This is a genomic window from Streptomyces sp. NBC_01237 (genome assembly GCF_035917275.1).
Lineage (GTDB): Bacteria > Actinomycetota > Actinomycetes > Streptomycetales > Streptomycetaceae > Streptomyces.
Genome location: NZ_CP108508.1, coordinates 3,730,045 through 3,845,387, shown reverse-complemented (window position 1 = coordinate 3,845,387; position 115,343 = coordinate 3,730,045). Strand labels below are relative to the sequence as shown.

General features: G+C 71.2%; 101 protein-coding genes (2 of these 101 only partly in view). 58 read left to right on the top strand and 43 right to left on the bottom strand.

Features of this window, described 5'->3' with window-relative positions; genetic code table 11:
- Together OG251_RS17005 and hemB are read left to right on the top strand one after the other, a co-directional pair.
- Positions 1–1,298: the 3' portion of a bifunctional uroporphyrinogen-III C-methyltransferase/uroporphyrinogen-III synthase gene (locus tag OG251_RS17005; protein ID WP_326677989.1), read on the top strand. Its footprint begins 373 nt before the window's first position; only the last 1,298 of its 1,671 coding nucleotides appear in the window; the start codon falls outside the window, past its left edge; its stop codon occupies positions 1,296–1,298.
- Positions 1,299–1,416: 118 nt separating this feature from the next.
- A complete protein-coding gene (gene hemB / locus OG251_RS17000) occupies positions 1,417–2,421 on the top strand; it encodes a porphobilinogen synthase (protein ID WP_326677988.1) in 1,005 nt (334 codons plus the stop codon).
- A 93-nt stretch (positions 2,422–2,514) separates the two neighbouring features.
- On the opposite strand, the gene OG251_RS16995 is transcribed toward hemB, so the two are convergent.
- From OG251_RS16995 to OG251_RS16980, 4 genes are all read right to left on the bottom strand, one after another.
- Complete coding sequence (locus OG251_RS16995; protein ID WP_326677987.1) at positions 2,515–4,476, bottom strand: transglycosylase domain-containing protein; 1,962 nt, start codon at positions 4,474–4,476, stop codon at positions 2,515–2,517.
- Positions 4,477–4,609: 133 nt separating this feature from the next.
- Positions 4,610–5,083 carry a hypothetical protein gene (locus tag OG251_RS16990; protein WP_326677986.1) on the bottom strand — a complete coding sequence of 158 codons (474 nt, stop codon included), beginning with the start codon at positions 5,081–5,083 and terminating at the stop codon, positions 4,610–4,612.
- A 30-nt stretch (positions 5,084–5,113) separates the two neighbouring features.
- A complete protein-coding gene (locus tag OG251_RS16985) occupies positions 5,114–6,652 on the bottom strand; it encodes a carboxylesterase/lipase family protein (RefSeq protein ID WP_326677985.1) in 1,539 nt (512 codons plus the stop codon).
- Between the two features lie 89 nt (positions 6,653–6,741).
- Positions 6,742–7,527, bottom strand: a complete 786-nt coding sequence (locus tag OG251_RS16980) for a DUF4253 domain-containing protein (protein ID WP_326677984.1) — start codon at positions 7,525–7,527, stop codon at positions 6,742–6,744.
- A gap of 130 nt (positions 7,528–7,657) precedes the next feature.
- Between OG251_RS16980 and OG251_RS16975 the strand changes: the two genes are divergently transcribed.
- Complete coding sequence (locus OG251_RS16975; protein ID WP_326677983.1) at positions 7,658–8,224, top strand: dihydrofolate reductase family protein; 567 nt, start codon at positions 7,658–7,660, stop codon at positions 8,222–8,224.
- Positions 8,225–8,241: 17 nt separating this feature from the next.
- Here the strand turns inward: OG251_RS16975 and OG251_RS16970 are convergent, their stop codons facing one another.
- The 3 genes from OG251_RS16970 to OG251_RS16960 form a co-directional block, all read right to left on the bottom strand.
- Positions 8,242–9,039, bottom strand: a complete 798-nt coding sequence (locus OG251_RS16970; RefSeq protein ID WP_326677982.1) for a HEAT repeat domain-containing protein — start codon at positions 9,037–9,039, stop codon at positions 8,242–8,244.
- Between the two features lie 10 nt (positions 9,040–9,049).
- Entirely contained in the window at positions 9,050–9,550 is a 501-nt protein-coding gene (locus tag OG251_RS16965) for a hypothetical protein (RefSeq protein ID WP_326677981.1), read from the bottom strand.
- A 119-nt stretch (positions 9,551–9,669) separates the two neighbouring features.
- Positions 9,670–10,392, bottom strand: coding sequence for a DUF4232 domain-containing protein (locus OG251_RS16960; protein ID WP_326677980.1), 723 nt, complete (start codon positions 10,390–10,392; stop codon positions 9,670–9,672).
- A gap of 341 nt (positions 10,393–10,733) precedes the next feature.
- On the opposite strand from OG251_RS16960, the gene OG251_RS16955 reads away from it, so the two are divergent.
- Complete coding sequence (locus tag OG251_RS16955; protein ID WP_326677979.1) at positions 10,734–12,197, top strand: helix-turn-helix domain-containing protein; 1,464 nt, start codon at positions 10,734–10,736, stop codon at positions 12,195–12,197.
- Positions 12,198–12,307: 110 nt separating this feature from the next.
- Here the strand turns inward: OG251_RS16955 and argS are convergent, their stop codons facing one another.
- The gene (argS, locus tag OG251_RS16950; protein ID WP_326677978.1) at positions 12,308–14,092 is read right to left on the bottom strand and encodes an arginine--tRNA ligase; all 1,785 of its coding nucleotides are present in this window, start codon (positions 14,090–14,092) and stop codon (positions 12,308–12,310) included.
- Positions 14,093–14,227: 135 nt separating this feature from the next.
- On the opposite strand from argS, the gene lysS reads away from it, so the two are divergent.
- Entirely contained in the window at positions 14,228–16,003 is a 1,776-nt protein-coding gene (gene lysS, locus OG251_RS16945) for a lysine--tRNA ligase (RefSeq protein ID WP_326681292.1), read from the top strand.
- A 216-nt stretch (positions 16,004–16,219) separates the two neighbouring features.
- Here the strand turns inward: lysS and OG251_RS16940 are convergent, their stop codons facing one another.
- From OG251_RS16940 to OG251_RS16930, 3 genes are all read right to left on the bottom strand, one after another.
- Complete coding sequence (locus OG251_RS16940) at positions 16,220–17,680, bottom strand: DUF2637 domain-containing protein (RefSeq protein WP_326677977.1); 1,461 nt, start codon at positions 17,678–17,680, stop codon at positions 16,220–16,222.
- A gap of 210 nt (positions 17,681–17,890) precedes the next feature.
- Positions 17,891–18,745 carry a DUF3558 domain-containing protein gene (locus OG251_RS16935; protein ID WP_326677976.1) on the bottom strand — a complete coding sequence of 285 codons (855 nt, stop codon included), beginning with the start codon at positions 18,743–18,745 and terminating at the stop codon, positions 17,891–17,893.
- 181 nt (positions 18,746–18,926) lie between these two features.
- Positions 18,927–19,739, bottom strand: coding sequence for a DUF3558 domain-containing protein (locus OG251_RS16930; protein WP_326677975.1), 813 nt, complete (start codon positions 19,737–19,739; stop codon positions 18,927–18,929).
- A gap of 173 nt (positions 19,740–19,912) precedes the next feature.
- Between OG251_RS16930 and OG251_RS16925 the strand changes: the two genes are divergently transcribed.
- On the top strand, positions 19,913–21,106 hold the full coding sequence (locus OG251_RS16925) for an RtcB family protein (RefSeq protein ID WP_326677974.1): 1,194 nt from the start codon (positions 19,913–19,915) through the stop codon (positions 21,104–21,106).
- A gap of 70 nt (positions 21,107–21,176) precedes the next feature.
- Here the strand turns inward: OG251_RS16925 and OG251_RS16920 are convergent, their stop codons facing one another.
- Positions 21,177–21,935 (bottom strand): SDR family oxidoreductase, encoded by a 759-nt coding sequence (locus tag OG251_RS16920; protein ID WP_326677973.1) that lies wholly within the window; start codon positions 21,933–21,935, stop codon positions 21,177–21,179.
- Between the two features lie 107 nt (positions 21,936–22,042).
- A complete protein-coding gene (locus tag OG251_RS16915; protein WP_326677972.1) occupies positions 22,043–22,378 on the bottom strand; it encodes a YnfA family protein in 336 nt (111 codons plus the stop codon).
- Positions 22,379–22,586: 208 nt separating this feature from the next.
- Here OG251_RS16915 and OG251_RS16910 point away from each other — a divergent pair, with 208 nt between their 5' ends.
- Positions 22,587–23,102: a hypothetical protein gene (locus tag OG251_RS16910; RefSeq protein ID WP_326677971.1), complete on the top strand. Its 516-nt coding sequence runs from the start codon at positions 22,587–22,589 to the stop codon at positions 23,100–23,102.
- A gap of 21 nt (positions 23,103–23,123) precedes the next feature.
- Here OG251_RS16910 and OG251_RS16905 read toward each other — a convergent pair whose 3' ends face one another.
- Entirely contained in the window at positions 23,124–23,858 is a 735-nt protein-coding gene (locus OG251_RS16905) for a Mut7-C RNAse domain-containing protein (protein ID WP_326677970.1), read from the bottom strand.
- A 458-nt stretch (positions 23,859–24,316) separates the two neighbouring features.
- Here OG251_RS16905 and OG251_RS16900 point away from each other — a divergent pair, with 458 nt between their 5' ends.
- The gene (locus OG251_RS16900) at positions 24,317–25,399 is read left to right on the top strand and encodes an acyl-CoA dehydrogenase family protein (protein WP_326677969.1); all 1,083 of its coding nucleotides are present in this window, start codon (positions 24,317–24,319) and stop codon (positions 25,397–25,399) included.
- Here the strand turns inward: OG251_RS16900 and OG251_RS16895 are convergent.
- A complete protein-coding gene (locus tag OG251_RS16895; RefSeq protein ID WP_326677968.1) occupies positions 25,387–25,767 on the bottom strand; it encodes a MerR family transcriptional regulator in 381 nt (126 codons plus the stop codon). The genes OG251_RS16900 and OG251_RS16895 overlap by 13 nt on opposite strands.
- 770 nt (positions 25,768–26,537) lie before the next feature.
- On the opposite strand from OG251_RS16895, the gene OG251_RS16890 reads away from it, so the two are divergent.
- Positions 26,538–26,951, top strand: a complete 414-nt coding sequence (locus OG251_RS16890; protein WP_326677967.1) for a hypothetical protein — start codon at positions 26,538–26,540, stop codon at positions 26,949–26,951.
- A gap of 162 nt (positions 26,952–27,113) precedes the next feature.
- On the opposite strand, the gene OG251_RS16885 is transcribed toward OG251_RS16890, so the two are convergent.
- Positions 27,114–27,698, bottom strand: coding sequence for a hypothetical protein (locus tag OG251_RS16885; RefSeq protein ID WP_073725583.1), 585 nt, complete (start codon positions 27,696–27,698; stop codon positions 27,114–27,116).
- A gap of 284 nt (positions 27,699–27,982) precedes the next feature.
- Between OG251_RS16885 and hemL the strand changes: the two genes are divergently transcribed.
- From hemL to ccsB, 7 genes are all read left to right on the top strand, one after another.
- Positions 27,983–29,290 carry a glutamate-1-semialdehyde 2,1-aminomutase gene (hemL, locus tag OG251_RS16880; protein ID WP_326677966.1) on the top strand — a complete coding sequence of 436 codons (1,308 nt, stop codon included), beginning with the start codon at positions 27,983–27,985 and terminating at the stop codon, positions 29,288–29,290.
- Positions 29,287–29,997 carry a histidine phosphatase family protein gene (locus OG251_RS16875; RefSeq protein ID WP_326677965.1) on the top strand — a complete coding sequence of 237 codons (711 nt, stop codon included), beginning with the start codon at positions 29,287–29,289 and terminating at the stop codon, positions 29,995–29,997. Before hemL ends, OG251_RS16875 begins: the two co-directional genes overlap by 4 nt.
- A 477-nt stretch (positions 29,998–30,474) precedes the next feature.
- Positions 30,475–31,728: a hypothetical protein gene (locus OG251_RS16870; RefSeq protein ID WP_326677964.1), complete on the top strand. Its 1,254-nt coding sequence runs from the start codon at positions 30,475–30,477 to the stop codon at positions 31,726–31,728.
- 67 nt (positions 31,729–31,795) lie between these two features.
- The gene (locus tag OG251_RS16865; protein WP_326677963.1) at positions 31,796–32,398 is read left to right on the top strand and encodes a TlpA family protein disulfide reductase; all 603 of its coding nucleotides are present in this window, start codon (positions 31,796–31,798) and stop codon (positions 32,396–32,398) included.
- Between the two features lie 4 nt (positions 32,399–32,402).
- Positions 32,403–33,158 (top strand): cytochrome c biogenesis CcdA family protein, encoded by a 756-nt coding sequence (locus OG251_RS16860; RefSeq protein ID WP_326677962.1) that lies wholly within the window; start codon positions 32,403–32,405, stop codon positions 33,156–33,158.
- Positions 33,159–33,162: 4 nt separating this feature from the next.
- On the top strand, positions 33,163–35,010 hold the full coding sequence (resB, locus tag OG251_RS16855) for a cytochrome c biogenesis protein ResB (RefSeq protein WP_326677961.1): 1,848 nt from the start codon (positions 33,163–33,165) through the stop codon (positions 35,008–35,010).
- On the top strand, positions 35,007–36,095 hold the full coding sequence (gene ccsB / locus OG251_RS16850; RefSeq protein ID WP_326677960.1) for a c-type cytochrome biogenesis protein CcsB: 1,089 nt from the start codon (positions 35,007–35,009) through the stop codon (positions 36,093–36,095). The genes resB and ccsB overlap by 4 nt, the downstream gene beginning before the upstream one ends.
- A 131-nt stretch (positions 36,096–36,226) precedes the next feature.
- On the opposite strand, the gene OG251_RS16845 is transcribed toward ccsB, so the two are convergent.
- Positions 36,227–37,573 (bottom strand): aldehyde dehydrogenase family protein, encoded by a 1,347-nt coding sequence (locus OG251_RS16845; protein ID WP_326677959.1) that lies wholly within the window; start codon positions 37,571–37,573, stop codon positions 36,227–36,229.
- Between the two features lie 158 nt (positions 37,574–37,731).
- On the opposite strand from OG251_RS16845, the gene OG251_RS16840 reads away from it, so the two are divergent.
- Positions 37,732–38,172 carry a MarR family winged helix-turn-helix transcriptional regulator gene (locus OG251_RS16840; protein ID WP_326677958.1) on the top strand — a complete coding sequence of 147 codons (441 nt, stop codon included), beginning with the start codon at positions 37,732–37,734 and terminating at the stop codon, positions 38,170–38,172.
- 12 nt (positions 38,173–38,184) lie between these two features.
- Here the strand turns inward: OG251_RS16840 and OG251_RS16835 are convergent, their stop codons facing one another.
- On the bottom strand, positions 38,185–38,592 hold the full coding sequence (locus OG251_RS16835) for a PLD nuclease N-terminal domain-containing protein (RefSeq protein WP_326677957.1): 408 nt from the start codon (positions 38,590–38,592) through the stop codon (positions 38,185–38,187).
- A 143-nt stretch (positions 38,593–38,735) separates the two neighbouring features.
- Here OG251_RS16835 and OG251_RS16830 point away from each other — a divergent pair, with 143 nt between their 5' ends.
- Positions 38,736–40,193, top strand: coding sequence for a menaquinone biosynthesis decarboxylase (locus OG251_RS16830; RefSeq protein WP_326677956.1), 1,458 nt, complete (start codon positions 38,736–38,738; stop codon positions 40,191–40,193).
- Complete coding sequence (gene mqnP / locus OG251_RS16825; RefSeq protein WP_326677955.1) at positions 40,190–41,107, top strand: menaquinone biosynthesis prenyltransferase MqnP; 918 nt, start codon at positions 40,190–40,192, stop codon at positions 41,105–41,107. The genes OG251_RS16830 and mqnP overlap by 4 nt, the downstream gene beginning before the upstream one ends.
- 51 nt (positions 41,108–41,158) lie before the next feature.
- On the opposite strand, the gene OG251_RS16820 is transcribed toward mqnP, so the two are convergent.
- Positions 41,159–41,773 (bottom strand): rhomboid family intramembrane serine protease, encoded by a 615-nt coding sequence (locus tag OG251_RS16820; RefSeq protein ID WP_326677954.1) that lies wholly within the window; start codon positions 41,771–41,773, stop codon positions 41,159–41,161.
- 147 nt (positions 41,774–41,920) lie between these two features.
- Here OG251_RS16820 and OG251_RS16815 point away from each other — a divergent pair, with 147 nt between their 5' ends.
- Positions 41,921–42,604, top strand: a complete 684-nt coding sequence (locus tag OG251_RS16815; RefSeq protein ID WP_326681291.1) for a UbiX family flavin prenyltransferase — start codon at positions 41,921–41,923, stop codon at positions 42,602–42,604.
- A gap of 23 nt (positions 42,605–42,627) precedes the next feature.
- On the opposite strand, the gene OG251_RS16810 is transcribed toward OG251_RS16815, so the two are convergent.
- Positions 42,628–42,762 (bottom strand): hypothetical protein, encoded by a 135-nt coding sequence (locus tag OG251_RS16810; RefSeq protein ID WP_266805591.1) that lies wholly within the window; start codon positions 42,760–42,762, stop codon positions 42,628–42,630.
- Positions 42,763–42,894: 132 nt separating this feature from the next.
- On the opposite strand from OG251_RS16810, the gene OG251_RS16805 reads away from it, so the two are divergent.
- From OG251_RS16805 to OG251_RS16785, 5 genes are all read left to right on the top strand, one after another.
- Positions 42,895–43,350, top strand: a complete 456-nt coding sequence (locus OG251_RS16805; protein WP_010063935.1) for an Lrp/AsnC family transcriptional regulator — start codon at positions 42,895–42,897, stop codon at positions 43,348–43,350.
- A 48-nt stretch (positions 43,351–43,398) separates the two neighbouring features.
- The gene (mqnE, locus tag OG251_RS16800) at positions 43,399–44,562 is read left to right on the top strand and encodes an aminofutalosine synthase MqnE (RefSeq protein ID WP_326681290.1); all 1,164 of its coding nucleotides are present in this window, start codon (positions 43,399–43,401) and stop codon (positions 44,560–44,562) included.
- A 154-nt stretch (positions 44,563–44,716) separates the two neighbouring features.
- Entirely contained in the window at positions 44,717–45,274 is a 558-nt protein-coding gene (locus tag OG251_RS16795) for a GNAT family N-acetyltransferase (RefSeq protein WP_326677953.1), read from the top strand.
- Positions 45,275–45,449: 175 nt separating this feature from the next.
- Positions 45,450–45,743 (top strand): DUF4229 domain-containing protein, encoded by a 294-nt coding sequence (locus tag OG251_RS16790; RefSeq protein WP_266805596.1) that lies wholly within the window; start codon positions 45,450–45,452, stop codon positions 45,741–45,743.
- 478 nt (positions 45,744–46,221) lie between these two features.
- Positions 46,222–47,586: a dicarboxylate/amino acid:cation symporter gene (locus OG251_RS16785; RefSeq protein ID WP_326677952.1), complete on the top strand. Its 1,365-nt coding sequence runs from the start codon at positions 46,222–46,224 to the stop codon at positions 47,584–47,586.
- Between the two features lie 95 nt (positions 47,587–47,681).
- Here OG251_RS16785 and OG251_RS16780 read toward each other — a convergent pair whose 3' ends face one another.
- Positions 47,682–48,953, bottom strand: a complete 1,272-nt coding sequence (locus OG251_RS16780) for an alpha/beta hydrolase family protein (RefSeq protein ID WP_326677951.1) — start codon at positions 48,951–48,953, stop codon at positions 47,682–47,684.
- Positions 48,954–49,227: 274 nt separating this feature from the next.
- On the opposite strand from OG251_RS16780, the gene OG251_RS16775 reads away from it, so the two are divergent.
- Positions 49,228–49,845 (top strand): TetR/AcrR family transcriptional regulator, encoded by a 618-nt coding sequence (locus tag OG251_RS16775; RefSeq protein WP_326681289.1) that lies wholly within the window; start codon positions 49,228–49,230, stop codon positions 49,843–49,845.
- Positions 49,846–50,004: 159 nt separating this feature from the next.
- On the opposite strand, the gene OG251_RS16770 is transcribed toward OG251_RS16775, so the two are convergent.
- Positions 50,005–50,922, bottom strand: a complete 918-nt coding sequence (locus OG251_RS16770) for a MaoC family dehydratase (RefSeq protein WP_326677950.1) — start codon at positions 50,920–50,922, stop codon at positions 50,005–50,007.
- 5 nt (positions 50,923–50,927) lie between these two features.
- A complete protein-coding gene (locus OG251_RS16765; protein WP_326677949.1) occupies positions 50,928–52,247 on the bottom strand; it encodes a 3-oxoacyl-ACP reductase in 1,320 nt (439 codons plus the stop codon).
- A 169-nt stretch (positions 52,248–52,416) separates the two neighbouring features.
- Here OG251_RS16765 and OG251_RS16760 point away from each other — a divergent pair, with 169 nt between their 5' ends.
- From OG251_RS16760 to OG251_RS16730, 7 genes are all read left to right on the top strand, one after another.
- Positions 52,417–53,694 (top strand): acetyl-CoA C-acetyltransferase, encoded by a 1,278-nt coding sequence (locus tag OG251_RS16760; RefSeq protein WP_326677948.1) that lies wholly within the window; start codon positions 52,417–52,419, stop codon positions 53,692–53,694.
- 156 nt (positions 53,695–53,850) lie between these two features.
- Complete coding sequence (locus OG251_RS16755; RefSeq protein WP_326677947.1) at positions 53,851–55,755, top strand: AMP-dependent synthetase/ligase; 1,905 nt, start codon at positions 53,851–53,853, stop codon at positions 55,753–55,755.
- A gap of 394 nt (positions 55,756–56,149) precedes the next feature.
- Positions 56,150–56,983, top strand: coding sequence for a M23 family metallopeptidase (locus tag OG251_RS16750; protein WP_326677946.1), 834 nt, complete (start codon positions 56,150–56,152; stop codon positions 56,981–56,983).
- A 155-nt stretch (positions 56,984–57,138) separates the two neighbouring features.
- Entirely contained in the window at positions 57,139–58,374 is a 1,236-nt protein-coding gene (locus OG251_RS16745; RefSeq protein ID WP_326677945.1) for a GNAT family N-acetyltransferase, read from the top strand.
- 108 nt (positions 58,375–58,482) lie between these two features.
- A complete protein-coding gene (locus OG251_RS16740) occupies positions 58,483–59,712 on the top strand; it encodes a cytochrome P450 family protein (protein WP_326677944.1) in 1,230 nt (409 codons plus the stop codon).
- A gap of 41 nt (positions 59,713–59,753) precedes the next feature.
- The gene (locus OG251_RS16735; RefSeq protein ID WP_326677943.1) at positions 59,754–59,876 is read left to right on the top strand and encodes a hypothetical protein; all 123 of its coding nucleotides are present in this window, start codon (positions 59,754–59,756) and stop codon (positions 59,874–59,876) included.
- 121 nt (positions 59,877–59,997) lie between these two features.
- Positions 59,998–60,750 (top strand): ALF repeat-containing protein, encoded by a 753-nt coding sequence (locus OG251_RS16730; RefSeq protein WP_385893642.1) that lies wholly within the window; start codon positions 59,998–60,000, stop codon positions 60,748–60,750.
- Between the two features lie 156 nt (positions 60,751–60,906).
- Here the strand turns inward: OG251_RS16730 and OG251_RS16720 are convergent, their stop codons facing one another.
- Positions 60,907–61,182 carry a hypothetical protein gene (locus tag OG251_RS16720; protein WP_326677942.1) on the bottom strand — a complete coding sequence of 92 codons (276 nt, stop codon included), beginning with the start codon at positions 61,180–61,182 and terminating at the stop codon, positions 60,907–60,909.
- A gap of 345 nt (positions 61,183–61,527) precedes the next feature.
- On the opposite strand from OG251_RS16720, the gene OG251_RS16715 reads away from it, so the two are divergent.
- The gene (locus OG251_RS16715; RefSeq protein ID WP_326677941.1) at positions 61,528–62,550 is read left to right on the top strand and encodes a VOC family protein; all 1,023 of its coding nucleotides are present in this window, start codon (positions 61,528–61,530) and stop codon (positions 62,548–62,550) included.
- A gap of 151 nt (positions 62,551–62,701) precedes the next feature.
- Complete coding sequence (locus OG251_RS16710) at positions 62,702–63,139, top strand: hypothetical protein (protein WP_326677940.1); 438 nt, start codon at positions 62,702–62,704, stop codon at positions 63,137–63,139.
- Between the two features lie 66 nt (positions 63,140–63,205).
- On the opposite strand, the gene OG251_RS16705 is transcribed toward OG251_RS16710, so the two are convergent.
- Together OG251_RS16705 and OG251_RS16700 are read right to left on the bottom strand one after the other, a co-directional pair.
- Complete coding sequence (locus OG251_RS16705) at positions 63,206–64,390, bottom strand: MFS transporter (protein WP_326677939.1); 1,185 nt, start codon at positions 64,388–64,390, stop codon at positions 63,206–63,208.
- A 28-nt stretch (positions 64,391–64,418) separates the two neighbouring features.
- On the bottom strand, positions 64,419–64,574 hold the full coding sequence (locus OG251_RS16700) for a hypothetical protein (RefSeq protein WP_326677938.1): 156 nt from the start codon (positions 64,572–64,574) through the stop codon (positions 64,419–64,421).
- Positions 64,575–65,255: 681 nt separating this feature from the next.
- On the opposite strand from OG251_RS16700, the gene OG251_RS16695 reads away from it, so the two are divergent.
- Complete coding sequence (locus OG251_RS16695; RefSeq protein ID WP_326677937.1) at positions 65,256–65,801, top strand: hypothetical protein; 546 nt, start codon at positions 65,256–65,258, stop codon at positions 65,799–65,801.
- Positions 65,802–65,813: 12 nt separating this feature from the next.
- On the opposite strand, the gene OG251_RS16690 is transcribed toward OG251_RS16695, so the two are convergent.
- Together OG251_RS16690 and OG251_RS16685 are read right to left on the bottom strand one after the other, a co-directional pair.
- The gene (locus OG251_RS16690; RefSeq protein WP_326677936.1) at positions 65,814–66,272 is read right to left on the bottom strand and encodes a VOC family protein; all 459 of its coding nucleotides are present in this window, start codon (positions 66,270–66,272) and stop codon (positions 65,814–65,816) included.
- A 154-nt stretch (positions 66,273–66,426) separates the two neighbouring features.
- On the bottom strand, positions 66,427–67,044 hold the full coding sequence (locus OG251_RS16685; RefSeq protein WP_326677935.1) for a GNAT family N-acetyltransferase: 618 nt from the start codon (positions 67,042–67,044) through the stop codon (positions 66,427–66,429).
- Between the two features lie 498 nt (positions 67,045–67,542).
- Here OG251_RS16685 and OG251_RS16680 point away from each other — a divergent pair, with 498 nt between their 5' ends.
- Positions 67,543–67,941, top strand: a complete 399-nt coding sequence (locus OG251_RS16680) for a hypothetical protein (protein WP_326677934.1) — start codon at positions 67,543–67,545, stop codon at positions 67,939–67,941.
- Between the two features lie 140 nt (positions 67,942–68,081).
- On the opposite strand, the gene OG251_RS16675 is transcribed toward OG251_RS16680, so the two are convergent.
- Positions 68,082–68,723, bottom strand: coding sequence for a LysE family translocator (locus OG251_RS16675; protein ID WP_326677933.1), 642 nt, complete (start codon positions 68,721–68,723; stop codon positions 68,082–68,084).
- 108 nt (positions 68,724–68,831) lie between these two features.
- On the opposite strand from OG251_RS16675, the gene OG251_RS16670 reads away from it, so the two are divergent.
- From OG251_RS16670 to OG251_RS16635, 8 genes are all read left to right on the top strand, one after another.
- Positions 68,832–69,404, top strand: a complete 573-nt coding sequence (locus OG251_RS16670) for a TetR/AcrR family transcriptional regulator (RefSeq protein ID WP_326677932.1) — start codon at positions 68,832–68,834, stop codon at positions 69,402–69,404.
- A 151-nt stretch (positions 69,405–69,555) separates the two neighbouring features.
- On the top strand, positions 69,556–70,758 hold the full coding sequence (locus OG251_RS16665; RefSeq protein ID WP_326677931.1) for a GDSL-type esterase/lipase family protein: 1,203 nt from the start codon (positions 69,556–69,558) through the stop codon (positions 70,756–70,758).
- A gap of 256 nt (positions 70,759–71,014) precedes the next feature.
- A complete protein-coding gene (locus tag OG251_RS16660; protein WP_326677930.1) occupies positions 71,015–71,959 on the top strand; it encodes a TIGR03619 family F420-dependent LLM class oxidoreductase in 945 nt (314 codons plus the stop codon).
- Between the two features lie 11 nt (positions 71,960–71,970).
- A complete protein-coding gene (locus tag OG251_RS16655; RefSeq protein ID WP_326677929.1) occupies positions 71,971–72,756 on the top strand; it encodes an SDR family NAD(P)-dependent oxidoreductase in 786 nt (261 codons plus the stop codon).
- 98 nt (positions 72,757–72,854) lie between these two features.
- On the top strand, positions 72,855–73,979 hold the full coding sequence (locus OG251_RS16650; RefSeq protein WP_073725671.1) for an LLM class flavin-dependent oxidoreductase: 1,125 nt from the start codon (positions 72,855–72,857) through the stop codon (positions 73,977–73,979).
- Between the two features lie 435 nt (positions 73,980–74,414).
- Positions 74,415–76,154 (top strand): N-acyl-D-amino-acid deacylase family protein, encoded by a 1,740-nt coding sequence (locus tag OG251_RS16645; protein WP_326677928.1) that lies wholly within the window; start codon positions 74,415–74,417, stop codon positions 76,152–76,154.
- Positions 76,151–77,677, top strand: a complete 1,527-nt coding sequence (locus tag OG251_RS16640) for an aldehyde dehydrogenase family protein (RefSeq protein ID WP_442818342.1) — start codon at positions 76,151–76,153, stop codon at positions 77,675–77,677. Before OG251_RS16645 ends, OG251_RS16640 begins: the two co-directional genes overlap by 4 nt.
- Before the next feature lie 283 nt (positions 77,678–77,960).
- Positions 77,961–79,526: an APC family permease gene (locus OG251_RS16635; RefSeq protein WP_326677927.1), complete on the top strand. Its 1,566-nt coding sequence runs from the start codon at positions 77,961–77,963 to the stop codon at positions 79,524–79,526.
- 78 nt (positions 79,527–79,604) lie between these two features.
- Here OG251_RS16635 and OG251_RS16630 read toward each other — a convergent pair whose 3' ends face one another.
- Both OG251_RS16630 and OG251_RS16625 read right to left on the bottom strand, forming a co-directional pair.
- Positions 79,605–80,333 carry a siderophore-interacting protein gene (locus OG251_RS16630; protein ID WP_326677926.1) on the bottom strand — a complete coding sequence of 243 codons (729 nt, stop codon included), beginning with the start codon at positions 80,331–80,333 and terminating at the stop codon, positions 79,605–79,607.
- A gap of 182 nt (positions 80,334–80,515) precedes the next feature.
- A complete protein-coding gene (locus OG251_RS16625; protein WP_326677925.1) occupies positions 80,516–82,090 on the bottom strand; it encodes a CehA/McbA family metallohydrolase in 1,575 nt (524 codons plus the stop codon).
- Positions 82,091–82,295: 205 nt separating this feature from the next.
- On the opposite strand from OG251_RS16625, the gene OG251_RS16620 reads away from it, so the two are divergent.
- Positions 82,296–83,141: an LLM class F420-dependent oxidoreductase gene (locus OG251_RS16620; protein WP_326677924.1), complete on the top strand. Its 846-nt coding sequence runs from the start codon at positions 82,296–82,298 to the stop codon at positions 83,139–83,141.
- 47 nt (positions 83,142–83,188) lie between these two features.
- Here the strand turns inward: OG251_RS16620 and OG251_RS16615 are convergent, their stop codons facing one another.
- The gene (locus OG251_RS16615; protein ID WP_326677923.1) at positions 83,189–83,788 is read right to left on the bottom strand and encodes a TetR family transcriptional regulator; all 600 of its coding nucleotides are present in this window, start codon (positions 83,786–83,788) and stop codon (positions 83,189–83,191) included.
- A gap of 86 nt (positions 83,789–83,874) precedes the next feature.
- Here OG251_RS16615 and OG251_RS16610 point away from each other — a divergent pair, with 86 nt between their 5' ends.
- On the top strand, positions 83,875–85,107 hold the full coding sequence (locus OG251_RS16610; protein ID WP_326677922.1) for a beta-ketoacyl-[acyl-carrier-protein] synthase family protein: 1,233 nt from the start codon (positions 83,875–83,877) through the stop codon (positions 85,105–85,107).
- A gap of 375 nt (positions 85,108–85,482) precedes the next feature.
- Here OG251_RS16610 and OG251_RS16605 read toward each other — a convergent pair whose 3' ends face one another.
- Positions 85,483–86,220 (bottom strand): HAD family hydrolase, encoded by a 738-nt coding sequence (locus tag OG251_RS16605; RefSeq protein WP_326681286.1) that lies wholly within the window; start codon positions 86,218–86,220, stop codon positions 85,483–85,485.
- Between the two features lie 163 nt (positions 86,221–86,383).
- Here OG251_RS16605 and OG251_RS16600 point away from each other — a divergent pair, with 163 nt between their 5' ends.
- Positions 86,384–88,966, top strand: a complete 2,583-nt coding sequence (locus OG251_RS16600; RefSeq protein WP_326677921.1) for a bifunctional FO biosynthesis protein CofGH — start codon at positions 86,384–86,386, stop codon at positions 88,964–88,966.
- 121 nt (positions 88,967–89,087) lie between these two features.
- Here the strand turns inward: OG251_RS16600 and OG251_RS16595 are convergent, their stop codons facing one another.
- Positions 89,088–89,393: a cupin domain-containing protein gene (locus OG251_RS16595; protein ID WP_326677920.1), complete on the bottom strand. Its 306-nt coding sequence runs from the start codon at positions 89,391–89,393 to the stop codon at positions 89,088–89,090.
- A gap of 166 nt (positions 89,394–89,559) precedes the next feature.
- On the bottom strand, positions 89,560–90,846 hold the full coding sequence (locus tag OG251_RS16590) for a CynX/NimT family MFS transporter (protein WP_326677919.1): 1,287 nt from the start codon (positions 90,844–90,846) through the stop codon (positions 89,560–89,562).
- A gap of 157 nt (positions 90,847–91,003) precedes the next feature.
- On the opposite strand from OG251_RS16590, the gene OG251_RS16585 reads away from it, so the two are divergent.
- Entirely contained in the window at positions 91,004–91,528 is a 525-nt protein-coding gene (locus tag OG251_RS16585; RefSeq protein WP_326677918.1) for a MarR family winged helix-turn-helix transcriptional regulator, read from the top strand.
- A 136-nt stretch (positions 91,529–91,664) separates the two neighbouring features.
- Here the strand turns inward: OG251_RS16585 and OG251_RS16580 are convergent, their stop codons facing one another.
- A complete protein-coding gene (locus OG251_RS16580; protein WP_326677917.1) occupies positions 91,665–92,120 on the bottom strand; it encodes a MerR family transcriptional regulator in 456 nt (151 codons plus the stop codon).
- Positions 92,121–92,200: 80 nt separating this feature from the next.
- Here OG251_RS16580 and OG251_RS16575 point away from each other — a divergent pair, with 80 nt between their 5' ends.
- The 3 genes from OG251_RS16575 to OG251_RS16565 all read left to right on the top strand — a co-directional run bounded on the left by OG251_RS16575 (position 92,201) and on the right by OG251_RS16565 (position 97,454).
- On the top strand, positions 92,201–93,505 hold the full coding sequence (locus tag OG251_RS16575) for an MFS transporter (protein WP_326677916.1): 1,305 nt from the start codon (positions 92,201–92,203) through the stop codon (positions 93,503–93,505).
- A 130-nt stretch (positions 93,506–93,635) separates the two neighbouring features.
- Positions 93,636–96,032, top strand: coding sequence for a tetratricopeptide repeat protein (locus OG251_RS16570; protein ID WP_326677915.1), 2,397 nt, complete (start codon positions 93,636–93,638; stop codon positions 96,030–96,032).
- A 306-nt stretch (positions 96,033–96,338) separates the two neighbouring features.
- Positions 96,339–97,454: an ADP-ribosylglycohydrolase family protein gene (locus OG251_RS16565; protein WP_073725720.1), complete on the top strand. Its 1,116-nt coding sequence runs from the start codon at positions 96,339–96,341 to the stop codon at positions 97,452–97,454.
- Between the two features lie 84 nt (positions 97,455–97,538).
- On the opposite strand, the gene OG251_RS16560 is transcribed toward OG251_RS16565, so the two are convergent.
- Positions 97,539–99,125 carry a sodium:solute symporter family protein gene (locus OG251_RS16560; RefSeq protein ID WP_326677914.1) on the bottom strand — a complete coding sequence of 529 codons (1,587 nt, stop codon included), beginning with the start codon at positions 99,123–99,125 and terminating at the stop codon, positions 97,539–97,541.
- A gap of 386 nt (positions 99,126–99,511) precedes the next feature.
- A complete protein-coding gene (locus OG251_RS16555) occupies positions 99,512–100,294 on the bottom strand; it encodes an SDR family oxidoreductase (protein WP_326677913.1) in 783 nt (260 codons plus the stop codon).
- Between the two features lie 84 nt (positions 100,295–100,378).
- Here OG251_RS16555 and OG251_RS16550 point away from each other — a divergent pair, with 84 nt between their 5' ends.
- Entirely contained in the window at positions 100,379–101,218 is an 840-nt protein-coding gene (locus OG251_RS16550) for a hypothetical protein (protein ID WP_326677912.1), read from the top strand.
- Positions 101,219–101,400: 182 nt separating this feature from the next.
- Here the strand turns inward: OG251_RS16550 and OG251_RS16545 are convergent, their stop codons facing one another.
- The 3 genes from OG251_RS16545 to OG251_RS16535 form a co-directional block, all read right to left on the bottom strand.
- Positions 101,401–101,607, bottom strand: a complete 207-nt coding sequence (locus OG251_RS16545; RefSeq protein WP_073725728.1) for a DUF397 domain-containing protein — start codon at positions 101,605–101,607, stop codon at positions 101,401–101,403.
- A 223-nt stretch (positions 101,608–101,830) separates the two neighbouring features.
- On the bottom strand, positions 101,831–102,688 hold the full coding sequence (locus OG251_RS16540; RefSeq protein WP_326677911.1) for a helix-turn-helix domain-containing protein: 858 nt from the start codon (positions 102,686–102,688) through the stop codon (positions 101,831–101,833).
- Positions 102,689–102,932: 244 nt separating this feature from the next.
- A complete protein-coding gene (locus OG251_RS16535; RefSeq protein ID WP_326677910.1) occupies positions 102,933–103,652 on the bottom strand; it encodes a GOLPH3/VPS74 family protein in 720 nt (239 codons plus the stop codon).
- A 193-nt stretch (positions 103,653–103,845) separates the two neighbouring features.
- Here OG251_RS16535 and OG251_RS16530 point away from each other — a divergent pair, with 193 nt between their 5' ends.
- Entirely contained in the window at positions 103,846–106,389 is a 2,544-nt protein-coding gene (locus tag OG251_RS16530) for a hypothetical protein (protein ID WP_326677909.1), read from the top strand.
- Positions 106,390–106,543: 154 nt separating this feature from the next.
- The gene (locus OG251_RS16525; RefSeq protein WP_326677908.1) at positions 106,544–108,430 is read left to right on the top strand and encodes an MFS transporter; all 1,887 of its coding nucleotides are present in this window, start codon (positions 106,544–106,546) and stop codon (positions 108,428–108,430) included.
- Positions 108,431–108,666: 236 nt separating this feature from the next.
- Here the strand turns inward: OG251_RS16525 and OG251_RS16520 are convergent, their stop codons facing one another.
- A complete protein-coding gene (locus OG251_RS16520) occupies positions 108,667–110,325 on the bottom strand; it encodes a chitobiase/beta-hexosaminidase C-terminal domain-containing protein (protein WP_326677907.1) in 1,659 nt (552 codons plus the stop codon).
- 563 nt (positions 110,326–110,888) lie between these two features.
- On the opposite strand from OG251_RS16520, the gene OG251_RS16515 reads away from it, so the two are divergent.
- Positions 110,889–111,746 (top strand): aminoglycoside phosphotransferase family protein, encoded by an 858-nt coding sequence (locus OG251_RS16515; protein ID WP_326677906.1) that lies wholly within the window; start codon positions 110,889–110,891, stop codon positions 111,744–111,746.
- 200 nt (positions 111,747–111,946) lie between these two features.
- The gene (locus OG251_RS16510; protein ID WP_326677905.1) at positions 111,947–112,315 is read left to right on the top strand and encodes an amphi-Trp domain-containing protein; all 369 of its coding nucleotides are present in this window, start codon (positions 111,947–111,949) and stop codon (positions 112,313–112,315) included.
- A 44-nt stretch (positions 112,316–112,359) separates the two neighbouring features.
- Here OG251_RS16510 and OG251_RS16505 read toward each other — a convergent pair whose 3' ends face one another.
- On the bottom strand, positions 112,360–113,670 hold the full coding sequence (locus tag OG251_RS16505; protein WP_326677904.1) for a diacylglycerol/lipid kinase family protein: 1,311 nt from the start codon (positions 113,668–113,670) through the stop codon (positions 112,360–112,362).
- Positions 113,671–114,246: 576 nt separating this feature from the next.
- Here OG251_RS16505 and OG251_RS16500 point away from each other — a divergent pair.
- Positions 114,247–115,343 carry the 5' portion of a hypothetical protein gene (locus OG251_RS16500; RefSeq protein WP_326677903.1) on the top strand. Its footprint extends 238 nt past the window's final position, so only the first 1,097 of its 1,335 coding nucleotides appear in the window; its start codon is at positions 114,247–114,249; its stop codon lies off the right edge, out of view.

Genomic DNA, 115,343 nt, shown 5'->3' with positions numbered 1-115,343 from the left:
CCGCGGGGGTGCCCTTCGAGGTCGTCCCCGGTGTCGCGAACGTCGTGGGTGTGCCCGCGTACGCCGGAGTGCCGCTGCGGGACGCGCAGGGTGCCGACGTGCGTTTCGTCGACGCCCGTACCGCCTCGGACCGCTGCTGGAGCGAGGTCGGCGCGAGCGACGCGACGGCCGTCGTGGCGACCACGCTGGACTCGGTCGCGGCCGCCGCCGGTGAGCTGGTGTCCGCGGGCCGCAAGCCCGACACCCCGCTGACCGTCACGGTCGCCGGCACGACCACCCGCCAGCGCACCTGGACGGCGACCCTCGGGACGATCGCCCAGGTCCTGAAGCAGGCCAAGGTCCTCCCGTCGCCGGACGGGCACCAGTCGGTCATAGCCGTGGTCGGGGAACGAAGCTCAGCCGCCCAGCGCGACCAGCTCGCGTGGTTCGAGTCCAAGCCGCTGTTCGGCTGGAAGGTGCTCGTGCCGCGGACGAAGGAGCAGGCGGCGTCGCTCTCCGACCAGCTGCGTTCGTACGGTGCCGTGCCGCACGAGGTCCCGACGATCGCCGTCGAGCCCCCGCGTACGCCCCAGCAGATGGAGCGCGCGGTCAAGGGTCTGGTCACCGGCCGCTACGAGTGGATCGCCTTCACCAGCGTGAACGCCGTGAAGGCCGTCCGGGAGAAGTTCGAGGAGTACGGGCTCGACGCCCGTGCCTTCGCCGGGATCAAGGTCGCGGCCGTCGGCGAGCAGACCGCCGCCGCGCTGATCGACTTCGGTGTGAAGCCCGATCTGGTGCCGTCCGGTGAGCAGTCCGCCGCCGGTCTGCTGGAGGACTGGCCGCCCTACGACCCGGTCTTCGACCCGATCGACCGCGTCTTCCTGCCGCGCGCCGACATCGCCACCGAGACCTTGGTCGCCGGCCTCATCGAGCTGGGCTGGGAGGTCGACGACGTCACCGCGTACCGCACGGTCCGCGCCTCGCCGCCGCCCGCCGACACGCGTGAGGCCATCAAGGGCGGCGGCTTCGACGCGGTGCTCTTCACCTCGTCCTCGACGCTGCGCAACCTGGTCGGCATCGCGGGCAAGCCGCACAACCTGACCGTCATCGCGTGTATCGGCCCCGCCACCGCCAAGACCGCCGAGGAGCACGGCCTGCGGGTCGACGTCCTGTCGCCGGAGCCGTCCGTGCACAAGCTCGCCGAGGCGCTCGCCGCCTTCGGCGCGCAGCGCCGGGACGCGGCGAAGGAGGCCGGTGACCCGGTGACCCGGCCGAGCGAGCGGCGTCCGGGCGCGCGGCGCCGTCGTACGACGACCTGACCGGCGGATCGCGCTGTGGGCCCGGCCGCTTCGGTGGCCGGGCCCGCCCGTCGTTCCGGGCCTTTTTCCGGCGCGGGTGTCGGTAAGACGCCGATGTGCGCGGGTCTATGGTCGAAGGATGACTGTGTACGGAAACTTCCCCGGCTCCCGCCCCCGGCGGCTGCGGACGACCCCGGCGATGCGGCGGATGGTCGCCGAGACACGGCTCGACCCGGCGAATCTGATCCTCCCCGCGTTCGTCCGCGAGGGCATCGGCGCCCCGGTCGCCATCTCGGCCATGCCCGGAGTGGTGCAGCACACCCTGGACACCCTGCGGAAGGCCGCCGTCGAGGCGGTGTCGGCCGGGGTCTCCGGGATCATGCTCTTCGGTGTCCCGGAGGACGCGAAGAAGGACGCCCGGGGCACGGCGGGCACGGACCCGGAGGGCATCCTCCAGCTCGGTCTGCGCGCCGTCCGGCAGGAGGTCGGTGACGATCTCGTCGTCATGTCCGACCTCTGCCTGGACGAGTACACCGACCACGGCCACTGCGGGGTCCTGACCGCCGACGGCCGTGTCGACAACGACGCCACCCTGGAGCGGTACGCCGAGATGGCCCAGGTCCAGGCCGACGCGGGCGCCCATGTGGTGGGTCCCAGCGGCATGATGGACGGCCAGGTCGGGGTCGTCCGCGACGCGCTGGACCAGACGGGCCACGAGGACGTGTCGATCCTCGCGTACACCGCGAAGTACTCCTCCGCCTTCTACGGCCCCTTCCGCGAGGCCGTCGGCTCCTCGCTCAAGGGCGACCGCAAGACGTACCAGCAGGACCCGGCGAACGCCCGTGAGTCCCTGCGGGAGCTGGCGCTCGACCTCGACGAGGGCGCCGACATGGTCATGGTCAAGCCGGCCGGACCCTACCTGGACATCCTCGCCAAGGTCGCCGACGCGGTGGACGTGCCGGTCGCCGCGTACCAGATCAGCGGTGAGTACGCGATGATCGAGGCGGCGGCGGAGAAGGGCTGGATCGACCGGGACGCGGCCATTCTGGAGAGCCTGACGGGCATCCGGCGGGCTGGGGCGCAGATGATCCTGACGTACTGGGCGACCGAGGTCGCCCAGCGGCTGGGGCGCAGCGGGTCCTGACGGCCCGCCCTCGGCGGGTGCGCCGCCGAGGGTGGCCCGCCCTCGGCGTTCGTACCGCCGAGGGCCGGGGGACCTTCCGCCCGGTGGGTGCGTCTACTTCCCCGTGACGTAGGCGCTCCAGATCCGGAGCGGGAAGACATTGCCGCGGTCCGATTCGTCCCCACCCACGCCCTGCATCCCCAGCAGTTGGGGGGTGCCGGGCTTGTTGCGGAACATCGTGACGGCGGTGGTCAGCCCCTGGGTGTGGCCGATGAACCAGGCCGACCTCATCCGGTCGCCCTCGCCGGTCGCGCCCGCCGCGAGGCCGTCGAGCGCCTGGGACCTGATGAACGGTTCGAGCTGATCGTCCCGTGTCAGCCTCGTCCAGGCCACCGTCCCCAGGACGTTGTTCACGTTGTTCGCCACCGAGGCGTCCATCGCCCGCCGCAGCTCGGGCTTGGCGAAGCCCTCGATCTCCTCGCCGTCGCGGGTCACCCGGGTCACCGAGTAGGGATCGGCGCGCATGCCCTCGTTGCTGAAGGCGGTGTACGCGTCCGCCATCCTGACCGCGCTCGGTGTGGACGTGCCGAGGGGGAAGGACTTGTCCAGGCGGGCCAGGCTCGACTCGTGCAGCCCGGCCGCGACCGCCAGCTCCTTCACCTTCTTCAGCCCGATGTGCTTGCCGAGCTGGACGAAGGTGGCGTTGGCCGACGTGATCAGGGCCTCGCTCAGGGTCGTGGGCGCCGTGACCTTCACCGAGCCGGGGCCGGCCCCCGGCGGATAGGTGGGCACCGCGAGCGGGCCGCCCCTGACCAGGTTCCCCTCACTGTCGTAGCCGCTCTCCAGGGTGATCCCCTTGCCGTGCTGAAGGGCCGCAGCCAGCACGAAGGGCTTGAAGGCCGAGCCGACGGGGACGCCCGCGGTGTCGGCGTTGTTGGCGAAGCGGGTGGTCGCGTCGGCCCCGCCGTACACCGCGACCACGGCCCCGTCCTCGGGCCGCACGGATGCGGCGCCGACCTCGACGTACTTGTCCTCGGGGCGCTTCTTGGGGTCGAGGTCGCGCGCGCGCACGCTCCGCACGGCCCGCTCCAGCTGCTGCGTCCTGTCCTTCTCGAAGGTGGTGTGCACCCGGTAGCCGCCCCGGGCCAGGTCCTTGTCGGTGAGACCCGAGCTCTTCTTGATGTACTTGTTGGCGATGTCGACGAGGTAGCCGGTCTGGCCGCCGAGGCTGGTCGGCTTGGCGGCCGTGCGCGGCTCGGGGAACTCCCGGTACTCGGCGCGCTCGGCCTTCGTCATGCTGCCGGTCTCCACCTGCCGGTCGAGGATCCACTTCCAGCGGCCGACGGCGCGTTCGTGGTTGCCCTTGCTGATCGCCGGGTCGTACTGCTCCGCCCCCTTGAGCAGGGCCGCGAGCAGCGCCGCCTGGCTGGGGTCGAGGTCCTTCGCGGGGATTCCGTAGTACGCCTGCGCCGCCGCCTGGACGCCGTTGGCGCCGCGGCCGAACCAGCTGGTGTTCAGATACCCCTGGAGGATCTCCTCCTTGGTCTGCTTGTTGTTCAGCTTCAGGGAGATGAAGAACTCCTTCACCTTCCGGGTGGCCGTCTGCTCCTGGGTCAGATAGGTGTTCTTCACGTACTGCTGGGTGATGGTGGAGCCGCCCTGGGTCTCACCGCCCTTGACCACGCTGACGACCGCGCGGGCGAGCCCCGTCACCGATACCCCCGGGTCGTCGTAGAAGGTCTCGTTCTCGGCGGCGATGACCGCGTCCTCCACCGAAGCCGGTATGTCGGCGAGCGTGACGTTCTGCCGGTTGACCGTGCCCACGCTCACCAACTGGCTGCCGTCCGCCCAGTAGTAGACGGAGCCCTGCCGGCGCGCCTCCGCGTTCTCGTCCGGGATGTCGACCGACGCGTACACCACGGCGAACAGCCCGGCCAGCGCACCGCATCCGAGCAGGACCCCGCTCAGCACGTGCCGCCACGAAGGGACCCAGCGGCGCCAGTTGGTTCTTCCCCGGCGGGGGTAGTCGATCAGGCGTCCGCGGTGGCGGTTGGGGCGGTTGGGGCGTCGGACCATGCTCCAGCTCCTCGTTCACCGTCCGCAGCGGGGGCGCGGACTTGTGAGAGGAGATGTTCCGGATAGCGATCAGGTTGTCTCGGGGGCCCCAACCTGCACAAGTGGCCCGAGCGGCGTCGAGCCGCGGGTGCGATCAGGCCTTGCCCACCGCTTCGAGGACGGACCTCGCACCGACCTGGACGAGGGGGTCCTCGTCCGCCCGCGCGGCGGCGGTCAGGGCCTCGGTGACCGCCGGGTCGGAGGCGTAGGGGCCCAGCGCCAGCACCACGTACTGGCGCACCAGGTCCTCCTCCGGGTCGTTCAGCGCCGCCAGCAGGGCCCGGCCGGCGCGGTGGGCGAGACCGGGGTCGGCCGGGGGCCACAGGCGCAGGAGCGTGGCGCATTCGACGCGGGCGAGGTCGTACTCGCCCGCGTCGGCGACCACCGAGACGAGGAACGGCTGCGCGGTGACGTCGGCGTCCAGTTCGGCGATGATCGCGCGCTTGCGGTCGCTGTCGGCGGGCAGGGCGCGGTACTCCGCGATGAGGCGTCGCGCGGTGTCCGTGTCGTCCGCGGTGAACGCGGCGTCCGCGTCGTCCGGGGTGTCCGGGGCGTCCGGGTGGGGCATGGCTGCTGTGGCTTTCTGCCGGGTCGGAGGTCAGCCGAGCTGCTGCTTCCAGAAGGTGTACTCGTGGTTCTTCGCGAAGTCGGTGGGGCCGGTGCGGCCGGCCGCGATCGACTGCACGTTCGGGTCGGCGGGCGTGTACGGCTTCCAGCCGGGCCTGCCGGTGCGGGCGAAGTCCGACCAGATCCCGATCATCGACGCGGCGAGGGTGCGCTGTTCGGCGGTGAGCGGCGTGGTGCCGTAGCCGAGGTCGAAGAAGTACGGCAGTTCGCTCAGGTGCGGGGCGCCGATGGGGAAGGAAGGGGCCGGGAAGTCCGTGAACCAGGGGTTGTCCGGCTGCGCGAACTCGTAGGCGTACGTGGGGGTCCGGTCGCCGAGCGCGTTGTCGGTGTCGACCGCGGGGCGGGCCCACATGGCGTCCGACATCGCGGCGCCCAGGGCGAGGACCGGGGGCAGCTTCGGGGTCCGGCCGGTGTAGAGGGCGACGGTCCGGTCGGCGATCGCGGGGCCGTAGACATCGCAGACGTACGCCCGGAAGTCCTCCGTCTCCACCTCGGCATCCGGGTCCTGGGCCTTCTTGGCCATGTCGACGCTCCAGGAGGCACGGAAGGTCTCCTCGTCGCGGTTGACGCCGGTGAGCACCGGCACCCTGTTGAAGCGGCCGGTCGCGAAAGCCTGTTGAGGCGTACGGGGAAGGAGCCTCGTGCCGTACGTCGGGCTGTAGCGGATCTCCTTCTCGCCCGCGTCGAACCTGTCGTCGGCGGCGACCAGCTCCCGTGCGGACGCCTGGTCCAGGGGCCCGTCGACGTGCGCGGCGAACTGCGCCTTCTCACGGGTGGCCCGGTCCGTCCCGCGGGTCTCCCCCTCGTCCAGGCAGGGCCCGCTCTGGAGGATCGCCCGGTCGAAGAGCCCGGCGGAGGTGGGGGCGACGAGGTGGGCGCAGGCGGAGCGGGCACCGCCGGACTGGCCGAAGAGCGTGACGTTGTCGCGGTCCCCGCCGAAGGCCGCAGCGTTGCGCCGGACCCAGCGCAGCGCCGCCTGCTGGTCCTGAAGGCCCAGATTGCTGTCGCCCAGATAACCGAAGGCGCCCAGCCGGAAGTTCAGGGTCACCACGACGACACCGCCCTGGTCCGCCAGGCGCTGCGCCCCGTAGGCGCTGCCGGTGCCGTCCTCGTGGTCACCGCCGTGCAGCCACACCATGACCGGGCGGGGGCCGGAGGCGGAGGGGGTGCGGGGCGTGGTGACGTTCAGGAACAGGCAGTCCTCGGTGAAGCTCTCGGGCCCCCTGACCGGGATCTCGCCCGATTGCGCGCAGGCCGCGCCGGGCGCCGTCGCCGCTCTGACCCCGTGCCAGGCGGGCTGAGCGGCCGGAGGGGACCAGCGGACGGCACGGGCATAGGGGATGCCCTGGAACGTACGGGCGGTGTCGGTGACGGTGCCCCGCACGAAGCCCTTGTCGGTGCGGACGACATCGGACGGCGGGCGGGAGGTACCGGAGGAAGGGGTGGCGGACGCGGTGGTGCCGGTCAGTGTGAGCAGAGTGAGCGCGGCGGCGGCCGTGGCTTTCAACATGACTGTGAAGATAGGGACTTGGCCGCCGTGCGGGCATCCGGCGAGCCACCGCACCGGGGGTGGTGCCAGCACCCCCGTACGCCAGTGGGTCAGTCCCACCAGAAGGACCACGCCTCCTGGTTGAGCAGCGACTTCTCCGCGTAGACGGCCAGGTCGTCCGACGGGCCCTGGTCGATGTTGTCCGGGCAGAACGCGTAGTGCTCCTCGGCCAGTGCCCGTGCCTCCGCCGGGGTCGTGGGCGGCCGTCCGACCGAGACGACCAGGGTGTCGAACCCCAGCTCCACGACCCGGATGTCGAACCGGTCCTCCCAGGAGCGGAGCACCGCGCAGAGCCTGGCCACGTCGTTCTCGTGGTTCATCGGGCCGGTCCAGCCGATCGACGCCGGTATGTCGGCGCTGCGGCGGGCCGGGACGAGGGCGATCCGCGGACCGGACTCCCCGCCGCGCACGTCGATGATCTGGCCCGCGATCTCGGCGGCCAGCGAGTCCGGGCCGTCCAGCCCGTCGGCCTCCGGGCGGGGGGCCAGGGCCAGATGCCCGGGGTCGTCCTCGAACTCCTCGGTGTTGTACGACCGGTAGTCGTTGAGGACCTCTTCGGCATCGTGGTCACCGGGATACGACGTCCCGTCCGGGTCGAGGTCCCACTCCTCGGGCCACTGGTCCCGCCTGCCGCCGTCGATCAGCACCGGAAGCAGCCCAAGCGGCTTGCCGGCGGCGCGCATCGCCGACCAGGTGCGGGGAGTGGCGGGGTCGTTCGCGTACCAGAGGAGCGGTTCGTCCCAGGTGCCGTCCATGGTCGTGTCCACCAGGGAGCCGGGCGGGAGGTCCAGGCCGGAGGTGGCCAGTGACGGCAGGGGGTTCGGAAGCGATGCCATGAGCGTGACTCTAAGCGGCGCCACTGACAGTGCGACGGCGCGGCTGCGGGTACGGAGGGCGCCTCGGGCGTAACGTCGGCGGCCGTTCCCGGGAGGGCGTACTCCTGGATACGGAAACGGCGGGTACCCCATGAACAAGATCGTCTTGATGATGTCGGTGTCCCTCGACGGCTTCTTCGAAGGTCCGGAGCGGGACATCGCATGGCACCTCGTCGACGAGGAGCTGCACCAGCACTTCAACGACGAACTCCGCACGGTGGGAGCGTTCCTGGACGGCCGGGTCAGCTACGAACTGATGGCCGGGTTCTGGCCGACCGCCGACGCCGACCCGGAGAGCTCTCCGCAGATGGCCGAATTCGCCGGTATCTGGCGGGACATGCCGAAGTACGTGTACTCCCGCACCCTGGAGCGGGCCGACTGGGGCACGACCGTGGTGCGCGAGATCGACGCCGCTCAGATCGAGGACCTACGGGCACGGGCGGACGGGGACCTCGCGCTCGGCGGCGCGAACCTCGCGGCGGGCTTCCGCCGTCTCGGCCTGATCGACGAGTACCGGATCTACGTCCACCCGGTACTGCTCGGGCGCGGCAGGCCGCTGTTCGCGCCTTCGGACACACGGGAGGACCTGCGCCTGGCGGGAACCCGGACCTTCGGCAACGGTGTGGTGCAGCTGCGCTACGAGGCGGTCCGGGTGTGAGGGGTGCGGCGTCCGCGTCAGGCGTCCCGGTCGGGCGTGGCGTCTTCGACCGCCTCGCGGACGTCCGCGTCCGGGTCGGCCGACAGGCGGTGGAGAAGGTCCGCGACGCCCGGCGTCGACCAGTGGGCGACCGCGTCCACCAAGGCCACCCGGACCGCGGGGTCGGGGTGGTCGGCCAGGTGGGTCAGCTGGTCCAGTGGGCCGCGTCGGCGCATCCGGAACCAGTAGAGCGCATCCGTGAGTTGGGCGGGGTCCCCGGGATCGCCCGCCGCGGCGATCCGGCGCAGGAGCACCGCTGCGGCGGGGGCCGGGCCGTCCAGGGGGTGCGGGCGGCGCCGGCGCAGGCGTTGTGAGCCGTACTCGCCGCGTACCCGGCAGCCGAAGCAGGTGCAGGGGGGCCTGCCGTGCGCGTCGGGGATGTAGCGCCAGCCGGTGACCTGCTTGACCGGGCGCAGCCGGTGCACCTCGCGTCGGGTGACCGGACGGGGGACGAACACCTCCCATCCGCGCGGGTCCTCCAGGGCGGCCGTGCGGCGGACCGCCTCGGCGGCGGTGGTGGTCGCGGGGTCCCGGTGGTAGCGGCCCAGGGTGACGGGTTCGTCGTCCGGCAGGCGGATGTGGACGGCGACGAGGGGGCCTTGGCCGCCGTGCCGGGCCAGTTCGCGCAGCCACTGGTGGGTGAGCGTGTACGAGGGGAGGACGGGGAAGCAGTAGAGGCCCCGTGATCCGGTGCGGCCGTGGCTGATGGCCCGTATTCCGGAGCGGCGGATGCGCGCCGCGTTCGCCGAGGGTGTCAGGTGCACGAACATCGCCATGCCGCCGATGCTAAGCCGTGTCCGCGACGGCGTCGCCGGGATTCTCGTCGGGGGCCTTGCCCGGGGCCCGGGCGTCCCGGCTCCTGCGGTAGGTCACCCAACTGGCACCCAGGGCGCCGGCTCCGGCGCAGAAGAGGGCGACCGTGATCCAGAGTTTCGTGTGGAGCGGTGAGGTGGACCCGTACGCCCAGCCGGGGCCCGCGAAGATCGTGTCGCCCTCGGTCACTCTTCCGCCGGTGATCTTCCCGGACTCCGTGTGGCCGTCCGCGAACGCCCACCTTCCGTAGCAGTAGGAGGGGCCTGACTGGCCGCCGCCGCCCTGCGTGCACCGTGCGACGCTCCGGACGGTGGCGGACTCGCCGGTCATGAGTTTCCGTGCGCCGTCCCCGGCCCACAGGACCATGAGGAGCGGCAGGACGCAGGCCAGGAGGAGTGGGCCGACGATCGCGCCCCATGTCCTCATACGGGACGGCCAGGGGGGCCGGGCGTGCTGTTCGGTCGTCCCGCGCATGACCCACCACGCCCCTTCCCCCCGGTGCCGATCCCCGCTCCCGGTCCTCGGCCCCCTCCCCGATGGTACGAGCTACTGCCCTTCGGGGAGGGCGGGTCGGTGTTCCGGTGGAGTGCGGTTCACCAGCTGAGCGCGTCGGACATCTCGCGCTGCCAGTAGGTGACCTTCAGGGTGCTGTCCACGTACACGCTCTTGCTCAGCGGGACGACGGCCGCGGGGCCGGCGCTGTCGGAGATGCCGCCCTTGCCCGCGAAGCCGACGGACAGGTCCTTGGTCGAGTAGCCGCCGGTGCCGCTGCCGTCGGCGGAGGACGTCATGACACCGGCGTATCCGGACTCACCCGGGGCGAGGGTGACCACGGCCTGCGGCTTGCTGTCCTCGTAGACCGGCGGGACGGACTGGGCCTCGCCGAAGCGCAGTGCGGGGTAGTAGTACGCGTCGCAGTTCTTGCTGCCGGTGTTGGTGACCGTGAGCAGCATGTGGTTGACGGGGCGGCTCACGGGGGTGAGCGTGAGCTTGGTGTTCGAGGCCTTGCACACGGTGCGGGCCGAGCTGGAGCTCTTGGCCGGGGTCTTGGTGTCCGGGGTCTTGATGTCCGGGCCCTTGGCGGCGGGTGCGTTGGTGCTGCTCGTTCCGTCGATGGTTTCCGTGTCGCCGCTGCTGTCCTCGGCGTCGCCCTTCGCGGAGGGCTTCTGGTCCGCCTGGCCTCCGGTGGAGGCCGCCGGAGGCGTGGAACCGGAGGCTCCCGCCGCGCTGTCCTCGCCATTGCAGGCGGTGAGCGAGAGGGCGGCCAGGAGGGCGGTGGCGGCGAGGGCGGTCGTGCGGATGCGGTTGCTGCGCATGGTGTTTCTCCCCGTGGAGTGGTGCGTGGTGAGGTGGTGTGAAGGCTGACCCGGCAGGTCAGTGATGGCGGATCAGGAGGGTCACGACCGTCGTGGCCGCGATCACTACGCAGATCGCCAGGACATCGATGGGTTCGATGCGGAAACGAAAGGACACGGCTGCTTCCCGGTGAGTGCTGGGTTGCCCTGCGGTGTGTCCACAGCTTGCGGGGCGAACGATTCCGGCCGCAACGCCGCTCGGCCCATTGGGAATGCTGGAACGCCTGCGCGTACGGTGACCTGGGCAGATTCCACGTCCCTGGAACGGTGTTCCGGGACGCATCAGGAGGGGGAACGCCGTAGTGGCGACGCCGGAGGCCGTGGAGTTCGCGGCTCTGCTGAAAGAACTGAAGGACCGTTCGGGGCGCAGCTACGGGGTTCTCGCGGGAAGACTCCACGTCAGCACGTCCACCCTTCACCGGTACTGCAACGGGGATGCCGTGCCGAACGAGTACGCGCCGGTCGAGCGGCTGGCGCGGCTCTGCGGGGCCACGGGCGACGAGTTGGTGGCGCTGCACCGGCGGTGGATCGTGGCCGATGAGGCGCGGCGGCGGGGCGCGGGGAAGTCGGAGGCGGGGCCGAGCCCCGTGCCGGTGCCCGTGCCCGCGCCTTCGGCGGAAGCAGCGGTTCCGGTGGTCCCGGCGGAGCCTCCGGTGGACGCACCTGAGCCGCCGTCAACGCCGGAGGCCGTATCGAGGGCCGACGTGCCTGCCGACCGGCCAGCCGGGCAGCCTGCCGGCCGACCCGCCGACACGCAGGGCGACTCGCGGGCCGATGAACCCGCGGACGTACTCGCCGGGGGACCCGCCGCCGGGCGGACCGCCCCGGCCCGTCGGGGGCGGTTCGCCTCGCGGCGGCTGCGGGTCCTGCTGGCGGCGACCGCCGTCGTCGCGCTCGCCGTCTCCGGTGCGCTCATCGCCGGTAACCTCGCGGGCTCACCGGCGGACGACGCGCGCAGCGGCTCCGGCGCATCCGAGGGCGACGTCCCCGCGGTGCCCGGTGCCGACAGGAGCGCCCTGGCGGCGACCGGCTCTCCGACGCCCTCGGGGACACCCTCCAAGGACGGTTCCCCGGCCACGCCTTCCACGTCGGCAACGGGTTCCGCGCCTCCGAGGTCCGCTTCGCCCAAGGCGCCGGCCGCCGGTGGCGTACCCGTGACCGCCACCATCAGTTCGTACAACTGGGAGGAGCCCTGCGGGCAGTACTACCTGCTCGACCAGAAGCCCGACGACGTACCGCCGCCGCCCGTACCGCAGGACACCCGGGGCTGGGCGAAGGCGCTGGGCGGGGTGGACGGGGGCGCCATGATGCTCGAACTCACCCTCCAGGGGACCTCGAAGGACGTGGTCGTCCTCCAGGCCATGCACGTGCGGGTACTGGGGCGCAACGCGCCGCTGCCCTGGTCCGCGTACTCGATGGGCGACGGGTGCGGGAGCGGCGTCACACCGCAGAGCTTCGACATCGACCTGGACGACAGCCGGCCGCGCTCGAAGCCGGTCGCCGGGAAGCAGGGCGACACCGTCGTACCCGCGAAGGGCTTCCCGTACCAGGTCAGCTCCACCGACGTGGAGGTGTTCAACCTCGACGCGCACGTGGAGGGGCACGACGTCACCTGGTACCTGGAGCTGGAGTGGAGCAGCGGGGGCCGGAAGGGGACGCTGCGCATCGACGACCACGGCAAGCCGTTCCGTACGAGCAGCATCAAGACCCGGCCCGAGTACCGCTACCGGCACGACACGGCCCAGTGGGTGGAACCCGACTTCTGATGCCGGAAGGCGGTTTCGGCGGCCGTTACGCGGACGGCGCGGCACACAGGGCGTGTGCCGCGCCGTCCGCGTAACGGATGCGCCGGGTGCTCAGAGGCGCCCGGAGGTGCTCAGAGGCGCTCGGGGGTCCGGATGCCGAGCAGCTTCATGCCCTGGTGCAGCGTGCGGGCGGTCAGCTCGACCAGGAACAGCCGGTTCTCGACGACCTCCGGCGCGTTGTCCTCGCTGAGTACCTGGCACTGGTCGTAGAACGTCGTGAGGTGCGACGCCAGCTGGTACAGATACGCGGCCAGCTTGTGCGGCTCGTACCCGGCGGCGACCTCGGCCAGCACCTCGCCGAACTGGTCCAGGTGCAGGCCCAGCGCGCGCTCGGCGGGGGCCAGCTCCAGCTCCGGGTGGGCGACCGGCTTCGCGTCCCCGGCCTTGCGCAGGATCGACCGGATACGCGCGAACGCGTACTGGAGGTACACCGACGTGTCGCCGTGCAGCGACACCATCTGGTCCAGGTCGAACTTGTAGTCCCGCACGGCGGACGTGGACAGGTCCGCGTACTTCACCGCGCCGACGCCGACGTACCGGCCGTTCTCGACGATCTCCTCCTCGGACAGGCCCACCTTCTCGGCCTTCTCCCGGACCACCGCGGTCGCCCTGGCCACGGCCTCGTCCAGCAGGTCCTCCAGCCGGACCGTGACGCCCTCACGGGTCTTGAACGGCTTGCCGTCCTTGCCGAGGACCGTGCCGAACGCCAGCTGGTGCGCATGGACGTCCTCGTTCAGCCAGCCCGCCCGGCGGGCCGTCTCGAAGACCATCTTGAAGTGCAGGGACTGCCGGGCGTCCACGACGTACAGCAGGGTGTTCGCCTTCAGGTTCTGCACCCGGTCGCGGATCGCGGAGAGGTCGGTGGCCGCGTAGCCGTAGCCGCCGTTCGTCTTCTTGACGATGAGCGGGACCTTGTTGCCGTCCGGGCCCTTCACATCGTCGAAGAACACGCACAGGGCACCCTCGGAGCGGACGGCGACGCCCGTCTCCTCCAGGATGCGGCAGGTCTCTTCGAGCATGTCGTTGTAGCCGGACTCACCGACGATGTCGGGGTCGCGGATCTCCATGTCGAGCTTGTTGAAGACGGAGTAGAAGTAGATCTTCGACTCGTCGACGAACCGCTGCCACATGGCCAGCGTCTCCGGATCGCCCGCCTGGAGGGCGACCACCCGGTCCCGGGAGCGCGCCTTGAACTCCTCGTCGGAGTCGAAGAGCGCCCGCGATGCCTTGTAGAGACGGTTGAGGGAGGACATGGCGGCTTCGCCCGCGCTGCCGTCGCCGCCCTCGGCGTCCTGGTGGCCCAGCTCGTCCGGGTGCTCGGTCAGATACTGGATGAGCATGCCGAACTGGGTGCCCCAGTCACCGATGTGGTGGCGCCTGACGACGCTCTCGCCGGTGAACTCCAGGATCTGGACCATCGCGTCACCGATGACCGCCGACCGCAGGTGACCGACGTGCATCTCCTTGGCCACGTTCGGCTGGGCGTAGTCGATGACCGTGGTGCCGGCCGTGGGGCTGAACGGGACGCCGAGGCGGCCCTCGGCGTCCGCGGCCCGTGCGGCCAGCGTCTCGACGATCGCCCGGTCGGTGAGCGTCACGTTCAGGAAGCCGGGGCCGGAGACCTCGATGTCCTTGATCAGACCGGTCTCCGGGAGGGCGGCGGTGACCTGGGACGCCAGCTCGCGCGGGTTGCCCTTGAGCTTCTTGGCGAGGGCGAGGATGCCGTTGGCCTGGAAGTCGGCCCGGTCGCTTCGGCGCAGCAGCGGGTCCGCGGTGCCGGCCTCCGGCAGGGCTGCCGTCAGGGCGTCCGCCAGCTGCTGCTGGAGCGTGGAAGCGAGGGAAGTGACCGATGCCATGGCCTGGCTGCCGTTTCCGTAGGGGTACAGGGGATCACCCGAGTATCCCACGCGGCGCAAAGCCGTTTTCGCGCTGTGGGTGGTACCTGGGAGAATGGGCGGTGCCCCCCGATGGGACCTACACGAGAGAAGGACGTGCCGACCGTGGCCGAGAGTCAGAGCAGCACCGAGACCGACTGGGTCTCCCGCTTCGCGGACGATGTCATCGCCGAATCGGAGCGTCGTGCGCCTGGCAAACCGGTCGTCGTCGCCTCCGGGCTCTCCCCTTCGGGCCCGATCCACCTCGGCAACCTCCGCGAGGTCATGACCCCGCACCTGGTCGCCGACGAGATCCGCCGCCGCGGGTACACCGTGCGGCACCTGATCTCCTGGGACGACTACGACCGCTACCGCAAGGTCCCGAACGGGGTCCCCGGCGTCGACGCGTCCTGGGCCGAGCACATCGGCAAGCCGCTGACCTCGGTGCCCGCCCCGGCCGGATCGGCGTACGCCAACTGGGCCGAGCACTTCAAGGCCGCGATGACGGGCGCGCTGGACGAGCTGGGCGTCGAGTACGACGGAATCAGCCAGACGGAGCAGTACACCGCCGGTACGTACCGCGAGCAGATCCTGCACGCGATGAAGCACCGCGGTGACATCGACGCCGTCCTGGACCGCTACCGGACGAAGAAGGACGGCGCGGCCGGTGCCGGTCCCGCGGGCAAGGGCGGCAAGAAGCCCCAGCAGCAGAAGAAGGTCGACGAGGCCGAGCTGGAGGCCGCCGAGGGCTCCGGCGCCGCCGACGAGGACGACGGCAGCGGCAGCTCGGCGGGCTACTTCCCGTACAAGCCCTACTGCGGCAACTGCGAGAAGGACCTCACCGTCGTCACCTCGTACGACGACGACAGCACCGAGCTGAACTACACCTGCTCGGCGTGCGGCTTCGCCGAAACGGTTCGGCTGAACGAGTTCAACCGCGGCAAGCTCGTCTGGAAGGTCGACTGGCCGATGCGCTGGGCGTACGAGGGCGTGATCTTCGAGCCCAGCGGCGTGGACCACTCCTCGCCCGGCTCGTCGTTCGTCGTCGGCGGCCAGATCGTGCGCGAGGTCTTCGACGGCGTCCAGCCGATCGGCCCGATGTACGCGTTCGTCGGCATCTCCGGCATGGCGAAGATGTCCTCCAGCAAGGGCGGTGTGCCCACCCCGGCCGACGCCCTGAAGATCATGGAGGCGCCGCTGCTGCGCTGGCTGTACGCCCGCCGCAAGCCCAACCAGTCCTTCAAGATCGCCTTCGACCAGGAGATCCAGCGGCTGTACGACGAGTGGGACTCGCTGGGCCGCAAGGTCGCCGACGGCTCGGTGCTGCCCGCCGACGCCGCCGCGTACGCCCGCGCGATCGGCACGGCCGCCGGTGAGCTGCCGAGCACCCCGCGCCCCCTGCCGTACCGGACCCTCGCCTCGGTCGCCGACATCACCGCCGGTGCCGAGGACCAGACGCTGCGCATTCTCGGCGAGCTGGACCCGGAGAACCCGCTGACCTCGCTGGACGAGGCCCGTCCACGCCTCGACCGCGCCGAGAACTGGATCACCACCCAGGTCCCGGCCGAGGCCCGCACGATCGTGCGCGACGAGCCGGACAAGGAACTGCTCGGCTCGCTGGACGAGCAGGGCCGCGAGTCGCTGCGGCTGCTCCTGGAGGGGCTGGACTCGCACTGGTCGCTGGACGGGCTGACGACGCTCGTCTACGGGGTGCCGAAGATGCTGGCCGGTCTGGAGCCGGACGCCAAGCCGACGCCCGAGCTGAAGGCGGCCCAGCGGTCGTTCTTCGCCCTGCTGTACCGGCTGCTGGTCAGCCGGGACACCGGTCCGCGACTGCCCACGCTGCTGCTGGCCGTGGGAGCGGACCGGGTACGCAGGCTGCTGGGCGCGTAGGCGTCGCGTTTCCCGTACGGAAGGGCCGTCACCCCGGAGACCTGGGTGACGGCCCTTCCGCCGTTGGTGCGCGAGGTGCGCGAGGTGCGCGGCTGTCGCGCGATGCGCTCGGCGGTGGGACGGCTGTTGCGCGAGGGACCGGCGTTGTGCGAGGGACGGCCGTTGCGTGAGGGGCCGCCGTTATGCGAGGGAAGGCCGTTGCGTGAGGGGCCGCCGTTATGCGATGTGCTCGGCTTCCATCTCGCTGTCGAAGCGCTTCTTGAACTCCGGCATCAGCCGGCGGAGCAGGGCCTCACTGTCCGGGTGATGCACGTTGTGCCCGTCGGTGAGGTGTATGTCCAGGATCTCCAGGCTCGGATAGCTCTGGTTCTGGTTGGTGTACGCCGCGTAGACCTCGTACGCGATGCCCACGAACTCGGCCTCGGCCTCGGCCAGCCGGGCGGACTGCGCCGCGTCGGCTTCCTGGTCCTGCGCCTGCTGCTGCCTCTGCTCCTGCTTGTGCAGGAGCGGCGGCTGGGGCTGTTGCTCCTGCTGATCCTGCGCCTGGTCCTGCGGCTGCTGCTCTCCGGCCGTCGGCTGCGGTTCCGCGGCGCGGGGGTGGGGGACCGCGCCGATCGTGCCCACATTGCCGAGCGGGCGGGTCCGGCCGCCGGGGCCCGAAGGGATCATGACCGGGGTGGGCTCCAGGCCCTCGACGTACGTCGGGTTGTACGCGCTCTCGTGCGCGTTGTCGGGGACCTGCGGGGCCGCGAACCAGGGACTGTCGTGGGAGCCGGGGCCCTGTTGCTGCGGGTACTGCTGCTGGAGTTGCTGCTGCTGGACCTGCTGGACCTGCTGCTGGTGTTGCGGGTGCTGCTGGGGGTGCTGCTGCTGTTGCGGGTGCGGGGCGCCGTACTGCTGCTGCTCGTAGCCCTGCTCGTGCTCCTGCTGCGGCACGTACGGCAGCTCGCCCTGAGGCTGACCGGCTTCGACCGGCGGCAGCAGGGCGGGCTCGATACCCGCGGCGGCGAGTCCGGCGGGGGCGGTCTCGGCGAGCGGAACGCCGTACTTCGCCAGGCGCAGCGGCATCATGGACTCGATCGGGGCCTTGCGGCGCCAGTTGCGGCCGAACCGGGCCTGGAGCCTGGCCTGGTAGATCAGCCGGTCCTGTTCGAGCTTGATGACCTGCTCGTAGCTGCGCAGCTCCCACAGCTTCATCCGGCGCCACAGCTTGAACGTGGGTACGGGGGAGAGCAGCCAGCGCGTGAGGCGCACGCCCTCCATGTGCTTGTCGGCCGTGATGTCCGCGATCCGGCCCACCGCGTGGCGGGCGGCCTCGACGGAGACGACGAACAGGATCGGGATCACGGCGTGCATCCCGGTGCCGAGCGGGTCGGGCCAGGCGGCCGCACCGTTGAACGCGATCGTCGCGGCCGTCAGCAGCCAGGCCGTCTGGCGCAGCAGCGGGAACGGGATACGCATCCACGTCAGCAGGAGGTCCAGCGCGAGCAGGACGCAGATGCCGGCGTCGATGCCGATCGGGAAGACCACGGAGAAGTCCCCGAAGCCCTTCTGCTCCGCGAGCTCGCGCACGGCGGCGTACGAGCCCGCGAACCCGATCGCGGCGATGAGCACCGCACCGGCGACGACGACCCCGATGAGTATCCGGTGCGTGCGTGTCAGCTGCATCGCGGCCACCCGCGATCCCCTCCCCGATGTCGTTCTCCGCCCGGATTCCGACCTCCGGCGCGGGCACAGCCTGGCACATGCGTGCGGGTCGCGTTGCGCGGGGAGGGGCGAAGCCCGGTCCGCGGGGGCGGGCCGGGCTTCGGAAAAGCGTCTCTGGGCAGGGCCGTTCGGTCGCCCGGCGGCATTGTTGCCGGGCCGTCAGATCGGGCCCGGGGGTGACTAGTGCGTGGTCTTCGCGGACGCCTTGCGGGTCGTCTTCGGGTTGGCCTTGTCGCCGGAGCCGGACTTGCCGTCGTCCTTGGCGTCGGTCTTGGCCTTGGGCTTCGTCGAGGGGCTGCCGGTGGTGGCGGAGGGGGCCTCTGAGCCGTCGTCCCCGGAGACCGCGGCGACCGCTTCCCTGGCCGCCTTCTCGGCGCCCTTCAGGATGTCCGAGGCGGAGGGGGTCTTGGCGCCCGCGTAACCCGCACCGTTGTAGGTGAGGGTGACGACGACGTTGCCCGTACGCGCCACCACGGTCGCGTACTTGAAGTCCTCGCTCGTCTTGGTCAGGCCGTAGGTGACGGCGGTGGCCTGCTCGCCGATGCCGGTGACGGGGGCCGTCGCGAGCTTCTCGGCGTCCTCGGTCGCCTGGGCCTTGGTGATCTGCTTCGCGTAGTCGTCCGCGGCGCGCTTGGCGCCGCTGCCCAGGGCCTGGTCCGAGTCGAAGCGGGTGAAGCCGACGTCGAGCCAGCGGTACTGCGAACCCTTGACGCCGTTGTCGTCCAGACCGTTCCAGGAGCAGCTGCCGCGGGCCGTGAGGTCGCTGGACTTGCCGGCCGTGCCGTTCTTCTTCTTGGCCTTGGGCACCAGGTCCTCGATCGTCTTCTTGGTGATCGAGGTGCACGGGTCGGGCAGGGCGTCGAACTTCGCCGGCTCGACGGTCGCCTTCGACTTCTTCGCGCTGGGGGATGCGGCCGAGGAGGAGCCCGAGTCCTTCTTGCCGTCGGAGTCCGACGAGCAGCCGGCGGCTACGAGCATCACCGGAACGGCGGCGCAGGCGAGTATGCGGGACAGTCGCGGGGCTGATCGGTGCATGGTTCCTTCACTCGGATGGCACGGAGATCTCGGTCGTGCGGGCGGGCGGTCTCTCGGCGGGCGGCCGGTCGGTGGGGGTGTTGCCGAAGAGCCACGGTACGACGGACGGGGGCCGGATGCCGCCACGGTCACGGACGTCGGCGGACCGGAATCCGCCCGCGCGGCGGCGGCCGTGACGGGTCTACTCGCTGAGCCCCTCGGCCAGCTTCCGGGCCAGTGCCTGGGCCTTCTCCTGGAGTTCCCTGCTGTCGGGCACCTCGGTGACGAGGGACGGCTGCTCGGTGTACTGGACCGTCACGATGACGTTCGATGTGCGGAATACCACGCTGACGGTGCGGTGCTGTGCGGTGGAACCTGCCTGTGTGAGCAGATCGTCCAGAAACGCGGTGTCTCCGAGGTGGTCCAGGACGCGCGGCCGGAGGTCGTCGGTGTCGCTACCGCTGCCGGACGAGGCGTCGGTGGCGGGAGCGGAAGGGGTGGTGGCGGTGCCGGACGGAGTGACCGATGCCTTGCCCTTCTTCTCCCCCTCCTTGTCCTTCTTCTCGTCCTCGTGGGGCGCGGCGGCGGTCGGCAGGTCGGCCGCGTTCTCCCGTTGCGCGTACACGTCGCGGGCGCGGTCGTCGTCGCTGACGGCGGGGTCGTACGACACGACGCGCTCGAAGTCGATGACCAGGTTCCGGGACCCGTCCGGGGCCTGGGACTTCCAGGTGCAGCCGACCTTGCGATCGGTGTCATAGGTGACGGACGGGGCCCCCTGGAAGACCTTCTCCTGCTGGTCCTGCGGCAGTTCGGCGGTGCCGGGGAGCAGGTCCCTCAGCGTGCCGGGCGGCACGGCGCGGCAAGCCTCGGGCAGCGTGCGGTACTTGCCGGGGGGCGCGGCCGAGACCGTGGGGCTGCCCGGCTTGCTGTCGGCGTCGCCGGCGTCGCCGTCCGAGCCGGAACTGCAGCCGACGACGAGCGCTGCGAGGAGCGCGACGCCGGGTACGTACGCCATGTGTCGCACGGTCCCAGGCTCCCTTCGGTACGAGAAAACAGGTTGCCGCTCGGAGGCGGCCGATGGACACAATGTGTATCGCACGCACCGCTGTGAATGCCGGTCGGCCGACTCATTTGCCGATCTTGGCACCGGTTTTGCGCTTTCCATCTTTTCGGGGGAATCGAGGGGTTATGTCGTACGTGGAGATACCGGGGGCGAAGGTTCCCATCCGGATGTGGGCCGACCCGGCTTCGGTCGAGGACGTCGCGATGCGGCAGCTTCAGAACGTGGCCACACTCCCCTGGATCAAGGGCCTCGCGGTGATGCCCGACGTCCACTTCGGCAAGGGCGCGACCGTCGGTTCGGTGATCGCGATGCATGGCGCGGTCTGCCCGGCGGCGGTGGGTGTGGACATCGGCTGCGGTATGTCCGCGGTGAAGACGTCCCTGACCGCCAACGATCTGCCGGGTGACCTCTCGCGGCTGCGCTCGAAGATCGAGCAGGCCATTCCGGTGGGCCGGGGGATGCACGGCGACATGGTGGACCCGAGCTCACTGCACGGGTTCGCGACGTCGGGGTGGGACGACTTCTGGGGGCGGTTCAATGGGGTCGCCGATGCGGTCAAATTCCGTCAGGAACGCGCCACAAAGCAGATGGGAACGCTCGGCTCCGGCAATCACTTCATTGAATTCTGTCTCGACGAGACAGGTTCGGTCTGGCTGATGCTGCACTCCGGATCCCGGAACATCGGCAAGGAACTGGCCGACTTCCACATCGGCCAGGCGCAGAAGCTGCCGCACAACCAGGACCTCGTAGACCGTGACCTGGCCGTCTTCATCGCGGACACCCCGCAGATGGCGGCGTACCGCAACGACCTCTTCTGGGCGCAGGAGTACGCGAAGTACAACCGCGCGATCATGATGAAGCTCTTCCAGGACGTCGTGCGCCGGGAGTTCAAGAAGGCGAAGGTCACCTTCGAGCCCGAGATCAGCTGCCACCACAACTACGTCAGTGCCGAACGCTACGACGGCCTCGACCTGTTGGTCACCCGCAAGGGCGCGATCCGCGCCGGAGCGGGTGAGTTCGGGATCATTCCGGGCTCCATGGGCACCGGCTCGTACATCGTGAAGGGCCTGGGCAACGAGAAGTCGTTCAACTCGGCGTCGCACGGTGCGGGGCGCCGGATGAGCCGTGGCGCGGCGAAGCGGCGCTTCTCCACGAAGGACCTGGAGGAGCAGACGCGGGGTGTGGAGTGCCGTAAGGACTCCGGCGTCGTGGACGAGATCCCGGCCGCGTACAAGCCGATCGAGCAGGTCATCGATCAGCAGCGGGACCTCGTCGAGGTCGTGGCGAAGCTCAAGCAGGTGGTGTGCGTCAAGGGCTGACGGGCCCTGTCGGTCCCGGTGATCGGACCTCGGCCCGTGGCCCTCGGCCGCCCGGCTCCGCCCCGTCGGGTCAGAGCGTCCGGTGGACCTTGGAGTTGGAGGCCTGGGCGCGGGGGCGGACCACCAGGAGGTCGATGTTGACGTGGCTGGGGCGGGTGATGGCCCAGGTGATCGTGTCGGCCACGTCGTCGGCGGTCAGGGGGGCGTCGACGCCCGCGTAGACCTTGGCCGCCTTCTCGGTGTCGCCGCGGAAGCGGGTGGTCGCGAACTCCTCGGTCCTGACCATGCCGGGGGCGACCTCGATGACGCGGACCGGGGTGCCGACGATCTCCAGGCGCAGGGTCTCGGCCAGGACGTGTTCGCCGTGCTTGGCCGCCACGTAGCCGCCGCCGCCCTCGTAGGTGGACAGGCCCGCGGTCGAGGTGAGGACCACGATGGTGCCGTCGCCGCTCGCGGTGAGGGCGGGGAGCAGGGCCTGGGTGACGTTCAGGGTGCCGATGACGTTCGTCTCGTACATCTGGCGCCAGTCCGCCGGGTCGCCGGACGCGACGGGGTCGGCGCCGAGCGCCCCGCCCGCGTTGTTGACGAGCACGGCGAGGCTGCGGAACGCGGTGGCGAACTCGTCCACGGCGGCGCGGTCGGTGACGTCCAGGGCGTACGCCGTCGCCTGGTGACCGGCTGCGGTGATCTCGGCGGCGAGCGCCTCGATGCGGTCCTCTCGGCGGGCGGTGAGCACGACGCGGTAACCGGCGGCGGCCAGCTGCCGGGCGGTCGCGGCGCCGATGCCGCTGCTCGCGCCGGTGATGACGGCGATGGGGGTGGCGGCCATGGCGATCTCCTCGGACAGCTGATCGGTACGGGCCAAGGATAGGCAGGCCGGCGCGGACGGGTTCCGGCGGCCGCGCGGACACCGGAGCGGGGCCGTCAGCGGCGGGTTCAGCGCCCGCGCGGGGCGTACATGATCAGGGCCATGCCCGCCAGGCAGACCAGCGCGCCGATGACGTCCCAGCGGTCGGGGCGGTAGCCGTCGGCGACCACGCCCCAGGCGATCGACCCGGCGACGAAGACCCCGCCGTACGCGGCGAGGATGCGGCCGAACTCGCCGTCCGGCTGGAGCGTGGCCACGAAACCGTACGCGCCCAGGGCGATGACTCCGGCGCCGATCCAGATCCAGCCCCGGTGCTCCCGTACTCCCTGCCAGACGAGCCAGGCGCCACCGATCTCGAAGAGGGCGGCGACGACGAACAGGGCGGCGGAGCGGGCGAAGAGCATGACGGCAGAATTTCACGCGGTGGTGCGTGGGGGCGGTGCGGGCCGTGGGGGGACGGTGCGGGCGGTGGGGGGACGGTGCGGGCGGTGCGGGCCGTGGGGGGACGGTGCGGGCTGTGCCCCGGCGCGCGGTGGGCTGTGCGGGTTGCTGCGGGCGCGTCGGGCCGGTCATTAAATAGGGATGATTCGCAGCGATCGGTATGTTCCGGGCATGGTAGTGACGCGTAGAGCTCTCCTGGTGCTGTCCGCAGCCGCGGCGATGATGGCGACGGCGGTGATCCCGGCGGCGGGAACGGGCGGTTCGGCCGCGGCCACCCCGGCGGCCCCCGGCAGGGAGGCGGGGCCGCGGGCGGACGTCTCCCACCACGGTCATGTCTCGCTGTGGGGCGACCGGCTCGGGGTCTGGCTCCGGAGCGAGAACCGGGGTCCGGCGGATCTGGCGGATGCGACGGTACGGCTGCGCTTCTCCGAGCCGTTCTCCGCCCCCCGGGGGCTGCCGCCGGGCTGTCTGCGGGGCGGGAGCCGGACGGTGCTGTGCGGGACGGGGGCGCTGGCCGCGGACGGCCAGGAGCGGCGGACCGCTTTCGATCTGCGGCTCGCGGGCCGGCCCGCCGAGGTGGTCGTGCGCATCGACACGGTGTGGAACGGGGGCGCGGTGGACCGCGACCCGCGCAACAACGTGCATGAGGTGCTCGCGCCGTCCACCGGAGACGCGTACGTCTTCTGAGCCGGTGGCCGCAGGGCGCTCCTACGCCGCTGTTCCGCCGAACTCGCGTACCGCGTCCGCGACGATCGACTCCAGGTGGCCGTGGTGGGCGCCGCGCCAGTACACGCGTGCGCACTGCGTGCACTGGGCGAACACGTCGTACGCCTGCTGCGTGCCGTGCTCCAGCCGCGTGCTGACGGAGTCCTTGTCGGCCTCGGCCAGCGTCCCGTTGCACGCGGTGCACCGCGTCCAGGGGGCAAGGACCGGCGCGAACCTGCTCAGCATGTCGCGGAGCTGTTCCTGGGGCCGGTCGCTGTAGACGTAGGCCCCGGCCCAGATCTCCCGCCGCCGCAGCAGCCCGCGGTCCCGGGAGAGGAGGACCCGCTGTTCCCGCGCCGACAGTGTGGCCAGCGCCGCGTCGCCGATGTCCTCGTTCTCGTACGCGGTATCGATGCCCAGGAGCCGCAACCGCCGTGCGAGCGTGCCGAGATGGACGTCCAGGAGGAAGCGGAGCGGGGCACCGGGCACCTGCTGGGGGCGTTCCACGGCGCGTACCTCGATCAGTTCGCCCGCTGCCGGAACGTGCGAGGGGGGTACGGGCCGGCCGTCGACGAGCAGGTGGCCGGCCTCGGTGAGCGGGATGCCGAGCGACTCCACGACATGGCCGAGCGTCGAGGCGCCGTCCGTGGTGACGGCCGTCCGGCCCTGGCGGCGTTCATGGGCGACGAAGAGCCTCAGTTCCGGGGCGACTTCGAGAGTGATCTCGGGTCCGTTCACGTCGCCAGGATGCCACTGGGGGGACGCGGGCGGCCAGGGATTTGCGGGGAGGGCACGGGGCGCGTAGTCGGTCGGGGAGGCGGACGGTGGTGCGGGGGCCGGTCGTGTCCGGGAACGACCGGCCCAGGTTCGCCGCCCTTGTCGCGCCTGCCGGGGCCATGCTCCATCAGGGGCGATCTCCTCTGCGTCGGCGCGTCGGGCAGGTCCGCTGAAGATCATTCTTCGGCCAATGAATGGCCGAATATGACCGCATGTATGTGCATGGGGGCGTGTGGGTGTGCGCGTGGCATTCGGTGTACGGCGGTCGAAGGGGCCGGCGCGCGGCTGCCCGGCCACTTGGTGAATACACCGTGTTCCGGCGGCGGGCGCGGGGGAGAGTGGATCCACCGTACGAGCCAGTGACCGACCCAGGACGAGGGGACTGCCGCATGCATGGGGCGCCGGGTGAAGGAACCGCATTGGCCACCCCGCCGGAGCTGGCGGCCGAGCCGCTGGTCCGCGCGGTCACCGAGGTGGCGGTCGGTGTGCTGCGGCCCCTCGCCGAGCGGACCGCCCAGGAGGGTGTCACCCGCTCGCACCTGGACGCGCTGGCCCGCTGCGGTGCCCACGGTCTCGTCAGCTACCGGCCCGCCCCCGACAGTGGTACGACGCGGAGCCGGGTGACCCGCGAGGTGCACGAGATCCTGTCCGCCGTCGATCCCTCCACCTGGTTCGTCTTCACCCAGCACTACGCCCTGGTGAAGGCGCTGGAGAGGACCGCCAACACCGCGCTCAGAGAACGGTGGCTGCCGTCGCTGCTCACGGGCGGGACGCTGGCCACGGCCGGGTTCGCCTACCTGCGGCACCCGCGTCCCCCGGTGACCGCGGAGGAGACCGACGGCGGGTGGCGGCTGCGGGGGCGGGTGCCGTGGATGACCGGCTGGGGCATCGCGGACGTGGCGATCATCGGGGCCGTCACCCCGGACGACCGGGCCCTGTTCGTACGGACCGGCTGCGCGCCCGGCAGCGGGCTCGTCCCGGTGGGGTCGCAGGCGCTCTGGACGATGGAGGGGACCCACACCGCGTCGGTGGAACTACGGGATGTCGTCGTGCCGCACGAGGACGTGATCTCCCTCGCGCCCCGGTCGGACTGGGCCCGCGACTACGACCTGGAGAACGCGAACTGTCACCCCGCCGTCCTCGGCCATGTGCGCGCAGCCGTCGACCTGTTGCTCGCGTCGGCGCCCCGCGCGGGGGCCCCGTACGAGACGCTGGCCCACCGGCTGGCCGGGGAAGCGGTCCGGCTGCGCGCCGAGTCGTACGCCCTGCGCGACGACCTGGCGCCCGAGGAGGAGGTCGCGGCCCGGATCGAGAACCGGGCCGCGATCCTGGACCTCGGGGTCCGGGCGGCCACCGCCTGTGTCGCGGCGACGGGCGGCAGGGCCGTCCAGTTCGGCAACACGGCGGGACGGCTGGCCAGGGAGGCGCAGTTCCATCTGATCCAGGCGCAGACTCCGCAACTGCGGGAGGCCACCGCCCGGCGCGCGCTTCAGGGCTTCTGAGGGGACACGCCGGGTCCGACCGGGCCACCGGGACCACCGGCGCCCTGCCCGGCCGCCGCGGTGCGGCGGAATTCGGCGTTTATCCGTTGGGCTTCCTCAAGTTGGTCCTCAAGGATGACGATGCGGCAGGCGGCCTCGACCGGGGTGCCCTGGTCGACGAGCTCACGTGCGCGGGCGGCAATCCGCAACTGGTAGCGCGAGTAGCGCCGGTGGCCGCCTTCGGAACGGAGCGGGGTGATCAGGCGGGCCTCTCCGATGGCACGGAGGAAGCCGGCCGTGGTGCCCAGCATCTCCGCCGCCCGGCCCATCGTGTAGGCGGGGTAGTCGTCATCGTCCAGTCGGCCGCCGAGCGGATTATCCGCTGTCATCTGCACCTCTTCTTGGGAACGCGTCGAGGGGCCCCGGTGCCGTACGGCACCAGGGCCCCGAAGGAAATTCAACACCATCTGCCGACGCTAGTGCTGCGCCGACCTTCTGTTTCCGCGGTTCGCCCTGGAGAAGGGCGGGAGTGCGGGGATCGCGATTGCGGTGACCGGGGACCACCTTCCGTTCCGGGGTCTTGCGGTACCCGGGCTGCGTACTTCCCACCCGGGCGATCCTGATGGCGCCTGCTTCCTCCGTTCTTCCCTCTGGGGCCGCTTTCTGTCGAACCGGTGGTGCCGGCGGTGCCCCCTGGAACTGCGAGCACCTTGCCCGGCAGACCGTCCCGCCGCCCGCTTGCGTGGCCGGGCGGAGGACCCGAGTGCCGAACTCCTCGGCGCGTGCGCCCGAAGACGCCTCTGCCGAGATACCGCGCACCACCGACTGCCCGGCAGTTCGTGTCTGCCGGACCCTTCGTGTTCTTGGCTACGAGAGAAACCATAGCCGCGCCCAGAGGCAATGTCTATCTTCGCGAGCTTAGATTTTGACGGGCTGGAGGCGCAGATAGTTTGACCCCAGTGATGGGTCGTCCTTCCCGCGTCCGCTCGCCGCACACCTGCGACGAGCGATCCGGCGGCGATCCGGCGGGGCGGGACGGTCGGGCGGGACGGTCGGGCGGGGGTGGCGGCAGTTGTGGCGGGCCGGGCGTTGCGACGGCAGCCGTGCCGGGCGGGTGCCGTCTCCCGGCGCGGCGGGCCCCCGAATAGACTCCGCTCTCATGTCGAAGCCTGACGAACTGCTCGTTGACGTCGCCACGATGGTGGAGTCCGGACAAAGCAATCAGATGTCCCTGACCGTGGTCGTCGGCGGCACGGTCATCACCGGCCGCCTGGCCCCCGAAGCGGTGTGGAGGCGGCGTGTCGCGGAGGTGCTGACGGATTCGGCCCAGCTGGGCGAGTTCTCCGGCACCTTCACCGCGTCGGCCCCTGCCGCATCCTCCACGTCGGCCCCCGGCGCCCCCGCCACGTCGGCCCCCGGTTCCGTGCGGAAGGACGGACCGCCCACGCACCTTCACTTCCACGTCGCCCGGATCCTCCAGGGCACGGTGGGGATCCCGGAGACGGGCGGGATGTACCGCGTCTCGATCGAGGACGTCGGTGCCTGGACCGTGGGCGACTTCAGCTACCACTGATCCGTGCGGTCCGGTTATCCACCGGCACGAGGACAGCCGGACGAAAAGCGATGAGGGCCCGGCCGACACCTGTCGGCCGGGCCCTCATCGCGTGGGCGGATCGGTGCCGGTCCGGGTCGGGGCCGGACCAGGCTTCGGGTCAGGGCCAGACCAGGCTTCGGGTCAGGGCCAGACCAGGCAGTACGCCTGGTGCCCCGCGTCGTGCAGCCGGTGGGAGAAGTCCTGCCACTCGTGGAGCAGCTGGTAGACGTTGAACGCGTCACGCGGGCCGCCGCGGTCGGGCACCGTGGACCAGATGAAGGCCGCCGCGCCGACCGATTCCTCACCGACACCGCGCAGCGGGTCGACGACCGTCATGGGGAGCTTGACCACCGCGTAGTCGGGGTGCAGCACGACCAGTTCGAGCGGGGGGACCTTGTACAGGGGTATGCCCTGGATGCCGGTGAGGACCATGGCCGCCACCGTCTCCGGCTTGATCTTGCTGAACATGCCGCCCATGCCCAGCTCGTCGCCGCCCAGCTCCTCCGGGCGCATCGAAATGGGCACACGGGCGGCGGTGGCCCCGTCGGGGGCACCGAAATACTTGTAGGTCACCCCCACCCGGCCACTGCTCCTGCTCCCCGGGCCTGCGGCGTTCCCCGCCTGCCTGCCCTGTGCGCGCTCAGCCTCGCGCCGGTGCCGCCCTCGTCGGGCAGGCTCGGGCCCCAGGTCGTCGGTCCCTTCGCCCACTCCGCCACCGCGATGCATATCTCATCCACCCGACTACTTCTTAGGAGACACAGCCCCCGCCGCGCAACCCGATCATCGTGTCAGTGACCTCCCCCACGGGCGTGCGGTGAAACACCTGTCCGCAAGACCGTCCGTGCCTCTGACACCATGGCATGTGTGAGCTTTCCCTATGACGCCTCAGTTTCGCAGACGTGAGAGGGTCGACGCCCTTTCGTGATACGGGGAGAGCGCGCTCCCTGCTCACCGGCGGCCGAGATTTCCGGCCCGGCCCTCCGACACCCGAATCGCAGATCAGGACCAAAGTGTCGTATTCATACGAAGCCCCAGTTTCGCAGTCGCTTTTCGACCGTGCGTCCGTCGTGACGCCCGGCGGCGTGAACTCTCCCGTGCGTGCCTTCCGGGCCGTGGGCGGTACGCCCCGGTTCATGGTGTCCGGCACCGGTCCGTACCTCACCGATGCCGACGGCCGCGAGTACGTCGACCTCGTGTGCTCGTGGGGGCCGATGATCCTCGGCCACTCCCACCCCGAGGTCATCGCCGCCGTCCAGGACGCGGTCGGGCGGGGTACCTCGTTCGGTACGCCCGGCGAGGGCGAGGTCGCGCTGGCCGAGGAGATCGTCTCCCGTGTCGAGCCCGTCGAGCAGGTGCGCCTGGTCTCGTCCGGCACCGAGGCGACCATGTCCGCGATCCGGCTGGCCCGCGGCTTCACCGGCCGGGCCAAGGTCGTCAAGTTCGCCGGGTGCTACCACGGGCACGTCGACGCGCTGCTGGCCGCCGCTGGGTCCGGCGTCGCCACCTTCGGGCTGCCCGACACCCCCGGTGTCACGGGCGCCCAGGCCGGCGACACGATCGTGCTGCCGTACAACGACCTGGACGCCGTGCGGGCCGCGTTCGCCGCGCGGCCCGGTGAGATCGCCTGTGTGATCACCGAGGCGTCGCCCGGCAACATGGGCGTCGTCCCGCCGCTGGACGGCTTCAACGCCGGGCTCAAGGAGATCTGCGCGGCCAACGGGGCGCTCTACATCTCCGACGAGGTCATGACCGGATTCCGTACCTCGAAGGCCGGCTGGTACGGCGTCGACGGTGTCCGGCCCGACCTGATGACGTTCGGCAAGGTCATGGGCGGCGGGTTCCCCGCCGCGGCCTTCGGCGGGCGCGCCGACGTGATGGCGCACCTCGCCCCGGCCGGGCCGGTCTACCAGGCGGGCACCCTCTCCGGGAACCCCGTCGCCACCGCCGCCGGGCTCGCTCAGCTGCGCCTGCTGGACGACGCGGCGTACACGAAGATCGACGCGGTCTCCGCGGAGCTGCGGGGGCTGGTGAGCGAGGCGTTCACCAAGGAGGGCGTCGCGCACACGGTGTCGGCGGCCAGCAACATGTTCTCCGTGTTCTTCACCGACGGGCCCGTCCTCAACTACGAGGACGCGAAGAAGCAGGAAGCCTTCCGCTTCACCGCCTTCTTCCACTCGATGCTGGCCCAGGGCGTGTACCTGCCGCCGTCCGCCTTCGAGTCCTGGTTCGTCTCCACCGCCCACGACACGCAGGCCGTCGAGCGGATCGCCGCCGCCCTGCCCGCCGCGGCCCGTGCCGCATCGGAGGCCACCGCATGAGCGAGAACGGAAACCGCGAGGGCGCCGACCGCGCGCAGGACATCACCGTCGTCCACCTCATGCGCCACGGCGAGGTGCACAACCCGGAGGGCGTCCTCTACGGGCGGCGCCCCGGCTATCACCTCTCCGAGCTCGGCCGGAAGATGGCCGACCGGGTCGCCGAGCACCTGGAGAAGCGCGACATCACCCATGTCGTCGCCTCCCCGCTGGAGCGGGCCCAGGAGACGGCGACCCCGGTCGCCACGTCGCACGGTCTGGAACTGGCCACCGACGAACGCCTCATCGAGGCCGCCAATGTCTTCGAGGGCAAGACCTTCGGGGTCGGCGACGGGGCGCTGCGCAAGCCGGACAACTGGAAGCACCTGACGAATCCGTTCCGGCCGTCGTGGGGCGAGCCGTACATCGAGCAGGTCGTACGGATGATGGGCGCGCTGGACGCGGCGCGCGACGCCGCGCGGGGGCACGAGGCGGTCTGTGTCAGCCATCAGCTGCCGATCTGGATCGTGCGGTCCTTCGTCGAGCGGCGGCGGCTGTGGCACGACCCGCGCAAGCGGCAGTGCACGCTGGCCTCGCTGACGAGCTTCACGTACCGGGGCGACAAGATCGTTTCGGTGGGGTACTCGGAGCCGGCGCGGGATCTGGTGCCGCCGCATCTCCTGGCGGGGGCGAAGCCGGTGAAGGGGAAGTCGAAGGCGTTCGGGGCGTAGGCGGGGGAGGGCGCTTCCCGGGTGCGACCCGGGGGCGCTTTGTCCTCAATCGCCGGACGGGCTTGATTTTGCCTGCTCGGGCGCGGTGCGGGTGCGGCCGTGGGTCGGGTTGTCCTCAATCGCCGGACGGGCTGGGTGTGCGGACGGGCCTGATGTGTCTGTGCGGGTGCGGCCGGGTGCAGGTGTGTCCTCAATCGCCGGACGGGCTTGAGTGTGCCGGACGGGCTGGGTGTGCGGACGGGCCTGATGTGTCTGTGCGGGTGCGGCCGGGTGCAGGTGTGTCCTCGATCGCCGGACGGGGTGGGTGTGCCGGCCCGGTGGGCTCGGTGTGGTGGTCTCTTCATGTGCAGGATTCGTAAAGGTCTAGTCGCGTAAAGAAAAATGTGTTAATCGGGGGAACCCCCGTGTTGCTTCACCCATCTAAGCCTCTGCCAGTTTGTATGGACTTGAGGTAAAACGACCGCAGATGGGGACGGCATGCGCGAGATCAACCGAAGGGGACTGCTCGGAGCCGGACTGGGAGCCGCGGCGGCGATCGGAGTCGCGGGCTGTGGTTCCTTCGGCTCCGGGAGCGAGAGCCGGTCGGGCACCGGCAGGGGCGACCAGGGCACGGACGGGAACGGCCGCGGCAGCGGTGCCGGAAAGAAGGACGTCCGGCTGATCGGTGACGGTTCCACCGCCGATACCGGAAAGCAGCCGAATCAGCCCTCCGCCCCGGTCCGGCTCGAACCCGGTCAGACGCCTCCGCAGTTCGTGGTCTTTTCCTGGGACGGTGCGGGCGAGGTCGGCAACGGGCTCTTCCCGCGCTTTCTCGAACTCGCCAAGGAACACGACGCGGCGATGACCTTCTTCCTCTCCGGGCTGTACCTCCTGCCCGAGTCGAAGAAGTCGCTGTACCGGCCGCCGAACAACCCCCGAGGCGCCTCCGACATCGGCTATCTCACCGACGGTCATGTCAAGGAGACGCTGAAGTACGTCCGCCAGGCATGGACCGACGGTCATGAGATCGGCACCCACTTCAACGGGCATTTCTGCGGCGGTTCCGGTTCCGTGGGCAACTGGACCCCCGCGCAATGGCACAGCGAGATCAATCAGGCGGTCTCGTTCGTCACCGAATGGCGGACCAACACCGGCTGGAACGACCTCGATCCGCTGCCTTTCGACTACCGCAAGGAACTCATCGGCGGCCGTACCCCCTGTCTGCTCGGCCAGGACAATCTGCTGCCGACGGCGAAGAAGCTGGGGTGGCGATACGACGCGAGTTCGCCCGGCGGCCGTCAGATGTGGCCCGAGAAGCGCCAGGGTGTGTGGGATCTCCCGCTCCAGGGGATGCCGTTCCCCGGGCACTCCTTCGAGGTCCTCTCGATGGACTACAACATCCTCGCCAATCAGTCGAAGAACTCGACCAAGGGAATGCCCTCGCGCTATCCGGGGTGGCGCACCCAGGCCGCCGGCGCGTATCTCGCCGGTTTCCAGCGTGCGTACGAGAGCAATCGCGCACCCTTCTTCATCGGCAACCACTTCGAGGAGTGGAACGGCGGCATCTATATGGATGCCGTGGAAGAAGTGATCAAGAAGGTCGCCGGTAAGCCGGATGTGCGCCTCGTCTCCTTCCGGCAGTTCGTCGACTGGCTCGACGCGCAAGATCCGGCGGTGCTCGCGAAGCTCCGTTCGCTGGAGGTCGGTCAGTCGCCCGCAGGCGGCTGGAACACCTTCTTTAAACAGGCTTGACAAGGGGCTTTACGGGCACCGAGGGGGGTGCGGGAGATCGCGGAAACTGCCATGCGAAACTTTTCACATGAGCTCTGGCCGCGCATCCCGACGCCGCTTCACCCTGCTCGCCGCCACGGCCGTGGCCGGTGCCCTGACCCTGTCCGCATGCGGGGACGGCAACCAGGCCGGTGGTGGCGGAAGCACGAACTTCGTCACCGGCAGCGGGGGCATCTCCACCGTCGCCAAGGGCGACCGGACCCCCGCGCCGAAGCTCGACGGAACGAGCCTGGACGGCAAGCCGCTCGACCTCGCCGACTACAAGGGCAAGGTCATCGTCCTGAACGCCTGGGGCTCCTGGTGCGGCCCCTGCCGGCTTGAGGCCAAGCACTTCGTGAAGGTGCAGGAGGAGACCGCGGACCAGGGTGTCCAGTTCATCGGGATCAACGTCCGGGACCCCCAGAAGGACCTGGCGGTGAACTTCGAGAAGGACTTCGGCGTCACGTACCCGAGCTTCCACGACCCGACCGGAAAGCTCATCCTCCGCTTCCCCAAGGGCACCCTGAACCTCCAGGCCATCCCCTCGACGGTCGTCATCGACCGCGACGGCAAGATCGCCGCCCGCACGCTCCAGGCCCTGAACGCGGAGAAGCTGCGCAAGATGATCGACCCGCTGATCGCGGAGAAGTGATCCGGTGATCACGCTCGCCGCGTACAACGAGACCGTCGTCAGCGGGGCGCTGCTGGTGGCGCTGCCCCTGGCCCTCCTCGCCGGTCTGATCTCCTTCTTCTCGCCCTGTGTCCTGCCTCTGGTCCCCGGCTACCTCAGTTACGTCACCGGGATCAGCGGAACCGACCTGGCCGAGGCCCGGCGCGGCCGGGTCGTCGCGGGCGCCTCGCTCTTCGTCCTCGGCTTCAGCGCCGTCTTCGCCTCCAGCGGGGCGCTCTTCGGCTACTTCGGCCAGGAGCTCCAGGAACAGTCCGACATCCTCAACAAGGTCCTCGGCGCCCTGATGATCCTCATGGGGATCTTCTTCATGGGGCTGCTGCCCGGGGTGACGCAGCGCGAGTTCCGCATCCACAAGCGGCCGGTCGCCGGGCTGGCCGGCGCACCGCTGCTGGGTGCCCTGTTCGGGATCGGCTGGACGCCCTGCATCGGCCCGACGCTCGCCTCCGTGCTGACCCTCTCGGTCGACCAGGGCACCGCCGGGCGCGGGGCGCTGCTGACCGTCGCGTACTGTCTCGGACTCGGCGTCCCGTTTGTCCTGGCGGCCGTCGCCTTCCGTAAGGCACTCGGCGCGTTCGGCTGGATCAAGCGCCACTACGCATGGGTCATGCGGATCGGCGGCGGCATGATGATCGTGACCGGAATCCTTCTGCTGACGGGTGTCTGGGCGACGCTCATCCAGGAGATGCAGGCCTGGTCCAACGGCTTCACTGTGGGGATCTGAGTTCATGAGCAAGACGAACACCACGGACGAGCGCGAGCAGGAGCGTGAGCTCGGCGCCGCCGGGGAACAGCTCTCCACCGCGCCGCGCGAGGAACGCCCCGAGCGCGAGACCGGCGGGACCGTGCCCGCCATGGGCGTCATCGGGTGGGCCCGCTGGTTCTGGCGCCAGCTCACCTCGATGCGGGTCGCGCTGATCCTGCTGTTCCTGCTGTCGCTCGGCGCCATCCCCGGCTCGCTGATCCCGCAGAACAGCGTGGACGAACTGAAGGTGCAGACCTTCAAGGAAGCCCACACCACCGTCACGCCGATCTACGAGAAGCTCCAGTTCTTCGACGTCTACAGCTCGGTGTGGTTCTCCGCGATCTACATCCTGCTGTTCATCTCGCTGATCGGCTGCATCGTGCCGCGCACCGGCCAGTTCATCGGCCAGCTGCGCAGCCGTCCGCCGGGCGCGCCGAAGCGGCTGACCCGGCTGCCCGCGTACGCGACGTGGCGCACCGAGGCCGACCCCGAGCAGGTCCGCGAGGCGGCCCTCGCCATCCTGCGCGGGCGGCGCTTCCGCTCGCACGCGGTGGGTGACGCGGTCGCCGCCGAGAAGGGCTATCTGCGCGAGGCCGGGAACCTGATCTTCCATGTGTCGCTCATCGTGATGCTGGTGGCCTTCGGCGCGGGTCAGCTCTTCAAGTTCGAGGGCGGCAAGCTGATCGTCGAGGGTGACGGTTTCTCCAACACGTCCACCCAGTACGACGACTTCAAGCAGGGTTCGCTCTACGACCGCGACTCGCTCGTCCCGTTCAGCTTCACGCTCGACAACTTCGTCGGTACGTACGCGAAGAGCGGCCCGCAGCGCGGTACGCCCCGGACGTACGAGGCCCGTGTGACGTACTCCGAGGGTGCGTACGGCAAGCCGAAGAAGTCCGTCATCAAGGTCAACGAACCGCTGGTCGTCGACCACACCAAGGTCTATCTCAACGCGCACGGCTACGCCCCGGTCATCACCGTCAGGGACGGCAGGGGCAAGGTCGTCTCGCGGGGTGCCGTGCCGCTGCTGCCGATCGACAACAACGTCACCTCGACCGGCGCGATCAAGGTGATGGACGGCTACCGCGACAAGAACGGCAAGAAGACCCAGCTGGGTTTCCAGGCGTTCTTCGTCCCGACGTTCGCGGGCGACGGCATGGGCACGATGTTCTCCCAGTTCCCCGCCGCCGACTACCCGGTGCTGGCCCTGAACGGTTACCACGGGTCCCTCGGCGTCGACTCCGGGCTGCCGCAGAACGTGTACCAGCTCGACAAGAAGGACATGAAGGAGTTCAAGAACGCCGAGGGCAAGCAGCTCAAGGAGCGGCTGCGCCCCGGCGAGTCGATGAAGCTGCCCGACGGCGGCGGTTCGATCACCTTCGAGAGCGTCGAGGAGTGGGCGAGCTTCCAGATCTCGCAGCAGCCCGGCACCGGCTGGGCGCTCACCGGGGCCATCGCCGCCATCGCCGGACTCGCCGGTTCGCTGTTCATCCAGCGCCGCCGGGTGTGGGTGCGGGCGGTGCGCGGAGCGGACGGTGTCACGGTCGTGGAGATGGCCGGCCTGGGCCGCAGCGAGTCCGCGAAGCTTCCCGAGGAGCTGGCCGATCTCGTGGCCGACCTCAACGCGGTGGCGCCCGTCGCGCCCGCCGCGACCGACGCCCCGGCGCCCGACACTCCGGCGACCGGCGACCCCGACGCGTCCGGCGACTTCGACGCGTCCGCCGTCGCGACCGGCGATCCGGCCGCGACCCATGACCCCGCTGTCGCGAGTGGCCCCGGGGCCGATCCCGTACAACCTGCCGAAAAGCCTGCCGAAGGGGCTGAGAAGTGAATCTCGCCGCCGCAACCAACGAGAATCTGGCGCACACCAGCAATGTGCTGATCTATTCGTCGATGGCCGTCTACACCCTGGCCTTCTTCGCGCACATCGCGGAGTGGGTCTTCGGCAGCCGCAGCAAGGTGGGCCGTACCGCCGCCGCGCTGGCCGGGACCGGCGCCAAGAAGGCCGACTCCACGGTGAAGGTGCAGGTCGCCGGGAAGAACGGCGCCACCGCCGTGCTGGAACGCCCCGCGATCGTCACCCGTTCCGCGGCCGGGACCCGGGACGTCCCCGACGGCCCCGGGGCGGCCGGCGGCACGTTCAAGGGCGACATGTGGGGGCGGATCGCGGTCTCCCTCACCGTCGTCGGCTTCCTGGTCGAGGCGGGCGGTGTCATCGCCCGCGCGATGTCGGTGGAGCGGGCCCCCTGGGCCAACATGTACGAGTTCTCCATCACCTTCTCCACGGTGGTGGTCGGCGCGTACCTGGTGTTCCTCCTGCTGAAGAAGAACGTCCGCTGGATCGGTCTGCCGCTGGTCACCACGGTTCTGCTGGACCTGGGCATCGCGACCACCACGCTCTACACCGACAGCGACCAGCTGGTGCCCGCGCTGCACTCGTACTGGCTGTGGATCCATGTCTCCACCGCCATCATCTGCGGCGCCGTCTTCTACCTGGGCGCGGTCGGCACGGTGCTCTACCTGTTCCGTGACGGCTACGAGAGCCGGATCGCGAGCGGCGGTACGCCGGGGAAGTTCGCCACCTCGGTCATGGAGCGGCTGCCCTCCGCGTCGTCCCTGGACAAGTTCGCGTACCGGATCAACGCCGCCGTCTTCCCGCTGTGGACGTTCACGATCATCGCGGGCGCGATCTGGGCGGGCGACGCGTGGGGCCGCTACTGGGGCTGGGACCCCAAGGAGGTCTGGTCCTTCATCACCTGGGTCGCGTACGCCTGCTATCTGCACGCCCGCGCCACCGCCGGGTGGAAGGGCCGCAAGGCCGCCTACCTGGCGCTCGTCGCGTTCGGCTGCTGGCTGTTCAACTACTACGGCGTGAACATCTTCGTCACCGGCAAGCACTCCTACGCCGGAGTCTGAGACACCGCGGTACCCGAAACGGCTGCCCGCCCCCCGTGCACGGGGGGCGGGCAGCCGTCTTTCGCGAGCGGGCGGCGCGGGCCCCGGCGAGGGCGGCCCTCACGGCCCTCAACCGGGGCGGGCAGGGGCCTTCACGCGGACAGCGGGGTGTCCAGGACCGCCTTGCGGTGGCTGAACGTCTCCAGGGAGTACCGGCCGTGGTACCGGCCCATGCCGCTCTCGCCGACTCCGCCGAACGGCAGGTCGGAGACGGTCAGATGGGCCAGCGGCAGTCCGAGGCCCACGCCGCCCGAGGAGGTCTCGGCCAGCAGCCGGTCCCGTACGGCGGGTGATCCGGTGAAGGCGTACAGGGCGAGCGGCTTGTCCCGGTCGTTGATGAAGGCGATCGCCCCGTCGAGGCCGTCGACCGTCACGATGGGCAGGATCGGCCCGAAGATCTCCTCGCGCATCACGGGCGCGTCCGGCGCCACGTCCGCGAGGACGGTCGGGGCGATGTACTTGGTGTCCCGGTCGTGGGCCCCGCCCGTCACCGTCCGCCCGGACCCCAGGAGCGCGGCCAGCCGGTCGAAGTGACGCTCGTTCACGATCCGCCCGTACTCCGGGTGCGCCGAGGCGTCCGGCCCGTACAGCTCCTCGACGGCGGCGGCGAGCGCGTCCGCGAGGGCGGGGGCGGTCTCCGGGCCGGTCAGGACGTAGTCGGGGGCGACACAGGTCTGGCCCGCGTTGAGGAACTTGCCCGCGGCGAGGCGGGCGGCGACCGTGCCCAGGTCCGTGTCCCCGTCCACGTACACCGGTGACTTGCCGCCGAGTTCCAGAGTGACGGGGGTGAGGTGCCTGGCGGCGGCGGCCATCACGATGCGGCCGACCGTGCCGTTGCCGGTGTAGAAGATGTGGTCGAAGCGCTGCTCCAGCAGTGCGGTGGTCTCCGGCACCGCGCCCTCGACGACGGCGACCTCGTCCGGGTCCAGGAAGCGCGGCAGCAGCCGGGCGACGGCGGCGGAGGTCGCGGGCGCCAGTTCGCTGGGCTTGGCCACCACACAGTTCCCGGCCGCCAGCGCGCCGACGACCGGTGCGAGCAGCAGCTGCACCGGGTAGTTCCACGGCGCGATCACGAGGACGACGCCGAGCGGGTCCAGCACGGTGTGGGCGGTGGCCCCGGTGGGGGCGAGATGGGCGGGTACGGGGGCGGGCTCGGGGCGCAGCCAGCCGGCGAGGTGCTCCAGGGTGTGGTCGATCTCCCGGACGGTGAAGTCGATCTCGGTGCGGTACGCCTCCTTGCGGCTCTTGCCCAGGTCGGCGCGGAGCGCGTCGGCGAGGTCGTCGCCGTGTTCGGTGAGCAGCGAGCGCAGGCGCAGCAGCCGGTCGGTGCGCCGGTGGAGGTCCCTGGTGCGGCCCGTGCGGAAGGTGGCGCGGAGGCGGGCGACGATGTCGGCGGGGGTCTCGGGCGCGGCCGGCCGGTCGGTGGGGGAGGTCTGCATGGGGGTGTACTCCTGACGGAACACGGGGGTGGGCGCACATCGGGAAACGGGGTGAGCGCAAAGGTTGATATGCTCAAGCAATACGTTTCATGTAACGGCCAAAAGTTGAGCATGTCAAATAAGTGTGTGCGGGTTACCGATCGAAGGATGACCGACCCATGCCCCAGGAACCGGCCCACCGCGCCGTCCCCACCCCGGACGAACTGCTGGAACCGCTGGCCGTCGTCGTCCGCGGCCACCACGACGACCTCACCGCCGTCGCCGCCCGCCACGGCCTCAGCACCTCACAGGCGCGCGCCCTCATCGCCCTGAACGCGCCCCTGCCGATGAGCGCGCTCGCCGCACACCTGGTCTGCGACGCGTCCAACGCCACCGGTCTCATCGGCCGTATGGAGGCCCGCGGCCTGGTCACCCGCACGCCGTCCCCCGAGGACCGCCGTTCGAAGGTCGCCGCCCGCACCCCGGAGGGCACCGAGCTGGCCCACCGCATCCGCGCCGAGATGCGCGTCGTGCGCGGCGCGCTGGAGGCGCTCACCCCCGAGGAGCGCACCGCGCTGCTGCCCCTGCTCAACCGGCTGGGGCACCTGCTGTACCCGTGAGGGGCCCGAAGGTCAGGAGGCGGCCGGCGGAGTGGGGTCCTCCGGGCCCGCGCTGCCCTCGCGGCGCTTGATCTCCTCCTCGCGGCGGCGCAGATCCGCCTCCCAGTCCTTGAGGAGCGACTCGTCCTTCTTGTTGTCGTCCTTCAGCCCCTTCAGGAACTCCGGATTGTCGTCCGGAGCCACCCACTGGGTGCGGTGCCCGCGGTGCCACTCGGAGGGCGTACGGCCTCCGGCGGGTCCCTGGCGCACCTTGCCCGCGGCGAGCCAGACGATCGGTCCGACGATCCAGAACAGCAGGATGATGAAGACCCAGGCCACCTTCGGAAGGTGCTTGGCCTCGTCCTCCGGCGTGTTCAGGCAGTCGATGAACGCATAGATCGTCAGCGCCAGCGGCAGCAGATAGATCAAGGCCCTGAGCATGGTGAGGCGTCCCCCTGAAAGCGGCGGCGGGATGTGATGACCCCGGTGACGCGGCCAGGCTACCGGCTGCGGGTGGACTTCCCGGGTCCGGAGTCGGGGGAGCCCCGGCGGGCGGCCGGGGCGGGGATGACAAACTGGACGGCATGGCTTACGACGATCTTCGCTCCCTGCTCCGGGCTCTTGAGCGTGAGGGCGATCTCAAGCGCATCAAGGCCGAGGTCGACCCGCACCTGGAGGTCGGCGAGATCGTCGACCGGGTGAACAAGGCGGGCGGGCCCGCTCTGCTCTTCGAGAACGTCAAGGGCGCTTCCATGCCCCTGGCCATGAACGTCTTCGGGACGGACCGGCGGCTGCTCAAGGCGCTCGGACTGAAGTCGTACTCCGACATCAGCGACAAGATCGGCGGCCTGCTCAAGCCGGAACTGCCGCAGGGCTTCGTCGGGGTGCGGGAAGCCTTCGGGAAGCTCGGCTCGATGGTGCATGTGCCGCCGAAGAAGGTGAAGGGCGACAGCGCCCCGGTCCAGGAGGTCGTCCTCACCGGGGACGACGTGGACCTGGACCGGCTGCCCGCGCTCTTCACCTGGCCCGAGGACGGCGGCTCCTTCTTCAACCTGGGCCTCACCCACACCAAGCACCCGGAGACCGGCGTACGGAATCTGGGGCTGTACCGGCTCCAGCGCCACGACAAGCGCACCATCGGCATGCACTGGCAGATCCACAAGGACAGCCGCAACCACTACCAGGTCGCCGCCAAGCGCGGGGAGCGGCTGCCGGTCGCCATCGCCTTCGGCGCACCGCCCGCGGTGACGTACGCCTCGACCGCACCGCTGCCCGGGGACATCGACGAGTACCTCTTCGCCGGGTTCATCCAGGGCAAGCGGATCGAGATGGTCGACTGCAAGACCGTGCCGCTCCAGGTCCCCGCCCAGGCGGAGGTCGTCATCGAAGGGTGGCTGGAGCCCGGCGAGATGCTGCCGGAGGGACCCTTCGGCGACCACACCGGCTTCTACACCCCGCAGGAACCGTTCCCCGCACTGACCATCGACTGCGTGACCATGCGCAAGCGCCCGCTGCTCCAGTCGATCGTGGTGGGACGGCCGCCGACCGAGGACGGGCCGCTGGGGCGGGCCACCGAGCGGTTCTTCCTGCCGCTGCTCAAGATCATCGTGCCGGACATCGTGGACTACCACCTGCCGGAGTCGGGCGGCTTCCACAACTGTGCGATCGTCTCGATCGACAAGAAGTACCCCAAGCACGCCCAGAAGGTGATGAGTGCCGTCTGGGGCGCGCACATGATGTCGCTGACCAAGCTGATCGTGGTCGTGGACGCCGACTGCGACGTCCACGATCTGCACGAGGTCGCGTGGCGGGCGCTGGGCAACACCGACTACGCCCGTGACCTGACGGTCGTGGAGGGGCCGGTCGACCACCTCGACCACGCCTCCTACCAGCAGTTCTGGGGCGGCAAGGCGGGCATCGACGCGACGCGGAAGTGGCCCGAGGAGGGGTACACCCGGGACGGGGGCTGGCCGGAGATGGTCGAGTCCGACCCGGAGACGGCGGCGAAGGTCGACCGCCGCTGGAAGGAATACGGACTGTGAGCGCCGCCGAGGCATCGCTCGGATCCGGCTCCGCGGAGCCGAGCAGCAAGGTCAAGGCGTTCCTGCGGCTCGTGATGATCGAGCACTCGGTCTTCGCGCTGCCCTTCGCGTACATCGCCGCGCTGACCGCGATGTTCCAGCTGGACGGGAACATCCACTGGGGCACGCTGCTGCTCGTCACCCTCGCGATGGTCGGACTGCGCACGTTCGCGATGGCCGCCAACCGGATCATCGACCGGGAGATCGACGCCCGCAATCCGCGTACGGCGGGCCGGGAGCTGGTCACCGGCGCGGTGTCGGTGAAGTCGGCGTGGACGGGGGCGCTGGCCGCCCTGGTGGTCTTCCTCGGTGCGGCGGCGCTGCTGAACCCGCTGTGTCTGGTGCTCGCGCCGCTCGCGGTCGTGCCGATGGTGGTCTACCCGTACGGCAAGCGGTTCACGAACTACCCGCACGCGATCCTCGGCCTCGCGCAGGCCATCGGACCGGTCGGCGCCTGGCTCGCGGTGACCGGCAGCTGGTCGTGGGACGCGGTGATCCTGGGGCTCGCCGTCGGCATCTGGATCGGCGGGTTCGACCTGATCTTCGCCTGCCAGGACGTGCGGGCGGACCGGGCCCACGGGGTGCTGTCGGTGCCCGCCCGCTTCGGGATTCCGGCCGCGCTGTGGGGCGCGCGGGTCTGCCATGTGATCACGACCGGGATGCTGGTCTGGTTCGGGCTGGCCACGGGCGCGGAGTACTTCTACTGGATCGGGATGGCGATCGTCGCCGTGGCGTTCGTGTACGAGCACCGGGTGGTGCGGCCGCACGATCTGTCCCGGCTCAATCGGGCCTTCTTCTCCGTCAACGGCTTCATCGGGATCGCCCTCTTCGCGTGCGCGCTGCTCGACCTGCTGATGCGCGGCCTCACGCCCTGACGGCGGCGGGCGCGCGGCCCGGCGTGCGGTGGGACGGGTGCGGGGGTCGCCTCACGCCGTGACGGCGTGGGGCGTGCGGCGGGAGCGGCGGAAGGCGAAGGCCGCCCCGACCCCGCCGATCAGACCGAAGAGGTGCCCCTGCCAGCTGATGCCGGAGTCGGTGGGCAGTACGCCCCAGAGCAGGGAGCCGTAGACCGCGGCGATGACGACGCCGACCACGATGTCGAGCGGTCTGCGGTCCACGAAACCGCGGACCAGTAGATAGCCGAAGAGGCCGAAGACCACGCCGGACGCACCGAGGGTCACGGTGTCCGGGGGCGCGGTCAGCCAGACGCCGAGTCCGCCGACCAGGATGACCGTGAGGACCACGGCGGCGAATCTCCGGATGCCCGCCAGTGCCGCGATGAAGCCGAGGACCAGCAGCGGGATGCTGTTGGAGGCGACATGGTCCCAGCCGCCGTGCAGGAACGCGGACGGCACGATGTCCCGCAGCTCGGCCGGTTCGCGCGGTGTGACGCCGTAGGTGTCGAGGGCGTGTCCGGTCGCCGTGTCGATGCCTTCGAGGATCCACAGCAGGGCGACCCAGCCCACCATGACCGCACCGGCCGTCCTGGCCCGTGCGCCGGCGCTCGTCGCGGTGGTGGCGGTACTACGGAATTCGTTCATGGCTGGACCCCTGCCCCCGGCGTGCCCGTCACCCTGAGGAACGTCCGTCGCCACCGCCCGGTTCCGGGAGGTGTACACGGACGTGTTCCGGGTGCGGTGTACGCAGACGTGGCGGATAGGCTCGCGGGTGTGGAATCCGGGACTTCAGTGACTCATCGGCAGCGGCGGCCTTGGATTGTCGGGGTGTCCGGGGCCTCAGGGACTCCGTTCGCGGCCGCGGTCCTGCGCGGGCTGCTGGCGGCGGGCGAGAGCGTGGATCTGGTGGTGAGCCGTGCCTCGCGGCTGACACTGCTGGACGAGACCGGGATCGCCTTCCGCGACGCGCACTGGCGACAGGACCTGCGGACGTGGCTGGCGCGGGGGGCGGACGGGAAGCCGGACACCTTCGAGGTGGGCGGTGCCGAGCTGGACCGGGTGCGGCACTGGGCCGCCGGTGATCTGGCGGCCGGGCCGTCCTCGGGGTCGTACCCGGCCCGGGGGATGCTGATCGTTCCGGCCTCGACCGCCTGTGTGGCCGGGGTGGCGCTCGGGCTGTCGAAGGACCTGTTGCAGCGGGCCGCGAGCGTGACGCTCAAGGAGCGGCGCCCGCTGGTCGTCGCGGTGCGCGAGACGCCGCTGAGCGGCGTGACGCTGAAACAGATGGTGGCTCTGGACGAGGCGGGCGCCGTGGTGCTGCCCGCCTCTCCGGCGTTCTACGCGGGGGCGACGCACATCCAGGATCTGGTGGACTTCGTCGCCGGGCGGGTGCTGGACGCGGCAGGAGTGCCGCATCGGCTGTACCGCCGCTGGGAGGGAGAGCTCGGTGGTGGCTCCCGCGGCTCGGAGGGCTGAGGTGCGGGACCGGCCCGGTGGGGTCAGCGCTTCTTCGGGCCACGCGGGTTGCGCGTCTTGTCGACGCGGTGCGCGGCGGCGGGCTGGTGGGCACGCGAGCGGTTGGCCAGGTCCTGCAGCTCGCGCATCCGGGCGTAGGCCATCTCGATCGTGTACACGGTGACTTCACTCCTGAAGATTCGAAAGCATTTCTTGGATGTTCTGAAAGATTTGCAGGGTTCAGACCCTGCATGCCTTAGATTCTACACGTAAACTCGCGGTACTGCTGAACAATGGAAGGTTTCAGTCATATGGACGCGGTGGACAGGCAGCTCATCCAGGCCCTCAGGGAGAACGGCAGGGCCTCGTACGCCGAGCTGGGACGGCTCGTCGGGCTCTCCGGGCCCAGCGTCACCGACCGCATCAACCGGCTGGAAACCGCCGGGGTCATCACCGGGTACCGCGCCACCGTCGACTCCGCCTCGCTGGGCCTCGGCGTCACCGCGCTGATCGGCATCTCGCTCTCGGACGCGGCCGACCACGAGGACGTCGCGCGCCGGCTGAAGGACCTCGCGGAGATCGAGGACTGCTGGTTCATCGCGGGCGACGACTCGTACATGCTCAAGGTGCGGGTCGGCGACGTGGACGGCCTGGAGAAGACGATCCGCAGGCTGAGCGGTACGAAGGGCGTCTCCCGGACCCGTACCACGATCGTGCTCTCCACCAAGTGGGAGAACCGGGTCGGGGAACTCCCGGAGGAGTCGTAGGCGTACGGTGGACGAAGTCTGTTACGGAGAGATATGGGAGGCGCCCTAGTGGACGCGGGACTCAAGCGCGAGCTGGAGGAGAAGGTCCGGGCCGGCGAGCGGCTGACCCGCGAGGACGGGATCGCTCTCTACGAGTCCGACGACCTGGCGTGGCTCGGCGGGCTGGCTCATGAGGTGCGCACGCGCAAGAACGGCGACGTCGTGCACTTCAACGTCAACCGTCACCTCAACATGACGAACGTGTGCACCGCGTCGTGCGCGTACTGCTCGTTCCAGCGCAAGCCGGGCGAGAAGGACGCGTACACGATGCGCATCGAGGAGGCCGTCCGCCTCGCCAAGGCGATGGAGAACGAGAACCTCACCGAGCTGCACATCGTCAACGGGCTGCACCCCACCCTCCCGTGGCGCTACTACCCGCGCTCGCTCAGCGCGCTGAAGGAAGCCCTGCCGAACGTGGGGCTCAAGGCGTTCACGGCGACGGAGATCCACCACTTCGAGACGATCTCCGGCCTCACCGCCTCCGAGATCCTCGACGAGCTGATCGAGGCCGGTCTGGAATCGCTGACCGGCGGCGGCGCGGAGATCTTCGACTGGGAGGTCCGCCAGCACATCGTCGACCACAACACCCACTGGGAGGACTGGTCGCGCATCCACCGTCTCGCGCACGAGAAGGGGCTCAAGACCCCGGCGACGATGCTGTACGGGCACATCGAGGAGCCCCGTCACCGTGTCGATCACGTGCTGCGGCTGCGGGAGATGCAGGACGAGACCGGCGGCTTCCAGGTCTTCATCCCGCTGCGCTACCAGCACGACTTCGTGGACATGAAGGACGGCAAGGTCCGCAACAAGCTCCAGGCGCGTACGACGATGGCGACCGGTGCCGAGGCGCTGAAGACCTTCGCGGTCTCCCGGCTGCTGTTCGACAACGTCCCGCACGTCAAGGTGTTCTGGGTGATGCACGGCGTGCAGACCGCCCAGCTCGCGCTCCAGCACGGCGCGGACGACATGGACGGGTCGGTCGTCGAGTACAAGATCACGCACGACGCGGACAACTACGGCACACCGAACAAGCTCGGCCGTGAGGACCTGCTGGACCTGATCCGCGACGCGGGCTTCCGGCCCGTCGAGCGCAACACCCGGTACGAGATCCTCCGCGAGTACCCGGGCCCGGACGCCGGCCGGCGCGAGGAGCCGCAGCCGATGCGCGTCTGACGTCGCGTCGCGCGTCGGCGCCCAGGCCGTACGTAGCGTCCCGAAGCGCGTCGCATCGCGTGGTACGAAAGCCCTGGCCGCCGTCCCGGCCGGGGCTTTCTCGCGTTTCGGACGGGGGTTGAGGGCGATGAGGTGTAATGGTTACTCTCGCTCTATGGCGCTTACATTTACGCTGGACCCCGCGTTCGACCGGGCCCTGCACGACGGCATCATCGAGCTGTGGGCCGATGTCACCGACGCGGGCGGCGCCGTCGGCTTCGTACCGCCGGCCGACGCCGAGGAGATCCGGCCGGAGCTGCTCAAGCACCTGGTCTCGATCGTCGAGGGCCGCACCCGGCTGCTCGTCGGCCGCGACGAGGACGGCAGCGTCGCCGCCACCGCCTTCCTCGCCCTCAACTCCCACCGGCTGATGACCCACTGGATCTGGCTCTACACGGTCATGGTCCACCCCCGTCACCAGGGCCGGGGTCACGGCCGCGAGCTGATGGCCGCGGCGGCCGACGCGGCCCGCGGGCTCGCCGGTGTCGAGGCCATCCGCCTCACCTGCCGGGGCGGCACCGGGGCCGACCGCTTCTACGCCTCCTGCGGCTACAAGGAAGTGGGCCGGGTGCCGGGCGCGATCCGGGTGACCGACGGGGACGACCGCGACGACATCATCATGCTGTTCCCGCTCCACGGACAGTCTTCCGCGCCGGTCCCGCGGCCCTGCTGACTCCCGCCCCGCCGCCCCGTGTGCCCCGCGCGCCCCGCCGTGCTGGCTCCTGCCCCGGCCCGCCGCCCTGCCGCCCGGCAACCCTGTGAACCACGAGAATTCGGGGCATGCTTCACTGGTCGGGCAGGAAATGCATCGTGAGATACGTCGAGCGTACGTAGAGAGAGGGTCAGCCGTGTCCGCTGCCAAGCCGAGCGCAACGATCCGGTACACGGCGTTGCGCGTGTTGATCTTCGTCGGCTGTTTCTTCGTCGCCGGCGTGGCCGTCCACTTCGGCCTGCTGCCCGCCGGGCTCGCGGGGTCCAACTTCGTGTGGGTCATCCTGCTCGGCCTGCTTCTCTCCGCGCCGCTCAGCTATGTGCTGCTGCGCAAGCAGCGTGACGAGATGTCCGCGCAGCTCATCACCACGGTCGACCGGACCAAGGCCCGCCTCGAAGCGAACCGGACCCGCGAGGACGCTGTCCAGTAGCCGCCGCCGGGCCGACGGCCCCGCGCCGGCGAGCCGTCCGGCCGCCGACCGACCGCGAGGCGGCGGCGCTCATGTAAGCGCTGCGTAAGCTTCCTCACACGTGCGCCCGCGCACACCGAACCCCAGACCGGAGCAGACCGCTCCAGTACTGGGGTTTTTCGGCACTCGGGGCGTTCCGGGCCGGGCCGTCGCGCATTCTCTGACCAAAGAAGGGCTTTGAGGTTCTCAAAGTTCAAGTGTTAACGTACTCGACATGAAGACAGCAGTGCGCCCCCACCATGCCGCGAGCATCCCGCTCGTGGCGCGCCTGCATGTCGACCTCTGCCGCTGTATGTCCGCGGTCTGTTGCCGCAACGTCTGAACCGGCATCATGCAGCGGCGCCGCCCCCGACGCGGGCGCCGCACCCCGTCCCCGTTCGACCGCACGACCGTACGTCTGTCCTCGTACGTCCCCGCTGCGTCCATCAGGAGTGTGTCCGTGTCCGCGAATCCCGCGTCCGCCACCCCCGAGACCGGTAAGCCCTCCGGTTCCGGTTTCCGCATACCGAAGGTCCCGTTCTGGGCCCAGATCGTCGCCGGTCTGGTGCTGGGTGTCCTGCTCGGCTGGCTCGCCCGCAGCCAGGACATCAGCTGGCTCTACACCACGCTCGACAAGGTCGGCCACATCTTCGTCCAGCTGCTGAAGCTGGCCGTCGCGCCCCTCGTCTTCTTCGCGATCCTGGTGTCGATCACCAACCTGCGCAAGGTCAACAACGCCGCCAGGCTGGCCACCCGCACCCTGCTCTGGTTCATGATCACCTCGCTGATCGCGGTCGCCATCGGCCTCGCGATCGGCCTGATCACCAACCCGGGCTCCGGCACCGGCCTCACCCCGAAGGACGGCAAGCTCCCCGAGGGCAAGGGCTCCTGGCTCGACTTCCTGACCGGCATCATCCCGGACAACGTGATCACGCCGTTCACCGAGCTGAACGTCCTCCAGATCGTCTTCATGGCCGCCGTCGCCGGTATCGCCGCGCTCCAGCTCGGTGACAGGGCCAAGCCGATCCTCACCCTCAGCGAGTCGATCCTGGAGCTGCTCCAGAAGGCTCTGTGGTGGGTCATCCGCCTAGCCCCGATCGGCACCATCGGCCTCATCGGCTACGCGATCGCCGACTACGGCTGGGACCTGATCGGCAAGTACGCGACCTTCACCGCCGATGTCTACATCGGCTGCGCCCTGGTGATGTTCGGCGTCTACCCGCTGCTGCTCGCCACCGTCGCCAAGGTCAGCCCGCTCCAGTTCTTCAAGGGTGCCTGGCCCGCGATCCAGCTCGCCTTCGTCTCCCGCTCCTCGGTCGGCACGATGCCGGTCACCCAGAAGGTCACCGAGCGCCTCGGTGTGCCGAAGGAGTACGCGTCCTTCGCCGTCCCGTTCGGTGCGACCACGAAGATGGACGGCTGCGCCGCGATCTACCCGGCGCTGGCGGCGATCTTCATCGCGCAGATCTTCGACGTGCAGCTGGGCATCGGTGACTACCTGCTGATCGCCTTCGTCTCGGTGATCGGCTCGGCGGCCACCGCCGGTCTCACCGGTGCGACGGTCATGCTGACCCTCACCCTGTCGACGCTCGGCCTCCCGCTGGAGGGTGTCGGCCTGCTGATGGCCATCGACCCGATCCTGGACATGATGCGCACCGCCACGAACGTGGCCGGCCAGGCGCTGGTCCCGGTGATCGTGTCGGCCCGCGAGAAGATCCTCGACCACGACGCGTACAACTCGGCCTCCTCGTCCCCGGTCGACGAGATCGACACGCTCGACGTCCAGGACGCGGAGCCGAAGGCGAAGGTCCCGGTCACCGCGTAGCACCTGCGCCGCGCAGCCCCTTCAGCGCGCGGCGACGACGCCCGTACAGCGGAGCGCCCCCGGTCCTCAACGGTCCCGGGGGCGCTCCGCTGTCGTCAGGGGCTGTGGAAGACGACCTCGGGGTTGGCCGGGGTCGGGCCGTTCAGCAGGGGCCGGTTCCGGTCGCGCAGGTGGCGGTCGAAGAAGGCGCCCACGTAGCCCCGGGTGATCTGCGTCGAACGGGTCGCGGAGATCGGCACCGCCGGGTCCTCCAGGCCGAGCTGTTCGGAGAGCTCGGGGGTGTCGGTGAACGTGAAGTGCCCGGAGCCCGTGACGGTCAGCCAGCGCTTCCAGCCGTCCAGCCGGGCCCAGCCCTCCTTCCAGCTCGTGTCGGCGCTGTCCGGGGAGTGACCGTCGGCGGTGCCGAGCATCATGAAGGGCCGGCCACCGAGACCCGCGTCGGGAACGCGTCCGTAGAACGTTCCGTCCATGTTGATCCCGGCGTCCACCCGCCGGTCACCGGCCATCGTGGAGACCGCCGCGCTGCCCCCGATGGAGTGGCCCGCCGTGCCGACCCGGTGCGGGTCGATCATGCCCGCGTACCGCCAGGCCCGTGTGTGCGAACCGTCGCGCCGCTCTCCGGTCAGCCGGTCCAGTACGAAGGAGAGGTCGGTGCCCCGTCCCGCCGAGACGGCGGCCAGGATCTTCAACTTCTCCTCCAGGTCCGGAGTCTCCTCAAGCCGTTCGCACGCGGCGCAGGTGAGGGTCCGTCCGTCGGGGAGGGAGATACCGGTCGACTCGTAGGCGTGGTCGACGGTCGCCACGACATAGCCTCGGCTCGCCAGTTCCTCGGCCAGACCGGTCAGCGTCGCGCGGGGCGTGCCGAAGCCGGGGGAGAGCAACACCAGCGGGAACCTGCCGCGGGCCGGGCGGGCGTCGACCCGGGCGTGGGTGCGGGTGGCGCCGAGCACGGCGGGCGGGATGACCTTGTCCAGGTCCCGCTGGGCCAGGAAGAGCCTGGCCTCCTCCGTCGTCATGTACGGGGCCGGGGTGCCGCCGCCGTGCTGGCGGGCCGGGTAGTTCACCGACACCATCAGCTCGCGGGAGTCCGCTTCGGGCACCCAGGGATCGCGGCGGGAGTGGTCGGTCAGGAGGAAGGTGTCACGGCCGGTCGGATACGTGCCGGTCGGGCGGGGAAGCGTCGGTGGCGTGACATCGGTGCTCTGTGTGCCGCCGATGCCGATCGTGCCGGTGTCGCCGGGGGAGGCCGCGGTGGCGGTCGCCGGGGCCGGCCCCGCCGTCGCCGCGGTGGCGGGTGCGGCGAGGGTCGCGGCGGTCGCTAACGCCACGACCAGGATTGCGGTACGGCTGCGAAGGCTGGTCTTCATGCCGGGAACGCTAGGCCGAAGGGCGGCTGTGCACATCATGCGTCGGTGGGACCCGGTGTCAGACCTCGGATGTACGGGTTCCCCGGAATGTCCGCGGCCGCTGCTGCGGAGGGACTAGGCGCGGACGTCCCCGTCGGACCCCGTCGGCCCGCTGGACACGGTGGATTGTGTTCCGTACGACGGGGCCGGGCGGGGCCGCGCCGTACTCTTACGGAGGACCAGGGGGCAGCGGGGCGGGAGGATGTCGGACGTGGGTGCTGTGAAGAGCAAACGGATGCCACGCGCCGTGCGTGAGCAGCAGATGATGGACGCCGCGGTGCAGACCTTCGGGCAGCGCGGGTACCGGGCCGCCTCGATGGACGAGATCGCGGAGCTGGCCGGGGTGTCCAAGCCGTTGGTCTACCTGTATCTGAACTCCAAGGAGGAGCTCTTCACCGCCTGCATCAGACGTGAGGCGAACGCGCTGGTGGACGCGGTGCGGGCCGGGGCGGAGCCGGGACTTCCGGCCGACCGGCAACTGTGGGCCGGGCTGCGGGCGTTCTTCACCCACACCGCGGAGAACCCGGACGGCTGGGCGGTGCTGAACCGTCAGGCGCGGACGCACGGGGAGCCGTTCGCCACGGAGGTCGCCGTGATGCGGGACGAGATCGTTGCGTTCGTGACGGGTCTGATCGGGGCGGCGGCGCGCGAGGCGCACCACGATCCGGCGCTCCCCGACCGGGATGTGGCGGGGCTGGCACAGGCCCTGGTGGGCGCCGCGGAGGCGCTCGCGGGATGGGCGAACGACACCCCGGGCGTCTCGGCGAAGGAGGCCGCGGCCACCCTGATGAACTTCTCCTGGGCGGGCCTGGAGAACCTGATGAACGGCAGCCCCTGGCAGCCCCCGACGTAGTCGGAGCCATGGCCTCGGGGGTGCGGGCGGCCGTCGCGCTCGGGTGCGGGGTGGCGGTGCTGGGAGGCCACAGTCCCCACCGCCCCTGCCGCCCCCACCGCCCCCGCCGTCCCCACCGCCCCCGCCGTCTCCTCCGCCCCGCCGTCCCCGGACGTGCCGCTAGGCGTCCCGGGTGACCGTCCCCGTCAGGTGGACGCGGTCGCCGCCGCTGCCGCCCCGCAGTTCGAACGTGGAGCCCGCGTCGTCGGCCGCGTACGTCACGGTGGAGGGCAGCAGGACGGGTGCCTTGAAGTCCGCCCGTACGGACCGGATCCGGCCGGGTTCACCGGCCTCGGCAAGAGCGCGGGCCACCGTCCACATGCCGTGCGCGATGGCCCGGGGGAAGCCGAACAGCCGGGCCGTGAGCGGATACAGGTGGATGGGGTTGCGGTCGCCCGAGGCGGCGCCGTACCGCCGCCCCAGATCCCCCGGCAGCCGCCACTCGGCCACGGTGCGGAGACCGGACGGAGGCGCGTGGTCCGAGCCGCCGCCGTTCCCTGATCCGTTCCCTGATCCGTCGCCGCTTCCGGCCCCCGTACGACGGCCGCCGCCGCTTCCCGCGCCGACGCGGTTCCCCGGTGCCGGGTGCCGTGAGAGATAGCCGCTCCGCGACTCCCAGACCAGCTCACCGGCGATCCGCGCCTCCGTCACCATCGTGACTTCCGTGCCCCTGCGGTGGGGCGCCAACCCGGCCGCGTACACCGAGAGTTCGAGGGAGTCGGTGGAGTGCGCCGGCCGGTGGCGGGTGATCTCGATCCAGGTGTGGACGAGTCCGACGACAGGCAGCGGGAACGCCCGGCCGGTCATCAGCCGCATGGCGAGCGGAAAGGCCAGGACGTGCGGGTACGTGAGCGGCAGCGGCCCCGGCTCCGTCCCGTCGAAGCCGCAGATCCCGCGGTACGTGGCGAGGGGGCCGGGCGCGACGGGGGCGGCGGGGAGGGCGAGGCGGCCGGTGGGCAGCGTGGCGCCGTCCCGGCCGGCCCGCTTGAACGGGGAGGTGACGGCTCCGCGCACCAGGGAGGCGCTCAGGCTCGGCATCGCGCTCACGCTCCCAACAGGCTCTGGCCGCAGACCCGCAGGACCTGGCCGTTGACGGCGATGGAGGCGGGCTGGGCGAACCAGGCGGTCGTCTCGGCGACGTCGACCGGGAGGCCGCCCTGCGCGAGGGAGTTCATCCGGCGCCCCGCCTCGCGGATGAGGAGCGGCACGGCGGCGGTCATCTTCGTCTCGATGAAACCGGGGGCGACCGCGTTGACCGTGACGCCGTGGTCGGCGGCGGCGCGCGGGGCCAGTGAGCGGGCCAGGCCGATGATGCCGGCCTTGCTGGCCGCGTAGTTGGTCTGGCCGTTGTTGCCAGCGATGCCCGCGATGGAGGCGGTGGCGACGATCCGGCCGCCGCGGTTGACCGTGCCCGCCCTCAGGAGCGCGTCCGTGGTGCGCAGCACGCTGTCGAGGTTGACTTCGATGACGGAGGCCCAGCGGTCGGCCGGCATGTTGGCGAGCCGGCGGTCGCGGGTGATGCCCGCGTTGTGGACGAGGACGTCGAGCCCGCCGGGGGCCGCGGCGGCGATGCGTTCGGCGGCGTCGGGCGCGGTGATGTCCAGTGGCAGGGCGGTGGCGCCGAGCCGGTCGGCCGTGCGGATCAGGTCGTCCTCGGCCTGCGGGACGTCCAGGCAGATGACCTGGGCGCCGTCACGTGCCAGGACGGAGGCGACCGAGGCGCCGATGCCCCGGGCGGCGCCGGTGACCAGGGCGGTGCGGCCGTACAGCGGCGCCGCCCAGTCGGCGACCGGGTCGGGGACGGCGGCGGTCAGCTCGATGACCTGGCCGCTGATGTAGGCGGACCTGGGGGAGAACAGGAAGCGGAGCGTGGACTCGGCGGAGGCCACCGCCCCCGGGGCGATGCGCAGGAGCTGCGCGGTGGAGCCCTTGCCGATCTCCTTGCCCAGGGAACGCACGAACCCTTCGAGGGCCTGCTGAGCCGCCGCCTGGTGGTGGTCGTCGGGGGACGGCGGCGTACCGAGCACGACGATGCGGCCGCCGGGTGCGAGGGAGCGTACGACGGGGTGCAGGGCGGCGTGCACATCGGCGAGCCCGGCGGCGGACGTGACGTCCGTCGCGTCCAGGAGGATGCCGGCGGGCCGTTCGGCACGGTCGGCGACCGTCAGCCCGGTCGTGCCGAGCAGCGTCCGGAGCTCGTCCCCGATCACCGGCTTCCCCGCCGTGAGGTGCAGCAACGGGCCGTCGAGGCTCGGCGTCCCCAGCGACCAGCGGCGCAGGGCGGCGGGCTGCGGCAGGCCGAGGCCGCGGGTGAGGAATCGGCCGGGTGCTGTGCCGGTGAAGTGCAGATAGCGGTCGGCCATTGTCCAGACTCCCTGCTCGGTCGTAGATTTACTCCAGAGTAAGGTTACTCAAGAGTCAGGAGTAGGTCGAGATGAACGCGATCGAGATGCCCCGTCCCGGACCGGCAGAGGCGGGATCGACCCGTCCGGGGCCGACCGGTCCGGGATCGACCGGGGCGAGGTGGGCACGTTGACCGCACGGATTCCCCTCGCACTCCCGCAGCCGCGCCGGGTCGCGGTCATCGGGGGCAGCCGCATACCGTTCGCGCGCTCCGACGGCCCGTACGCCGAGGCGTCCAACCAGGACATGCTCACCGCCGCGCTCGACGGGCTGATCGAGCGGTACGGCCTGGCGGGGCAGCAGGTCGGTGAGTTCGTCGCGGGGGCCGTCCTCAAGCACAGCCGGGACTTCAATCTCGCCCGGGAGACGGTCCTCGGCTCGGCCCTGGACCCGCGCACGCCCGCGTACGACCTCCAACAGGCATGCGGCACCGGCCTCCAGGCGGTGATCGCCGCCGCCAACAAGATCGCGCTCGGGGCCGTCGACTCCGCCATCGCGGGCGGTGCGGACACCACGAGCGACGCACCCCTCGGTGTCAACGACCAGCTGCGCAGGCTCCTGCTCGCGGCCCGCCGCGCGAAGTCGACGGGCGGCCGGATCGCGGCGCTCGCGGGCGTACGCCCCCGGCACCTCGTCCCGGACATCCCGCGCAACGCCGAACCCCGCACCGGTCTGTCCATGGGCGAACACGCGGCGGTCACCGCCCGCCGGTGGGAGGTCTCCCGTGAGGCCCAGGACCTGCTGGCGGCCACGAGTCACCAGCGGCTGGCGGCGGCGTACGAACGCGGCCTCCTGCACGACCTCGTCGTCCCGTACCGGGGCCTGGCCCGCGACCAGAACCTGCGCCCCGGCTCCACGGTGGAGAAACTCGCCACGCTGAAACCGGTGTTCGGCGCGGATCACCCCGACGCGACGATGACCGCGGGCAACTCCACCCCGCTCACCGACGGCGCCGCGACCGTCCTGCTGGCGAGCGAGGAATGGGCCGAGCGGCAGGGCCTGGAACCGCTCGCCTACCTCTCGCTGTACGAGACGGCGGCCGTGGACTACGTGAACGGCGAGGACGGGCTGCTGATGGCGCCCGCGTACGCCGTGCCGCGATTGCTGGAGCGGGCCGGACTGACCATCGAGGACTTCGACCTGTTCGAGATCCACGAGGCGTTCGCGTCCCAGGTACTCGCCACGCTCGCCGCCTGGGAGAAGCAGGGGCTCGCCCCCGTCGACCGGGACAAGCTCAATGTGGCGGGGTCCTCCCTCGCCACCGGGCATCCGTTCGCCGCGACGGGGGCCAGGATCGTCGCCACGCTGGCCAAGCTCCTGGCGGAGCGCGACGCGCCGGGGCGGGGACTGATCTCGATCTGCGCGGCGGGCGGACAGGGAGTCACGGCGATCCTCGAACGCGCCTGAGGGTTCGGCGAGATCCTCGGAGTACGAGCCCTTCCCCTCCAGCGTTTCCCCCTCCTTTCTCCTCCATCCTTTCCGCACCGACGCACCGACGCACCGACCTTGCCGGACGGACGACCCGGCGACCGACCCGCCCGACCCCCAGTTGAGGAGCCGCACGTGTCCACGCCACCCGCCACACCCACCGCCCCGGTCCTGGTCGAGCCCACGAAGACCAGGGCGGCCGACGGAACCGTACGGGAGGTCTCCGTACCCGCCTTCGCGCCACGCGTCCTGCGCGGTTCGCTCGCCGAGATCCCGTTCGACAACGCCCGCGAGGCCCCGTCCGAGGCGGTACTCAGCCGCAAGCAGCAGGACGGCAGCTGGCGGGACGTGTCGGCCGCCGAGTTCGCCGCGGAGGTGCTGGCGGTCGCCAAGGGCCTGATGGCGGAGGGACTCCGGGCCGGGGACCGGATCGCGATCATGTCCCGTACGACCTACGAGTGGACGCTCCTCGACTTCGCGGCGTGGGCCGCCGGGCTGGTCACCGTACCCATCTACCCGACCTCGTCGGCGTTCCAGGCCCGCTGGATCCTTCAGGACTCCGGCGCGGTCGCGTGTGCCGTGGAGACGAAGGAGCAGGCCCGGCTGATCAGCCAGGAGCGCAAGCAGCTCGGCGACCTGGCCCATCTGTGGCAGCTCGACACCGGGGCGGTCGGCCGGCTCAGGACGCTCGGCAAGGACATCCCCGACGAGGCCGTCGCCGCCCGCCGCGCCACCCTGGAACCGGACACTCCCGCCACCCTCATCTACACCTCCGGCACCACGGGCCGGCCCAAGGGCTGCGTCCTGACCCACGGCAACTTCTTCGCCGAGGTCGACAACGCCATCGAACTGCTCCACCCGGTCTTCAAGTCCGTGTCGGCGTACCCGGCGTCGACGCTCCTGTTCCTTCCGCTCTCCCATGTCTTCGGACGGATGGTCGCGATCGGCTGCATGCGGGCGCGGGTCCGCCTGGGCCACGCCCCGTCCATCCGGACGGAGGATCTGCTGGCCGACCTCGCGGGCTTCAAGCCGTCGTTCCTGCTGGCCATCCCGTACGTCCTGGAGAAGGTCTACAACACGGGCCGGGCGACCGCCGAGAAGATGGGCCGTGCCTCGTCCTTCGACCGGGCCGCCCGGATCGCCCAGCGCTACGGGGAGGCGGTCGAGGCGGCCGAACACGGCAGGGGCCCCGGACCGGGCCTCGGTCTGCGGGCGGCCCGCGCCCTCTACGACCCGCTGGTCTACCGCCGTATCCGCGCGGCGCTCGGCGGCCATGTCCGGTACGCGATCTGCGGCGGTTCCCCGCTGGGGCACCGGCTCGCCGCGTTCTACGCGGGCGCCGGCATCGAGATCTTCGAGGGCTACGGACTCACCGAGACCACCGCCGCCCACACGGTGACCCCGCCCCTCAAACCCCGCCTCGGCACCGTCGGCTGGCCGCTGCCCGGCGCCTCCGTGCGGATCGCGGACGACGGCGAGGTCCTGCTGCGCGGGGGCCAGGTGTTCCAGGGCTACTGGGACGCCGAGCGCGGCGCGCCGGTCCCCGTGCTCGACGACGGCTGGTTCGCGACGGGCGACCTGGGGGAGCTGGACGGGGAGGGCTACCTCACCATCACCGGCCGCAAGAAGGACATCATCATCACGTCCGGCGGCAAGAACGTCACCCCGGCCCCACTGGAGGACTGGCTGCGCGCCCACCCGCTGGTCAGCCAGTGCATGGTGGTCGGCGACAACCGCTCCTTCATCACCGCCCTGATCACCCTGGAGCCGGACGGCCTCCAGCACTGGCGCCGGATGCGCAAGAAGCAGGACGTCCCGATGAGGGACCTGGTGAACGACGAGGAGCTGCGGGCAGCCCTGCAACGCGCGGTCGACGAGGCCAACCGCCTGGTCTCGCGGGCGGAGTCGATCCGCAAGTTCACGGTCCTGCCGGGCGACTTCACCGAGGCGAGCGGCCACCTGACCCCGTCCCTGAAACTGAAGCGGGACGCGATCGCACGGGACTTCTCGGCCCAGATCGAGGAGCTGTACCGGAAGTGAGGGTGGGTGCGGGGCGCTGATCGAGGGGCGGTCGGGGCGGTCGGTCGGGCAAGTGGTCTCGGCGAACGTCGCCGGGGTCCCGGCCTGCCCGCGATATCGTCGTAGGTCACGAACTCCGCTCCCCCGCGCGTGCGGGGTTGACCCCTGGTCCCGCACGACCACACCTACACCTTCACCCTGCTCCCCGCGCGTGCGGGGGTGACCCCCCGTCCGGGACGATCAGACGCGCGCGGGCCAGCTGCTCCCCGCCCCGCGCGGGGCTCCCCCCTACCGCCGGGGCTGTCGGCGACGCGCGAGTTGCGGCACTCTGGTCTCCGATCAACTCGCGTAGATTCCACGGCACTTCGCACCACGCACCCCACTGCTCGGTTGTCGACCGGAGGATTCCTCACCCATGCGCTCGATCCGCATCAGCCTGCTCGGTCTGCTGTCGCTCCTCGCGGGCCTGCTCACCGTCACGGCCGCCGCGACCCCCGCGGCCGCCGCACCCAACTTCAAGGCGCCGTATCCCTGTGGCCAGCAATGGACCTACAGTCATCACTCCGCCGAGGTCAGACAGGCTCTCGACTTCGTCCGCACGGACGGCGGCTCGACCGCCGGGTCTCCGGTCCTGGCCTCCTCGGGCGGTACCGCGTACCGCTACTCCCAGCCGAGCGGTGCGGGCAACTACATCGCCATCGATCACGGGGGCGGCTGGCAGACGTACTACTTCCACCTGGCCTCGTACTCCGTCGCCAACGGTGCCCAGGTCGCCCAGGGCCAGCAGATCGGCGTGACCGGCTCCACCGGCAACAGCTCGGGTGCCCACATCCACTACGAGCAGCTCTACAACGGAGTCGGCCAGAACATCTCGATCAACGGTCAGTCCCTGGCTCCGTACCCCGGTTCGTACTACAGCAAGTACCTGACCAGTGACAACGGTTGTGGTGGCAACGGTGGTGGCACGTACTGGGTCGATACCTTCGCCAACGCCACCGGCTACGCGGCGGCCAACACCGCTGACGCGCAAGGGGTGCTGAACGCGGGGACGAACTACGTCTACTGCAAGGTCTGGGGTGCCCAGGTCGGTTCCGGCAGCAGCTACAACCACTGGTGGCTGCGGACGGACCTGGACACCGTGTACGCGGGCAAGAACGGCCGCAACGCCTATGTGTCCGCGTACTACCTCTCCCGCTGGGGCAACGACGAGGCCCGTGACAACAACGGTGCGGTGATCCCCGACTGCTGATGCGCCACCCCGGCGCAGGTCAGGTCCCGTCCGAGGGAGCGGGCCGGCCGGGCGGAGGCGGGTGGGGGCGCGGTGCGGCCTTCCGCGCCCCGCCGCGCCGCCGTCCGGCGGAAATCCGATGGACGCGATGCCCGAGATGGTGCGACAGTCCGGCCGTGAACGCGACCGCGACCTCCCCCGCACCCGTGCCCCTGGCCGACGGCCTCGTCCTGCGTCAGGCGCGGCCCGCCGATCTCGACGGGATCGGCACCCTCCTCGCCGGGCGCGGGGAGCCGGAGGACGCCCTCGACCACCGGCTCGTCGTCACGGACCCCGACGTGGGCTGGTCCGCCTGCGCCGTGGTCGTCGACGGCGACCGGGTCGTCTCCACCGCGACGCTCCTCGACGAGGAAGTGCGCATCGGGGGCGTCCGACTGCCCGCCGGGCAGGTCGAGCTGGTCGCCACCGACCCCGCCTACGAGGGGCGCGGGCTCGTCCGGGCGCTCATGCGGTGGGCCCACGACCGCTCCGCCGCCCGTGGCCACGTCATCCAGGCGATGATCGGCATCCCGTACTTCTACCGGCTGTTCGGCTACGAGTACGCCATCGACATCCCGCCCGCACCGGCGGTCCGCACCCCACCGCCCGGCGAGGGGACCCCGGTCCTCCGGGCCGCCCGGCCCTCGGACATCCCCGCGATGGCGGCGCTCCAGGAGGCGGCCCAGCGCGGGTTCGACGTCGCCGTCGCGCACCCGGCGGCACGCTGGCGATGGCTGCTGGACCATGACGCGAGCACGCTCCAGGTCCTTGAGCGGGCCGGTACGGTCGTCGCCACCGGGCGCATCACGCCCCCCGGCGGCCAGGTGCTCCTGGCCGAGGCCGCCGCACTCGACGAGACGGCGGCACGGGACCTGCTCCGCGGCGCCGCCGCCCTCGTACCCGACAGCCGGTTGCGCGTCGTCCACCGGAGCGGCACCGTGACCGCAGCCGCCTGGCAGGAGTTCCTGGACCACGAACCGCGCAAGCGGGCCGAGCAGTACTACGTCCGCATCCCGGACGTCGCTGTCCTGCTCGACCGGCTGCGGCCGCTGCTGTGGCAGCGGCTCGCCGCGACGGGGACGGACCGCACCGGCCGCGACATCGTCCTCTCCACCTTCGGCGCCCACTACCGCATCCCGGTCCTCGCCGATGGCCTCGGCGCGGTCGTCACCGGCGGTGCGATGCAGGCGGCCGGCGCGGTGGGAGGCGCCGCGGCGGCCCCCGACCATCTGCCCGCGCTGCTGTTCGGCCCGCACGGAATGGAGGGGCTGACCCGGATTCGGCCCGATGTCTACGCGAGGGACGAGGAGCTGTTCCAGGCGCTCTTCCCGCCGCTCACCGGCGATGTGCTCAGCTACTACCTGCCGTACTAGACGCGGCCAAGTACGCCTGGAACATGGCTGGTTCAGCGCAACAGGGAAGATGAGCCGGCGGCGGCACAGTACCTAGGTTTAAAGCCTCTACTCTCAGGAGGCTCTCCGATGGTGACTGCTTGCCCCTTCCTGCTCGACCGCAACGGCACGGACCTGCACGCCGAGAACGCGCGCCTGCGCGGGCAGGGGCCGGTGGTTTCGGTGGAGCTGCCGGGTGGCATCCCGGCCTGGAGCGTGGTCGACCACGCCGTGGCCAAGCGGGTGCTCACCGACCCACGGTTCGTGAAGAACCCACAGCGCTGGCCGGCCTTCGCCGCGGGCGAGATACCAGCGGACTGGCCGTTGATCAGCTGGGTCGTGATGGACAACATGACGACCCATGACAATGCCGACCACAACCGTCTGCGCAAGCTGATCTCGCAGGCGTTCACCCCGCGCCGGGTGGATGAGACCCGGCCGCTGGTCGAGAAGATCACCGCCGAACTCCTCGACGGCCTGGCGGACGTGCCGCCCGGCGAGGTCGTCGACCTGAAGGGCCGCTTCGCCTACGCCCTGCCCGCCGCGGTGATCTGCGACATGTTCGGCGTACCCGCCGAGTCGCGTGCCGAGGTGCTGCGCGGAGGTGAGGTGACCACCAGTACGTCGCTCACCGAGGAGGAGGCGGCGGCCAACGTCGCGCACTGGCACCAGGCGCTGGGCGGCCTCGTCGACTCGAAGCGCCGCGCGCCGGAGGACGACCTGACCAGCGTCCTCATCGACGCGGCGTTCGAAGGGCATCGGCTGACCCACGAGGAGCTGGTCGGCACCCTGTTCCTGATGCTCGGCGCGGGCTCCGAAACGGTGATGAACCTCCTGTGTCACGCCATCACCAATCTGCTGGCCAACCCCGACCAGTTGGAGCTGGCGCTGAGCGGACAGGTCCCCTGGGAGCAGGTCGCCGAAGAGGTCCTGCGGGTGCAGTCGCCGATCAACCAGCTGCCGTTCCGGTTCGCCACCGAGGACATCGAGATCGGCGGGGTGACGATCGGCAAGGGCGACCCGGTCCTGATGGGCTTCGGCGCGACGGGCCGCGATCCCCAGCTGCACCCCGAGGGTGCGGACCGCTTCGACATCACCCGTACCAACAAGACCCATCTGTCGTTCGGCCATGGAACGCACTTCTGTATCGGCGCACCGCTGGCCCGGATGGAGTTCGCGATCGCGCTGCGCGCCCTGTTCGGCCGGTTCCCCGATCTGGAGATCGCGGTGGCGGACGACGAGTTGGTGCCGATGCCGTCCTTCATCATGAACGGCCCCCTCACACTGCCCGTGCGCCTGGGGAAGCCGCGGAGCGTCTAGGCCCTGCGCGGCGGACGATGTGCGCGTCGGGTCCTCGGCGTGTGGCTCGCCGACTCGCGACGTACGCGTACGACCTGCGCGCAGGGCTCGCCGGCCAGGGGCTGACCGCGGTCGAACCGGCTGAGGGCGAACCGGCGTATGCGGGCGGCAACCAGGGACCGTAACGGCTGCCGGAATCAGGCAGTGATCTCCGACAGGGGCAGGCACGATGATGTCCGCACCGGTAGAAGAAGCACGATGACCGGATTCCCTGAAGATCGCTACCTCCTCAAGGCAGGTTCACCCATGAGACTGACCCGTGCTGCCCTGACCGTCGCGGCCACCGCCCTGACACCGGCCCTCCTGCTGACGGCCCCGGCCTTCGCCGCAGGATCGGCCCCCTCGTCCGCCACCGTGACGGCGACCCCGCACACGGACGGCACCACCACGCCGGTGGACGACATGGACGAGGACGAGCTCCGTATCGCGATCCTGCGCATTCTCGCCGACCCGGCCTCCGGCAGGGGTGTCGTCCGGGAGGCCAACGCCGCCCTGGACGCCGGGACCCCGGAGGCCATGCGGCACTTCCTGGAGGTCGGGTTCCGCCTGGCGCGGGCGGAGGACGACCGTGTGGCGATCGTCCGTATTCTCGCTGATCCGGCTTCCGGCAGGGGAGTTGTCCGGGAGGCCAACAAGGCTCTGGACATCAACACCCCTGAGGCGCTGCGGGAGTTCCTGACGACCGGGCTCCGGCTGGCCCAGGCGGAGGACGACCGTGTCGCGATCGTCCGTATCCTCGCTGACCCGGCTTCCGGCAGGGGGGTTGTCCGGGAGGCCAACAAGGCCCTGGACATCAACACCCCTGAGGCGCTGCGGGAGTTCCTGACGACCGGGCTCCGGCTGGCCCAGGCGGAGGACGACCGCGTCGCCGTCGCTCGCATCCTCGCCAACCCCAACATCAGCGCGTCCCTCCGCGCGGCAGCCGAAGCGGCGATCGACGGTACGCCGGAGGAGCTGCGCTACTTCCTGGAGCACGGGCAGTACGAGACGGCCGCATAAGCCAGCCCCTCGGATCACCGGCCGAGGGGCCACCCGCGGAGCCCTCGCCCGCCCCTCCATCAGCGGATTGCCGCTGATGGAGGGGCAACCAGGGGCCCGCGCCGCACGCGGCCGCGGGCGACGAACCGTCCGCGGCGGACGGCGGTCCGCGAGGAGTCAGCTCGGTTTTCTCCACCTGGCCCGGTCCACCGGGTCCGAGCAGCGCGAGCACCAGTGGCCGATCCCCTGGTGGTACGTCCAGCCCAGCTCCCGCACGCGTTCCACGGATGCCTCGGCGGTGTGCATGATGTGGCCCCAGAAGTCCTCTTCTATGGGAGGGGCAGGCTCCGCCACCACCAGGTCGAACATGGTGTGGGTGTCGCAGTGCGGCCAGTCGCAGGCCAGATAGAAGCGGACCGGGCCCGGCGCCTCGCCCTCGCTCGCCAACGTCATGGCTGAACCCCTCCCCTCGCGAGCGCGTCGTACCTCGCTGTGTCGGCAACCCTTCGGACAGTAACCGAAGGGCGCGTCGTCGGGAGGGCGCTTACCGAGGCGTTCCGGCGTGCGGAATCAGAACCGGAGCGCGCCGATCGGCCGACGCGCCGTCCGGGCCTCGCTCGCGCCCAACTCCGCTGTGGCGGGGGAGCTTTCCCGTACGGAGATGCCGAGTGCACCGCCGTCCGTGGAACCGAACCCGGCGGCCGTTGCGCGAGCGGCATCGGAGGCGTTCCTGATGGGCTCCGTGGCCCGGCGCCGGTTTCGTTGACCCCCTGGTCGTGCACACCTACGGTGGCGGCCATGCGCCATGACATCGCACGTCTGCATCACGTCGGGCACGTCGTCGGCAACATGGAAGACGCGCTCACGCTGTACCGGCGCCTGGGGTTTGTCGTGCCGCCACCGAGCTACCCCACGATGGCTCCGGCCGAAGGGGCCGAACCCGAGCCGTTCGGCGCCGCGAACACGCACGCCGACTTCCGGCGCAGTTTCATCGAACTCGCGACCTGTGTGCGGGAGGGCGACGCCACGGGCATCCCGGAGAACGCACACCTGGTACCGCTCCAGGCGCCGGCTGCCCAACTGCCGCTCCTCTTGCGGAGGATCGGTGAGACCAGCGCCAAACTGGCCGGGTGGCTCCGCCGTTTCGAGGGGTTGCACATCCTGATGTTCTCGTCGCCGGACATCGACGCCACGGCGAAGCGGCTCGGCTCCTCCGGTGTGGGCCACGGCGGGGTGAACGCCGTGCGCCGCCGGGTGGAGACGAACACCGGAATCCACACGGAACTCGTCCGCTATCTGGAGATCGACGGTGACGGGCCCGGGGCCGGGAGCGGCTCCACCGCAGAAGGGCGCGTGGGTGCTGTGGCGGATCTGGACCCGGATATTCAGGGCGGTCGGCTCCTGGACCACCCGAACGGGGCCATCGATCTGGTCGAGGTGATGCTCTGCGTCGCCGCATCCCAACTCCCCCTCGTGCAGGCCCGTTACGAGAAGTACCTCGGCCGTCCGGCGCGGGTGGACGGCCCGGCACGGGTCTTCGACCTCGACGGCGCCGCACTGACCCTCGTGCCGGACACGCGCCTCGCCGCGCTCCTGCCGGAAGAGCGTCCCGCCGCGCTGCCCGCGTTCGTCGCCTACGCCGTCGCCGTGCGCGATCTCGCCGTGGTCCGGGACCTCCTTGAAGGAGAAGGTGTTCCGCTGCGGGAGACACCCTCCGGTGATCTCTTCGTCCCGGCGGCTGCGGCCCTCGGCGCCGCGGTCGTCTTCCGCCGGGCTCCGGTGCCGGCCGCCCGCCCGACGGGACCGGGAACGGACTCGTAGTCCGGAAGGTGCCCAACGGGCCGAGGAGCCCGCGGAGGGGCACAACCAGGCCCCGCCCCGAACGCGGTGGACCCGTCACGAATTGATCACAGGCCCGCTCGCGGGAACGGCGCTCTGGGAGCATCGGGCTTCACCTATCCGGGGAGTTCCCATGCGTGCCGCTGCTCTCGCACTCACCGCCGTTGCCACCGTTGTGCTGGTCGCGGGCTGTAGTTCCAGTCCCGGTGAGGACCTGGAGGACTGGTACACCTCGGGCGGTGAGAAGCAGCTTGAGCAGATGCGGGAGGACGCCGCACGGGTCAACGAGGTGAGCATGGGGACCTTCGGCCAGATGGGGCCCGCCTGTGGGGATCTCCTGAAGCACCTGCCTGCCGCCGAGGATCTGGACGCGATACCGGACAAGCCCGCGCAGATCACCTGGAAGGCTGCGCTGAAGGGGCTTCGTGAGGGCGCCACCGAGTGCCGAGCCGGAGTCGATGCGAAGGACGGTACGAAGACGTCGCGCGGCATCAGGACCGTCCAGCTCGACGGGCTTCCCAACCTGCGCGACACGGTATCGAGAATCAAGGACAAGCTGGCCTCGGACTGAGGGGATGGGTCAGCCGCCCTGGCCGGCGCTTCCCGTGATCTCCAGCTCGTCCGTACGACACTGGGGTTAGGCGGCCGGCGCGGCCGTCCTTGCCGCAGGGAGCAGGCGCTCGCCGAGCAGGACCGCGCAGCCCCCGACGGACAGCAGCCCGCCCGCCAGGAACGTGCCGCGTACGTCGGCGAGCGGCAGGAGCAGGCCTCCGAGGGCGGCGCCGGCCGCGATACCGGCGTTGTACGAACCGGAGTTGGCCGCGAGCGCCATATCCGTGCGGCCCGGTGCGCAGCGCAGCATCTCGTTCTGGGCGGCCATGAACACCGGCCCGAGCGCACCGCCCATCAGCACCAGGAACACCACCGTCGCCACCTGATCGGGTCCGGTCGCGTACAGGCCGAGCATGCCCACCGCCTGCGTGGCCACGGCCGTGGTCAGGGCGGCGTGCGGGAAGCGGTCCAGCAGGGCCCCGGTGATGGTCACTCCGGCCAGACACGCGGCACCGAACACCATCAACAGCGCGCTGACCGTGCTCGGGGTGAACCCGCTCACGTCGCCCAGGAACTTCACGATGTAGGTGTACCCCGCGAACGCCCCGGTCGCGGACAGGGTCGTGGCCGCGAGCACGGTCCGGAACCGGCGGGCCTCGGGATCCGTCCCGTACGCGGCGTGGCCCTCCTCCGGGCGCGAGGTCGGCAGAAGGGTGGCGATCGTCACCAGGGATACGAGCCCCAGCCCCGCCAGCACCGCGAGCGGCACCGGCCAGGCGCTCTGCCGGCCCAGCCAGGTCCCGGCGGGAACACCGAGTACGAGGGCGAGCGAGCCGGCGACGGACAGCGCCCCGACCACCCGTCCGCGGATCTCGGGGGCGAACAGGCCCACCGCGACCGGCCCCATCACGGCCCAGAACAGCGCCTGGGCGAGCGCGGTCAGCAGCCGCGCCCCGAACAGCAGCCAGTAGGAGGTCGCCAGCGCCGCGACCAGGCTGGAGACGACGAGCGCGGCCAGCAGCGCCGTGAGCACATGGCGCCGGGGCACGGTCCGGGCTGCGTGGGCCAGCGGGAGGGATGCCACGGCGACCGTCACGCCGTATCCGGTGACCAGGTAGCCGACCGCCGACAGGGACACCCGTAGGTCGTCGGAGATGAGTTCCAGGAGGCCGATCGGCAGGTTCTCCGCGGTGTTGAACGTGAACGCGGCCAGCATCAGGGCCACGAGCACCGCGAACCTGTGCCACGGAGCCGGTTGTGTCGTGACCATACGGCCGCCTCTTCCCTGCCCTCACCCGTCACGGCTGTTCGTCCTCGGCCACCGCGCCCGTGCTGCCCGCCCGCGTACCCGTCGTGCCCGCGCCGTCCGCCGTCGTGCCCGTCGCGCCTGCGCGGTCGGCTGCCCCCGCCGGTGCCGAACGCCCCTGCGGCGCCCGCGCGTTCAACGTACACATGATCGTGCCGGTGCGCGGGAAAATCATGCGGTACGGTAACGGTGTCATCACCCTCCGTGCGCACTCAGACGCATGGAGCGGCCCCCGACGGTGCTGGAACACCGACCGAGGGCCTACACCGACCAGTGGAAAAGGACCCACCGGGAAATGCTGCGTCATGTTATCGCGCCCTCTTCGGGCTATACGAAGGCATCGAACGACGTCGTGCGTGAGCGGCGGTTGAACAGTGATGCGAAGGTCCTTCTGCTGTATGTCCAGGGTCTGCCGGAGTCGGCCACGGGCCGCCCGTTGGGCGAGTTGGCCGACCAGCTGGGGATGAAGGGCCATGCGTACCAGAGGGCGAAGAAGCAGCTGGTAGCGCAGGGTTTTGTACATGAGTGGAGCGGCCAGGGTGCCGGTGGCCGCTGGTACACGGAGCAGCTGTTCACGAACACCCCGCTGACGGAGGCCGAGGCCAGGACCGTACGCGCGAGGCTGACGACGGCTCCCGCACGGTCCGCCTCACTGCCTTCGCCTGTTGTGCCTGCTCCGCCGACTGTGCGGATTCCGACCGTCGGTGAGCCGACTCCCCGGACGGCCGGTGGCTATCAACCGGTAGAAGACAACAGAGATAAGACCACTACCCACCCACCCTCCGAAGCGGAAGCGGAAGCGGCAGCGGAGGTGGAAGTGGAGGTGGAAGTGGCGGAACCGCAGCCCGCCGCACTCGCACCGTCCTGTGCGCCGCCCTCCTCCAGCCCGGCTCAACTGGCCCGCGCGGAACAGATCCTGCTCTCGCTGCGCCATACGCGCCGGGAGCTGCACCTGGGGGTGCGTGAGGCCCGTGCGCTGGCGGTGGAGGCGGTGAAGTGGCTGGAGCGGGGCCTGGGCGAGGCGGACCTGCGTCAGGCGTTACTGGCCGAGCGCCCGGAGGGCGGCGTACGTTCCGCGGTCGGCTTCCTCCGCTACCGCCTGGCCCAGAAGTGCCCGGAACCCCCACAGACACCACCCACGCCACCCGCACCGCCCATCACAGCGCCCGTCACGGAGCCCCCGCCGGTCCGCGAGCTGATCACGTGCGAGGGGCCGGGGGAGGAGCACGTCTTCCGGCCGATGGGCGAGGAGACCGCATGCGCCGAGTGCCGTCAGGTCGCCGCCTGGGAGATGTGGCAGGCCGGTACGCACACGTTCCCCGAGGACGCCACCTGGCGGGAGCGCTTCGCCATCGTCCGTGGGCAGAACGGCTGAGGCGGGCCGGTCTCAGGCCGGGGCGGGAGCCTGAGCGGAAGCGGGAGCGGCGGCCACGCAGAATTCGTTGCCCTCTGGGTCCGTCATCACGATGTGGTGGCCCTCGGCGACCTCGTACACGCTCCCGCCCGCCTCCACCAGCCTCGCGGACTTCGACCGGATCCGCGCCCATCGCTCGTCGGAACTGCCGTGTCCGGGCACGCGGATGTCGATGTGCAGGCGGTTCTTGGCCGTCTTCGGCTCGGGGACCTTGAGGATGGAGAGCCGGGGGCCGACGCCCTCGGGGTCACAGAGCCACGCACCGTCGTCCGCCGAGTCGTCCTCGGGCAGGTCGAAACTCGCGAGCCACTCCTCGCGGGTGGCGAACGGAGGGGGCGGTGGCTCGTCGATGTAGTCCAGCGCCGTCTTCCAGAAGTCACCGAGGAGACGCGCGTTCGTACAGTCGAGGGTCAGGCTGATTCCGGTTGCCATGACAGGACCGTACAAGCGGCGTCCATGGTGCATGCGCCACGTCCCGAGGATGTCGTTCCGGTCGGCGGGGGCGTTTGTTCTTCTCGGCCGCCCCGCAAGGACTGCCCGCCGAACAGGGTTGGGCAGGCAGCCTTTGTGGGCGCAGGACGCCGGATCAGACGTCGGACGGGGGGCGGGCGTCGCGTCGCATGGCCCAGATCTCCGGGCCGCCTCCCGGCAGCCGCGCCTCTCCGAGCACCGTGAAGCCGAAGTGCTCGTAGACGGGGAGGTTGGACGCCTTGGACGACTCCAGATAGACGGGCAGGCCCGCCGCGTCGGCCTTGGCCAGCCCCGAGCGGAGCAGGGCGGAACCGTGGCCCTGGCCCTGGGTGGCCGGGTCGGCGCCGATCACGGCCAGGTACCAGTGGGGTTCCGTCGGGGAGTGCCCGGCCGCCGCCTCGACGGCATCGCGGAACAGTGCTGCCCGGTCGCCGAGGATGTCCTGGAGTTCCTGGATCGTCTCCGCGTCGGGAACCGCCTTGTCCTTCCCCTCCGGTGACACCCAGAAGGCCGCCGCCGCGTCGGTGCGCTCGCACACACCGTGCTGGGCGTACTGCCGGGTGAAGAGGGTGGTGAAGTACCGGGTCAGCCCCGACTCGCGAGAGGCGTCGTCGGGGAAGAACCAACGCATCATCGGGTCGTCGTCGAACGCGAGGGCCAGGGTTCGGCCGACCGGCTGGGCGTCCTCGATCGATGCCGTCTTGGGAGTGTTCGTTATAGGCATACGGGTCATTCTGCACGCCGGATGATCTTCGGCTGTCGGCGGGCCTTCCGCTCGCGCGGGGGGCACGCGGGGGAGCAAAGGAGCGGCCCGGCACGGGAGTCACCGACCCGTGGCCCGGAGCCCGGCCTTCCGCAGCCCCGGCCCCCGCGTGAGCCGGGCGAGGTGCGTGTCCAGGGGCTGAACGCGCCCGGGGCAGGGTTTCGCGGAGGTCCCACCAGCGGATCGCCGCGATCGACCCGCCCCCGAGGGACATCAGGGCATGACCGGAACCGTCGGCCACCAGCGGAGGAAGCGTCGGAGAGACCCGAGGAGGCTGAGGGGGCGGAGGAGGCGGGGGAGGCGGCGGACCCGGGGATCGGCCACCCGTCAGCATTCCCGGTTCGGCGCCGGGAGAAGCCGACCGGCCCATGAGTACGCGTACTCATGCGTACGGACCTCCCTCCGCCCGAGACTGACGGCTCCATGACAGGTCGGCGAGGAGCAGACGTGATACGTGCGAGGAATTCCGTGACCGTGGCGGTTCTGGCGGCCTTCGGGGCGGTGGGCATGGGGGTCGTGCCCGCTGCCGCGGCGACGACCGGAGCGCTTCTTCCGCACCCCGGGCCGGACGGGCTGGTGTGGGTGCCGGAGAACACGGGGGACGGGGGAGTCGTGTCGGCGGGTGCCTCGGACCGCCTCGCGACCGTGATCACGGTGGCCTGCGAAGGGGGTGGCAGCGTGTCGGTGACGATGGCGTCGCAGGCCACCCAGGTAGCCGCGTTCGAGGTGGACTGCCCCGAGGGCAGTACGGGTGTGGGCTCGGTGGCCATGGACCCGGGAGTCGTTCAGTGGGGGTCCTTCTCGGTGGGAATCGACGCCTCCGACGAGAGCATCCGCTGGGGGCTGACGGTGACGCAGCCGGAGTAGAGTCCCGCTGCCGCAGACCGCGGACGGGCCGTCGCGTCCCCCCGTGAGAGGGGGACGGGGCGGCCCGTCCGCGTATGCGCGGAGGCGGGGGCCGGGTGCGGCCGGCCCGTGCATGCGCGGACACCCCCGTACCCAGGTCCTCAGTCCTTGCGGCCCGTCGCGGCGACCGTGATGCCGAGGCCGATCATCGCGAACCCGCCGGCCCCGCCGACCAGCGAGAGCCGCCGCGGCGATCGGGCGAACCAGTCCCGCGCGGTGGCCGCGGCCAGCCCCCACACGCTGTCGGAGGCAACGGCGATGAGGTTGAAGACCAGGCCGAGCAGCAGCATCTGAGCGGTGACGTGCCCCTGGGCGGGGTCGACGAACTGGGGCAGCACGGCGGCGAAGAACACGATGGTCTTGGGGTTGGCCACACCGACCGCGAACCCCTCCCCGAGGGTGCGCAGACCGCCGTGCGCGGGGCTGTCCCCACCGGTGAACGAGGCGTGCAGGGAGCCGCGTCGGCGCACCGCAATGATCCCCAGGTAGACCAGATACGCGGCGCCCACCAGCTTCAGTGCCGTGAAGACGACGACGGAGCGTTCCACGACGGCCCCGACTCCGAGGGCCACGGCCACGACGAGTACGTAGGACCCGAGGGTGTTTCCCAGGACCGTGGTCAGTGCGGCGCGGCGCCCCTGCGCGAGGGCCCGCCCCACCACGAACAGCACGCTGGGGCCCGGTATCAGTATCAGGAGGAACGACGTGGCCGCGAAGGCGAGCAGTCGGTCGGTGGTCGGCATGGACGGATGCTAGATACGGGGCCCTCGCGACTCCACCTCTTTTCGTTTTCCTATAGACTTTAGGTATATGCATACTAGGTTCAGGTTGATGGAAGGAGGGTCGCCGGTATGGCACCACGTGCGGGACTGACCACGGAACGCCTCGTCCGGGCAGGCGCGGAAATGGCCGACGAGGCCGGGTTCGAGCAAGTGACCCTCTCGGCGCTGGCCCGGCAGTTCGATGTCAAGGTCGCGAGTCTGTACTCGCACCTGAAGAGCTCCCAGGACCTCAAGACCAGGATCGCGCTGCTCTCGCTGGAGGAGCTGGCGGACCGGGGCGCCATCGCCCTGGCCGGGCGGGCGGGCAAGGACGCCCTGGCCGCCTTCGCGAACGTCTACCGCGACTACGCCCGCGAGCACCCCGGCCGCTACGCGGCGGCGCAGTTCCGGCTCGACCCGGAGGCCGCGGCGGCCAGTGCCGGGGGCCGGCACGCGCAGATGACGCGGGCGATCCTGCGTGGGTACGACCTGACGGAGCCGGACCAGACGCACGCCGTCCGGCTGCTGGGGAGCGTCTTCCACGGCTACACCAGCCTGGAGCTGGCCGGAGGCTTCAGCCACAGCGCTCCCGACTCGCAGGAATCCTGGACATGGGTCCTGGACCGTCTCGACGCCCTGCTGCGGACCTGGCCCGCGCCCTGACCCCGCGCCGCCGCGGTATCGCCGGCCCCCGGCGTACGGCCATGACGCCATGAAGGGTGCGCGTAGCCGCGCGTCCGCGTGTCTGTGTCTCGCGCATCCGCGCATCCGCGCACCTGAACGACTTCGAACATCCCTGATCAAGGCTGAGACCATGAATACCGAACACCGCTGGATCACCACGCCCATCACCGCCGGCCTCCTGCGCGGCGCCCTCGACCTGGAGCGCACCGCGCACGGCGTCCTGCCCCACCGGCTGCCCGGCTGGGCCCGCGCCCAGTACACCGACGGTCAGCTCGCCATGGCCGAGGCGCAGCCCTCCGGCGTCCGGCTGGTCTTCCGTACCCGCGCCACCGCCATCGAGCTGGACGCGCTCCCCACCAAGCGGGTCTACGTGGGCGCCCCGCCCCGTCCGGACGGCGTGTACGACCTGGTCGTCGACGGACGCCCGGCCGGCCGGGGCAGTGTCACCGGCGGCAACACCCTGACCATCGACATGGCCACCGGTACCGCCGAGCAGCGGCCCGGACCGGTCGGCACCGTTCGCTTCGCCGGGCTGGCCGACGGCGACAAGGACGTCGAGATATGGCTGCCGCACAACGAGGCCACCGAACTCGTCGCCCTGCGCACCGATGCCGCCGTCGAGCCCGCACCGGACCGGGGGCGCAAGGTCTGGCTGCACCACGGCAGTTCGATCAGCCACGGTTCCGACGCGGCGAGTCCCAGCACCACCTGGCCCGCCCTGGCCGCCTCGCTCGGCGGGGTGGAGCTGATCAACCTGGGCCTGGGCGGCAGCGCCCTGCTCGACCCGTTCACCGCGCGCACCATGCGCGACACCCCCGCCGACCTGATCAGTGTCAAGATCGGCATCAACCTGGTCAACACCGACCTGATGCGCCTGCGCGCCTTCACCCCGGCCGTCCACGGCTTCCTCGACACCATCCGCGAGGGTCACCCCACCGCCCCGCTGCTGGTGGTCTCGCCCATCCTGTGCCCGATCCACGAGGACACCCCCGGCCCCAGCGCCCCTGACCTCGCCGCGCTGAGCGCCGGAAAGCTGAGCTTCCGCGCGGCGGGCGATCCCGCGGAGACCGCCGCCGGGAAGCTCACCCTGAACGTCATCAGGGGCGAACTCGCCCGGATCGTGAAGCAGCGGGCGGCCGAGGACCCGCACCTGTACCACCTCGACGGCCGTGACCTCTACGGGGAGGCCGACTCCGTCGAACTGCCCCTGCCCGACCAGCTCCACCCGGACGCCGCCACGCACCGCCGTATCGGTGAGCGGTTCGCCGCACACGCCTTCGCGGCCGACGGCCCCTTCGCGGCAAGCGGCCCCGTCGCGGACCGCGCCGTCTGACCCCGCGCGGGCGGTTCGACGCCCGCCCGCCCGCTCCTCCACAGCAGCCCCGGAACCACTCAGGCCCCTATCGGGGACGGGTGGTTCCGGGGCTGCTGCCGTCCCTCCTCTCCCGGGCCGCGTCGGGCCACCGGTATCCGTCCCCCGACAGCCCCGTCGGCGCACACTCTTGTCTGATGGAGCGTCAGGTATGACTATGGCCCCGCCTGCAAGGTGACTGTCCATCAGATCAGTTCCAGGGGAAGGAGGCCGTTCGGTGCCGATACTGCCCACCGGGCCGCTGTCGTACGGGATGCAGCTCCCGATCCAGTCGCAGAGCACCCTCTACGCGGAGCCCTGGGAGGCCGGGGCGACCCCCGCCGACCTCGCCCGGATCGCCCACGCCGCCGACCGCAGTGGTTTCGCCTACCTCGCGAGCTGCGAACACGTCGGCATTCCCCGGCGGCTCGCCGGGGCCATGAGCACCATCTGGTACGACCCCGTCGCCACCCTCGCCTTTCTCGCCGGGGTCACCGATCGCGTCCTGCTGATGAGCCATGTGGCCGTCGTCGGGCTGCGGCATCCGCTCCTCACCGCCAAGCAGTACGCCACCCTCGACCACCTCAGCGGCGGCCGGCTGATCCTCGGGGTCGGCGCCGGGCACGTGCAGGAGGAGTTCGAGGCGCTCGGCGTGGACTTCGCCGGGCGCGGCGGTGTGCTCGACGAGACCATCGACGCGCTGCGGGCGGCGCTCGGGCCGGCGGAGTTCCCGGAGTTCGCGGGGGAGCGGTTCTCCTTCGGCGGGCTGGGGCAGCTGCCGCGTCCGGCCCAGGAGCGGGTGCCGATCTGGGTGGGGGGCTCCTCGCCCGCCGCCGTGCGCCGGGCCGCCGTGCGGGGGGACGGGTGGCTGCCGCAGGGGGGTTCGCGTGACGAACTGCCCGTACATATAGCCCGGTTGCGTGAACTCCGGGCAGAGGCGGGGGTCGAGGAGCCGCTCGTCATCGGGGCGATCACCGAACCGCTCTACGTCGGTGACCCCGGGTGGCGGGTGGGGCGACGGACCCTGAGCGGGAAGCCGGAGGTCCTCGCCGAGTCGCTGCGGGCCTACGCGGACATGGGGGTGCACCAGATCCAGGTGCGGTTCCGCAGCCGGGGACCACAGGAACTCATCGACCAGATGGCGGCGTTCGGCGCCGACGTCGCACCACTACTCGACACCTAGGGAGACCGGGCATGGGCAAGCTGGACGGGCGCGTCGTCATCATCAGTGGAGCGGCGCGCGGACAGGGTGAGCAGGAGGCGCGGCTCTTCGCGGCCGAAGGGGCGCGCGTGGTCATCGCCGATGTGCTGGACGAGCAGGGGGAGGCCCTGGCGAAGGAGCTGGGCACGGAGGCCGCCCGGTTCGTTCATCTGGACGTGAGCCGCGAGGAGGAGTGGCGGTCCGCCGTCGCCGTGGCGAAGGAGGCGTTCGGGAAGATCGACGGGCTGGTCAACAACGCCGGAATCCTGCGCTTCAACGAGCTGGTGTCCACGCCGCTGGAGGAGTTCCAGCAGGTCGTCCAGGTCAATCAGGTCGGCGCGTTCCTGGGGATCAAGACCGTCGCGCCCGAGATCGGTGCGGCGGGCGGCGGGACCATCGTCAACACGGCCTCGTACACCGGGCTCACCGGTATGGCGTTCGTGGGCGCGTACGCGGCGACCAAGCACGCGGTACTCGGGCTGACCAAGGTGGCGGCGGTGGAGCTGGCGGCGCAGGGGATACGGGTCAACGCGGTCTGCCCGGGGGCCGTGGACACCGCGATGACCAATCCGGCGGCACTGGACCCGTCCGCCGACCCGGAGGAGTCGAAGGCGGCCGTGTCCGAGCTGTACAAGAAGCTCGTGCCGCTGGGGCGGATCGGGCGGCCGGAGGAGGTGGCGGCGCTCGCCCTGTTCCTGACCTCGGAGGACTCCTCGTACATCACCGGGCAGCCGTTCGTCATCGACGGGGGATGGCTGGCCGGCGTCAGCCTCTTCTGACGGAGCGTCAGGTATTGACGGGCCGGAACGTCGGTGGAACAGTCGGTCGCATCACAATCTGACGATGCGTCAGAAATACTTGAGGACGGTGAACCTCCGTGGAATTCGGGCTCTTCGTGCAGGGGTACGTGCCCGCAGCGCGCGCCAAGGCGGACCCCCAGGCAGAGCACAAGGCACTGATCGAGGAGACCGAGTACGTCATCCAGGCGGACAAGTCCGGCTTCAAGTACGCCTGGGCCTCCGAGCACCACTTCCTGGAGGAGTACTCGCACCTCTCCGCCAACGACGTCTACCTCGGCTACCTCGCGCACGCCACCGACCGGATCCACCTGGGGTCCGGCATCTTCAACCCGCTCGCCCCGGTCAACCACCCGGTGAAGGTGGCCGAGAAGGTCGCCATGCTCGACCACCTCTCGGAGGGGCGCTTCGAGTTCGGCACCGGACGCGGGGCAGGGAGCCACGAGATCCTCGGGTTCATGCCGGGCATCACCGACATGAACCACACGAAGGAACTCTGGGAAGAGACCATCGCCGAGTTCCCCAAGATGTGGCTCCAGGACGAGTACGTCGGCTTCCAGGGCAAGCACTGGTCGCTGCCGCCCCGCAAGATCCTGCCCAAGCCGTACGGGAAGTCGCACCCGGCCATGTGGTACGCCGCCGGGTCGCCGTCCTCGTACGCGATGGCGGGCAAGAAGGGGCTCGGGGTGCTGGGCTTCAGCGTGCAGAAGGTCTCCGACATGGAGTGGGTCGTCGAGTCCTACAAGAACGCGGTCAAGGAGGCGGAGCCGATCGGCGACTTCGTCAACGACAACGTGATGGTCACCTCGACCGCGATCTGCGCCGAGACGCACGCCAAGGCGGTCGAGATCGCGGTGGGCGGCGGGCTGAACTACCTCCAGTCGCTGCTGTTCCGCTACCACGACACGTTCCCGCGGCCCGAGGGGATTCCCGAGTGGCCCGAGCTGCTGCCCGAGTACAGCGAGGAGATCATCGAACTGCTCATCGCGGAGGAGCTGATGATCTGCGGTGACCCGGACGAGGTGCTGGCCCAGTGCCGGCGGTGGGAGCGGGCGGGGGCGGATCAGCTGAGCTTCGGGCTGCCGATCGGGATCAGTCCGGAGGACACGGTGAACTCGATCAAGCTGATCGGTGAGCACGTGATTCCGAAGATCGACACGGACCCGGTGCATCGGACCTCGCGGTTCCGGAGCGCCTCGAACTGACCCCGGGCTCCGCCCCGGACCCCGCGCCTCAATCGCCGGCGGGGCTGGGTGGTCCTCCTGACCCCGGGGCTCCGCCCCCGACCCCGCGCCTCAATCGCCGGCGGGGCTGGGTATGGCGCTCGGCGGTGCTGAGCGGTCCTCCCCACCCCGGGGCTCCGCCCCGGACCCCGCGCCTCAATCGCCGGCGGGGCTGAATATGGCGCCCGGCGAGCTTGGGGGCGGGCTTCGCGGGGAAATCGAGCCCCTCCGGCGATTGAGGAGCGGGGGTACGGGGGCGGCGCCCCCGGAACCCGGGCCGGGCGGCGTCTTCCCGGACCGTCGCCCGTGCGCCGGGGTGCGTACCGCGGCCGAAAGCGTACGCACCCCGGCCGCACACCCCCGCCCAGGACACCGCACCACCACCACCGCACCACCACTGCGAGAAGGGACCCCGTCATGCTCGACCACCTCATCCGCGGAGCGACCGTCGTGGACGGCGGCGGTGGACCCGCGTACCGGGCCGACCTCGGCATCCGCGACGGCCGCATCGCCGTCATCGCCGAGCCCGGCACCCTCACCGAAGAGGCCGTCACCAGCGAGGACGCCACCGGACTCGTCCTCGCGCCCGGCTTCGTCGACCCGCACACCCACTACGACGCGCAGCTCTTCTGGGACCCCTACGCCACCCCCTCCATGAACCACGGCGTCACCACCGTCGCCGGAGGCAACTGCGGGTTCACGCTCGCCCCGCTCCACCCCGACCGGCCCGAGGACGCCGACTACACCCGCCGGATGATGTCCCGGGTGGAGGGCATGGCCCTCAAGGCGCTGGAGGAAGGCGTCGACTGGAGCTGGTCCACCTTCCGCGAGTACCTGGACGCGCTCGAAGGGCGCATAGCCGTCAACGCCGGGTTCATGGTCGGGCACTGCGCGCTGCGCCGCCACGTCATGGGCCCCGACGCCGTCGGCGGACAGCCCACCGACGAGCAGATGGCCGCCATGCTCGCCCTCTTCCACGACGCCATGGACGCCGGAGCCTGGGGGTTGTCCACCACCCAGTCATCGACCCACTCCGACGGCGAAGGGCAGCCGGTCGCCTCGCGGCACGCGCTGCCCGAGGAACTGATGGCGCTCTCCCGCGCCGTCGGTGAGCACGAGGGCACCCAGATCGAGGCGATCGTCGCGGGCTGCCTCGACCAGTTCTCCGACGAGGAGATCGACCTGTTCGTGGACATGAGCGCCGCCGCCGGACGGCCGCTCAACTGGAACGTCCTCACCATCGACGCCGCCGTCCCCGAACGCGTACCGCGCCAGCTGGTCCCCAGTGAGCGGGCCCGCCGCGCGGGCGGCCGGATCGTCGCCCTCACCATGCCGATCCTCACCCCCATGAACATGTCGCTCGGCACCTTCTGCGCCCTCAACCTCATCCCCGGCTGGGGCGACATCCTCGCCCTCCCCGTGCCCGAGCGCATCGAACGGCTCCGCGACGCCGACACCCGGACCGAGATGCTGCGCCGCGCCGACAGCAAGGAGGCCGGGGTCTTCCGCCGGCTCGCGAACTTCGGCCGGTACGTCATCGGGGACACGTACAGCGCCGCCAACGAGGGGCTGAGCGGGCGGGTCGTGAACGACATCGCCGCCGAACGCGGCCAGGACGCCTTCCACTGCCTGGTCGAGATCTGCGCCAACGACGACCTGCGTACGGTGCTGTGGCCCATGCCCACCGACAACGACCCGGACTCCTGGGCACTGCGGCAGCGGACCTGGGAGCACGAGGACGTGCTGCTCGGCGGGTCCGACGCGGGCGCCCACCTGGACCGGATGTGCGGGGCCCCGTACACCACCCGGTTCCTCGGCGACTGTCTGCGCGGACGCAAGCTCGTGCCGCTCACCACCGCGGTCAAGATGCTCACCGACGACCCGGCCCGGCTCTTCGGGCTGCGCGACCGGGGCCGCATCGAGGAGGGCTTCCACGCCGACCTCGTCCTCTTCGACCCCGAGCGCATCGACGCCGGACCCGCCACCCTCGTACACGATCTGCCCGGCGACAGCCCCCGTCTGGACTCCAAGGCCATCGGCATCGTGTCCGTCCGCGTCAACGGCGTCGAGACCCTGCGCGAGGACAAGGTGACGGGCGCGGTGCCCGGTACGGTGCTCCGCTCCGGCCGCGACACCCGGACGGTGAGCACCGCATGAGCGGCACGGAGAAGCCCACGAGTGGCACGGGCAAGCCCACGAGCGGCACCGGAAAGTCCCTGCGCGACACCGAGCAGCGGCTGTTCATCGGCGGTGAGTGGACCGAGCCCGCGGACGGGCACTACGAGGTGATCAACCCCGCCACCGAGGAGGTCGTCGGGCTCGCCCCCGAGGCGAGCGCCGCGCAGGTGTACGAGGCCGCCGCGGCGGCCCGCGAGGCGTTCGCCGGCTGGTCCCGGACCCGGCCCGAGGAGCGCGCGGCGATCCTCGACCGCGCCGCCGACCTCGTCCAGCGCGACTTCGCCGCCCACGCCGCGCTCGCCCAGGCGGAGAGCGGCGCCACCACGAGGACGGCACGGGGGATGCAGGTCGCCGTCGGGGCCGCACGGTTCCGGCGGTACGCCAGGGGAGCCCTGGAGCCGGTGGAGGAGGGCCTCGCCCCGCAGATCAACGAGGCCGGTCCGATGGGACGGGCCGGTGTCTTCGGCGCGCTCGCCGTGCGCCAGCCGGTCGGCGTCGTCACCTGCATCACCTCGTACAACAACCCCTGGGCCAACCCGGCGGGCAAGATCGCTCCCGCGCTCGCCATGGGCAACACCGTCGTCGTGAAGCCCGCTCCGCAGGACCCGCTCTCCGTCTACCGGATGGCCGAAGCCCTCGCGGAGGCCGGGGTTCCGCCGGGCGTCGTCAATGTCGTGACCGGTTCCGGCGCCGGGGCGGGCGAGGCGGCCGTGGACTCGCCGGACGTGGACATGGTCAGCTTCACCGGCTCCACGGCCGTCGGGCAGCGGATCGCCGAGGTGTGCGGACGCGGCATGAAGCGGCAGCTGATGGAGCTGGGCGGCAAGGGTGCCGCGCTCGTCCTCGACGACGCCGACCTGGACGCGGCGGTGGCGGGCATCGGCACGACGTTCTCCTTCTACAGCGGACAGATCTGTACGGCTCCGACCCGCGTCCTGGTCCAGCGGGGTGTCCATAACCGGCTGATCGGAAAACTGACGGCGTACGCGGCCCGGCTGCCGGTCGGTGATCCGACGGACCGGGGAACGGTCGTCGGCCCGGTCATCTCCGCCGCCCACCGCGACCGCGTCGAGGCGTACGTGGAGCTGGGACGCAAGGAAGGGGCGCGGGTGGTCACGGGCGGCGAACGGCCCGAGCGCGCCGGGCGGGGCTTCTACGTCGCCCCCACCCTCCTCGCCGACTGCACCAACGACATGCGGGTCGTCCGCGAGGAGATCTTCGGCCCGGTCGTCGTGGTCGTCCCCTTCGACGACGAGGAGGAGGGCATCGCACTGGCCAACGACAGCGACTACGGCCTCCTCGACTACGTGTGGTCGGGGGACGTGGCGCGGGCCTTCCGGGTGGCCCGCCGGCTGCGCGCGGGCGGCGTGGGCGTGAACACGATCGGCCGGAACATGGAGGCTCCGTTCGGCGGGTTCAAGAAGAGCGGTGTGGGGCGCGATGTCGGCTCGTACGCCCTGCACGCGTACAGCGAGACGCAGGCGATCGTCTGGCCGGGATGAGGTGCCCGACGGGTCATCGGCGAGTCGCCCGACGGGTCATCGGCACGTCGTCGACGAGGCGCCGATGAGCCGCACGGGAAAATTTTGAACCAGCCCAAAACGGACAGCGCTGCGATTACCGTACGTCGCCGCTCCCGCCCGCATGACGTTCATTGCAAGGCTCAGTGGTGATTTAACGCATTGTTGGCGCGCCATTCATCGCTCAATTGCCTTGTTTTAAAAGGGTGAGACGCTGGAGTCTCACGCTCCGGATGTGGATATCGCAGCGCATAGCGTCCTCTCCATGACTCAGCTGGACGCGCGGCCGGAGGCCGGAGACACGGTACGGGGAAGTGCCCCGGCCGGCGGTGGAGTGCGGGACAAGGGCCTCGGCGGCAACTCCGTCGGGCTGATGGGGAGCGCCGTCATCGGCATCTCCACCGTCGCCCCCGTGTACTGCCTGACCTCCACCCTCGGCTCCACCGCCGGAGAGGTCGGCGTGCAGATGCCCGCCGTCTTCCTGGCCGGCTTCCTGCCGATGCTGCTCGTCGCCTTCGCGTACCGCGAACTCAACAAGGTCATGCCGGACTGCGGCACCTCCTTCACCTGGACGGTGAAGGCGTTCGGCCCGCGCGTCGGCTGGATGTGCGGCTGGGGTCTGGTCATCGCCACGATCATCGTCCTGTCGAACCTGGCGGGTGTGGCCACCTCGTACTTCTGGCTCCTCGCGGGCGAGATCACCGGCAGCGACGGGGTCGCGGCCCTGGACGACGACAAGGTCGTCCACATCGCCACGTGTCTGGCCCTCATCGCGGCCGCCACCGCCATCAGCTACCGCGGCATGACCGCCACCAAGGGTGTGCAGTACGCCCTGGTCGGGCTCCAACTCGTCGTCCTCGCCCTGTTCGTGGCGATGGCCCTCCAGAAGGCGGACAGCGGTGACTTCGCCTCGTCCGTGGACTTCTCGTGGTCCTGGCTGAACCCGTTCGCCGTCCAGTCCTTCGCCGCCTTCACCGCCGGGCTGTCCCTGTCCATCTTCATGTTCTGGGGCTGGGACGCGTGTCTGACCGCCAATGAGGAGACGACCGGCAGCGAGAAGACCCCGGGGCGCGCCGCGCTCATCGCGATGGTCGTCCTCGTCGGCTCCTACCTGGCCACCGGCATCGCCGCGCAGATGGCCGTCGGCTCCGGCGGCTCCGGTCTCGGCCTCGCCAACCCGGACACCTCCGACAACGTCTTCGCCGCGCTCGCCGGTCCGGTCATGGGCCCCGGCCTCGGCGTCCTGCTGTTCCTCGCCGTGCTCGCCTCGGCCGCCGCCAGCCTCCAGACCACCTTCATCCCCGTGGCGCGCACGGTGCTCGCGATGTCGTCGTACGAGGCACTGCCCTCCTCGTACGCCCGGGTCCACCCGCGCTTCAGGACCCCCGGCCGGGCCACCGTGACGGCGGGCATCGCGACCGGCGTCTTCTACACCGTGATGACCCTGGTCAGTGAGCACGTCCTGGTCGACACCATCTACGCGCTCGGCCTCATGATCTGCTTCTACTACGCGCTGACGGCCTTCGCCTGTGCCTGGTACTTCCGCGCCGAACTGACCCGCTCCGCCCGCGACCTGGTCTTCAAGGGCCTCTTCCCGCTGGTCGGCGGCGTCCTGCTCACGGCCGTCTTCGGCAAGACCCTCTACGACATGTGGGACCCGGCCTACGGCTCCGGCTCCTCGGTGTTCGGTGTCGGCTCGGTGTTCGTCATCGGGGTGGGGCTGCTGCTGCTCGGTGTGGTGCTGATGCTCGCGATGCGGCGCCGCAGCCCGGCGTTCTTCCGCGGCGAGGTGCTGACGAAGGAGACACCGGCCCTGGTCGTGGCGGACTGACCCTCCGGCCGGACCGGGCTCTTCGGCCGGCCGGGCGGGACCGGCCGGCCGGGCGCGGGGAGTCGTCCCCCTGAGGGCTCAGGGGCGCCAGTACCCCAGCGCCTGCACCCGGTCCCTGGGCAGCCTCAGCTCCTTGCGGACGTACGCCGACAGGGTCCGGGTGGTCGACGTGTCGCAGGCGATCCAGACGTACGCGTCGGAGGAGTCGGCGCCCAGCAGCTTTGGCAGTGCGGCCTTCACCTCGGCCACCAGATGTGCCCCCGCGTCGCGGCGCGGGACGAGGTGCAGGGTGTGGTGGTCCGGGGCGACACGGAACGGAAGCCGCTCGTCGGACGCGTGCACCGTCTCGAACCAGACCGTCGCCGGGGTCTCCGGGACCGCGTCCAGCAAGGAGTTGACCGCGGGCAGCGAGGCCGCGTCGCCGATCACGAAGAGCCGGCCGGGCCTCGGTTCGGGCAGTGTGAATCCGGTGCCCTGGAGCGTCGCGTCGACCGTGTCGCCGGCCTTCGCGCCGCGCGCCCAGTTGCTCGCGGGCCCGTCGTGCAGGGCGAATTCGAGGCTGAACGTCCCGGCCTCCGGGTCGGGGTCGACCAGTGTGTACCCGCGCTGATGCGGCTTGCCGCCCTGCTCGAACCACACTCTGACCCACATCGTCGGGTGCGCGCCGCCGGTCGCGGCCAGCAGCCCGCCGTCGGTGAGGTGCACACGGCGGAAGGTGTCGGTGACCTGCTCGGCCCCGGTCACGGTGAACGTGAAGTCACGCCCCCGCATCAGCTTGAGGACGACGCCCTCCCAGCCGTGACCCATCGCTTTCCCCGCCCTCTGCCGTCCACCGGTCGGCACGGTTTGCCGATCAGCGGTTGAGGTTGGTTAGGCTAACCTAAATTGAGAGGGCTGAGGAGTGGCCGGAAGCACCGGGTCCGCAGCGATCCGGCCCTCGGTTACCGGCCGCCCCCGGACGCTCCGTCCTGCCTCGGCGATCCCGCCCCTCAGCCCTCGTCGCCCAGGAACACCGGGTTGGTGAGGGCGGCGAGCGGGCCGGGCAGCCCCGGCACGGCGACCGGGTGCCGGACCTCCGCGCGGACGTACGCCGCGTACGCCGGAGTCGTACGCCACTCCACGGCGCCCGCCCCCGACGCGGGCAGCGCGGTCGTGAACAGCGTGCCCTGGTCGGTGACGAAGTGCGCCGTGCAGCCGGGTGCCCCCGTGACCTCCAGCCGCACGGTGACGGGGGTGTCCGCGTCGACCCGAAGCCGCTCGCCGATGCCCGCGTGATCGCCGCGCCCGCCGGAGGCGCCGAAGGAGAGGGTGACGGCGGAGGACTCGGCGACATAGGAGTGCCCGGCCCGGATGCCGGCGGTGATCGCCTGCCGGGACAGCTCCTCGGCCAGGACGACCGTCTGCGGCAGCCCCACCCTGTCCGGCTCGCGGTGGGCGTCGCTGTTGCCCATGGCCGGAACCCACGGCTTCGACGCCCGTACGGACGCGACGAGGGCGTTGTCCCACTCGGCGAGGGAGATCTCGTCCTCCGGGGTGTACGGCCCGTTCCACACCTCGACCGCGTCCGCCTCGCCGAAGCCGAACTTCCAGTGGCAGCCGATGCAGGTGGCGTGCGGGTGCGCGGGCACGACCAGACCGCCGGCCCGGCGGACCGCCCTCGCGTAGTGGCCGAAGCGGTTGTCCCGCGCCCGGTAGCGCCAGTCGACGAAGGTGCCCGGATCGGTGCCGAGCGCGACCACGTGCCCGTTGCGGGTGGTGATCTCCTCGCCGGTGAGGATCAGCAGATCATCGCCCCACAGGCCGCCCCAGGCGCCGTGCGCCGAGATGGTGTTGTGCTCGCTGCTGTTGATGAAGTCGAGCCCGGCGGCCCGCGCGGCGGCGGCGATCTCGGCCGGGGTGCGACGGCCGTCCGAGTGCACGGAGTGCAGATGGCAGTCCCCCCGGTACCAGGCCCTGCCGCGCCCCCTGGCCCGCTCGGGCGGGTACACGGGCCTCGGCGTGGTCCCGGAGGGGCCGAAGCGCAGCGTGACCGTCACCTCGTAGGGGAGCCCTTCGGGGGCGACGGTGTACGGCCCCAGCGCGATGTGCCAGGTCCCGGCCCGTACCGGACCCGCGAGATAGCCGGGGGTCGCCTCGTCGGCCCGGATGAAGAACGCGGTACGCGCCCCGCCGGACCAGCCGCGGAACCCGCGCCCGCCCGGCTCCGTACCGCGCTCGTCGAAGATGCCGATGTCGAGGGCGTTGCCCTGGGTACCGGCCGGGACGGGCGTCCTCGTGTACGTGTACGAGACGGCGATCTCCCGGACGCCCCGCGGGACTTCGACGGGCAGGTGGACGAAGTCCGGCGACCCGGGGGGCAGGGTCCCGCGCACGGTCCTGGTCCGTTCGCCGTCCTGCGTGCTGCCGTCGGAACTGCCGTCGGATGCCTGGGCGAAGCTCACGGGTCCCAAGGTTAGAGCGGTGACGGCCGTACCGAGCAGAAGGCCGCGCCTGGCGATCGGGGGTCGCGGGTCCTGCGGGGCCGGTGGGGCCTGTTCGGTCTGCGGGGTGTGCGATCCGGTCATACGAGGGGCTCCCCGGGTGTGGTGAGGGACGAGGGCGACGTACTCGGACTCTGGTATTGGGCCGTGAACTCCACTGAAACGGAAGAGGAGTTGCGGCCAAGGTGCCGGGGAGGACGCGGGGCGCGACGTCCGGCGCGATGCTCGGCTTTCGGAGCCGTACCGCATACGTTGGGGCCGTCAACGGACGACGACGGAGGTGTTCTCGATGCGGATCGCCACAACGATCTTCCTCACCGATGAGACGGTCACGCCGGTCAGGCTCGCGCGCGAACTGGAGCAGCGGGGATTCGCCGGGCTGTATCTGCCCGAGCACACCCATATCCCGGTGAGCCGGGAGACCCCCTACCCGGCGGGCGGCGAGCTGCCGCCGGAGTACGGCCGCACCCTGGACCCCTTCGTCGCCCTCGGCCAGGCCGCGGCGGTGACCGAACGTCTGGCGCTCGGCACGGGCATCACCCTGGTCGCCCAGCACGACCCGATCGACCTGGCGAAGCAGATCGCCACGCTCGACCACCTCTCCGGCGGCCGGTTCACGCTCGGCGTCGGCTTCGGCTGGAACGTGGAGGAGGCCGCGGACCACGGGGTGGGCTGGTCGACGCGGCGGGAGCTGGCGCGCGACCGGATGGCGCTGATGCGGGCCCTGTGGGCGGACGAGCCGACGGCGTACGAGGGCGAGTTCGGCTCGGTCCGGGCGAGCTGGGCCCACCCGAAGCCGGTCCAGCGCCCGCGCGGCCCGGTGAACGGCCCGCGCACCCTGATCGGCGGTGCGGCGGGCCCGAAACTGTTCGCGTCCATCGCGGAGTACGCGGACGGCTGGCTCCCGATCGGCGGGCGCGGCCTGACGGAGTCCGTGCCGAAGCTGCGCGAGGTCTGGGAGGCGGCGGGCCGGGACCCGAAGCACCTCCAGGTGGTCCCGTACGCGGTCCTGCCGAGCCCCGGAAAGCTGGCGCACTACGCGGACCTGGGCATCGAGGAGATCGTGCTCCAACTGCCCCCGGCGGGCGAGCCGGAGGTGCTGCGCGTACTGGACGCGTGCGCCGCGTATCTCTAGGTCATGTCCGGTGTCCCGCCCGGCCGGCGGGGATGCCGGGACAGTTCTCAGGTACGGGGGGCGGGCTCTGCCGCCGGCCGGTCGGCCATCATGCGGCGGGCCAGTTCCACGATGTGGTGGCGGGTGACCGGGGCGTCCGCGGCCGGGCCCAGGATCAGGCGGGTGAGCTGGGGGAAGGCCGCGGGGAGTACCGCGATGCCCAGGAGCGCCAGGAAGGTGTGCGCGGTCCGGGGGTCGGCGGGGGTGTTCAGGGTCGCGGAGAGCTCGGTGATCATGTCCCGGTAGCGGGCGGTGCGTTGCTCCTCGGCGGGGAGGGTGCCCGTGCCGTAGTGCAGGGCCTCCCACATCATCAGGCGGAGCATGTGCGGGTTCTGCTGGTGGAGGTCAAAGATCCGGCCCGCGTACTCGGCGGGGTCGCCGGTGGGCAGGCCCAGGAGCGCCGCCTGCTCGGCCAGGGCCTCGGCGACGACCGCGGCGAAGAGCTTCTCCTTGCTGCCGAAGTAGCCGTAGATGCGCTCCTTGTTGGCGCCCGCCTGCTCGGCGATCCGGCCGACGCGGGCGCCTCCCATCCCATGGGCGGCGAATTCCTCCCTGGCCGCGGCCAGGAGACGGGCGCGGGTTCCTACTGATTCGGCGTGCTGCGACATGGCACAACCCTACATAGCCAACCATCCGGTTGGTTGGCTAGCGTTCCTGTCAAGGATCACGCTGTCGAACGGGTGGAGGGTGTGCTGTGCCGAAGGGCGACGCGGGGGTATGGGTGACCGGACTCGGGGCGACCACACCGCTGGGCGGTGACCTCGCCACGACGTGGGCGGCGATGCTGGCCGGGGAGAGCGGGGTCGCGGCGCTGCGCGGGGAGTGGGCCGCCGGGCTGCCCGTCCGGCTGGCGGCGCCGATGCGGGTGGACCCGGCCACGGAGATGAAGCGGACCGAGGCACGACGGCTGGACCGGTGCGAGCAGGCGGCCCTGGTGAGCGCGCGCCGGGCGTGGGCCGACGCGGCGCTGTCCGGCGTCGACCCGGAGCGGGTGGCCGTCGTCATCGGTACGGGGGTGGGCGGCGTGCTCTCGTTGCTCGGGCAGGACGACATCCTGGAGGAGTCGGGGCCGCGCAAGGTGTCCCCGCACACCGTGCCGATGCTGATGGCGAACGGCCCGGCCGCCTGGGTGAGCATCGATCTGGGGGCCCGGGGCGGCGCGCACACCCCGGTGAGCGCCTGTGCCTCGGGGGCGGAGGCCCTCGCGTACGGGCTCGATCTGATCCGGCTCGGCCGCGCCGATGTCGTCGTCGCCGGAGGGGCCGAGGCATGTCTGCACGCGCTGCCGCTGGCGGGCTTCGCGCAGATGCGGGCGCTGTCGACGGCGAACGGCGACCCGGACCGCGCCTCCCGCCCCTTCGACGCCGACCGCGACGGCTTCGTCCTGGGCGAGGGCGCCGCCGTCCTGGTGCTGGAGCGCGCCGAGTTCGCCCGCGCCCGAGGCGCCCGCCCCCACGGCGTCCTCGCCGGGGCGGCCGTCACCTCCAGCGCCGGGCACATCACCGCGTCCGACACCGCCGGACAGGTACGGGCCATGCGGCGGGCAGGGGAGTCGGGCGGCCTCGCGCCCACGGACATCGGCCTCGTCCACGCGCACGCCACCTCCACACCGCAGGGGGACCTCGCGGAGGCGGACGCCCTGGCCGAGGTCCTGGGCGCGCACACCCCGGTGGTCACCGCGACCAAGTCGATGACCGGCCATCTCCTGGGAGCGTCCGGCGCGTTGGGGGCCGCCGTCACCGTGCTCGCGCTGCGCGACGGGGTCGTGCCCGCCATCAGGAACCTCGACACGCCCGACCCGGCGATCGGTCACGGCCTCGACCTCGTCACGGCAGAGCCCCGCCGGGGAACGTGGACCGCCGGGCTGGCCAACTCCTTCGGCTTCGGCGGCCACAACGTCTCACTGGCCTTCACGACGGCACCGTGACGGCGCGGCTCCGGGGTGCCTTCACAGCCCGTCCGGCGCCTGAGCGCGGAACCGCTGCGGTGGTGGCCGGTGCGCTTTCCGGCCGTCCGCGGCTGAGGACGGAACCGCTGCGTCGGTGGCCGGGGTGCCCTTTTCAGCCCGTCCGGCGTTCGAGGACGGAACTCTTGTGGTGGTGGTCCGGAAGCCTTCGTGTCCGGGGCCGGTCCGCCTTCGCAGTCCGTCCGCGTCTGCGCACCGAACCATTGCGTCGGTGGCCGGGGTGCCCTCTTCAGCCCGTCCGGCGTTCGAGGACGGAACCCTCGTCCGGTCCGCCCGGATCCAACTGGGCCCCGGGGGACGGGCATCCCGGACAGCCGGAGCCCGGCCGGCGGCCCGCTACCGTACGGCCCGAAGCGCCCGCCGCCGCACCGGTGCCTCACTCCCCGCCGTCGCAACCCCCGTGCCCGCACCCGCATCCGCCCCGGCAGCCACTCCCGCCTCGCCCAGCAGCCCCGGCAGCTCCGTCAGCGCGTTGATCCGGAAGTCCGCCGTCTCCACGACATCGGGGTGGTCCGCCCACCAGTGCCCGTACGGCCCGCGCCGCAGATGCGCGGCCCGCAGCCCCGAGGACTTGGCCGGGAACAGGTCGTCGGCCGGATGATCACCGACGTACAGCGTCGACTGCGGCTTTGCCCCCGACACCTCCAGCACGCGCCTGAAGAACTCCGGGTCCGGCTTCGACACCCCCCACTCGTCGGACGTGACGACGAGATCCGCGGGCAGGTCCAGCGCCCGCAGCAGCTCCCCGGCACGTACCGTCCGGTTGCCCGCGACCACGACGCGGACGCCCAGCGCGCGCAGTTCGGCCAGGGCGGGCCGTACGTCCGGGTAGAGATCCGACTCGTCCAGGTGCTCGCCGCGTCCCGACGCCGCCCGCGCGAGGTAGGCCTCGGTGACGTCCATGTCGGGGCGCAGGATGCGCAGCGCGTCGGCGCCGTCCCGGCCCTGGACCACGGCGGCGCCCACCAGCGCGCTGAGTGTGTGCGGCGGGACACCGAGCCAGTTGGCCCAGGACGCCCAGTAGCGGTCGTCGCGTACGAGGGTCTCGCCGATGTCGAACACGATCGTTTCCATCACCGTCCCGACCCTACGGGCGCGTCGGCCGCGCGAAGGGTCTCATTCGGTGAGTCGGCCCGGACGAGTGAGAGTGGGCTCCGTACCGAGGACCGGGTTCCCGCCCGCCGGCCCGAAGGAGGCCGTGGTCCGGTTCGCGTGCCTCGCTCGTATGCTCGGGTCCATGACCGATCCTCAGAGCGGACGCCCCACCACCAACGCCATGCGGCGCGCGCTCAAACGGGCCCGTGACGGTGTCGCCCTCGATGTGACCGAGGCCGCCGTACTGCTCCAGGCGCGCGGCGACGATCTGACGGACCTCTCCGCGTCCGCCGCGCGGGTGCGGGACGCGGGCCTTCTGGCCGCCGGCCGGCCGGGCGTCATCACGTACTCGCGCAAGGTCTTCATCCCACTGACCCGGCTCTGCCGTGACAAGTGCCACTACTGCACCTTCGTCACCGTGCCGGGCAAGCTCCGCCGCGAGGGCCACGGGATGTTCCTGTCTCCCGACGAGGTCCTGGCCATCGCCCGCGAGGGCGCGGCCATGGGATGCAAGGAAGCGCTGTTCACCCTGGGCGACCGGCCCGAGGACCGCTGGCCCGAGGCGCGCGAGTGGCTGGAGGCCGAGGGGTACGACGACACCCTCGCGTACGTACGGGCCATGGCGATCCGGGTCCTGGAGGAGACCGGGCTGCTGCCCCACCTCAACCCGGGCGTCATGACCTGGACCGACCTCCAGCGGCTCAAGCCCGTCGCCCCGTCCATGGGGATGATGCTGGAGACGACGGCGACCCGCCTGTGGTCCGAGCCGGGCGGCCCGCACCACGGCTCCCCGGACAAGGAACCGGCCGTACGGCTGCGTGTCCTGGAGGACGCGGGCCGCTCCAACGTCCCGTTCACCACCGGCATCCTCATCGGGATCGGTGAGTCGTACGAGGAGCGCGCGGACTCCCTCTTCGAGCTGCGCAAGACCGCCCGCGCCTACCACGGCATCCAGGAGATCATCGTCCAGAACTTCCGCGCCAAGCCGGACACGGCGATGCGCGGCATGCCGGACGCCGAGCTGGAGGAACTGGCGGCGGCCATCGCCGTGGCCCGCCACATCCTCGGCCCCTCCGCCCGCATCCAGGCCCCGCCGAATCTGGTGGACGCCGAGTACGCGCTGCTCATCGGCGCCGGGATCGACGACTGGGGCGGTGTCTCGCCCCTCACGCCCGACCATGTGAACCCCGAACGCCCCTGGCCGCACATCGACGAACTGGCCGCCAGGACAGCCGAGTCGGGCTTCACGCTCCGCGAACGTCTCACCATCTACCCGGAGTTCGTCCAGCGCGGCGAGCCGTGGCTGGACCCCCGCCTCGTCCCGCACGTCCGCGCCCTGGCGGACCCGGAGACGGGCCTCGCCCGCGAGGGCGCGATCCCCACCGGCCTGCCCTGGCAGGAACCGGACGAGGGCTTCAACGCCACCGGCCGCACCGACCTGCACCGCACCATCGACACCGAGGGCCGTACCGGCGACCGCCGCGACGACTTCGACGTGGTGTACGGGGACTGGGAGGCGCTCCGCGAGGCGGCCGCCCCCGGGATGGTGCCGTCCCGTATCGACGCCGACGTACGCCAGGCGCTCGGGCAGGCCGCCGACGACCCCACGAAGCTCACCGACGACCAGGCCCTCGCCCTGCTCCACGCGGACGGCCCGGCGCTCGACGAGCTGTGCCGGATCGCGGACGCGCTGCGCCGGGACGTGGTCGGCGACGACGTCACGTACATCGTCACGCGGAACATCAACTTCACCAACGTCTGCTACACCGGCTGCCGTTTCTGCGCCTTCGCCCAGCGGCGCACCGACGCCGACGCGTACACCCTCTCCCTGGACCAGGTCGCCGACCGGGCGGCCCAGGCGTGGGACGTCGGCGCGGTCGAGGTCTGCATGCAGGGCGGCATCCATCCGGACCTGCCCGGCACGGCGTACTTCGACATCGCACGGGCGGTGCGCGAACGCGTCCCCGGCATTCATGTGCACGCGTTCTCGCCCATGGAGGTCGTCAACGGCGCGACCCGCACCGGGATGTCCATCCGCGACTGGCTGATCGCCGCGAAGGAGGCCGGGCTCGGCTCGATCCCCGGCACGGCGGCGGAGATCCTGGACGACGAGGTCCGCTGGATCCTCACCAAGGGCAAGCTCCCCACCGCCACCTGGCTGGAGGTCATCAAAACCGCCCACGAGGTGGGCCTGCGGTCGTCCTCCACCATGATGTACGGCCATGTCGACCAGCCCCGCCACTGGCTCGGCCACCTCAGGACGCTGGCCAACCTCCAGCAGGAGACGGGCGGATTCACGGAGTTCGTGACCCTTCCCTTCATCCACACCAACGCCCCGGTCTATCTGGCGGGCATCGCCCGCCCCGGCCCCACCGACCGCGACAACAGGGCCGTCACCGCGATGGCCCGCCTGCTGCTCCACCCGCACATCACCAACATCCAGACGAGCTGGGTGAAGCTCGGCGCGGAGGGCGCGGCGGAGATGCTCCGCTCGGGCGCGAACGACCTGGGCGGCACGCTGATGGAGGAGACCATCTCCCGTATGGCGGGGTCGAGTTACGGCTCGTACCGTTCCGTCCAGGACCTGATCGCCATCGCCGACCTGGCCGGCCGCCCGGCCCGCCCGCGCACGACGCTGTACGGCGAGGTCCCGGCGGAGCGCGTCACGGCCGCCGCCGCGTCGGACGGCCATCTGCCGGAACTGCTGCCGGTGCTGCCCAGCTGAGGACGGAGCTCCCGTACGGCTCCGCCCGGTGGCCGGCCGCACATCTGCGGCCGGCCACCGGGCGGTGACCCTGTGCCCCGGGGGCCGTCCTCCCGGGCGCGGCCGGGGCGGAGAGGAACGGTCACTCCTCCGGCAGTTCCACGATCACCAGCGTGCCGCGGCTTCCGGGGCGGACCGCGTGGGGGGTTCCCGCCGCCACCAGGTACAGCTCGCCCGCCCGTACCGGCACCGGCCGGCCGTCCACCTCCAGCTCCAGCAGGCCGTCGAGGACCAGCAGTGCCTCGGCGGCTGCGTGGCTCTCCTCCTCGACCGGCAGTCCGTCCATGCGCAGGACCTTCACGCGGGCCGCCCCCACCAGCCCGAGCCGGTGCGAACTCCACGCCGCCGGAAGACCGGCCGCCGTCTCCGCAAGGTCGACCACACTCATGGCACACCTCTCCCCCGGGCCCGGTCGGTCATGGCCGAGCGGCCCCGTACAACATGGTCAATGGATGCTTGAACGCTAGCTGACCAGGGAAGACGAGTGGTCGACCGTGGGGTAAAGCCTGCCGTGGGTGCCGTGGGCTTCGGACCGGAGCCGCCCCCGGACCGGATCAGCCGATCCGGCGGTCGCGGCCCGCGAGCAGACCGGCCGCGAGCTGGGGAAGCATGAGCAGGCTCATGAAGAGCAGGGGTGTGCGCCAGCTGCCGGTGTGCTGGTAGAGGGCGCCGACCAGTACGGGGCCGGGGATCGACAGCAGATAGCCGGTGCTCTGCGCGAAGGCCGACAGCCGGATCACCGCCGCACCGTCCCGGCCCCGCATGCCGATCATCGTCAGAGCCAGCGGGAACGAGCAGTTGGCGATGCCGAGCAGTACGGCCCACAGCCACGGCGCGGTGGCCGGTGCGGCCCAGAGCCCGGTGTATCCGGCCAGTCCGAACACCCCGATGGTCACCGCGATCCCGCTCTGGCTGCGCAGTCCTCCGGCGGCGGCGGACAGGGCGAAGGACAGGGGGATGCCGAGTACGGAGGTGAGGGCGAACAGCAGACCGGCGGTTCCGGCGGAGAGACCGGCGTCGCGGTAGATCTGCGGCAGCCAGCCGATGACGACGTACGCCGCCGTGGCCTGTAGCCCGAAGTAGACGGCGAGTGCCCAGGCGGTCGGGTCACGGGTGAGCGGCGCGCGGGGCTCGGGGCCGGATACGGGGCCGGATACGGGGCCGTACACGGGGTCCCGCGCGAAGTCGGGTGCGGTGGCGCGGGCGTGCGGCGGTCGGGCGGGTGACCGTGCGAGGGCGAGCCAGGGCGGTACGGCGAGGGCGGCGAGAGCGGCCCAGACCGCGAGGCCGATGCGCCAGTCGCCGCCGAAGACCTGGGCCACGGGGACGGTGAGAGCGGCGGCGGCGGACGCGCCCAGGTTGAGCGCCATGGCGTAGAGGCCGGTCATCATGCCGACCCGTTCCGGGAAGCGTTCCTTCACCACGGCGGGCAGCAGCACGTTGGCCACCGCGATCCCGGCGAGCGCGAGGGCGGTGGCCCCGATGAACGAGGCGGCGCCCGTCGTGAAGGGGCGCAGCGCCAGACCGACAGCGGCCGCCGCCAGGCCCGCGGTGATGACCGGGCCCGGCCCGTACCGGCGGGCCGGACGGGGCGCGAGAAAGCCGACCAGCGCGAAGCAGGCCGCGGGTACGGAGGTGAGGACTCCGGCGACACCGGCACTCACCCCGAGGCCCGCCCGGACCTCTTCGAGCACCGGGCCGAGGCTGGTGACCGCGGGCCGGAGATTGACCGCGGCCAGCAGCAGGGCGACGACCGCGGCGCCCTGTCCGGCGGAAGCGGCGCGTGCCGGACCCCGTCGTTTCCGCACGCGGTGCGGGCCCACCACTTCGTCGCTCGCCATGCCGGCCCCTTCCTTGTGCCGACGCCTTCCTTCGGGGGCGGGACGGGTCCGCGCCCGTCGAAGTGGGACCGGGCCGTCGTCGGAGCGCCCGAGACCCCGGGGTGAACTACCTTCCATGGAAGCCACTATACCTTCCACGGAAGGTATAGTGGCTTCCATGGAAGAGCAGCCGGCAGCCGATCAGGTGGCCCGTGTCCAGGCCGAGTGGCGGCGGGAGCGGCCGGATCTCGATGTGAGCCCGCAGGCCGTCATCGGCCGGCTCCATCGCGTCGCCCGCGCCCTCACCCAGGAACTCTGCGTCGTCTATGCCCGCTACGGCCTGAGCGAGGGCGAGTTCGACGTCCTGGCGGCGCTGCGCCGCGCGGGCGCACCCTTCGAGCGGGCCCCCGGTCTGCTGGCCGCCCACACGATGGTGACGACCGGTGCCATGACGAAACGGATCGACCGGCTGCAACGGGCGGGGCTGGTCACCCGCCGGACCAGCGATGCCGACGGACGCGGTCGCGTCGTCGCGCTCACCGACGCCGGACGCGAGCTCATCGACCAGGCATACACCGAGCACATCCACAACGAGCACCGCCTCCTGGCGGAACTGACCCCGCGGGAGGCCGCGGGCCTCGAAACGCTCCTGACGGCCTGGCTGGCCCGCATCGAACCCGCCCGCCGGTCACCCGGCCTCTAGCGAAGCCCCCGGCACGCCCGGCTGTGGGCCGCCCGGCCCTCGGCGGGTCCGGCTGTCGGTGCTTCCGGCCCGGGCGGGCCCCAGTCCCCGGCGTGTCCGGTCCCCGCGCGCCCCGGCCTCCGCCCCGTCCGGTCTTCTAGTGGTCCGGTCCCCGGTCCTCCGGCCAGAAGTCGGTGGTGTGCGGGGTGCCGTCGAGGGCCGCGTCCACCCGGCCCCGGATGTAGCCGCCGGTCATCGGGCAGTCCAGGGCCTTGTCGGTGCGACAGCCGAGCATATGGGTCAGCACCGCGACGGCACGGTCGAGCTTCTCGATCCGTTCGCGCATCGCGTCCCGCTGGGCGGCGATCAGCGCGAGCCGGTCGTCGAGCTGTTCGCTGTCCACGATGGCGCTCGTCTCCGTGAGCGTGAGCATGCCGTCGTCGTGCCAGAGCTGGGCGTACGCGAGCCGGGCAAGGTCCTCGCGGCGGTAGTGGCGGACGCGTCCGCGCCGCTCGCTGTGCCGGACGAGTCCGCGTTCCTCGTAGAACCGGAGGGTCGCGACCGTCAGCCCGAACGCCTCCGCGACCTCGCTGATCGAGTACAGGTCCTTCACGGCGCACCTCCGCCCGGGGCTTGCGCTCAAGTTTACTTGAGCGTGAACGCTGGGGGAGTCGCCCATCCCGGAAGGTTCCCGTGCCCGTTCCCTCTCCCGCCCGGACATCCGACCCCCTCGACCCCTCCGACCCCTCCGACCCCCTTGGCGCCCCCGCGCCCCCCGACCCCTCCGCGCCGCCCGGCCCGCCCCCGCCGCGGGCCACCGGCGCGGCACCCCGTACGAAGGCCGCGGCCGTGGTGCTGGTCCTCGGCTTCGTCCTCCTCAGCTTCAACACCCGCGTGGCGTTCGGCCAGCTCGGGCCGCTGGCCCCGGTGGCCGGGTTCGGGACCGGGGCGCTGACCCTGCTCGGGCTGCTCCCCCCGCTCTGCATGGGCGCGTTCGCCCCGCTCGCGTCGTCGGTCCGGCGCCGGTTCGGCGAGGAACGCGGCCTGTTCTGGGCAAGCGTCCTCCTGCTCGTCGGGGCGGTCGTCCGGATGCTCGGGCTGCCCGGTCTGCTCGCCGGCACCGTGCTCGTCAGCATTGCCACGGCCGTCGTGAACGTACTCATCCCGGTCTTCGTCCGCAGCCGGTTCGCCCCGGGCCGGGTCGGCGTCATGATGGGGGTCTACGCGCTGTCCATGGGCGCCGGTTCAGCCCTCGTCGCGGCGCTGATGGTGCCGGTCTGGGAGGCGTCGGGCCACTCCTGGCAGACCGCGATCGGCGTCGCCGTCGTCCCGGCGGCCCTCGCGGCCATCGGTATGGCCCCGCACGTACGCGGCAACGGCACCGCCGCGACCGGGCGTCCGGGGCCGTCGACGCGGCGGCACAGGAGCCCGGTGGGGCGCGGCGGAAGCGGGCCGGTGTGGAGCCTGACGGCGTTCTTCGGGCTTCAGACGCTGCTCTTCTACACCACGCTCGCCTGGCTGCCCGCGATCCTCGTGGACGCCGGGGTCGCCAAGGGGACGGCGGGGGGCATGCAGTCGCTGTTCATCCTCGGCGTCGCGGTCGGCGGCTTCCTCACACCGGTCCTGGCCGCCGCCCGGACCGATCAGCGCCCCCACCTGACAGGCGTCATCCTGATCTGCGCGGTCGGCTACGCCGGTCTGCTGCTCGCCCCGGCGGCCGTCCCCGCACTCTGGGCGATCGTCCTCGGCACCGGGCTCGGCGGCGGCCAGGCCGTGGCCGGGGTGCTCTACGTCAAGCGGGGCAAGGACCACGAGCACGTGGCGAAGCTGTCCACGGTGGCGCAGACCGGTGGCTATCTGCTCGCCGCCGCCGGACCGGTCACCGCGTCCGTACTGCACACCGTGACGGGGGCGTGGACCGTGCCCCTCCTCGTCTTCGTGGGCGTGCTCGCGCTGAGCCTGGTGGCGAGTCTGCGCGCCGGTCACGACAAGCGGTGACCGGCACGGACCGGCTACGAGCGGGCTGAACGGCTCCCCGGTGAACGGCTTCCCGGTGAACGGCGACCCGGTGAACGGCGACCCGGTGATCGGCTCCCCGGCCGGCGGGCGGCGCTGCCAGACTGGGGGCATGACCGCCGCCGGCCCGCGCCGCCTGTCCCTTCAGCAGATCGTCGAGGAACAACGCCGTGCCGCCTTCGTCGGGCGTGCCGGTGAACTCGACCTGTTCCGGCAGAACTTCGCCGTGCCCCCGGAGGATCCGCGCCACCGGTTCGTGTTCCATGTGCGCGGCAACGCGGGGGTCGGCAAGACGTCTCTCGTACGGGAATGGCGCCGGGCCGCCAGAGGGTGCGGGGCGCTCACCGCGTCGGTCGACGAGAGCGCCGAGTCCGTGCCCGAGGTGCTGGCCCTGATCGCCGGGCAGTTCGCCGCGCAGGGGCACCCGCTCAAGTCGCTGGACCGGCTGCTGACCACGTATCAGCGGCGGCTCCACGAGGCCGCCGCCCAGGACACGGCGGGCGGGGAGCCGGCGGACGGTGATCCCTCGCCCGGCGCGCTGGCCGCCGCGCAGGCCGGGCTGATCGCGGCGGGGACGCTGCCGGTGGTGGGGGCGCTGGTCGGCGGGATCGACCCGGCGGTGGTGGCGCGTGGCGCGGGCGGCCTGCGGGCCGTGTTCGGCGGCCGGTCGCGGCAGCAGGACGACGCCCGGCTGCTGGCGGAACCCGTACGGGTCCTCACCCCCGTGTTCGTCGCCGAGCTGGAACGCGTCGCGGACACCGTGCCGTGGATCGTGCTCTTCCTCGACACGTACGAGCGCACCGCCCCGCTGCTCGACGGGTGGCTGACCGACCTGCTCACGCCCGGCCGGTACGGCGAACTCCCCGCGAACCTCGTCCTCACCCTGGCCGGGCAGCGCCGCCTCGATTCCGTCCGCTGGGCCGACCACGCCCGGCTGATCGCGGACGTCCCGCTGGCCCCGTTCACCGAGCGGGAGACGCGCCAACTCCTCACCGGACGAGGGGTCGTGGAGGAGACCGTCGTACGGGAGGTGCTCCGGCTCTCCGGCGGGCTGCCGGTCCTCGTCTCCACGCTGGCCGCGAACCCGGGGGCGGTCGGCGACGCCAGTGCGAGCGCCGTCGAGCGCTTCCTGGCGGGGGAGAGCGACCCGGACCGCCGCGCCGCCGCGCTCGCGTGCGCCCTGCCCCGGCGCTTCGACGAGGACCTGGTGGCCGTGGTGGTGCCGCAGGGGGCGCCGGGGGCGTACGCATGGCTGCACGAGCTGCCGTTCGTCGCCGAGCGGCACACCGGACGGGCCCGCTACCACGATGTCGTCCGCGCCCCGATGCTCCGGCTCCAGCGCACCACCTCCCCGCAGAAGTGGACCGAGGCCCACGACCGCCTCGCCGGGGCCTTCACCGCCCGCCGGGACGCGGCGGCCGAGGGGATCGACCCGGACCGGCTCTGGTCCGAGGAGCCCTGGCGCGACGCGGCACTCGACGCGCTGTACCACCGGCTCTGCGCCCGCCCCCGCACCGCGCTCCCCGACGCCCTGCGCGCCGGGACCGCCGCCTGCCACCAGGACCCGCTCGCCGCCCGCCACTGGGCCCGCACCCTCGCGGAGGCGGGCGAGGACGCCGACAGCGCCGTACTGCGCGACTGGGGCCGGGACCTGCTGACCGCCCTCACCGACCACGGGCCCCGCGCCACCGCCGCCCTCGGGCTGCTGCTGACCCGGGCCGAACTGGACGACACCGACCGGGCGTCCGCCCTCGTGGCGCGGGCCTGGGACCGCTTCCGGGCCCGGGAGTTCGACGCGGCCCTCACCGACTACGGGCGAGCCCTCGTGCTGGACCCGCGCAGCGCCCGCGCCCACCAGGGACGGGCGGTCGCGCTGCGGGCGCTCGGGCAGCACGAGGCGGCGCTGGCCGACCTGGACCGGGCCGAGGAGATCGCGCCGGACTGGGCGTGGGCCGTGCGGGAGCGGGGCGAGACCTACCGGCGCATGGGGCGCCTCGACGAAGCCCTGCCCGTACTGGACCGGGCGCACGCCCTGGACCCCGGAGACGCGCTCACCCTCGGCAGCCGGGGTCTGGTCCGCCAGCGGCTCGGCCGGCCCGAGGACGCGCTCGACGACTTCGACCGCGCGCTCGCCCTGTGGCCGGAGTACATCTGGGGACTGGTCCGGCGGGCCCGCGTCCGGACGTCCCTCGGCGACACCGTCGGCGCCCTCGCCGACCTGGACCGCGCCGGGGAACTGGCACCCCGGGCGGCCGGGACGGAAGGGGAACGGGGCGAGGTCTACCGGGCGCTAGGCCGGTACGCGGAGGCCGTGGAGAGCTACGGGCGCGCCCTGGAACTGGACCCGGAATACGCCTGGGCCCACGGCAGCAGGGCCCTCGCCCACGAGGCGCTGGGCGAGCCCGGCCGGGCTCTGGCGGACCTGGACCGCGCGCTGGAGATCAACCCGGAATACACCTGGGCGCGCAACCAGCGTGAACGGTTGGCGGCGGCGGTGCGGGGGAGCTGAGGGGGTGCGGTGAGGAAGGCGGGGCACGGGGCCTGAACCTTCCCTTCCGGATTCCGCCGGACGGCCTCCGGGCACCGCCGGAAGGGGGAGCCCGAAGCGGTACCCCGTGGTCAAAAACGACCTGCGGGACGTCCCTTCACATACCCACGCGTACCCAGATCCGCCCCCTCAACCGACCGTTCCCATTCGATTACAGTGCTGCGCAGTCGCACGGAGTCGGACGAGGTCGCGCGGTCTTCGCACGCTGATCCGCCCGACGGGCCGGGCGCGTGGGTCGGACGTACGGACGTACGGGGGAGGGGCGAGGTGAGCACAGGGACCACGGCTGTCTGGGGCCGGGCCGAACAGCAGGACTTCCGCAGCCGGGTACGCGGCGCCCTGCTCGGCGGGGCGATCGGGGACGCGCTCGGGGCGGGCGTCACCGGGCTCACCCTGGAGGAGATCCGCGAGGCCCACGGCGCCGAAGGAGTGGCCGACTTCCTCCCGGCGCACGGCAGACGCGGCACCGTCACCGCCGTCACCCAGCTCACCATGTTCACCGTCGACGGGCTGATCCGCGCCCAGGTCCGCCGCGACACCGGGGCCTGGCACCCGCCCACCGACGTGCACCGGGCCTACCTGCGCTGGGCCGCCACCCAGCGCGACTGGGGGCCCGACGAGCGCCGCAAGGACAACGGCTGGCTGGCGGCGGAGGAGTGGCTGTACGCCCGCCGCGCGCCCGCCCGGGAATGTCTCAACGGCTTCGGCGACACCGTCATGGGCACCCTCGACCAGCCCAAGAACCCCACCGCCCGGGACGCCGCCGCGCTCACCCGGTCCGCGCCGTTCGGGCTGCTGGTGGGCTGGGAGCCGCAGCTCGTCCTCCAACTGGCCATCGAGTGCGCGGCACAGACCCATGGCCACCCGACCGCCCAGCTCGCCGCCGGGGCCTTCGGTGTCCTCGCGCACGGGCTGGCCCGCGGCGAGACCCTGGACGGTTCCGTTCAGCACGCCCTGGTCCTGCTCGCGGAACGCACGGGCCACGAGCCGGTCACCGAAGCCCTTCAGCAGGCCCTCGGCTCCGTACGCCAGGGAATTCCGGGCCCGGCCCTGATCGAGGCGCTCGGGGACACGGACTCCGCCGAGGAGGTCCTCGCGGTGGCCGTCTACTGCGCGCTGGTCGGCGAGGACATCCGGCACGGACTGCGGCTCGCCGTGAACCACGGCGGTCCCTCGCGGGCCACCGGGGCGGTCTGCGGGGCCCTGCTCGGTGCGCTGCACGGCGAGACCGCGCTGCCACCCGCCTGGCTGTCCGAACTGGAGGGGCGCGCCACGCTCCTCGAACTCGCCGACGACTTCGCGATGGAGATGACCCAGGGGCCGGCCCTGCACAGCCCGACCGCGGTCGCCCCCGGCTGGCTGGCCCGCTACCCGCGCGGCTGAGGGGCTCCTCGACGGGGTGGGGGTGCGGGGGCGGACGCCCACGCGTCCGCCCCCGAACTCCGTACGTACGAGAGCCGGTCGGGCTCAGTCCTTCGTGGCGTCGGGAACCGGTGAGCCGGAGGGACCCCCCTGCGCGGGAATCGCCGCCCCGGACGCCGGGGCCGGACCGTCCTCGTCGCCGTCTCCCCAGTTGACCCTGTCGATGATCGCGTCGCGCTCCGGGGTGTCCTCCGGCTTGAGGAAGCCGATGACGACGTAGAGAACCAGCGAGATCGCCAGCGGCAGCGCCACCTGGTACTGGAGCGCCACGTCCGTCTTCACCGAACCGTCGAAGTTGTAGTTGGTGAGGTAGAACGCGAGCAGACCCGCCGCCCAGCTGGTCAGCGCCGCCGTCGGCCCCGACCTGCGGAACGTGCGCAGCAGCCCCAGCATGAACGGGATCGCGATCGGGCCCATCAGACCGGCCACCCATTTGATGACGACCGAGATGATGTCCTTGAACGTCGGCGAGTTGATCTGTGTCGCCAGTGCCATCGACAGGCCGAGGAAGGCCAGCGTGGACAGCCGTGCCGCCAGCAGGCCGCTGCGGTTGTCCCAGGCGCGGGCCGCCTTGGAGAAGACCGGCGCGATGTCCCGGGTGAAGACCGCCGCGATGGCGTTGGCGTCCGAGGAGCACATGGCCATCGTGTGCGAGAAGAAGCCGACGACGACCAGGCCCAGCAGACCGTGCGGCAGCAGCTGCTCGGTCATCAGCGCGTAGCTGTCCGAGGCGTCCGGCTTCTTCGCCTCGACGAGCAGCGGGGCCACCCACATCGGGAAGAACAGCACGACCGGCCAGACCAGCCAGAGGATCGCGGAGAGCCGGGCCGAACGGGTGGCGGAGCGGGCGGAGTCCGTGGCCATGTAGCGCTGCGCCTGGTTCCACATGCCGCCGTTGTACTCGAAGGTCTTGATGAACAGGTACGCCAGCAGGAAGGTCGCCGTGTACGGGCCCGCGGTCGGGTCGGTGTGCCCCTCGGGCAGCTTGTCCCAGACGGTCCACAGTGAACTGAGGCCACCCAGCTCGTTCATGGCGATGATCAGCATGGCCAGCCCCGCGAACAGCTGGATGATGAACTGCCCCAGCTCGGTGAGCGCGTCGGCCCACAGACCGCCGACCGTGCAGTAGACGGCCGTGATGGCACCGGTGATGAAGATGCCCTGGGTGAGCGAGATCCCCGTGAAGACGGAGAGCAGGGTGGCGATGGCCGCCCACTTGGCGCCGACGTCCACGATCTTCAGCAGCAGACCGGACCAGGCCAGCGCCTGCTGGGTCTGGATGTTGTAGCGGTTCTTCAGGTATTCGAGCGGGGAGGCGACGTGCAGGCGCGAGCGCAGCCGGTTGAGCCGGGGGGCGAAGAGCTTGGCGCCGATACCGATGCCGATGGCGATCGGCAGCGACCAGGTCACGAAGGACGTGACGCCGTACTGGTAGGCGATTCCGGCGTAGCCGGTGAACATCACCGCGCTGTAGCCGGACATGTGGTGCGAGATGCCCGACAGCCACCACGGCATCCTGCCGCCGGCCGTGAAGAAGTCGCTGACGTTGTCCACGCGCTTGTGCGACCAGAGTCCGATCGCGACCATCACACCGAAGTATCCGATGAGCACGGCCCAGTCGAGACTGTTCATGTGCCCCCTCCAGGGGTCCGCCTTGTGAACGGGTACGCACTTCGTCAGTACGGCCGTTCAGCGGGGCCCCGTGCGGGAGCGGGGACTTCGGGGATTGAACCGCCTGCCCGGGTCGGCGGTCAAGGTTTTCTGCGATCAGAAATGTGAACACCGATCAGCAAGTCGAACGATTTTGCGTTCTCTTGACCTAGTGAGGCGTTGTCATGAGCGTGACCACGGCCACACGATGGGCGGGCACTTCGTCAGGCTGCACAGAGAACGGATGTACGCGAAAAGAGTACGGAGCGACCGCACGGGATGCGGGTCCCGTGCGGCCGGGAAGGGGGTGAGCGGATCCACCGGTACGGCGGTGCGCAGGTAAGTGGGTGCGTCCGCGAGCGGGTGTCTCAGCGCATCAGTTCGCCAGCGTTGACCAGCAGTGACTGCCCGGTGATCGCCCGCGCCCGGTCCGAGGCCAGGAACGCGGCCGCCTGGGCCACGTCCTCGTCCGTGGCCAGTTCGGGCAGCGCCATCCGCTCGGTGAGCCGGGCCAGCACCTCGGCCTCCGGTACGCCCTCGGTGTGCGCGGTGAACTGGACGTACGCCTGCACCGGCGGCCCCCACATCCAGCCGGGCAGCACCGTGTTCACCCGGATCCGGTGCGGCCCCAGCTCCCGTGCCATCGAGTACATCGCCGACGTCAGCGCCCCCTTGGACGCCGCGTACGCCGCCTGCCACACCTGCGAGGGGGCGGCCACCGCGGACTGGGTGCCGATGACGACCACCGAGCCGCCCCGCTCCTTGAGCGCGGGCAGACAGGCCCGGGTCATCCGCAGCGTACCGAGCAGGTTGACGTCGATGACCGACTGCCAGGTGGCGAAGTCGGCATCCTCCAGGCCGCCGAAGTAGCTGTCCCAGGCGGCCACATGGACCACCGCGTCGACCCGTCCGAACCGCTCCACCGCCCGTGCGGCCAGCGCCTCGCACTGCGCCTCGTCCGTGATGTCGGTCGGCAGGAGCGCGGTGTGCCGGCCCTCCGGGTCGATCTCGGCGGCCGACTTGGCGAGATTCGCCTCCGTGCGCGCCCCGAGGACCGCGTTGCCCCCGTCCCGTACGACGGTCGCCGCGATCTGATGCCCGAGCCCGGCCCCGACGCCCGACACGATGACGGTCTTCCCCGCGAGCAACATCGGCGCCTCCCGGCTCTGGCAGTTCGTCTGACGGAGCGTCAGAGTAGGTGCCCGCGGCGCAGGACGGAAGGGGAAGGCAACGGTATGAGCGACGAGACGCAGAGCGACCGGTACGCGGAACTGGCGGCGGTGGGGCCGTACGGGGTCCACCCCGGGCACGCCCTGATCACCATGGTCGAACCGCATCCCGGCCATGAGTACGCGTACAACCGCTGGTACGAGGACGACCACTACTACGCGGGCGCGATGGCCATGCCCTGGATGGCCGCCGGACGCCGCTGGGTGGCCACCAGGGAGCTCCAGGAGCTGCGGTACCCGGAGAGGTCCGCGGTCGCCCGGCCCGTCGGGGCGGGGTGCTATCTGTCGACGTACTGGGTGACGGACGGGCGCTACGACGACCACATGAAGTGGACCGTCGGGATCAACAAGCGGCTCAACCGGGACGGCCGGGTCTACCAGGACCGCACCCACGTCTTCACCGCGTTCCAGGACCACGAGGCCACCGTCTACCGCGACGGCGCCGCCGGCCCCCGGGACTTCCACGCCCTCGACCATCCGTACCGGGGCCTGGTGCTCGAAGTCATCGACACCGAAACGCCGGAGCGGCGCGCCGAGTTGCTGGAGTGGCTGCGCTCCCGGCATCTGCCGAAGCGGCTCCACGGGTCGCCCGCGGCGATGGTCACGGTCTTCCGGCCCACACCGCTGCCCGGTGACCGGATGACGTATGTGAAGCAGGTCGAGGGGGTCGGCACCCGGCTGACACTGCTGTGGTTCCTCCAGGAGGACCCGCGGGCCCGCTGGGAGGAGTGCTTCACCGGTCTCGACGCGGCCGTCGCGGAATCGGGCCTGGGGCGGGTCGAGTTGGTCGCGCCGTTCATCCCGACCGTGCCGGGGACGGATCGGTACGTCGATCAGCTGCGGTGACCCGGGCGGCCGGGGCGGCCGGTGCGACCTCGGCGGCCGGGGTGACCGGTGCGGCTGCGGTGACCGCGGTCCACGGTGACCGGGCTGCCTCGGGCGGATGTGCCGAGCCCCCTCGGCCAGGACGGCGAACCAGTCGAGAGGGCTCCAGTCAGGTGGTGCGGTGCGACCGACGAACCGGCCGGTCAGGCGTTGATGACGCCTTCGGCGACATCGCGCACGAACGCGTTCCAGGCGCCGGGCACGAAGGTGATCGACGGGCCCTCGGGAGCCTTCGAGTCACGCACGGCGATGGACAGAGCGACCGGGGACTTGACCTCGACGCACGCGCCGTTGCCCCCGGAGTAAGAAGACTTCGTCCACATTTCCGTAGCACCCTGAAGAATAGCCATGTTCACTCCGGTTCAGAGAGTTGGGTGGGTCGCACCAACCTGATTCCGGTTGGCGTGATCGACGCTACTCGCCAACTTCCCGGCGTGAAGTGGCCGTTCACTCGACCGGATGGCATATTCCATGCGGGTCTTCCGCCGTGAGGTGGCGACGGTGTACTCTGCCGTCGCCTCTCACCCGGCATCATTCCATTTCTCGCAAAACAGGCGTAGCGGCTGTCCTGTTTCAGTTGGTGTACCGCTTGGCGATCTCGCTGATGAACTGCCGGGTCTGTTCCACATTCAGCGACTGCGCCCGCAGGTGCTCGTACATGACGCTGTATCGCTGCACATCGTTCGCTTTCTCCAGATAGAGATCGCTGGTGACGCCTTCGATGTAGACGACGCTGGAGTCGGCGGCGTCCGGGAACTCCAGAATCGCGTACTGCCCGTTGATGCCCGGGTGCGCTCCCATGTCGAACGGCAGTACCTGCACGGTCACATGGGGCAGCTGCGACTGCTCGATGAGGTGCTCCAGCTGCTCCCGCATCACCTGCTTGCCGCCGACCGCCCGCATCAGCGCCGACTCGTCGATCACGGCCCACAGCCGCAGCGGTTGCTCGGGCGCGTTGACCCGGTCCTGGCGACGGGCGCGTACGTTGACCCGCTTCTCGATGTCGGTCGGCGGTGTCTCCGGCAGCGCGCCGTTGATCAGCGCCTCGGCGTACGCCCGCGTCTGCAACAGTCCCGGGATGACCTGCGGTTCGTAGACGCGCAGCGACTCCGCGTCGGTCTCCAGACCGATGTAGACGCTGTACGGAATATCGCCGAAGGCGTGCCACCAGCCCTGCTGGCGGGAGTCCTTGGCCATCTGCATCAGCGAGTCGACGATCCGGTGGTCCTCGACCTCGTACACCCCGCACAGATCGCGGACGTCGCGCTGGCTGATGGAGCGGCGGCCGTTCTCCAGTCGGCTGATCTTCGACTGCGAGACCAGCAGCCGCTCCGCCACCTCCTCGGCGGTCATGCCCTTGAGCTCGCGCAGGCGGCGCAGTTCCTGGCCCAATCGGCGTCGCCTGACAGTGGGATTGACATGGGACGGCACGGAAACGGCACCTCCGGCTATGTAGCTGTGCGTATCTACTGCTCAGCAGATTGCCACCCCCGGCACCGGCCGCGCTGGGAAACGGCCACACGCAGGCGCGCGGGGCAGCCGGTGGACCCGGCTGCCCCGCGCGTGGTGCGGCTCCCGAACCGGGTCTTGGGGACGTCGGTGCGGCGGTATTCGGCTGTCCGTGCGGTGCGCCGCGCGGAGCGCTGTTCCCTGCTCCGTGCGGCGCACCGTGCGGTCAGTGTGCGGCGGTCTGTGCCATGGTGCCGCGGCGCGACTGCGCTTGCGGTTGCAACGGCACCCCCGCTGCCTGCTGGTTACGGCGTGGCTGGACGGCCACCCCGTTCTGGACGTCCATCACGGCATGCGCCACGAGGCCGCCCATCGGGTCGTGCCTGATCAGATCCCGGAGCCGGGAGCGCGATGAACGCCCCTCGTTCCCGGGGTACAGGTGCTTGCCGAGTCCGACCGCGTGGGCCAGTGCGGCGAGCGCCGCGGTCCGCGGGTCCGGCGGTACGCCGGTGCGGATCGCACTGTCCAGCCGGGCTCTGATGTCCCGGCTGATTGCCGTGTCCGTCGCCTGGTAGCGAGTCGTCGGCAGCACTCCGCACATCTGGCCCGCCACGGCATGCACCATGCCGCACCGCTCCAGATGAGCGAGGTAGATCTGGCGCAGCCCCAGCCGGGGTCCGCCGATCCAGTGGACGGCCCGGACCGGGCTGCCGCGACGGCGCAGCAGTTCCAGTGCGGAGTCCAGAGTCGGATCTCCTGTCGGCCGTGGCATCACCACGGCGATACGATCCCCGTCAGGGGCTATCCGTCCTGCCAGAGCCAGCTCTACTAGCTGTGCCCCGGCCAGGCCGAGGTCGAGCGACTGCGGCTGCGCTGTGGTACCCGTGGTCGGGTCCAGAGCGAGCAGCAGAAGCTCCTCCGGAATTGTTCTGCGGCTCCTGCCCATCCATGCCTCCCCGCGTGGATGAATGACAGGGTGACCCCTCTCACATTGGTCTGTCGAGAGCGCCTGACCGCTATGTATGGGAACCAGTAGGTATGTCGTTCTCGTCTAGCAGCCGGGCCAGGGGTTCACACAGGACACTGGTAGATGGTTCGGACAGCGCGGGGTTGCCCCCGCAGCGCATGAGGAGGCATCGGTGGCGGGCGAGTCCCCCGATAAAACGGAGCAGCAGAAGTCGTCGGGGACGGCTCCGGAGGAACGTGACCCGCGTCTTGCCGTGTTCCGTGAACCGGCCGCTGATGCGGCCCCGGACACGGATGCGACGCCGGATACGGCGTCGGACCGGGCCGAGGCACCGGATGCGGCCGCGGACGGTGATGCCGACGCGGGTGCCGACGCGGGTGCGGGTGCCGAGACGGATGCGGGTGCCGGAAGCGTGACGGACCGTACGACGGACACCGCGACCGCGGTCTTCCGCACCCGTCCCGCCGATGCCGAGGGCGGCGCGGCGGCGACTGCGGCCTCCACGGGCCCTGAAGGGGGCTCCACGCCTCCGGAGGGTGCGGGAGCGAGCGAGGGGGCCGAGGCGGGCAGCGCGGCGCCTGAGGCGCCTGAGGCGGACGAGACCGATGGGGCGGATGGGTCGGCCGAGGCGGCGGTGACGGAGGCGGCGGCGAAGGCCACCGGTTCCGGCGAGTCCGATGCGGCCGCGGAGGGCGACGAGCCCGCTGCCGAGCCCGGCGACGCGCGGCTCCGTGCCGCGGTGGCCGCCTGGGTCGACAGCGAGGACGACGCGGAATCCGACGAGGCCGTCACCAGCGGGGCCAAGGCGTCCGATGATGCCGAGGCGTCCGACGGGACACACGGGACCGACGGGACCGCCAAGGGGTCGGGCGAAGCCCGGGTCCCGAAGTCCCGTGGGGAAGCGGTGGTCCCCGCCTCGGAATCGGACTCGGCCTCGGGACCGGATGCCGAAGCCTCCGCTGATGACGGCGACGGCGACGGCAACGGTGGCAGCGACGGCGACGGCAACGGTGGCAGCGACGGCGACGGCGACGCGAAACCCGCGGAACCCACCTCCGACCTGCGCGGAATCGATCAGCCCACGGCCGTCTTCAAGGCACCGAAGATGCCGAAGGAAGCCAAGAAGGACGCCAAGGCGCCCGAGTCGTCCGAGGCATCCAAGGCCGCGCACGTCGACCATCCGACGACCGCGCTGAAGATTCCGCCGCGCGAGGCGAAGCCGGAGACCGCGGCCGAGCGGACCAGTAAGTTCGTGCCGCTGCGCTCGGACGACGTACGGCCCACTCCCGCGCCCCGCAAGCCCGAGCCGGCCGCTCCGGCGGCCGGTGGACCCGAGGCGGCCCCGGACAAGGCGGCCAAGCCGGCCCCGACGCCCGCCCCGCGCCCGGCATGGGCGGCCGAGCCCGAGCGGACCAGGCAGCAGCCGCTGCCGCCCAAGCCGCCGCTCGACCTGCTCGCCGAGCTGACGAACACCCCGCCGCCGCAGGAGACCCCCGTCCGCACCGCGGTCCGGCGGGTCAAGATCTGGACCCCGCTGGTCCTGCTCCTGCTGGTCGTCTTTGCGATCGTGCAGATGGTGCGCCCGCTGCCGACCCCCACGCTCCAGCTGACGGCGCAGCCGACGTACACCTTCGAAGGCAGTAAGCCGAAGCTGCCGTGGCCGGACCAGGGCCAGGGCTACATGGCGGCGACCGGGCTGGGCGTGGTCGACTTGTTCGGTGAGCAGAAGCCCGTGCCGATCGCGAGTGTCGCCAAGGCGATGACCGCGTACATCGTGCTCAGGGACCACCCGCTGAAGCGGGGCGAGGACGGTCCGTCGATCGAGGTCGACGCGAAGGGCGAGTCCGACGGCCAGCTCTTCACCGAGGGCGAGTCGACCCTGGACACGGTGAAGAAGGGCGACAAGATCAGCGAGAAGGACGCGCTGTCCGCCCTCATGATCCCGTCCGCGAACAACATCGCGCGGCTGCTGGCACGCTGGGACGCCGGTTCCGAGAAGGCGTTCGTCACGAAGATGAACGACACCGCGAAGCAGCTCGGCATGAAGAACACCACCTACACCGACCCCTCCGGGCTCAACGCGACGACGGTGAGCACGGCGGAGGACCTGGTGAAGCTGGGCGAGAAGCTGGTCGAGATCCCGGCGCTGATGGACATCACCAAGCTGCCGGAGTGGAAGGACCCGTCGGGCAAGACCTGGCGGAACTACAACACCCTCGTGCCCTTCGACGGAGCCCTGGGGATCAAGACCGGTTCGACCACCAAGGCGGGCGGCAACCTGCTCTTCGCGGCGCACAAGATGGTCGACGGTACCGACCAGCTGATCGTCGGCGCGGTGCTCGGCCAGTACAGCGAGTCCTCGATCATCGACGCGGTCAACGCGGCGAGCAAGAAGGTCATGATCGCCACCCAGGACGAGCTGAAGGGCGCGAAGATCGTGAAGAAGGGGCAGGTCGTCGGCGCCGTCGACGACGGCCTCGGCGGCACGACGCCGGTCGTCGCCACCAAGGACGTGCGGGCGGTCGGCTGGGCCGGGCTCACGGTGAAGCTCGAACTCACCGACGGCGGGAAGACGGTGCCGAACTCCGCGCCGGCCGGGACCGAGGTCGGCACCCTGACCGTGGGCGAGGGCGCCAGCCAGGTGAAGGTGCCGGTCGCGCTCCGGAGCGAGTTGGCGGAACCGGCCTTCGACAAGAAGCTGACCCGGGTCGGCTGATCCGGCGAAACCACGTGGGCCGTGGTGGGGGGCGTCGATCCCGGCGCCCCCCGCCCGGCCGCGTACGTGTTAGCGTCCCCGGGCAACTGGGGACGCCGGGACCGCGTCCTTATCAGGGAAGTACGGGGCCCGGCGGACGACGGGGAGAGCCGTAGTGACCACCGCGGAGCCGAGACCCGGCCGCGAGGCGGACAGCAGCACCGACCACAGCACCGGGAACGGTGAGCTCGGCGGCAGCCCGGCCGCACGGATCCGGCTGCCCGCTCCGCGTACCGCCGAACCCGTCACCGGCGACGCCACCACGACCGCCGCTGCGCCGCGGCGCAGCCGGTTCCGGCGTCTGCTGCGGCATCCGGTCACGATCACGACGGCGGCCGCGGCGGTCACCCATGTCCTGTGGTTCTTCTTCTTCGCGAACAGCGGCGGTGACATCGCGGCGCAGGACGCCTGGGCCGAGTTCGTCGGCCGGCATCCCGGCACCGCGTACAACCTCGCCTGGTACGGGGGCATGCACCCCGTCTCGTACAGCGTCGTGTCGCCGTATCTGATGTCGGTGCTCGGCGTCCGTACGACGATGATGATCGTCGGTACGGTGTCCGCCGCGCTGACCGCGATGATCCTGGTCCGGGTCCGCGCCGTGCGCAATCCACTGGCCTGCTCGCTCGCCGGGGCCTTCGCCTATCTGTGCAACGCGCTCTCCGGACGTGTGACGTTCGGGCTCGGCATGATGTTCGCGGTCGGTGCCGTCGCCGCCGTGTTCTGCTGGCCGCACAAGTGGCGCTACAAGCGGTGGGCCAAGGCGGCCGTCGCCGCGCCGCTGGCCGGACTCGCGACCGCCGCCAGCCCGGTCGCCGGGCTCTTCCTCGGTGTGGTCGCCGCCGCGCTCTTCCTCCACAAGCGGCGCCCCGGCGCGTACGCGCTGGGCCTCGCCCCGGTCGCGGTGGTGGCGCTGTCCTCGTGGCTGTTCCCGTTCTCCGGTACGCAGCCGATGTCGGTCGGGACGCTGTCGCTGCCGTTCATCTTCGCGGTGATCATCTTCGTCCTCGTACCGCGCGACTGGAAGACGGTCCGCACGGCGGCCGCCGTCTACGGTGTCGGAACGCTGCTGACGTACGTCGTCGACTCGCAGATCGGGTCGAACGTCACCCGCATGGCGATGCTGTTCGCCGGGGTGACGCTGCTGGCCGCCCTGCCGTACACGGCGCCCCGGACCCGCCGCTGGTACGCGCTGGTCCTCGCCTTCGCCGGGCTGAACTTCTGGATCGGCTTCAAGGGCGTCGACGACATCGTCCGTACCGCCCCGACCGCGTCCTGGGCCCGTGAGCTGGCCCCGCTGGTGAATGAGCTCCAGGAGGTGGGGGCGGAGCGGGGCCGGGTGGAAGTGGTGCCCGCGAGCAGCCACCGGGAGGCGTCGGCGCTCGCGCCGTACGTCAACCTCGCCCGCGGCTGGAACCGCCAGGCCGACATGAAGCGCAACCCGCTCTTCTACGACGACACCCTCAACGCCATGAACTACCGGGAGTGGCTGGACCGCTGGGCCGTGCACTATGTCGTGCTGCCCACGGGGAAGCCGGACAGCGGGGCCGCGACGGAGGCGGCGCTCGTCGAGAAGGGCCAGCCGTATCTGACGAAGATCTGGGGCGACTCCAACTGGAAGCTGTTCCGGGTCCTGGACCCGGTGCCGATGGCCGACCCGCCCGCGACGGTGGAGCGGGCGGGCGCGGACGAGCTGACGATCCGGGTGAAGTCGGCCGGCCGGGTGCTGATCCGGATCCCGTACTCGCGCTGGCTTGCGGTGGTCGACGAGGAGGGCAGGAGCCTGGACCGGCCGCAGGAGACCGAGGAGTCGAAGCGGCGGTCGAAGCAGGACGAGAACGCCCCCAAGACGTTCGCCAATACGCACGGCTGCCTGATCCAGGTGGAGGAGAACCCGGAGGGCGACGAGTGGACCGAGCTGCTCGCCCCGGAGCCCGGGGTGTACCGGCTGGCGGCCCCGTACCAGCTCCAGCCCGGCACCCCGTGCCCGGAGGAACTGCGCTGAGCCGCCCGCGGGCCGGCTGATCGCGGGCCGGCCGGCCGCCGGGGTGCGTGCGCGGCTCCGGCGCCCGGTGCCTCCTCTGCGAGCGCGGAACGGGCGACCGCGCGCCCCTTCCCGGCAACGGTGGCAGGGAAGGGGCGCGCGGTTCGTGTGCCGCTCACGCGGGGCCGACCGCCTCCCGAGGCGCGTCGGCCGCTGTCTGTGGGAGGTCAACCACCCTGTGGCGACCGGGACACGTGCTACTTGCGGAACGTCAGCGAGGCGGCCGGGGAGGCGTTCCCGTACGCGTCGACGGCGACGACCCTGGCCACGTACCGGTGGCCCTTCACCGCGCCCGGGACCGGGATGTCGAGGGTGTTGGGGCGAGGGGTGAAGTAGAAGTCCGAGAGCACCTTGGAGGACACGACGGAGGCACCGGTCGAGGCGTCGGTGATGTCCACGTTGTAGTGGTGCACCATCTGGTCGTCCTTGGCCTGCGCGATCCGCAGCGCGGTGCCGCCCTTCGCGTCACGTACGTCCTTGAGGGGCTTGCGGGTGGTGAACTTCGGCGCCACGGTGTTGCGTTCGGCGGCGGTGTACCGGAAGTTCCTCTTGATCTCCTGGCTGGTCGAGCCCTTCAGCCGCACCGTCCAGGTGTCGCCGCTGAGGGTGCCCGCGCTCGCGTACGGCGGCTGCCAGTTCGCCGACCACTGGCCGCCGGTGTAGATGTCGTGCTTGTCCGCGGCCATGTTGACCCGGGCTATCTCGGTGCGGTTCTTGTAGACCTCGACGAAGAGCGCCTGGGCGGTGGGCGACTCGAAGCGGTTGGCGAGGCCCTCGTCCGTCACCATCTGGTAGCCGTGGTCGATCTCGATGTAGCTCATCGAGCCGTCGTTGACGGAGGTGAAGTCGCGCTGGTGGATGGAGCGGTCGTCGTTGATGTTCAGGTGGGAGTGGCCGGAGAAGAGGATGGCCTGCGGGAAGGCGCTCAGATCCTCGGCCAGCAGCGGGTTCGCGGCCTGCTGGCCGTCCATCGTCGTGCCGGTGGTGGGCCGGTGGCCCTGGACGAGGACCGGCTTGCCCGCGTTGGCGGGGTCGCCGGTGATCGCCGTGAGCCGCTCCTTGAGCCAGGTGCGCTGGGCGGTGCTGGAGTTGTACGTCTCCGTGTTGACGGTGAGGACGGGCAGGCCCTTCACCTTCGACTCGTAGTAACCGCCGCCCGAGTCGGGGAACCATGCCTTGGGGTAGCCGGCCCGGATCGCGCCGAGGCTGGCGTCGTGGTTGCCGTTGGAGATCAGCAGCTGGGTGCCGGTCATGCCCTTGCGGGCGAGGTTGGCCTGGAAGATCTCGGAGACGATCTTGTGGTCGGGGCCCTTGCCGTCGCCGTTGTCGTTGATCATGTCGCCGTTGGACAGGATCGCGTCGGGCTTGGGGAAGATGGACCCGATGGTGTCGAAGAAGCTCTCGTACTTCTTGTCCGCCGTCGCGTGGCTGCCGATGTGGACGTCCGACATGACGACGAGCTTGGCGAGCGGCTTCTCACGGGTCTTGATCAGATAGCCGTACGACACCGGGACGCCGGCCTTGTTGCCGCGGAAGGCGACGGCGGTGACATTGGTGTCCTTGGTGATCCGCAGCGGATGGCCGGAACGGAAGGCGTGGCTGTCGCGGGTGGGCGTGGTGCCGTCGAGCGTGTACCGGACGGTGACTCCGCGCTCGGCCTTGAACTTCACCGACACCGGGTGCTCGTAACGCCCGCCGGGCACGCTGACGCCGGGAGCGGCGGGGGTGCCGTGACCGGGCTTGTGGGGGTGGGACTGCGCCGGGCTCTGGGCCTGGGGCCGGTCCTGCGCCTGGGCGGCGAGGGGGGAGACGAGTGCGACGGAGGTCGCGGCGATCACGAGGGGGGCGAATCTCACGGGGGTCCCTGTTCTCTGGTGCGTACCGGCGTGATGGCGTAACGGCGTACCGAGGTGACGGCATAACGTTTCAGTAACCGGTCTGTACCCGCGACGCTAGACAGCGCGCACCAGCCCTGGAGGGTGTGCGGCTGACTCCTGGGTGAAGTGCCCGTGAATGTCCGGCACTCGGGCGGGACTCGGGCGGGACTTGGGCGGGACTCGACCGGCACTCGGCGTGGCGCGCTCGGGCACTCGGGCGGGCACGTCCGGCACTCGGGCGGGCGCGTCCGGCACTCGGCGAGGTGCGCTCGGGCACTCGGCGGGGCGTGTCCGGCGCTCGTCGCTTGGGCGCCGGGTGTCGCGGTGCCGGCTGCCGCCTGGTCCGGCCGGCCCGCATCTGGGCCAACCGGCTCGACGCCCTGACTCCCGAGCGGCACGACCACGCGCCGGGAACCGGCTGGACCTTCCGCCAACTGGCCTTTCACGCGGCGGAGTCGGTGTACCACGCGGACGCTGATGGCGATCCGCGAGGCGGAGGAATGCTGTTGCGGGGCGGCGGGGAACCCGGTTCGATCACCGGCATGGCCACTGATGTCCCCCTCGTACGCCGACTGATCGCCACGCAGTTCCCGCAGTGGGCGGACCTTCCGGTGGAGCGGGTCGCCTCCCGCGGCACGGTCAACGCGATCTACCGCCTCGGCGCCGACAAGGCCGTACGGCTTCCGCTCCGGGAGGGCGGCGCGAACGACGCGGAGACGGAGTGCCGCTGGCTGCCGTACCTCGCCCCGCGGCTCCCGTTCGCCATCCCGGCCCCGCTCGCCCAGGGCGTACCGGCGGAGGGCTACCCCTGGTCCTGGTCCGTGTGCCGCTGGCTGGACGGCGGGAACCCGGGCCGCGACAACCCCGTCGACCCGCTCCCCTTCGCCGCGGACCTCGCGGAGTTCGTCACCGCGATCCGGCGGGTCGATCCCGCGGACGGCCCGGTCGCGTACCGCGGCGAAACGCTGGCGAGCCGGGACACCGCGACCCGAGCCGCCATCGTGGCCCTGCGCGGCCACCTCGACACGGCCGCCACGACCACCGTATGGGACGAGGCGCTGCGGGCCCCCGCCGCGTCCGGCCCCGCCGTCTGGGTCCACGGGGACCTCCAGCCGGGCAACGTACTGGTCGCGGACGGCCGGCTCGGCGCGGTCATCGACTTCGGCTGCATGGGCCTGGCCGACTCCGCGGTCGACCTCATCGCGGCCTGGTACCTGCTGCCCTCCGGGGCCCGGGGGAGTTTCCGTACGGCGGTGGCGGCGGACGACGCGACCTGGGCGCGGGGGCGGGGATGGGCGCTGTCCATCGCGCTCATGGAGCTCTCGTACTACCGGGAGACGAACCTGGTGATGGCGGCGACGGCGCGCCAGGTGATCGGCGAACTGCTCGGCGCCGGGTAGGCGGGCCACCCGGACCGTGCGGGGTCGGCCGGCGCTCGTTCCGTACGCGAGCGCCCGAATTCCGCGGGCGGGGGACTCCTCACCACCCTAGAACGCTTCAGGGCCCCGCGCCTGGGGGCGCCGGGCATGAGGATGTCCGATCGGGCACTCGGCAGCAGAATGGGCGTTATCCGCACTTTCCTTCTGGAATGGAGATGCTCATGAAGGACCTCAAGTTCGAGCAGAAGCGCTCTCTGTCACGCCTTGAGGCGGCTGACCAACTCACGGCACTCGCCGCCGCGCTGAGGGAGGGAGGGGAAGCCGAACTCGAACTCGGCTCCGGAACGCTGAGCCTGCGGATCCCCGACGACCTTCGTGGCGAGATAGAGGTCGGGATCGGCAATGGGGAGATCGAGCTGGAGATCGAGTTCAAGTGGCCGACCGCACCGACCCGGACAGCTCAATCGCGGACGGTCGCCGCCACAGGGAAGGCCAAGGGGCGGAAGAAGGCGCCCGCCGAGCCCGGTCGGGGCAGCACGGGCACCAGCAGGAGCAGAACCGCGAAGCGGTCCGCCTCGAAAACGTCCTGAGCCGGAGTCATTCAGCCGGCGGCGTCCGAAGGGCGACAGCTTCCTCAGCTCAGCGCCAGCTCCCGTAGCCGCCGCCAGTCCATGCGGGCCCTGGTCCGGGGCACCCCAGGGCGGTGCCGTGGGACCCGGACGCGCAGGGCCCGGTGCCGGATCGTGCATCGTACGGGCGTGGGCAGGGTCAGTGCCTCACCGTCGACCCCGGCTTCGATCTCGGGCTCGTCCGCATCGACGACGACCTCCTGTGCGGTCAGGGCGGTGAGGCCGGGCGCGCGCCTTCCGGCGAGCAGCTCGGCTGCCTGCGCGGCATTGTCGACATTGATGCCCAGGACGCCGAGGGCACCTGAATCCAGGACCTCACGGCGCCCGAGGCCGGCGAGGTCTCCCATCCGGTAGGGGTTGTTGCTGACGAGCACGGCCTGGGGGCCTTCGATGACCGTGTCCGGGGTGCGGACGGTCAGCCGGGGACCGCGTCGGCGGGTCAGCAGGTCGGGAAGCGTCTGGAGGATGGTGCGGACCTTGTCGTCGCGGTAGGCGGGACTCTGCACCACGGCCGCGTAGGTGCCGAAGGACGCGTTGTTGACGAAGGCACGCTCACCGATGAAGCCGAGGTCGACGCGGAGTTCAACGCCGTCGGTGAGCGCGTCCAGGCAGGTCGACGGGTCGTCCCGGTCCAGGCCGAGGGCGAGGGCGAAGTGGTTGCGGGTCCCGGCCGGGATCACCATGAAGGGAATGCCGTGCCTGGCGGCGACTCCGGCGACCAGGGCCTGTGTGCCGTCGCCGCCCGCGACTCCGAGCAGGTCGGCGCCGCGTTCGACCGCCTTGCCGGCGAGCGCCACCACATCCTGCTGATGAGCTGTGTCCAGCAGGAGGACATCCGCGTCGAGGGCCTCGGCCTTTTCCCTGAGATGGAACAACCCCACCTTTCCACCGCCCGATCGTGGATTCATGATGAGGAAGGGGTGCCGGGGAGGAGCGGTCCGCATCTCCGGGGGGCCGGTCTGCCCGATGTCCCTGCTGAGTGCCGCTCCTCCGGCGGAGACCCCGAGGGCCCACAGGGCGAGGGAGACGAGCACGACCCACAGCAGCTCCGCCCACGCGTAGAGCGCCAGCACCGCGAGCGGGGCGACGACGGCCAGGGCGAAGGCGAGCAGTCGGCCGATTCCACGCAGGGTCAGTGCCCACCACAGGCTCGCGGCCGATATGGCCGACCCGGCCAGACCGGAGCCCAGGAGCGTGATGCTCTTGACTCCGGCGAAGACGAGAAGGACCACGACCGCGGCGAGCCCGGCCACGAGGGCAAGGCGTGCGGACCAACGCTGTACGAGGCGCCCGCGCGCCCCGGAGTCCCTGTGCATGGAGCCTCCTGCCGGGCAGGGCCGTGCCGAGGGCCGGTACGTGGGCGCCGCGTCCCGTCGGTACCCCAACCGCTGTCCGAGCGGGGCGGCCGAGCCGACCCGGCATCCGGGCGGTCGGGCACGATTCGGGCCTACGCCTCGCTCGTACCCCCACAGGAAGCACGTCGGTCAGCGGTACGGGCCGATGGCCGCGACCCGGTACGGCTCTCGGTCAGCGGTACGGACCGATGGTCGCGACCCGGTACCCGGCTGCGAGGGGACCGGTGCCGTCGCCGTGCGGTTCCACGCAAGGGCGTTGCCGCCAACAGATCCATTGCAACACCCGGCGCTGTGCGCCGCATGTTCATCGCCGTCGCGGCACGATGCACCAGCGGTCCCCGCAGAATCGACCGGTCGATCGACATGCCGACGCGGCGGAGACGCCGTCGCTGCCGCGTCTTCGGGTCCCCCGTGGGTCGGCGGCTGCCGCTCCGGGCGGTTGACCGAGTCTCGCCCGTATGGTCCACCTGCGCGGGCCCTCTTGCCGTGGAAGGACGGTAATGGAGGCAGGAACTTTCCAGTAGTGCCGGAGCCCCCATGCCCAGCCCGCACGAGGTGCCCGAGCCCGCTGCCGTCCCCGCAGGGAGCGCGGGTGGCGCGGCGAGAAGTGAGTCCACACACGGACCGGCCGTACGGATCACGCGGAACACCGCCTCGGCAGTGCTCATCGTGCTCACCTGCATGCTCGTACCGGTCGCGCTGCTGACGGTGTGGGTGCACGACATCGCTCTGGACACCGGCCGGTTCGTGGGAACGGTCTCGCCGCTGGCCTCGGACCCCGCGATCGAGGACGCGGCGGTCAAGCGCATCACCCTTGCCGTGGATGTGCGGGCTGACGGCCGCCGGGCGGCCTCGGACATCGCCGCCTGGCTGCAGGCACAGGGCCTGCCACCGCGGGCCGCGCAGGCCGTGAAGGGGCTGGGTCCGCAGCTCGACGCCGCCATCAACGACACGGTCGAGAAGGTGGCCACCCGCTTCGTTCGGAGCGACCGCTTCGAGCAGCTCTGGACGAACGCCAACCGGGCCGCCCACACCGCCGTCGTGCACGCGCTCACCGGCGAGGGCCGTGGCGCCGTGGGCGTGGACGCCGGGACGGTCACCCTCGATGTCGGGGAAGCCGTCGACCAGGTCAAACAGGCCCTCGTGGACGCCGGACTGTCCCCGGCCGCCAGGATCCCCGAGGTCGACAAGCAGATGGTGCTCTTCCAGTCCGAGCAGTTGGAGAAGATCCGTAGAGGCGCCCATCTGCTGGACACGATCGGGAACTGGCTTCCTGCGCTCGTCGTGGTGACCGGCGCGGCCGGCGTGCTGCTGGCACACCGGCGTCGCCGCGCCCTGGCCCGCACGGCTCTCGGCGCGGCCTTCGGGTGCCTGGTCGTTGCGGTCGCCCTGGTCATCGCCCGCCGCTACTACCTGGACCACCTCCCGCCCCAGGTCCAGTCGGAGGCCGCCGCGGCAGCGGTCTTCGACACCTTGCTGCACTTCCTGAAGGTCAGTCTGCGCACGGCGATCGTCCTCGGTGTGTTCATCGCGCTCGGCGCCTACCTGATCGGCCCCGGGCGACTCCCGCGCGCCGTCCGGGACGTCTCCGAGCGCGCCGCGGGATCCGCGGCACAATGGGCGTACGCCCACCG

Coding starts and splice junctions, on each gene's coding strand:
- OG251_RS16720 (WP_326677942.1), bottom strand. CDS start 61,182: ATGACGTTGGCGAGCGAGGGCGAGGCGCCGGGCCCGGTCCGCTTCTAT.
- OG251_RS16645 (WP_326677928.1), top strand. CDS start 74,415: ATGCTCGACCACCTCATCCGCGGAGCGACCGTCGTGGACGGCGGCGGT.
- OG251_RS16740 (WP_326677944.1), top strand. CDS start 58,483: ATGGTGACTGCTTGCCCCTTCCTGCTCGACCGCAACGGCACGGACCTG.
- OG251_RS16805 (WP_010063935.1), top strand. CDS start 42,895: ATGGACGCGGTGGACAGGCAGCTCATCCAGGCCCTCAGGGAGAACGGC.
- argS (WP_326677978.1), bottom strand. CDS start 14,092: ATGGCATCGGTCACTTCCCTCGCTTCCACGCTCCAGCAGCAGCTGGCG.
- OG251_RS16710 (WP_326677940.1), top strand. CDS start 62,702: ATGCGTGCCGCTGCTCTCGCACTCACCGCCGTTGCCACCGTTGTGCTG.
- OG251_RS16835 (WP_326677957.1), bottom strand. CDS start 38,592: ATGCTCAGGGCCTTGATCTATCTGCTGCCGCTGGCGCTGACGATCTAT.
- OG251_RS16590 (WP_326677919.1), bottom strand. CDS start 90,846: ATGGCGAGCGACGAAGTGGTGGGCCCGCACCGCGTGCGGAAACGACGG.
- OG251_RS16840 (WP_326677958.1), top strand. CDS start 37,732: ATGCCCCAGGAACCGGCCCACCGCGCCGTCCCCACCCCGGACGAACTG.
- OG251_RS16935 (WP_326677976.1), bottom strand. CDS start 18,745: ATGCACCGATCAGCCCCGCGACTGTCCCGCATACTCGCCTGCGCCGCC.
- OG251_RS16920 (WP_326677973.1), bottom strand. CDS start 21,935: ATGGCCGCCACCCCCATCGCCGTCATCACCGGCGCGAGCAGCGGCATC.
- OG251_RS16925 (WP_326677974.1), top strand. CDS start 19,913: ATGTCGTACGTGGAGATACCGGGGGCGAAGGTTCCCATCCGGATGTGG.
- OG251_RS16990 (WP_326677986.1), bottom strand. CDS start 5,083: ATGCCCCACCCGGACGCCCCGGACACCCCGGACGACGCGGACGCCGCG.
- OG251_RS16875 (WP_326677965.1), top strand. CDS start 29,287: ATGAGCGAGAACGGAAACCGCGAGGGCGCCGACCGCGCGCAGGACATC.
- OG251_RS16505 (WP_326677904.1), bottom strand. CDS start 113,670: ATGCACAGGGACTCCGGGGCGCGCGGGCGCCTCGTACAGCGTTGGTCC.
- hemB (WP_326677988.1), top strand. CDS start 1,417: ATGACTGTGTACGGAAACTTCCCCGGCTCCCGCCCCCGGCGGCTGCGG.
- OG251_RS16730 (WP_385893642.1), top strand. CDS start 59,998: ATGAGACTGACCCGTGCTGCCCTGACCGTCGCGGCCACCGCCCTGACA.
- OG251_RS16535 (WP_326677910.1), bottom strand. CDS start 103,652: ATGGGCAGGAGCCGCAGAACAATTCCGGAGGAGCTTCTGCTGCTCGCT.
- OG251_RS16980 (WP_326677984.1), bottom strand. CDS start 7,527: ATGGCATCGCTTCCGAACCCCCTGCCGTCACTGGCCACCTCCGGCCTG.
- OG251_RS16620 (WP_326677924.1), top strand. CDS start 82,296: ATGCGGATCGCCACAACGATCTTCCTCACCGATGAGACGGTCACGCCG.
- OG251_RS16795 (WP_326677953.1), top strand. CDS start 44,717: ATGGCGCTTACATTTACGCTGGACCCCGCGTTCGACCGGGCCCTGCAC.
- OG251_RS16750 (WP_326677946.1), top strand. CDS start 56,150: ATGCGCTCGATCCGCATCAGCCTGCTCGGTCTGCTGTCGCTCCTCGCG.
- OG251_RS16705 (WP_326677939.1), bottom strand. CDS start 64,390: ATGGTCACGACACAACCGGCTCCGTGGCACAGGTTCGCGGTGCTCGTG.
- OG251_RS16890 (WP_326677967.1), top strand. CDS start 26,538: ATGTCGAAGCCTGACGAACTGCTCGTTGACGTCGCCACGATGGTGGAG.
- OG251_RS16715 (WP_326677941.1), top strand. CDS start 61,528: ATGCGCCATGACATCGCACGTCTGCATCACGTCGGGCACGTCGTCGGC.
- OG251_RS16600 (WP_326677921.1), top strand. CDS start 86,384: ATGACCGATCCTCAGAGCGGACGCCCCACCACCAACGCCATGCGGCGC.
- OG251_RS16960 (WP_326677980.1), bottom strand. CDS start 10,392: ATGCGCAGCAACCGCATCCGCACGACCGCCCTCGCCGCCACCGCCCTC.
- OG251_RS16515 (WP_326677906.1), top strand. CDS start 110,889: ATGGCCACTGATGTCCCCCTCGTACGCCGACTGATCGCCACGCAGTTC.
- OG251_RS16690 (WP_326677936.1), bottom strand. CDS start 66,272: ATGGCAACCGGAATCAGCCTGACCCTCGACTGTACGAACGCGCGTCTC.
- OG251_RS16930 (WP_326677975.1), bottom strand. CDS start 19,739: ATGGCGTACGTACCCGGCGTCGCGCTCCTCGCAGCGCTCGTCGTCGGC.
- OG251_RS16555 (WP_326677913.1), bottom strand. CDS start 100,294: ATGTTGCTCGCGGGGAAGACCGTCATCGTGTCGGGCGTCGGGGCCGGG.
- OG251_RS16545 (WP_073725728.1), bottom strand. CDS start 101,607: ATGGCTATTCTTCAGGGTGCTACGGAAATGTGGACGAAGTCTTCTTAC.
- OG251_RS16985 (WP_326677985.1), bottom strand. CDS start 6,652: ATGTTGAAAGCCACGGCCGCCGCCGCGCTCACTCTGCTCACACTGACC.
- OG251_RS16915 (WP_326677972.1), bottom strand. CDS start 22,378: ATGCTCTTCGCCCGCTCCGCCGCCCTGTTCGTCGTCGCCGCCCTCTTC.
- OG251_RS16585 (WP_326677918.1), top strand. CDS start 91,004: ATGGAAGAGCAGCCGGCAGCCGATCAGGTGGCCCGTGTCCAGGCCGAG.
- OG251_RS16870 (WP_326677964.1), top strand. CDS start 30,475: ATGCGCGAGATCAACCGAAGGGGACTGCTCGGAGCCGGACTGGGAGCC.
- OG251_RS16675 (WP_326677933.1), bottom strand. CDS start 68,723: ATGCCGACCACCGACCGACTGCTCGCCTTCGCGGCCACGTCGTTCCTC.
- OG251_RS16770 (WP_326677950.1), bottom strand. CDS start 50,922: ATGCCGAGCCTGAGCGCCTCCCTGGTGCGCGGAGCCGTCACCTCCCCG.
- OG251_RS16635 (WP_326677927.1), top strand. CDS start 77,961: ATGACTCAGCTGGACGCGCGGCCGGAGGCCGGAGACACGGTACGGGGA.
- resB (WP_326677961.1), top strand. CDS start 33,163: ATGAGCAAGACGAACACCACGGACGAGCGCGAGCAGGAGCGTGAGCTC.
- OG251_RS16975 (WP_326677983.1), top strand. CDS start 7,658: ATGAACAAGATCGTCTTGATGATGTCGGTGTCCCTCGACGGCTTCTTC.
- OG251_RS16895 (WP_326677968.1), bottom strand. CDS start 25,767: ATGACAGCGGATAATCCGCTCGGCGGCCGACTGGACGATGACGACTAC.
- OG251_RS16830 (WP_326677956.1), top strand. CDS start 38,736: ATGGCTTACGACGATCTTCGCTCCCTGCTCCGGGCTCTTGAGCGTGAG.
- OG251_RS16510 (WP_326677905.1), top strand. CDS start 111,947: ATGAAGGACCTCAAGTTCGAGCAGAAGCGCTCTCTGTCACGCCTTGAG.
- OG251_RS16670 (WP_326677932.1), top strand. CDS start 68,832: ATGGCACCACGTGCGGGACTGACCACGGAACGCCTCGTCCGGGCAGGC.
- OG251_RS16625 (WP_326677925.1), bottom strand. CDS start 82,090: ATGACCGGATCGCACACCCCGCAGACCGAACAGGCCCCACCGGCCCCG.
- OG251_RS16765 (WP_326677949.1), bottom strand. CDS start 52,247: ATGGCCGACCGCTATCTGCACTTCACCGGCACAGCACCCGGCCGATTC.
- OG251_RS16570 (WP_326677915.1), top strand. CDS start 93,636: ATGACCGCCGCCGGCCCGCGCCGCCTGTCCCTTCAGCAGATCGTCGAG.
- OG251_RS16605 (WP_326681286.1), bottom strand. CDS start 86,220: ATGGAAACGATCGTGTTCGACATCGGCGAGACCCTCGTACGCGACGAC.
- OG251_RS16845 (WP_326677959.1), bottom strand. CDS start 37,573: ATGCAGACCTCCCCCACCGACCGGCCGGCCGCGCCCGAGACCCCCGCC.
- OG251_RS16820 (WP_326677954.1), bottom strand. CDS start 41,773: ATGAACGAATTCCGTAGTACCGCCACCACCGCGACGAGCGCCGGCGCA.
- OG251_RS16550 (WP_326677912.1), top strand. CDS start 100,379: ATGAGCGACGAGACGCAGAGCGACCGGTACGCGGAACTGGCGGCGGTG.
- OG251_RS16560 (WP_326677914.1), bottom strand. CDS start 99,125: ATGAACAGTCTCGACTGGGCCGTGCTCATCGGATACTTCGGTGTGATG.
- OG251_RS16780 (WP_326677951.1), bottom strand. CDS start 48,953: ATGAAGACCAGCCTTCGCAGCCGTACCGCAATCCTGGTCGTGGCGTTA.
- OG251_RS16700 (WP_326677938.1), bottom strand. CDS start 64,574: ATGTGTACGTTGAACGCGCGGGCGCCGCAGGGGCGTTCGGCACCGGCG.
- OG251_RS16885 (WP_073725583.1), bottom strand. CDS start 27,698: ATGCATCGCGGTGGCGGAGTGGGCGAAGGGACCGACGACCTGGGGCCC.
- OG251_RS16685 (WP_326677935.1), bottom strand. CDS start 67,044: ATGACCCGTATGCCTATAACGAACACTCCCAAGACGGCATCGATCGAG.
- OG251_RS16655 (WP_326677929.1), top strand. CDS start 71,971: ATGGGCAAGCTGGACGGGCGCGTCGTCATCATCAGTGGAGCGGCGCGC.
- OG251_RS16615 (WP_326677923.1), bottom strand. CDS start 83,788: ATGTCGCAGCACGCCGAATCAGTAGGAACCCGCGCCCGTCTCCTGGCC.
- OG251_RS16640 (WP_442818342.1), top strand. CDS start 76,151: ATGAGCGGCACGGAGAAGCCCACGAGTGGCACGGGCAAGCCCACGAGC.
- OG251_RS16865 (WP_326677963.1), top strand. CDS start 31,796: ATGAGCTCTGGCCGCGCATCCCGACGCCGCTTCACCCTGCTCGCCGCC.
- OG251_RS16630 (WP_326677926.1), bottom strand. CDS start 80,333: ATGGGTCACGGCTGGGAGGGCGTCGTCCTCAAGCTGATGCGGGGGCGT.
- OG251_RS16970 (WP_326677982.1), bottom strand. CDS start 9,039: ATGGCGATGTTCGTGCACCTGACACCCTCGGCGAACGCGGCGCGCATC.
- OG251_RS16910 (WP_326677971.1), top strand. CDS start 22,587: ATGGTAGTGACGCGTAGAGCTCTCCTGGTGCTGTCCGCAGCCGCGGCG.
- OG251_RS16595 (WP_326677920.1), bottom strand. CDS start 89,393: ATGAGTGTGGTCGACCTTGCGGAGACGGCGGCCGGTCTTCCGGCGGCG.
- OG251_RS16995 (WP_326677987.1), bottom strand. CDS start 4,476: ATGGTCCGACGCCCCAACCGCCCCAACCGCCACCGCGGACGCCTGATC.
- OG251_RS16775 (WP_326681289.1), top strand. CDS start 49,228: ATGCCACGCGCCGTGCGTGAGCAGCAGATGATGGACGCCGCGGTGCAG.
- OG251_RS16665 (WP_326677931.1), top strand. CDS start 69,556: ATGAATACCGAACACCGCTGGATCACCACGCCCATCACCGCCGGCCTC.
- OG251_RS16965 (WP_326677981.1), bottom strand. CDS start 9,550: ATGCGCGGGACGACCGAACAGCACGCCCGGCCCCCCTGGCCGTCCCGT.